77 protein-coding genes and 5 tRNA genes are annotated in these 99,960 nt (G+C 41.8%); 38 read left to right on the forward strand and 44 right to left on the reverse strand.

Annotated features, from left to right (window positions below; all coding sequences use genetic code 11):
- Nucleotides 1–16: 16 nt before the first annotated feature.
- Nucleotides 17–433 (forward strand): hypothetical protein, encoded by a 417-nt coding sequence (locus DW103_RS18425; RefSeq protein WP_370453469.1) that lies wholly within the window; start codon nt 17–19, stop codon nt 431–433.
- A 174-nt stretch (nt 434–607) separates the two neighbouring features.
- On the opposite strand, the gene DW103_RS07615 is transcribed toward DW103_RS18425, so the two are convergent.
- Nucleotides 608–681: transfer RNA gene (locus DW103_RS07615), tRNA-Asp, on the reverse strand.
- A 135-nt stretch (nt 682–816) separates the two neighbouring features.
- On the opposite strand from DW103_RS07615, the gene DW103_RS07620 reads away from it, so the two are divergent.
- On the forward strand, nt 817–2,130 hold the full coding sequence (locus DW103_RS07620) for a pyridoxal phosphate-dependent aminotransferase (protein WP_122275072.1): 1,314 nt from the start codon (nt 817–819) through the stop codon (nt 2,128–2,130).
- A 121-nt stretch (nt 2,131–2,251) separates the two neighbouring features.
- Nucleotides 2,252–2,848, forward strand: a complete 597-nt coding sequence (locus DW103_RS07625) for a YqgE/AlgH family protein (RefSeq protein WP_122275073.1) — start codon at nt 2,252–2,254, stop codon at nt 2,846–2,848.
- 112 nt (nt 2,849–2,960) lie between these two features.
- Here the strand turns inward: DW103_RS07625 and DW103_RS07630 are convergent, their stop codons facing one another.
- From DW103_RS07630 to recR, 3 genes are read right to left on the reverse strand one after another with little or no spacing between them, the layout of a single operon-like run.
- The gene (locus tag DW103_RS07630) at nt 2,961–3,503 is read right to left on the reverse strand and encodes a GNAT family N-acetyltransferase (protein WP_122275141.1); all 543 of its coding nucleotides are present in this window, start codon (nt 3,501–3,503) and stop codon (nt 2,961–2,963) included.
- A gap of 10 nt (nt 3,504–3,513) precedes the next feature.
- Nucleotides 3,514–4,680 carry a glycosyltransferase family 2 protein gene (locus tag DW103_RS07635; RefSeq protein ID WP_122275074.1) on the reverse strand — a complete coding sequence of 389 codons (1,167 nt, stop codon included), beginning with the start codon at nt 4,678–4,680 and terminating at the stop codon, nt 3,514–3,516.
- 17 nt (nt 4,681–4,697) lie between these two features.
- Nucleotides 4,698–5,321, reverse strand: a complete 624-nt coding sequence (gene recR, locus DW103_RS07640; RefSeq protein ID WP_122275075.1) for a recombination mediator RecR — start codon at nt 5,319–5,321, stop codon at nt 4,698–4,700.
- A gap of 209 nt (nt 5,322–5,530) precedes the next feature.
- Between recR and DW103_RS07645 the strand changes: the two genes are divergently transcribed.
- The 4 genes from DW103_RS07645 to yihA all read left to right on the forward strand — a co-directional run bounded on the left by DW103_RS07645 (nt 5,531) and on the right by yihA (nt 11,361).
- Nucleotides 5,531–7,528, forward strand: coding sequence for an OPT family oligopeptide transporter (locus DW103_RS07645; protein ID WP_122275076.1), 1,998 nt, complete (start codon nt 5,531–5,533; stop codon nt 7,526–7,528).
- 16 nt (nt 7,529–7,544) lie between these two features.
- The gene (locus DW103_RS07650) at nt 7,545–8,858 is read left to right on the forward strand and encodes a SpoIID/LytB domain-containing protein (protein WP_122275077.1); all 1,314 of its coding nucleotides are present in this window, start codon (nt 7,545–7,547) and stop codon (nt 8,856–8,858) included.
- A gap of 332 nt (nt 8,859–9,190) precedes the next feature.
- Nucleotides 9,191–10,633, forward strand: a complete 1,443-nt coding sequence (locus tag DW103_RS07660) for a sodium:solute symporter (RefSeq protein WP_122275079.1) — start codon at nt 9,191–9,193, stop codon at nt 10,631–10,633.
- A gap of 131 nt (nt 10,634–10,764) precedes the next feature.
- Nucleotides 10,765–11,361, forward strand: coding sequence for a ribosome biogenesis GTP-binding protein YihA/YsxC (gene yihA, locus DW103_RS07665; protein ID WP_122275080.1), 597 nt, complete (start codon nt 10,765–10,767; stop codon nt 11,359–11,361).
- A gap of 270 nt (nt 11,362–11,631) precedes the next feature.
- Here yihA and DW103_RS07670 read toward each other — a convergent pair whose 3' ends face one another.
- Together DW103_RS07670 and DW103_RS07675 are read right to left on the reverse strand one after the other, a co-directional pair.
- Entirely contained in the window at nt 11,632–13,935 is a 2,304-nt protein-coding gene (locus DW103_RS07670) for a TonB-dependent receptor (RefSeq protein WP_122275081.1), read from the reverse strand.
- A 239-nt stretch (nt 13,936–14,174) separates the two neighbouring features.
- Entirely contained in the window at nt 14,175–14,504 is a 330-nt protein-coding gene (locus DW103_RS07675; protein WP_370453470.1) for a hypothetical protein, read from the reverse strand.
- A gap of 268 nt (nt 14,505–14,772) precedes the next feature.
- Between DW103_RS07675 and DW103_RS07680 the strand changes: the two genes are divergently transcribed.
- Entirely contained in the window at nt 14,773–17,058 is a 2,286-nt protein-coding gene (locus DW103_RS07680; protein WP_122275083.1) for an NADP-dependent malic enzyme, read from the forward strand.
- 69 nt (nt 17,059–17,127) lie between these two features.
- On the opposite strand, the gene DW103_RS07685 is transcribed toward DW103_RS07680, so the two are convergent.
- The 3 genes from DW103_RS07685 to DW103_RS07695 are packed head-to-tail and all read right to left on the reverse strand — an operon-like array spanning nt 17,128 to nt 19,529.
- Entirely contained in the window at nt 17,128–17,703 is a 576-nt protein-coding gene (locus tag DW103_RS07685; RefSeq protein WP_122275142.1) for a flavodoxin family protein, read from the reverse strand.
- 40 nt (nt 17,704–17,743) lie between these two features.
- Nucleotides 17,744–18,223 (reverse strand): DUF456 domain-containing protein, encoded by a 480-nt coding sequence (locus tag DW103_RS07690; protein WP_122275084.1) that lies wholly within the window; start codon nt 18,221–18,223, stop codon nt 17,744–17,746.
- 55 nt (nt 18,224–18,278) lie between these two features.
- Nucleotides 18,279–19,529, reverse strand: a complete 1,251-nt coding sequence (locus DW103_RS07695) for a DUF418 domain-containing protein (protein ID WP_122275085.1) — start codon at nt 19,527–19,529, stop codon at nt 18,279–18,281.
- 146 nt (nt 19,530–19,675) lie between these two features.
- Between DW103_RS07695 and DW103_RS07700 the strand changes: the two genes are divergently transcribed.
- The 4 genes from DW103_RS07700 (at nt 19,676) to DW103_RS07715 (ending at nt 26,982) form a co-directional block, all read left to right on the forward strand.
- A complete protein-coding gene (locus DW103_RS07700) occupies nt 19,676–21,019 on the forward strand; it encodes an MATE family efflux transporter (protein WP_122275086.1) in 1,344 nt (447 codons plus the stop codon).
- A 264-nt stretch (nt 21,020–21,283) separates the two neighbouring features.
- Nucleotides 21,284–22,690 (forward strand): efflux transporter outer membrane subunit, encoded by a 1,407-nt coding sequence (locus DW103_RS07705; RefSeq protein ID WP_122275087.1) that lies wholly within the window; start codon nt 21,284–21,286, stop codon nt 22,688–22,690.
- A gap of 41 nt (nt 22,691–22,731) precedes the next feature.
- Nucleotides 22,732–23,844, forward strand: a complete 1,113-nt coding sequence (locus tag DW103_RS07710; protein WP_122275088.1) for an efflux RND transporter periplasmic adaptor subunit — start codon at nt 22,732–22,734, stop codon at nt 23,842–23,844.
- A gap of 6 nt (nt 23,845–23,850) precedes the next feature.
- Nucleotides 23,851–26,982 carry an efflux RND transporter permease subunit gene (locus DW103_RS07715; RefSeq protein WP_122275089.1) on the forward strand — a complete coding sequence of 1,044 codons (3,132 nt, stop codon included), beginning with the start codon at nt 23,851–23,853 and terminating at the stop codon, nt 26,980–26,982.
- A gap of 189 nt (nt 26,983–27,171) precedes the next feature.
- Here the strand turns inward: DW103_RS07715 and fmt are convergent, their stop codons facing one another.
- From fmt to DW103_RS07735, 4 genes are read right to left on the reverse strand one after another with little or no spacing between them, the layout of a single operon-like run.
- A complete protein-coding gene (gene fmt, locus DW103_RS07720) occupies nt 27,172–28,146 on the reverse strand; it encodes a methionyl-tRNA formyltransferase (RefSeq protein ID WP_122275090.1) in 975 nt (324 codons plus the stop codon).
- Nucleotides 28,147–28,150: 4 nt separating this feature from the next.
- Entirely contained in the window at nt 28,151–29,935 is a 1,785-nt protein-coding gene (locus DW103_RS07725; protein WP_122275091.1) for a chloride channel protein, read from the reverse strand.
- A gap of 1 nt (nt 29,936) precedes the next feature.
- A complete protein-coding gene (locus tag DW103_RS07730; RefSeq protein ID WP_122275092.1) occupies nt 29,937–31,337 on the reverse strand; it encodes a sugar transferase in 1,401 nt (466 codons plus the stop codon).
- Nucleotides 31,338–31,340: 3 nt separating this feature from the next.
- Nucleotides 31,341–31,901, reverse strand: a complete 561-nt coding sequence (locus DW103_RS07735; protein ID WP_122275093.1) for an L-threonylcarbamoyladenylate synthase — start codon at nt 31,899–31,901, stop codon at nt 31,341–31,343.
- A 264-nt stretch (nt 31,902–32,165) separates the two neighbouring features.
- Here DW103_RS07735 and recJ point away from each other — a divergent pair, with 264 nt between their 5' ends.
- Nucleotides 32,166–33,890 (forward strand): single-stranded-DNA-specific exonuclease RecJ, encoded by a 1,725-nt coding sequence (gene recJ / locus DW103_RS07740; RefSeq protein ID WP_122275094.1) that lies wholly within the window; start codon nt 32,166–32,168, stop codon nt 33,888–33,890.
- A gap of 9 nt (nt 33,891–33,899) precedes the next feature.
- On the forward strand, nt 33,900–35,819 hold the full coding sequence (locus DW103_RS07745; protein ID WP_122275095.1) for an ATP-dependent DNA helicase RecQ: 1,920 nt from the start codon (nt 33,900–33,902) through the stop codon (nt 35,817–35,819).
- Between the two features lie 115 nt (nt 35,820–35,934).
- Here DW103_RS07745 and DW103_RS07750 read toward each other — a convergent pair whose 3' ends face one another.
- The 15 genes from DW103_RS07750 to nikR all read right to left on the reverse strand — a co-directional run bounded on the left by DW103_RS07750 (nt 35,935) and on the right by nikR (nt 52,651).
- The gene (locus DW103_RS07750; RefSeq protein ID WP_122275096.1) at nt 35,935–37,560 is read right to left on the reverse strand and encodes an NAD(P)/FAD-dependent oxidoreductase; all 1,626 of its coding nucleotides are present in this window, start codon (nt 37,558–37,560) and stop codon (nt 35,935–35,937) included.
- 2 nt (nt 37,561–37,562) lie between these two features.
- On the reverse strand, nt 37,563–38,270 hold the full coding sequence (locus DW103_RS07755; protein ID WP_122275097.1) for a hypothetical protein: 708 nt from the start codon (nt 38,268–38,270) through the stop codon (nt 37,563–37,565).
- Nucleotides 38,267–40,087 (reverse strand): hypothetical protein, encoded by a 1,821-nt coding sequence (locus DW103_RS07760; RefSeq protein ID WP_122275098.1) that lies wholly within the window; start codon nt 40,085–40,087, stop codon nt 38,267–38,269. The genes DW103_RS07755 and DW103_RS07760 overlap by 4 nt, the downstream gene beginning before the upstream one ends.
- A 21-nt stretch (nt 40,088–40,108) precedes the next feature.
- Nucleotides 40,109–41,479: a DNA repair protein RadA gene (radA, locus tag DW103_RS07765; protein ID WP_122275099.1), complete on the reverse strand. Its 1,371-nt coding sequence runs from the start codon at nt 41,477–41,479 to the stop codon at nt 40,109–40,111.
- Nucleotides 41,480–41,534: 55 nt separating this feature from the next.
- Nucleotides 41,535–42,347 (reverse strand): glycosyltransferase family 2 protein, encoded by an 813-nt coding sequence (locus DW103_RS07770; RefSeq protein WP_122275100.1) that lies wholly within the window; start codon nt 42,345–42,347, stop codon nt 41,535–41,537.
- Between the two features lies 1 nt (nt 42,348).
- Nucleotides 42,349–43,794, reverse strand: a complete 1,446-nt coding sequence (locus DW103_RS07775) for a radical SAM protein (protein ID WP_122275101.1) — start codon at nt 43,792–43,794, stop codon at nt 42,349–42,351.
- A gap of 39 nt (nt 43,795–43,833) precedes the next feature.
- Nucleotides 43,834–44,787 carry a hypothetical protein gene (locus DW103_RS07780; RefSeq protein WP_122275102.1) on the reverse strand — a complete coding sequence of 318 codons (954 nt, stop codon included), beginning with the start codon at nt 44,785–44,787 and terminating at the stop codon, nt 43,834–43,836.
- A gap of 49 nt (nt 44,788–44,836) precedes the next feature.
- On the reverse strand, nt 44,837–45,373 hold the full coding sequence (locus tag DW103_RS07785) for a ferredoxin domain-containing protein (protein WP_122275103.1): 537 nt from the start codon (nt 45,371–45,373) through the stop codon (nt 44,837–44,839).
- 34 nt (nt 45,374–45,407) lie between these two features.
- The gene (locus tag DW103_RS07790) at nt 45,408–47,528 is read right to left on the reverse strand and encodes a KamA family radical SAM protein (RefSeq protein WP_122275104.1); all 2,121 of its coding nucleotides are present in this window, start codon (nt 47,526–47,528) and stop codon (nt 45,408–45,410) included.
- Nucleotides 47,529–47,689: 161 nt separating this feature from the next.
- A complete protein-coding gene (locus DW103_RS18045) occupies nt 47,690–47,869 on the reverse strand; it encodes a hypothetical protein (RefSeq protein WP_147381194.1) in 180 nt (59 codons plus the stop codon).
- 112 nt (nt 47,870–47,981) lie between these two features.
- Nucleotides 47,982–48,069, reverse strand: a tRNA-Ser gene (locus DW103_RS07795).
- A 55-nt stretch (nt 48,070–48,124) separates the two neighbouring features.
- A tRNA-Ser gene (locus DW103_RS07800) sits at nt 48,125–48,209 on the reverse strand.
- 284 nt (nt 48,210–48,493) lie between these two features.
- Entirely contained in the window at nt 48,494–50,059 is a 1,566-nt protein-coding gene (locus DW103_RS07805; RefSeq protein ID WP_122275105.1) for a carboxylase, read from the reverse strand.
- A 186-nt stretch (nt 50,060–50,245) separates the two neighbouring features.
- On the reverse strand, nt 50,246–52,135 hold the full coding sequence (locus DW103_RS07810) for a TonB-dependent siderophore receptor (RefSeq protein WP_122275106.1): 1,890 nt from the start codon (nt 52,133–52,135) through the stop codon (nt 50,246–50,248).
- Between the two features lie 114 nt (nt 52,136–52,249).
- Nucleotides 52,250–52,651, reverse strand: a complete 402-nt coding sequence (nikR, locus tag DW103_RS07815; RefSeq protein WP_122275107.1) for a nickel-responsive transcriptional regulator NikR — start codon at nt 52,649–52,651, stop codon at nt 52,250–52,252.
- Between the two features lie 135 nt (nt 52,652–52,786).
- Between nikR and gpmA the strand changes: the two genes are divergently transcribed.
- The 11 genes from gpmA (at nt 52,787) to DW103_RS07865 (ending at nt 63,969) form a co-directional block, all read left to right on the forward strand.
- Nucleotides 52,787–53,539 (forward strand): 2,3-diphosphoglycerate-dependent phosphoglycerate mutase, encoded by a 753-nt coding sequence (gpmA, locus tag DW103_RS07820; protein WP_122275108.1) that lies wholly within the window; start codon nt 52,787–52,789, stop codon nt 53,537–53,539.
- Nucleotides 53,540–53,829: 290 nt separating this feature from the next.
- Nucleotides 53,830–55,182: a sigma-54 dependent transcriptional regulator gene (locus DW103_RS07825; RefSeq protein ID WP_122275109.1), complete on the forward strand. Its 1,353-nt coding sequence runs from the start codon at nt 53,830–53,832 to the stop codon at nt 55,180–55,182.
- A gap of 11 nt (nt 55,183–55,193) precedes the next feature.
- A complete protein-coding gene (locus tag DW103_RS07830; protein WP_122275110.1) occupies nt 55,194–56,510 on the forward strand; it encodes a PAS domain-containing sensor histidine kinase in 1,317 nt (438 codons plus the stop codon).
- Nucleotides 56,511–56,622: 112 nt separating this feature from the next.
- A complete protein-coding gene (locus tag DW103_RS07835; protein WP_122275111.1) occupies nt 56,623–57,876 on the forward strand; it encodes an Nramp family divalent metal transporter in 1,254 nt (417 codons plus the stop codon).
- Between the two features lie 125 nt (nt 57,877–58,001).
- Nucleotides 58,002–58,229 (forward strand): ferredoxin family protein, encoded by a 228-nt coding sequence (locus tag DW103_RS07840; RefSeq protein WP_122275112.1) that lies wholly within the window; start codon nt 58,002–58,004, stop codon nt 58,227–58,229.
- Nucleotides 58,230–58,236: 7 nt separating this feature from the next.
- On the forward strand, nt 58,237–59,316 hold the full coding sequence (locus DW103_RS07845) for a 3-methyl-2-oxobutanoate dehydrogenase subunit VorB (RefSeq protein WP_122275113.1): 1,080 nt from the start codon (nt 58,237–58,239) through the stop codon (nt 59,314–59,316).
- Between the two features lie 5 nt (nt 59,317–59,321).
- Nucleotides 59,322–59,495, forward strand: a complete 174-nt coding sequence (locus DW103_RS18265) for a hypothetical protein (RefSeq protein ID WP_199652995.1) — start codon at nt 59,322–59,324, stop codon at nt 59,493–59,495.
- Between the two features lie 98 nt (nt 59,496–59,593).
- A complete protein-coding gene (locus DW103_RS07850) occupies nt 59,594–60,358 on the forward strand; it encodes a thiamine pyrophosphate-dependent enzyme (RefSeq protein WP_122275114.1) in 765 nt (254 codons plus the stop codon).
- A gap of 16 nt (nt 60,359–60,374) precedes the next feature.
- Complete coding sequence (locus DW103_RS07855; protein ID WP_122275115.1) at nt 60,375–60,920, forward strand: 2-oxoacid:acceptor oxidoreductase family protein; 546 nt, start codon at nt 60,375–60,377, stop codon at nt 60,918–60,920.
- Nucleotides 60,921–61,042: 122 nt separating this feature from the next.
- A complete protein-coding gene (locus tag DW103_RS07860; protein ID WP_122275116.1) occupies nt 61,043–63,139 on the forward strand; it encodes a putative porin in 2,097 nt (698 codons plus the stop codon).
- 5 nt (nt 63,140–63,144) lie between these two features.
- Entirely contained in the window at nt 63,145–63,969 is an 825-nt protein-coding gene (locus tag DW103_RS07865) for a transporter substrate-binding domain-containing protein (protein ID WP_122275117.1), read from the forward strand.
- 57 nt (nt 63,970–64,026) lie between these two features.
- Here the strand turns inward: DW103_RS07865 and DW103_RS07870 are convergent, their stop codons facing one another.
- Nucleotides 64,027–65,571, reverse strand: coding sequence for a PAS domain-containing sensor histidine kinase (locus DW103_RS07870; protein WP_122275118.1), 1,545 nt, complete (start codon nt 65,569–65,571; stop codon nt 64,027–64,029).
- A 183-nt stretch (nt 65,572–65,754) separates the two neighbouring features.
- Between DW103_RS07870 and DW103_RS07875 the strand changes: the two genes are divergently transcribed.
- Nucleotides 65,755–67,059, forward strand: a complete 1,305-nt coding sequence (locus DW103_RS07875; protein WP_233545641.1) for a DEAD/DEAH box helicase — start codon at nt 65,755–65,757, stop codon at nt 67,057–67,059.
- A 95-nt stretch (nt 67,060–67,154) separates the two neighbouring features.
- Here the strand turns inward: DW103_RS07875 and DW103_RS07880 are convergent, their stop codons facing one another.
- The 8 genes from DW103_RS07880 to rbsK form a co-directional block, all read right to left on the reverse strand.
- The gene (locus DW103_RS07880; protein WP_122275119.1) at nt 67,155–67,784 is read right to left on the reverse strand and encodes an outer membrane beta-barrel protein; all 630 of its coding nucleotides are present in this window, start codon (nt 67,782–67,784) and stop codon (nt 67,155–67,157) included.
- 64 nt (nt 67,785–67,848) lie between these two features.
- Entirely contained in the window at nt 67,849–68,493 is a 645-nt protein-coding gene (locus DW103_RS07885; RefSeq protein ID WP_122275120.1) for a DUF4136 domain-containing protein, read from the reverse strand.
- A 264-nt stretch (nt 68,494–68,757) separates the two neighbouring features.
- Nucleotides 68,758–69,435 (reverse strand): OmpA family protein, encoded by a 678-nt coding sequence (locus DW103_RS07890; RefSeq protein WP_122275121.1) that lies wholly within the window; start codon nt 69,433–69,435, stop codon nt 68,758–68,760.
- Nucleotides 69,436–69,477: 42 nt separating this feature from the next.
- Nucleotides 69,478–69,807 carry a hypothetical protein gene (locus DW103_RS07895; RefSeq protein ID WP_122275122.1) on the reverse strand — a complete coding sequence of 110 codons (330 nt, stop codon included), beginning with the start codon at nt 69,805–69,807 and terminating at the stop codon, nt 69,478–69,480.
- Nucleotides 69,808–69,865: 58 nt separating this feature from the next.
- Nucleotides 69,866–73,030: a TIM-barrel domain-containing protein gene (locus DW103_RS07900; protein ID WP_122275123.1), complete on the reverse strand. Its 3,165-nt coding sequence runs from the start codon at nt 73,028–73,030 to the stop codon at nt 69,866–69,868.
- A gap of 305 nt (nt 73,031–73,335) precedes the next feature.
- The gene (locus DW103_RS07905; protein ID WP_122275124.1) at nt 73,336–74,337 is read right to left on the reverse strand and encodes a GRP family sugar transporter; all 1,002 of its coding nucleotides are present in this window, start codon (nt 74,335–74,337) and stop codon (nt 73,336–73,338) included.
- A 12-nt stretch (nt 74,338–74,349) separates the two neighbouring features.
- Nucleotides 74,350–75,894 carry an ADP-ribosylglycohydrolase family protein gene (locus DW103_RS07910; protein ID WP_122275143.1) on the reverse strand — a complete coding sequence of 515 codons (1,545 nt, stop codon included), beginning with the start codon at nt 75,892–75,894 and terminating at the stop codon, nt 74,350–74,352.
- A gap of 21 nt (nt 75,895–75,915) precedes the next feature.
- Nucleotides 75,916–76,845 carry a ribokinase gene (gene rbsK, locus DW103_RS07915; protein WP_122275125.1) on the reverse strand — a complete coding sequence of 310 codons (930 nt, stop codon included), beginning with the start codon at nt 76,843–76,845 and terminating at the stop codon, nt 75,916–75,918.
- Between the two features lie 155 nt (nt 76,846–77,000).
- Here rbsK and DW103_RS07920 point away from each other — a divergent pair, with 155 nt between their 5' ends.
- Nucleotides 77,001–78,527 carry a hypothetical protein gene (locus DW103_RS07920; RefSeq protein ID WP_122275144.1) on the forward strand — a complete coding sequence of 509 codons (1,527 nt, stop codon included), beginning with the start codon at nt 77,001–77,003 and terminating at the stop codon, nt 78,525–78,527.
- A 2-nt stretch (nt 78,528–78,529) separates the two neighbouring features.
- Here the strand turns inward: DW103_RS07920 and DW103_RS07925 are convergent, their stop codons facing one another.
- Complete coding sequence (locus DW103_RS07925; protein WP_122275126.1) at nt 78,530–80,506, reverse strand: alpha-L-arabinofuranosidase C-terminal domain-containing protein; 1,977 nt, start codon at nt 80,504–80,506, stop codon at nt 78,530–78,532.
- A gap of 188 nt (nt 80,507–80,694) precedes the next feature.
- On the opposite strand from DW103_RS07925, the gene DW103_RS07930 reads away from it, so the two are divergent.
- The 10 genes from DW103_RS07930 (at nt 80,695) to DW103_RS07975 (ending at nt 93,511) form a co-directional block, all read left to right on the forward strand.
- Entirely contained in the window at nt 80,695–81,774 is a 1,080-nt protein-coding gene (locus DW103_RS07930) for an aldose epimerase family protein (protein ID WP_122275127.1), read from the forward strand.
- 49 nt (nt 81,775–81,823) lie between these two features.
- On the forward strand, nt 81,824–83,110 hold the full coding sequence (locus tag DW103_RS07935; RefSeq protein WP_122275128.1) for an MFS transporter: 1,287 nt from the start codon (nt 81,824–81,826) through the stop codon (nt 83,108–83,110).
- Between the two features lie 98 nt (nt 83,111–83,208).
- The gene (gene galK / locus DW103_RS07940) at nt 83,209–84,354 is read left to right on the forward strand and encodes a galactokinase (RefSeq protein WP_370453468.1); all 1,146 of its coding nucleotides are present in this window, start codon (nt 83,209–83,211) and stop codon (nt 84,352–84,354) included.
- A gap of 35 nt (nt 84,355–84,389) precedes the next feature.
- Nucleotides 84,390–85,082 carry an NUDIX domain-containing protein gene (locus tag DW103_RS07945; protein ID WP_122275130.1) on the forward strand — a complete coding sequence of 231 codons (693 nt, stop codon included), beginning with the start codon at nt 84,390–84,392 and terminating at the stop codon, nt 85,080–85,082.
- A gap of 182 nt (nt 85,083–85,264) precedes the next feature.
- Entirely contained in the window at nt 85,265–85,951 is a 687-nt protein-coding gene (gene araD / locus DW103_RS07950; RefSeq protein ID WP_122275131.1) for an L-ribulose-5-phosphate 4-epimerase, read from the forward strand.
- Between the two features lie 34 nt (nt 85,952–85,985).
- Nucleotides 85,986–87,494 (forward strand): L-arabinose isomerase, encoded by a 1,509-nt coding sequence (gene araA, locus DW103_RS07955; RefSeq protein WP_122275145.1) that lies wholly within the window; start codon nt 85,986–85,988, stop codon nt 87,492–87,494.
- Between the two features lie 3 nt (nt 87,495–87,497).
- Nucleotides 87,498–89,174 (forward strand): ribulokinase, encoded by a 1,677-nt coding sequence (locus DW103_RS07960; protein ID WP_122275132.1) that lies wholly within the window; start codon nt 87,498–87,500, stop codon nt 89,172–89,174.
- 62 nt (nt 89,175–89,236) lie between these two features.
- Nucleotides 89,237–91,264 (forward strand): transketolase, encoded by a 2,028-nt coding sequence (locus tag DW103_RS07965; protein ID WP_122275133.1) that lies wholly within the window; start codon nt 89,237–89,239, stop codon nt 91,262–91,264.
- A 101-nt stretch (nt 91,265–91,365) separates the two neighbouring features.
- Complete coding sequence (gene rpiB / locus DW103_RS07970; RefSeq protein ID WP_122275134.1) at nt 91,366–91,797, forward strand: ribose 5-phosphate isomerase B; 432 nt, start codon at nt 91,366–91,368, stop codon at nt 91,795–91,797.
- Nucleotides 91,798–91,831: 34 nt separating this feature from the next.
- The gene (locus tag DW103_RS07975; protein WP_122275135.1) at nt 91,832–93,511 is read left to right on the forward strand and encodes a sodium:solute symporter; all 1,680 of its coding nucleotides are present in this window, start codon (nt 91,832–91,834) and stop codon (nt 93,509–93,511) included.
- Nucleotides 93,512–93,609: 98 nt separating this feature from the next.
- Here DW103_RS07975 and DW103_RS07980 read toward each other — a convergent pair.
- The 5 genes from DW103_RS07980 to DW103_RS08000 all read right to left on the reverse strand — a co-directional run bounded on the left by DW103_RS07980 (nt 93,610) and on the right by DW103_RS08000 (nt 96,425).
- A tRNA-Lys gene (locus DW103_RS07980) sits at nt 93,610–93,682 on the reverse strand.
- Nucleotides 93,683–93,703: 21 nt separating this feature from the next.
- Nucleotides 93,704–93,776 (reverse strand) — tRNA-Lys (locus DW103_RS07985).
- Between the two features lie 92 nt (nt 93,777–93,868).
- Entirely contained in the window at nt 93,869–94,672 is an 804-nt protein-coding gene (locus DW103_RS07990) for an MBL fold metallo-hydrolase (protein ID WP_122275136.1), read from the reverse strand.
- Between the two features lie 51 nt (nt 94,673–94,723).
- Nucleotides 94,724–95,794 (reverse strand): asparaginase, encoded by a 1,071-nt coding sequence (locus tag DW103_RS07995; protein ID WP_122275137.1) that lies wholly within the window; start codon nt 95,792–95,794, stop codon nt 94,724–94,726.
- A 19-nt stretch (nt 95,795–95,813) separates the two neighbouring features.
- Nucleotides 95,814–96,425 carry a trimeric intracellular cation channel family protein gene (locus DW103_RS08000; RefSeq protein WP_122275138.1) on the reverse strand — a complete coding sequence of 204 codons (612 nt, stop codon included), beginning with the start codon at nt 96,423–96,425 and terminating at the stop codon, nt 95,814–95,816.
- A gap of 156 nt (nt 96,426–96,581) precedes the next feature.
- Between DW103_RS08000 and DW103_RS08005 the strand changes: the two genes are divergently transcribed.
- Complete coding sequence (locus DW103_RS08005) at nt 96,582–98,057, forward strand: DUF3943 domain-containing protein (protein ID WP_122275139.1); 1,476 nt, start codon at nt 96,582–96,584, stop codon at nt 98,055–98,057.
- Here DW103_RS08005 and DW103_RS08010 read toward each other — a convergent pair.
- On the reverse strand, nt 98,054–99,691 hold the full coding sequence (locus DW103_RS08010) for an ABC-F family ATP-binding cassette domain-containing protein (protein WP_122275140.1): 1,638 nt from the start codon (nt 99,689–99,691) through the stop codon (nt 98,054–98,056). The genes DW103_RS08005 and DW103_RS08010 overlap by 4 nt on opposite strands.
- Nucleotides 99,692–99,960 lie beyond the last annotated feature (269 nt).

A 99,960-nucleotide genomic window follows, 5' to 3' on the forward strand; every position in this document is an offset into this window, starting at 1 on the left:
ACTGTTAAACACTGAAATGCGCATTGTAAAATGGCGCATTAAATACCCGGAACAATTCAAGCAGCACGCAAACAAGCTGTTTCTTTCCCCTCTCCATTTGGTTGACAAAACGAGCCTTGTCAATATCATGGAAATAGTCAGCGGTTTATTTCTTTCCAAACGCATCGTATATCAGAATGGCAAACCCGTTCACCTGACGGACTTAGGCAAAGCCTTTGAATGGCTCCTTAATATAAAATTGGGGAACTATTATCTCCAGTTCACGGTGATGCGCATACAAACAGGAGCTTCACCGTTTTTCAGAAGTTTTGATTTCTTAATGATGAACAATACGCTCAATGTGTTTCTTTTCACTGTTCCCATAATTCTTTGTTTTTTTAAGTGGTACAAAATTAGTTTGCTACACTCAGAAACCAGCTACGCAAAAAGCTGACAATCAAAGATAAATGCGTCAATTCGTGGGAGCAAAAACAGCATTCAAAAAGTCCCACGAATAAGCCACATGGGAACTGCCTAAAACCGCTATTTTTTGCCGAAGTGGAGAAAAAGAAAAAGCTCTGAAATTCAAGGATTTCAGAGCTTTGCTTTCATTTGCTATTTGCTTTCGCGGTGCGTACGGGACTCGAACCCGTGACCCCATGCGTGACAGGCATGTATTCTAACCAACTGAACTAACGCACCTTTTATATTTGACAACCTTTGCAGATTGCGGTGCAAAGGTAGAGATTATTTTCAATTCCACAATAGTTTATAAAGAAAAGTTTAGGACGGATTGATTATTTTTCTACTTTTGTGGCCATATTAACAAAAATAATCATGAAGAATACTCCTGTAGATTATCTGACAGCCAAAAGAATAATCGATGGCTACGGATTACCCGATTTCGGAAAAGCAACCATACGTGAAGTAGTGGCAATCTCCACTCAACTGGAACAAGAAACAAATACCGAATTTATTCACATGGAAATGGGTGTACCCGGACTAAAGGCAGCCCAGGTAGGCGTCGATGCAGAAATCAAATCATTGCAAAACGGCATTGCATCCATTTATCCGAATATCAACGGGACACCGGAAGTTAAAACCCAAGCCTCCCGCTTCATCAAGGCATTTATTGATATTGATGTCGCCCCGGAAAGCTGTGTACCAGTTACGGGATCCATGCAGGGGACATATGCCTCGTTCCTAACTTGTGGACAATGTACACTGGGAAAAGATACCATTCTCTTCATTGATCCGGGTTTTCCAGTACAGAAACAACAAATAGTTGTAATGGGATATAAATATGAATCATTCGATGTGTATGAATATCGTGGGGAGAAACTGCGTGCTATTCTGGAAGAGCATCTCTCAAAAGGCAATATCGCAGCTATGATTTATTCGAATCCGAATAATCCCGCCTGGTTTTGCCTGACGGAAGAAGAACTGAAAATTATCGGTGAAACAGCCAATAAATACGATACAATTGTAATCGAAGATCTCGCCTATTTCGCTATGGATTTCCGTAAAAATCTGGGAACACCATTCGAAGCTCCTTTTCAATCCAGCATAGCCCGGTACACAGACAACTATATACTACAAATATCCGGTTCCAAAGCATTTAGTTATGCCGGACAACGCATTGGCGTGACTGCTATCTCCAACAAACTCTATCACCGTACATATCCAGGATTGACACAGCGCTATGGTGGCGGAACATTCGGAACCGTATACATCCATCGTGTATTATATGCACTTTCTTCCGGGACCAGCCACTCAGCTCAATTTGCCTTGGCCGCAATGTTTAAAGCAGCAGCAGACGGAACATTTGATTTCGTCACTGAAGTACAAGAATATGGACGCAGGGCTGAAAAACTAAAAAAGATATTTACTGATTACGGTTTTAAAATTGTCTATGACCATGATTTAGATCAGCCGATTGCCGACGGTTTCTATTTTACAATCGGATATCCGGGTATGACGGGAAGTGAATTGATGGAACAATTAATCTACTATGGCATAAGTGCGATTTCATTAAGTACGACAGGTAGTAATCAAGAAGGATTACGCGCTTGTACATCTTTTATTAAACCTCATCAATATGCTCTGCTTGAAGAACGCCTGAAGTTGTTTAAAGAAAATCACATGGCCTAATTAACAATAGCCCGGACATATTTATACTTACTTAACAAGAAAGCCGGGCTATTCATTTGTTTCTTTAAGCCAAATGTTTTATATTGTCGCAGTTTTTGTAAATCCATAAGCATAACTCGCTATGACAATGTACAATAATATTTTTAAAATAACGCACAACAACGTGCTTCCGGCACAAGGAAGTATCCTAATATCAGAACCTTTCCTCCAAGATGCTTACTTTCAACGTTCCGTTGTATTACTTGTTGAACATACCCAAGAAGGGTCTATGGGACTCGTATTAAATAAAAAGACCGAATTAATTGTCAACTCTTTCTTCCCCGACTTGAAAGAGTTTCCCGACATGCCCATTTATTTGGGAGGTCCGGTAAGTCCAAACCGTCTCTTTTTTATCCATTCATTAGGAGATCTTATTATACCGGGTTCCTTGAAGATTAATGAGCATTTATATTTTGACGGTAGCTTTGATGCGCTAAAACGTTATATACTAAACGGACATGATATAGAGGGTAAAGTCAAATTTTTCCTTGGTTATTCCGGTTGGACAAAAGGACAATTACATGGCGAAATAACCAAAAATTCATGGGTTGTGAGCCATGCGACAAACCGTAATTTATTAATAGCCGAAGGAGAAGCCTTTTGGAAACGTTCTCTTGAATCGTTAGGTAGTCAATATGAAACTTGGACTAAATATCCGAAAGACCCTTATCTGAACTAGTTCTTTTATCACAAATCCGATTTCCGGACATACAAACAATAACTCCCTGTTATATTCAGGACAAAAGGTATTTTATATCAGGAAAATCACTTTCCCCGTTTTAATTGCGAAGTTATATTTCTGTGGGAATATTCCTATATATCTTTTGCATCGTCAATACGTCCGAATAGCCATCCTCTGCAACTATCCAGTCGGTCAGTATACCCGTTATCGTATATCCACAACAGGCGAACAAAGCTTTACTAGACTCATTCTTAGTCGGGATATGAACATACAACTGGTGCAATTTCAAGAAAGAAAAAGCATATTTTTCCAAGAGTACCAAAGCTTCGGTAGCCAACCCTTTCTTCTGATAAAGCGGATCTATCAAAATACCAATACCGGCACGATGGTGATGTGGCTCAAAGTCATACAAGTCAATCATACCGATTGTTGCATTCATCGGCAAAAAATCTATCATCAGGCGCAACTGTCGCTGCTCATAAATATCTCGATGTGCTCCGGCAATATATTCTTTCAGCATATAACGTGAATAAGGTGATATTGTACTTCCCAACTCCCACCATTCAGGATTATTTTCCCAATGATACAATAGCTCCAAATCCTCCGGTTCAAGAGCACGCAAGCGGATATTCTCATTTTGCAACAAATCCATACGCATCTAATTATTTTCCGGGGGAAATTAACTGTTTACTTACAATATTATATATATGATAAGTAATCTTCTTATTCACCATCCTGTCCATCAATAGTAACATTTGCTCAAATCGCGCATCTGGCGAGCAAAAAGCATAGTCGGTAAATCCTTTCATCTGATTACGGCGACAGAAAGCATCCATGACCCGCTCCTCATCCAAATCCCAAAGATTGACATATTCCAATTCCGGCATATGCTTCAGGCACACAGCTTTCACCTCCTCAAAATGCTCTTCATTGCAGAGTATTAGCAAACGGCGATGTTTTACCCTACGTTTTTTGTTTTTCCGGTGATAAGGAAAGAGAAAAGAGAAAAAAGCTTTCATCCCGATGGCCAACCGGACCAAAAGACTCATCAACCAACCGGAATGTGAATAATATTTCCGATAGAAAATAAGCATGGCTTCATAAAAGGCCTTTATGTATTTAATATCGCCATGATGCGTACTTTCTCCTTTATAATGCAGAATACGTTCAGGAATGTAATAGTTCTTATAACCTGCCAACGTCAGCCTGTAAGAAAGGTCTATATCTTCGCCATACATAAAAAAGGCCTCATCCAACAATCCCGTCTTATTCAATGCCTCACGGCGAATCAACATAAAAGCACCGGAAAGTACCTCAACCTCATGCTGTTTATTCTCATTCAAATAAGGCAAATTATAACGGGCGAATTTCCGGGAATTAGGACGCAACCTCGAAAGCCCGAATATTTTACAAAACGAAACCCAAGGAGATGGAAAACTTCGTTTACTTTCCGGCAAAAAAATACCGTGTCCATCCAACATCTTCACACCTATCGCTCCAGCCTCCGGATGTTCATCCATAAAAAAGCATAACGTTCGTATTCCCTCTTCTCCTACTACCGTATCAGGATTGAGCAATAAAACGTATTCCCCTTCAGACCGACATATCGCTTGATTGTTGGAATAGGCAAAACCGGGATTATCCTCATTTTCTATAAATACAACTTCCGGAAAACGGGTACGCAGATAATCCACCGAACCATCCATTGAATGATTATCCACGACAATCACCTCTGCATCCAAGCCGGATGTTGCAGCCCGGACAGAATAAAGACATTGTTCGAGAAAATATTTTACATTATAATTGACAATAATAACTGATAATTTCATCTATTTATGCTTTCCTCTTATATTTTTATGGAGTCATTAAAACTGGTACGGTTCACTATCGAGCGACCAAGTGTTATCTCATCGGCATATTCTATTTCATCGCCAATGGAAACGCCCCTGGCAATTACAGAAACCTTTACGTCGTAAGCCGAAAGTTTACGATGGATAAAAAAGTTAGTCGTATCTCCCTCCATCGTCGTACTAAGAGCGAGCACAACCTCTTTCACATCGCCGTCGGCCACCCGCTTCACCAAACTATCTATTTGCAAATCACCGGGGCCAATTCCATCCATAGGTGAAATGATACCGCCCAATACATGATAAACACCCCGAAACTGTCCTGTATTTTCTATTGCCATCACCTCCCGAATATTTTCAACCACACAAACAATCGTATGGTCTCGTCGTGTATCAGCGCAGATGGAACAAATTTCATCATCACAAATATTATGGCATACCTTACAATACTTCACATCTCTTCGTAAAGCGACCAAAGCAGACGCAAAAGTTTCCGTATAATCGATATTACGACGAAGCATGTAGAGAGCCAGCCGAAGCGCCGTCTTCCTTCCTATACCCGGTAGCGACGCCAGTTCATTCACTGCATTTTCCAATAAAACGGATGGGTATCTCTGTGTCATTCTTTTTTCTTTGCCTGCAAACTTACATAAATATCTTTGATTTTTTAAATTTACTCCATATGAAAAAGAAGTATCATTTAAGAAATCTTCAAAACTATTGCACCCCTATACAACCTTGTTTCATTAAAAGAAATAATGTAGCTTTGCAAAGCTTAACTAAATACGATAAGTTTTCAGATTAAATCTAACTAAGTAAATAAATAAACACCGTGAAGAAGGAAGATGAAGAAAAGGTGAGCGAGCTACCGGAAAACGCCTACAGAGAGCTAAAAGAAGGAGAGACATATCATCCTGTCATGTCGCCCGACAAACAATACCGCGAAGTAACTTGGTGGTCGGTCTTATGGGGATTAGTGATGGCAGTTCTGTTCAGTGCCGCTGCTGCTTTCTTAGGATTGAAGGTCGGACAGGTCTTTGAAGCTGCTATTCCTATCGCCATCATAGCCGTAGGATTATCCAGCGGATTCAAACGTAAAAATGCATTAGGTGAAAATGTAATTATCCAATCCATCGGTGCCAATAGTGGAGTAATTGTGGCAGGAGCTATTTTTACACTACCGGCTCTTTACATTCTACAAGATAAATATCCGGAAATTACAGTCGATTTCTTCGAAGTATTCATGAGTTCCTTGTTAGGAGGCATCTTGGGCATTTTATTACTTATCCCCTTCCGCAAATATTTCGTATCTACTATGCACGGCAAGTATCCGTTTCCTGAAGCTACCGCCACTACGCAAGTGCTGGTATCCGGAGAAAAAGGAGGCAACCAAGCAAAACCTTTGATTTATGCAGGTCTGATAGGCGGTCTATACGACTTTATAGTGGCTACATTCGGTTGGTGGAGTGAGAATGTAAGCACACGTATCATAGGCGTAGGTGAAATGCTGGCCGAAAAGGTAAAAATTGTTTTTAAAATAAATACGGGAGCCGCTGTTTTAGGCTTAGGATACATCATCGGACTGAAATATTCGGCTATCATTTGTGCCGGCTCATTTCTGGTTTGGTTCATTATTATTCCGCTAATGTCCGCCATATTCAGTGCTGATGTGTTAACGTTCGGTAACGATGCTATTACTGCCACTGTAGGAAGCATGAGTGCTGAACAGATATTTACTACTTATGCCCGCCATATCGGTATTGGTGGCATTGCAACTGCAGGTGTTATCGGCATTATCAATTCTTGGGGTATTATCAGAGGAGCTGTCGGGTTAGCAGCCAAGGAACTGAAAGGAAAAACCGGAAACGAAGAAACAACAGAATTGCGTACACAAAAGGATTTATCGATGAAGATTATTACCATCGGTATTTTTGCCACCTTGCTCGTCACTTATCTATTTTTCCATTTCGGTGTACTGGATAACTGGTATTACGCCCTGATTGGTTTATTAATTGTAGGTATTATTGCCTTCCTGTTTACAACTGTAGCAGCTAACGCTATTGCTATTGTAGGGACAAATCCGGTTTCAGGTATGACACTAATGACATTGATATTATCATCAATCATTTTGGTCACCGTCGGACTGAAAGGAACAGCAGGGATGGTATCCGCTCTGATTATAGGAGGTGTGGTATGTACAGCCTTGTCAATGGCCGGAGGTTTTATCACAGATTTAAAAATCGGTTACTGGCTAGGGAGTACACCCAAGAAACAGGAATGCTGGAAATTCCTCGGCACATTGGTTTCGGCAGCAACCGTAGGTGGTGTAATCCTCGTATTGAACCAGACATACGGCTTTACAAACGGTCAATTGGCTGCTCCCCAAGCAAATGCGATGGCTGCTGTTATCGAACCGTTAATGAGTGGCTCAGGAGCACCCTGGATACTTTATGTTATCGGTGCCTTGCTGGCTATTATCTTGAATTTATGTAAAATACCAGCTTTAGCTTTCGCCCTCGGTATGTTTATTCCGTTGGAATTGAATACACCGTTGCTGGTTGGAGGAGCTATCAGCTGGTATGTAGGTAGCCGAAGTAAAGACCAGGAATTAAATACTCTCCGTCTGGAAAAAGGGACTTTACTGGCATCCGGATTTATTGCCGGAGGAGCTTTGATGGGAGTTGTCAGTGCAGCTCTTCGTTATGCCGGCGTCAAACCAATCAACGAAGAATGGCTGGCAGGAAATCTCTCGGAATGGTTAGCAATTGTCATGTATATAGCATTAATCGCCTATTTAACTATAAGTTCTTTAAAAGCAAAAAAGAAATAATATAACATTAGAGAAAATGGAAGCACCTGTTATCAATGTTGGCATTATGACGGAAAAAGCTGTTTCGTTTACTTTCCATGGAGAGTATGTCCATACGGAAACAGGAAATTTCCTATCAGGCGAACAGCGTGTGATTTATGTGAACGGAAATATTGTCTTCAACGGGAAACTTTATAAAGAAATCTTTTTCGAACCGACTTCCGTGTCCGCATTCTTTGAATTGAAAGCTGTAACAATAGGTGTAAACTTTCATTGGCAACGACAGGAAGATCAGCGCTTCAAAGGTTCCCTCAACTTGGTAGTTACGGACAAAGGTATCATGTTTATCAACCAAGTGGATGCAGAAGAATACCTTACCAGTGTCATCTCTTCCGAAATGAGCGCCAATGCTTCCAGGGAACTTCTGAAAGCACATGCCGTCATTTCAAGAAGTTGGTTGCTGGCACAGGTAGAAAAAAATTTCAAATCGAATGGCCCCAAAAAGCAACACCCAAATGTTTATCGCGACAACCAACAGCTAATCCGTTGGTATGACCACGAAGACCATGAATATTTTGACGTTTGTGCCGATGACCATTGCCAGCGTTACCAAGGTATTACCCGAGCCTCGTCTCTTACCATAAAGGAAGTGATACAAGAAACCCGCGGAGAAATCTTGACTGACGGAGAATCTATTTGCGATACCCGATTCTCCAAATGTTGCGGAGGCATAACAGAACAATTCGAGTATTGCTGGGAACCTGTTCCCCATCCTTATTTAGCCGCTCTTCGAGACAGCCGGGAAAATACGTTTCCTGACCTGACTGTCGAAGCGGAAGCGGATAAATGGATACGTACCTCACCTGAAGCTTTTTGCAACACAACAGACAAAGCTATTCTCAGCCAGATTTTAAATAATTACGACCAAGAGACAACCGACTTTTATCGTTGGCAAGTCTCTTATACCCAAAAGGAACTGGCCGAACTGATTTACCGGAAGAGTGGCATAAACTTCGGTGAAATATTAGATTTGATTCCACTCAGCAGGGGTACTTCCGGGCGCATCGAGAAGTTGAAAATTGTCGGTACGCACCAAACGTTTATTATCGGAAAAGAATTGGAAATACGACGTACCTTGTCGGAAACCCACCTTTATAGCTCAGCTTTCGTGGTAGACAAAGAGGACATCTATTTCGACATTCCCCAACGTTTCGTTTTGACAGGAGCCGGTTGGGGACATGGAGTAGGTTTGTGTCAGATAGGTGCTGCCGTTATGGGTGAACAAGGCTATAACTACCGGCAAATCCTCTCCCACTATTTTCCGGGAACAGAAATAGAAAAAAGATACTAAAAAAGAAAGGGCTGTCAATCTCACGATTCCAGCCCTTTTTATTGTGTTTACCTATTTGTCTCCGGTTTAATGCAAACCGGTTTGCATTGACTCTCACGAGCTCTTGCTGATACAAAGGAATAACAATCGTTCTATTTACACAAATAAATTGGACAAAAAAGGCAATTTTACCCTTAAAAAAGGCAATTTCATCGTCCAAAGCCTTCCAAGGTCTGAAAAACAACCTCTTTCGGGAATATTCATACAGCTTCAAGAAATTTGTTTGCCGACTATCGGTGAATTTGGTATATTTGTCACAAATTAGGTAAAGATACCAAACTAATCATTAATAAATGAATAACTACATCATCCTGTTTATTATAGCCGTTTATTTCGGTATATTGCTTCTGATAGCCTGGATTACAAGCCGAAAAAGTTCCGGCAATGATGCTTTCTTTTTAGGAAATCGTAAATCACCTTGGTACATTGTTTCTATCGGAATGGTAGGAACATCGCTTTCCGGCGTTACCTTCGTGTCAGTACCGGGTATGGTACGAAGTATAGATATGACTTATATGCAAACAGTTCTGGGCTTCTTTTTCGGATACATCCTGATTGCCAAAGTTCTGTTGCCGCTTTACTACAAATTACAATTAACATCTATCTATTCGTATCTGGACGAACGCATCGGGCGGCACAGTTATAAAACCGGAGCTTCCTTTTTTCTTCTTTCCAAAATTATCGGTGCAGCCGCAAGGCTTTACCTGGTTGTGTTAATATTGCAACATTATGTATTCAGTGTATGGAACATACCCTTCGCTATAACAGTCATCTTCAGTATCTTCTTAGTCTGGCTTTATACGTTTCGCAGCGGTATCAAAACGATTATCTGGACAGACACATTACAGGCTCTTTGCCTGGTAGCTATGCTAATCGTCATCATCTGGCAGGTAAAAGATAAAATGCAACTGGATTTCGGCGGCATGGTACAAACGCTTCGGGAAAGTCCACATTTCCGCATCTTTGAATTTAACGACTGGCACAGTACACAACATTTTGTGAAACAATTCTTTTCAGGTATTTTCATCACCATTGTGATGACCGGACTGGACCAAGATATGATGCAAAAAAATCTTTCCTGCAAAAATCTAAAGGATGCACAAAAAAACATGTACACTTACGGTTTTGCTTTTACCCCTGTAAATTTCCTGTTCCTATCATTAGGTGTATTATTACTGACATTGGCTTCCCGGCAACATATTGAATTACCGGTTTTAAACGACGATATTTTGCCTATGTTTTGTACATCGGGAATATTAGGCAGTTCCATCCTTATATTTTTTACAATCGGTATTATTGCCGCAGCATTCAGTAGTGCCGACTCTGCATTGACGGCCCTGACTACTTCCTTTTGTGTAGACATCTTAGGTATACAAAAAGAAGAGGCGGTAAAAGCAAAACGGACCCGCCTCATGGCGCATCTGCTGATATCTATTTTGTTCGCCGTTATTATTCTTATTTTTCAAGCGGTAAACAGCAGAAGTGTGATTGATGCCATCTACATGATAGCTTCCTATACGTATGGCCCCTTATTAGGATTGTTTGTTTTCGGACTATTCACAAAAAAGTTACCACGTGACAAATTCGTACCCTATATCTGTATCATTTCTCCGCTCATTTGTTTTGCCATTTATTACCTGACAAAACAATATGCCGGGTACACTTTCGGTTACGAAATGCTGATGCTTAATGGTGCCATCACTTTTGCCGGATTATGGATGGCATCTATAAAATAGAATAAACGTTCCGGTTTGTCATTATTTTTTTATCTTTAACCCCTCAAACTAAAAACAGTAAAAGAAAATCACAATAACGGCAACTTTTTACTATTTAGGATGTCAATGTATAAATCAAAAAGTAGATAAAAATGGAAATTAAAAGTGCAGAATTTGTTATCAGTAACACAGACGTAAAGAAATGTCCCCCGGGAAACTTACCGGAATATGCCTTTATCGGGCGAAGCAATGTTGGCAAATCCTCTCTAATCAATATGTTGACAGGCAAGAAAGGTTTAGCTATGACTTCACAAAAGCCAGGCAAAACAATGCTTATCAATCACTTTCTCATTAACGGACAATGGTATCTGGTCGACCTTCCCGGCTACGGTTTCGCACAACGCGGAAAAGAAGGACGAGAAAATATCCAGCGCATCATCGAAGATTATATTCTGGAACGCGAACAGTTGACAAACCTGTTTGTCCTAATCGACAGCCGTCATGAGGCACAAAAAATAGACCTTGAATTTATGGAATGGTTAGGTGAAAACGGTATTCCTTTCTCCATTATTTTTACTAAAACAGATAAAATAAGTAAAGGACGTTTACAGGAAAACCTAAAAGCCTATCAAGCCAAACTATTAGAAACATGGGAAGAATTACCCCCCATTCTGCTATCCTCATCTGAAAAAAAAGAAGGACGAGATGAAATCTTAAACTATATCGAAACTATCAATAAAAGTTTATAACACATCAATAGCAATTTAGGGGTGACATAGTACGGGTGGTATGGAAATCGCCAACAACTTTGCCGAGGCCGTTTCCAATTTTTCGGCTTCGAGGGGGCAGCACTCCGCCGAGTAGAGTTGACCAACCACCGGTACTCCTATCACATTTTCAATCTTCTTTTCGTCACTTACGACATATAAGTCAATCCATCTTCAAACTTCCCATGCCTATATTTTTTTACCTTTCCAATCGGATTAAAAAAATGCCGGTGTAGAAGAACTTATACCTGATTAATAACTAATCTTGCAACCGACAAAATAACTTCTCGGAATTCCCGGGCCATAAATATATTTGGAATCACGGTCTTTTCCTTGGTCAAAATCATTTTGATACGCTTCAAAAATGTTCTGAATACCTGCATTTACCTGTAAGGTCACAGATTTATAGACCGGTATATCGTATGCTATTTTCATATTCAAATCAAAGAAATCGCGAGTTTTTTCTTCTTTGTCCTCTGGGATATAACCGGCCAGATGCTGCACCAACATACTACCAGTATAAGTACCGGTTAAGGAAACAGCCAGCCGTTTCACCGGAGTAAACGTCGAGGTGAAATAACCGTAAACATCCGGCGTACGAAACATTTTCTTTTGAGGTGGAATAGCAGGATTCGTTTCACTCCAGGTCAGTGCTTCTTTATAACGACTTCGCTGGATTGTAGCACCCATCTGAAACTGCAACCATGAATAAACCGCTTTTCCTTCCAAATTCAACCCCATCACACGCGCCCCCTCTTTATTACGACGCTCCAAAATCAAGTTTCCTTGCTCATCATGTCCTTTTTCCTGCAAGAAAAAAACATCGTTCAAATCCGTATAGAAACCTTCCACCAACAGATTCATCTGTACCGGACCGAAACGATGGTAAAAATCGACTGAAGCACTGATACTTTGCGATTTTTCCTCTTTCAAATCCGGAGCAAGCTGGATAATAGCCACATCACCGCCAACGGCAGCCACATGCAAATCCTCATCAAAAGCTTGAGGAGCACGGAAACCGCTCGAATATGACGCGCGCAAATTGATATCTTCCGTCGGATTGAAACGAATATTGGCACGCGGACTAAAAATCAAATGGTCTATCAGGTTGTGTTTATCGAAACGTCCCCCAACCAGAAAACTCCATTTATCATTTTTCCATTCGTTCTGTAAAAACAAACTACCGATGTGGACAGTCTGATTCACAATACGGTTATATCCGAGCATCTCGTCCTTCAATTCATCAAAATTATATTCCAGACCGCCGGTAAACTCTGCAGGCATAAACAAACATTTATCCCAATTGTACGAATATTGCGAACCACCAACAAAAGTCATATCCGTTGTCCGTCCGTAAGCATCCAAATTCTGATTTGTACCGTAATAACTCTTACGGTTTGTATGTTGTGCCGAAGCATAAACATTCAGACGATGTTTATAATCATTCGAGAAAAGGTCGAACTTCAAACCACCACCGTTAATGCTATGGTCGGTTTGTTCAGCCACATCCGCCTCATGCGGAGGAAGATTGATATGATTACCTCCACGACGATACTCGCTAATATTATGATATTCAAAGCCCAATTTGGAATAAGTGCTTGTTTTCAGATAAGAACGAAAACCGACTGTCCGCGCTTCCAATTGTCCGAGTTCGGAAAAACCGTCACCATCATGGTCGTAAGCCGAACGATGACGACTCTGACCGAAAAGATAAACACCCGCTTTATGGTCATCCGTTACCAACGAAGCATTCAGAGTCGTATTATTATCAGCACTATTTCCTCCAATCATTGTCAATGAATGAGCCAATTGGGCCGAATTGCGTAAAGGCTCTTTTGTGATAATATTAATGGTTCCGGCAATGGCTGAAGAACCGAAAAGAGCTGAACCTCCCCCACGCATAATCTCCACCCGTTCAATCATATTGGCAGGAATTTGTTCCAACCCATACACGCCGGTCAAAGCACTGAAAATAGGTCGGCTATCCACCAATATTTGCGTGTAAGGTCCTTCCAGACCATTGATACGAACCTGTTGGAAACCACAGTTCTGGCAATTGTTTTCCACACGTACTCCCGGCTGAAAATTCAATCCGTCAGCCAATGAAGTAGCATGTGTTGTCTCGAATGTTTTCGCATCCAGGACATTCACCAACGACGGGGCCTTCCGACGTGTCGTTTCGTTACGGTTAGCCGAAACCACCACGCCATCCAGCGAAACAGCATCTTCCTCTGCTTCGAAATTCAGCTCCAATGTTTTTCCTTTTTTTACAATAACCGGTTTTTCCACAGTTTTATATCCCAAACTTTTCATCACCACCGTGAAATCACCTTCCGGCAAATTCTTCAGGTAATAATGGCCGGTAGCATCCGTTGTAGTTCCGATAGTTGTTCCTTTTAAAAATACAGTGATAAAAGCAAGATGCTCTTTCGTTTTCTTATCCAAAATATGTCCGACAATGTTTGCATCCGAAGGATTCAGGGCAGGGACATCGTCTGCCCGAACCACCATAGAGGTACAGCACAGGCATAATATGAGTAATGTAATCTTATTCATTTCACGTTTGCTTTAATAAAAATCATACCATTATTTTACTATTTTTCATTCGAGCGTTTTTACTTTCAATATATATTGAAAGTAAAATAGACATATGTATACCTTACTTTCAACAATTGTATTTTTTTCTTTCATCAGTATATGAAAGAAAAATTGCTCGGTATGAAAATAGTAAAGAATACCACCCTTTTCTAAAAAGGAGCGTATCTTTTTGAAAAACAGACAGGGATTCTATTTTATTAAGCAACAGGAGGGGCGCGAAGCAGAAATTTCCCCGGAACAGGGCATAAATGCTCCGGATAAACCGGAGCTTCCATCAAATTGAAAATCGGTAGTGCATAAAAATACAGTTGAAGCGGATGAACACTACCATCCTCTACATGGACAGTAGTCAATAAATGAAACAACTGTATTTCGGAAAGTGAAGCATGATGATGACTACTGCCATCAGGTGCTTTTTTAAACGGGTGAGCATGAACAATGGTCGTTCCATGCTCCACATGGACATGCATAAATACAGAAATACTGCTATAATATGCTATAAAAAGCATAGGCAGCAACCATTTCATATATTTTGCAACTATTTGTCTCACAATCCTTTTCGTTTGTTCGAGAACGCGAATTTAAAACTAATTCCCGACATATGCAAAATCAGGTTTCCCGAATCGATCGGTTTTGCCGTTTTTTTTCAAACACGTAGTCTATCTTTATAAATATAATATAGGAAAACCGATTTTATTTACACAAATCGTAAGCTATCAACATCATATTGATAATAATTTGTTACCTTTGCAGGCGATTTTGAAAAGCAAACACATAGCAATAAACTAAAATTCTATGGCAAAGATAACAAAAGAAGAAGCACTCCGGTATCACGCCGAAGGCAAACCCGGGAAAATTGAAGTAATTCCCACTAAACCCTATAGTACACAAACGGATTTATCACTGGCTTATTCGCCGGGCGTAGCCGAACCCTGTCTGGAAATTGAGAAAAATCCGTTGGATGCTTATAAATACACTTCGAAAGGCAATCTGGTTGCCGTCATCTCCAACGGTACGGCCGTCTTGGGATTAGGAGACATAGGTCCTTTGGCCGGCAAACCGGTAATGGAAGGAAAAGGTCTGTTGTTTAAAATATTTGCAGGCATCGATGTTTTCGATATTGAAGTAAACGAAAAGGACCCTGAAAAATTCATCCAGACGGTTAAGGCCATTGCTCCGACTTTCGGCGGTATTAATTTGGAAGACATCAAAGCCCCCGAATGTTTCGAAATAGAAACACGTCTGAAAGCAGAACTGGATATTCCGGTCATGCACGACGACCAACACGGAACGGCCATCATCTCCGGTGCAGGTCTTATCAATGCACTTGAAATCGCGAACAAGAAAATCGAAGATGTAAAAATTGTCGTAAACGGAGCGGGTGCCGCTTCTATCTCATGCACCAAACTATACGTAATGCTGGGAGCGCGCAAAGAAAATATCATCATGTGCGACAGTAAAGGTGTCATTTCAACACATCGTACAGACCTGAACGCATCTAAAAAAGAATTTGCAACGGAGCTTGATATCCGGACACTACAAGAAGCCGTTGTCGGAGCAGACGTATTCCTCGGACTATCAGTCGCTAACGTGCTGACACAGGATATGGTTCGTTCGATGAACGACAATCCCATTGTTTTTGCATTAGCCAACCCGAACCCGGAAATTTCTTATGCCGATGCCATGGCCTCCCGCCAGGATATCATTTTCGCAACCGGGCGTTCAGACTATCCGAACCAGATTAACAATGTCTTAGGTTTTCCATATATTTTCCGCGGAGCTTTGGATACACATGCCAAAGCTATCAATGAAGAGATGAAACAGGCTGCCGTATATGCGATTGCCGAACTGGCGAAAGAACCAGTTCCCGATGTAGTAAATGCGGCTTATAAGCTGAAACGTACCACTTTCGGACGCGACTATATCTTGCCGAAAGCACTCGACCCCCGTTTGTTGACCCGTGTTTCCTGCGCCGTGGCAAAAGCAGCTATCGCATCCGGAGTCTCACGCAAGACTATTACCGATTGGGATGGTTATGCGAACCACTTACGTGAAATGATGGGGTATGATAATAAATTGCTCCGTTCATTTACCGATATGGCAAAAGCCAATCCAAAACGTGTCGTATTCGCAGAAGCCAATCACGTAAACATGTTGAAAGCTGCTGCAGAAGCAAAAGCCGAAGGTATTTGTATTCCTATCTTATTAGGTAACGAAGAACGTTTGGCTAAAATAGCCGCGGAAGAAAATATCAGCCTGGAAGGTATCGAAATCGTCAACTTGCGTCACGACCGCGAAACAGAAAGACGCCACCGCTATGCACAGGTTCTCTGGGAAAAGAAAGCGCGTGAAGGCGTAACGTATGCCGAAGCTTGTGAAAAAATGGTAGACCGGAACGCATTCGGAATGATGATGGTACAGACGGGTGACGCGGATGCATTTGTTACCGGTGTTTACAGCCGTTATTCGGAAGTAACGAAAATGGCCGAACAGATAATCGGTATCCGTCCGTCATACAATCATTTCGGAGCAATGAATATCATGACCGGCAAAAAAGGGACATTCTTCATAGCCGATACATTGATTAATCGCCATCCGTCTACAGAAGTGCTAATCGACATAGCCCGCTTGACACACGATGCCGTGAAATTCTTCGCTCATGAGCCGGTAATGGCGATGTTGTCATATTCAAACTTCGGTTCCGACAAGCAAGGAAGCCCATTGAAAGTGCACGATGCAATCAACTACCTGCACAAAAATCATCCGGAAATCATGATTGACGGGGAAATGCAGGTAAACTTCGCACTCGACAAAAAGCTCCGGGACGAAATGTATCCGTTCAACAAAATCAAAGGCCAAGATGTGAATGTACTGGTATTCCCGAACCTAAGTTCGGCAAACAGTGCTTACAAGTTGCTGGATGAGCTGGGTATTACCGAAACCATCGGTCCAATCCAAATGGGATTGAACAAGCCTATCCACTTTACCGATGTGGAAAGTACTACACGTGATATTCTAAACCTGACCACAGTTGCCGTTGTAGACGCAATTGTTCAGGAACAAATTGAGAAAGGCGAATAAAAAAGTCCTAAAAACAAAAAGGGCATTACTGAGTTTGTTGCAAACAGGAGTAATGCCCTTTATTTATTTTCATTCCAACTTCCGGATAATCTGCCGGCATCGTGCCTCTTCCCGTGCGGATAGAGTGGGATTCTTCTTTGTTCCGCCCTTTTGTATGATACCTTTTACTTTAAAGCCGCTCCATTTCAAGATTTCTTTCAAGGCTTTTACCACTCCACGAGTTTGATTGAAAAGTATATTCCAAGGATAAGGAGTCGTACAGGTAGTTACAATCACCGCTTTTTTCCCTTTATGCAAAGCAATCGGGATACCATAAGCGCTCTCTCCCATCATTCCATATACGATACGGTCGAACAACATTTTCAAATGTCCGTTTATATTTCCCCAATAGCAAGGCGAACCGACAATCAATGCGTCCGCCGCCCTAATCTTTTCCAAGACATGCACTGAGTCATCCTCCGGCAAACAACAGGCTTCGTGTGTACGGCAATACATACACCCTGTACAGGGACGAAAATCCAAAGTACTTACACGTACCTGTTCTACTTCATGCCCGCAAACTTCCGCTTCCTGCCCCATAATATCCAACATTTCAGACACTAAGCCATGACGGCGGGGACTTGCATTTATAATCAGTATTCTCATTTTCCTATTCGACATTTTTCACGACATTATTATCCCCTGTTCATCCTATCAATCCTTTTATCAGACAACCAATAAAAAAAACACAAAGCAGTACTTTCAGGATTACACTTATCTGAAAACCGATAAAAGCCCCGATACCGGCTTTAAAAGCTACTCTTAAAGCTTTCCCCGATAACAATTCGCCAATAAAAGCTCCCAAAAGCGGCCCGAAAAAAATACCCCAAGGCATAAAAAGAAAAATTCCGATAACCGTACCGATTGCACATCCCCAGTTTCCCCACTTGCTTCCTCCCCCATATTTAGCACCCAAAATAGGAGCCACATAATCCAGAACCTGTACGACTACAACCAGAAAACCAAAAAATAACAATTGGGAAACCGAAAATTGCACTTTATCCGCCCAATGAGCCAACAACAATCCGACATAAGCCAAAGGAGGCCCCGGTAATACCGGCAAAAAACAGCCGACCAGACCTAAAAACAAGCAAATAGCTGCTAAAACAATGAGTAGAATATCCATATTATGCTTTTATCATTTCCTTTATTACTTAATACTAAAAAGCTATACGTAAAAATCAAATATTCCTCTTAAACGGCTGCCTCTTCAGATATGTAGCTGAACGCCAAAGCCATTCGAGAGGCCCATATAAATAATTTTTCAACCAATATTTACTGAAAAAAATCTGTATGGTATAAACTATCAACCCCAATAAAAATGTTTCTGTCGCCCCCCAATTACCGAAAATAGAACCGAAGCCCCACATTGAAAAAAAGATTGGCCCTATCACACTTTGTATTTCGTAATTGGTCAGCCCCATACGTCCCAAAGGAGACATTACATCCAGATATTTGCCCATTCCCCTAAACTGATAAAGAACAATAAATCCCATCACCAGTGCTCCGGAAAACAAAACCATATAAATATCACTCAAAGACATTACGGCCAACATGGCAGGAGAAAGCGACATTCCCCTCAAGCCTATGGAAATTACCGATAACGACAACAAAAAAGCAATCAACCATTTTACAGCAAATGTTGCAAGGATAAAGCCTACAAAAAGGAACAAATTTCTTTTTTTCCGTGTACGAACTTCTTCAAAAAAGCGTAAACGACCTACTATCAATCCCATAACAAAAAGTGCCAACGTCAAATATCCACGCCCAAATACGCCAAACTGCACGTTCAGTTTCGTCCGTAACCCACTGGTCAAATTGCCTTTAACCGATTGGCAAAAAGAAGGTTTTTGGGTTCGCATATTTTTAAAAAATGAATTCATTTCCGCAGTTTGACGAGCTTGTGCCTCCTTGACTAGCTCTGTATGTGTAAAACGCTCATATCCAAGCATGACCCAGCGTGGAGCACCCAATAATAAAAGAGCAATAATAGCTATCAACACCCAGTTCTTAAACCGATATAAGAAAACCATCACAACCCCGAACAAAGCATATATAGACAGTATATCGTCCGTATAAAAACAATTCCCGATGAAGCCTATTGCAAAAAGAATCGCCATCCTCCATAAAAAGCGCATCCGGAAATCAATTCCTTTCTTTGCCGCCCTGTCCATTTGAATAAAAAAGCTCATACCGAACAAAAAGGCGAATATATTAATAAACCTCCCCATGATTACATTATAGGCAAACCAGCGAATGGCGGAATCCAATGCCGGAAACTGAAATAACCTCATCCCCATACCGGAAATCGAGAAAACACTATAATGATGCATCATATGTATAAGCACAATCCCTAACAATGCAAAACCTCTTAATGCATCTATCAATGTAATCCGATGTTGAGGATCTGATAATAATTTTCCTTGTTCCATAATTTACAGGTAGTAACATACCACTTTTTACAAAAATACATCTAATCTTTGAGAATTCAAAAATACACGTTAGAAGACAGGTAAATTTCTGTACAATTTTCAGTTTTTATCTCTACCTTTGCAGCAAATTGTTTAGGGATATTAGTATGGCAACCTCCAAAGAGATGACAGCGGGACCGGCGTTACCGCTAATTTTCAATTTTACGATACCGTTGCTATTGGGGAATTTACTCCAACAAACCTACTCGCTGGTCGATGCAGCTATCGTTGGTAAATTTTTAGGGATTCATTCACTGGCCTCCGTCGGGGCAAGTAGCTCGGTTATTTTTTTGATTTTAGGGTTTTGTAACGGGTGCTGTTGCGGTTTCGGAATTCCGGTAGCACAAAAATTCGGGGCACGGGACTATAAGACGATGCGGCGTTACGTCGTAGTCAGCCTGCAATTGGCTGCAGTCATGTCGGTCGCTATAGCAATTATTACCAGCATCTACTGTGCGGATATTTTACAAATAATGAGAACACCGGAAAATATTTTTGAAGGGGCTTATTATTATTTATTGGTCACATTTATCGGCGTCCCTTGTACCTTTTTCTATAACTTGTTGTCCAGTATTATCCGTGCGTTAGGTGATAGCAAAACGCCCTTTTGGTTCCTACTGTTTTCCACAATCCTGAATATTATACTCGACCTGTTCTGTATTTTGGTACTCAACTGGGGCGTATTGGGAGCAGCAATTGCAACAGTTGTTTCGCAGGGTGTTTCAGCAGTTTTATGTTACCTTTATATGTATCGTCATTTCCCTATCCTGAAAAACATGCCGGACGATAAGAAATTCCGGATGAAACTGGCAAAAAACCTGATGTATATCGGGGTTCCGATGGGACTCCAGTTTTCCATCACGGCTATCGGAAGTATTATGCTGCAAAGTGCAAACAATGCACTCGGGACAGCCTGCATAGCGGCTTTCACATCTGCAATGCGTATCAAGATGTTCTTTATTTGTCCGTTCGAAAGTTTAGGAATTGCAATGGCTACATATACGGGGCAAAATTATGGAGCGCGCAAACCGGAACGTATTTGGTTAGGAATAAAGGCCAGTGCATTGATGATGTCGGTTTATGCAGTCTTCACATGTTTGATTCTGGTATGGGGGTCGGATTGGATGGCTCTGATGTTTGTAGATGCGTCGGAAACGGAAATATTGGATAAAACAGTTCAATTCCTACATGTATCCTGCGCATTCTTCCCTATTTTGGGTCTCCTTTGTATTTTGCGATACACAATCCAAGGAGCAGGCTACACCAATCTGGCTATGCTTTCCGGCGTATCCGAAATGATTGCCCGCGTGTTGGTCAGTATTTACGCGGTTCCGGCATTCGGATTTCTGGCTGTGTGTTTCGGGGATCCAACGGCATGGGTTGCAGCAGATTTATTCCTGATACCGGCATTCATCTATGTATACAAGAGGTTGAAGAGGCAAATTATTTAGTTTTTGCCATATCTCCGACGAATGACAAAATGTTTACAATTTGAGTGCTTTACAACCGGATTGATACGTTAAAAAGAGTTACATGTGCGGGTAATTCATTTTACCCGCCATACTAATCCATTTTAGTCGCTATAGGAGTGACATTTTGATAATCAGGGAACCTCCCTATTGTGAACAAAAACAAACGATACCCATATACCGGGAATTCTGCAACAATTTTTCTTTCCGACTGTTCTTTTATGACTAAATCTAAACAGAACAGTTATGCATATACGTACATGGTGTTATGCTATGCTCTGTCTGCTTATGCCGGTAGTACTATCGGCACAGACCGGGCAAAAGTACCTGGACCGCGCATTGCCGGAGGCGTGGCAGGAAAATGACAGTTATTTTCAACAGACACTGCCGGTAGACGACCACTGGTGGAAGAACTTTAATGATCCGGTACTTGATTCACTTATCGAAGTAGCTATCAAACAGAACTACTCTGTGTTGATGGCAGCAGACCGCATTACGATGGCCAAAGCCAATCTACGCAGTCAGCAGGGTAGTTATTCCCCTACTCTCGGACTTTCCGCCGGATGGCAAAGGCAACAGAGTAGCGGCAATACAAGCAGCCTACCCCAAACCATCACACAATATAGCGATGCCACCCTCTCGATGAATTGGGAAATAGACGTATTCGGAAGCATTCGAAATCGCGTAAAAGCACAAAAAGAAAATTTTGCCGCTTCAAAAGAAGAATACAATGCAGTAATGGTTTCTCTTTGTGCTCAAGTCGCTTCTGCTTATATCAACCTTCGGGAACTACAACAGGAAGTAGAAGTAGTCAAAAAGAACTGCGACTCACAACTGGCCGTTGTCCATATCACGGAAAAAAGATATGAAACCGGCTTGGTCTCCAAACTGGATGTAGCGCAAGCTCTTTCTGTTTATTATGATACAAAAGCCTCACTCCCCATGTTGGAAGCCGGAATTATTCAATACACCAATGCGCTCGGTGTACTCATGGGCTTGTATCCTTGGGATGTGCGCAAAATAATGGAGATGCGGAAACCGTTGCCCGAATACATTGAAACCGTCGGTATCGGTCTTCCGGCTAATTTATTACTCCGTCGTCCGGATATCCGGGCCGCAGAACGACAGGTAAATGCACAAGCCGCTTCACTTGGCGCCTCCAAATCCGACTGGTGGCCAAAAGTATTCGTAAACGGTTCCATCGGTTTCGCTTCACACGATATAGACAAACTTGCCAATCATACAAGTATGACTTACGAAATAGCTCCCACGCTTTCCTGGAGTTTTTTTCAAGGAACGAAGCTAATACAAGCTACCCGGTTGGCCAAAGCACAGTTAGATGAGTCTATCCGGCAATTCAATCAAGATGTGTTGACAGCCGTTCAGGAAGTAGACAACGCAATGAATTCCTATAAAAATTCTATCAAGCAAATCGTAGCCCTCCGTGAAGTCGTCAATCAGGGAAAACAAACGTTGGAACTTTCATTGGACCTTTATAAACAAGGCCTGACACCTTTCCAAAACGTACTTGATGCTCAACGCTCCCTACTCTCTTACGAGAATCAACTCACGCAAGCCAAAGGCACTTCCCTGCTCAATCTCATCCAGCTTTATCAGGCATTAGGAGGAGGATGGGAGGCTGCAGATAATTAATCCGGAACGTAAAATTCATTATTCACCTAAAGGATATCATCATGAATAAAATAATTATTACCCTCATCACCGCATCTGCCCTCTCACTGGCAGCATGCAAAGAAAAAAGCCGTCCGGCGGAAACTCCAATTCCTTCCATCAGTGTGGCTACGCCGGAAATAAAGGACATCACACTGACTAAAAACTATCCGGGTTATCTAAGTTCCGAAAAAACAGTCAACTTGGTAGCACGCGTAAATGGTTACCTCCGTATCTCCCATCTCAATCCGGGAGCCAAAGTAAAACAAGGAGACCTTATTTTCGTCATCGAACCGGATACATACGAAGACAATGTCACACAAGCCGACGCTGCACTCAAAACATCCCAAGCTCAATTGGATTATGCCCGCAGCAATTACGAACGTATGAAAGAAGCTGCCAAAAGTGGGGCCGTAAGCCAAATACAGGTGCTTCAAGCCCAATCTACAGCCGCAGAGATGGAAGCATCTGTACGCAATGCGACAGCCGAATTGAACACTGCCCGTACCAACCTGGGATATTGCTACATCCGTGCACCTTTCGACGGACGTATCACACGCGCCAGTTACGATGTTGGCAACTATATCAACGGTTCCGTACAACCCGTCACATTGGCTACTTTATACAAAGACGACCTGATGTACGTCAATTTCAATATTGAGGATAATCAGTTTATGAAAATGATGATGATTGCCGCCCAAAACGATTCCACTGTCAAAATACCCCAAGAAGTCGTCGTACATCTCGGACAGGACGGACAACAAACATATACCGGCCACCTCGATTACCTCTCCCCGAATGTCGACCTTTCAACCGGGACACTAAATGTCCGTGCGAATCTTGATAATAAGGAAGGGACACTAAAAAGCGGGCTTTATGTAACGATTACATTGCCTTACAGCGAACAAAAAAATGCCATTCTCGTACGTGATGCTTCCATCGGAACCGACCAATTGGGTAAATACCTGTATGTCGTGAACGACTCCAATATCGTCCGCTATCGTCCTATCGAACCCGGTCAATTGGTAGATGACACTTTACGTCAAGTAACCAGCGGCATTCAACCCGGCGAACGCTATGTAACAACCGCTCTGCTGAAAGTAAGAGATGGTATGAGTATTAAGCCTATAAAATAAACAGCTATGGTAAAATTCTTCATAAACAGACCGATATTCGCTACTGTACTGGCTCTCATCATGGTGGTAGCAGGATTGGTCACGCTCCACATACTCCCCATTGCCCAATATCCGGAAATCACGCCCCCGACCGTACAGGTATCAGCATTCTATCCCGGAGCCGATGCGGAAACGGTCGCACAGGCCGTAGGATTACCTATCGAACAGCAAGTTAACGGTGTGGACGGCATGCTTTATATGAGTTCAAATTCTTCCAGTTCAGGCGCTTACTCCCTGACTATCACTTTTGCCGTAGGGACAGATATCGATATGGCTACCGTTATGGTACAAAATCGTGTCAGTATCGCTCAAAGTAGTTTGCCGGAAGCTGTTATCGTACAAGGCATCACCACCCGGAAACAATCATCCAATATCGTCATGATGCTGACACTCAGCTCAAAAGATTCTATTTACAACGGGCTTTACCTGAGTAATTACGCCAGTTTGAATATGACCGACCAACTGACGCGCCTTCCGGGAGTAGGTTCCGTCAGTGTGATGGGAGCCGGCAATTATAGTATGCGTATCTGGCTAGACCCGTCTGCCATGCGTATCCGCAACCTGACCCCTGATATGATTTTCCAAGCCATCAGTACCCAAAACACACAGGTCTCCGCCGGTTATGTAGGACAACCGATTGCCCAGGCAGATAATCCTTATCAATACACCTTAACCGTCAAAGGACGACTGACAACACCTGAAGAATTCGGCAACATTATTCTCCGTACCGAACCGGGAGGTAAAATACTCCGACTGAAAGACGTTGCCCATATCGAATTAGGCAGTTCCTCTTATAATGTTACTTCCAAGTTGAAAGGTAAACCATCGGCTGCTATTGCTATTTACCAACTTCCCGGTTCCAACTCCCTTGAAGTGGCAAAAGGCGTTCGAGCAAAAATGAAAGAGCTCGGAGCAAACCTACCGGAAGGAGTCACTTATGATGTCACATTAGATACGACACAAGTTATAAATGCCTCTATCGATGAAGTACTTATCACGTTCCTCGAAACAACGGCGCTTGTCATCCTTGTTATCTTCCTTTTCCTGCAAAACTTCCGGGCAGTCATTATTCCATGCCTCACCATTCCGGTATCCCTTATCGGAACACTGGCTGTCATGTCTGCCCTCGGTTTCTCCATCAACACATTGACCTTGTTCGGGTTGATACTGGCTATAGCTATTGTGGTAGACGATGCAATCGTAGTAGTCGAGAATTCTTCGCGTCTGATGGATACCGGAAAATATACGGCTCGTGAAGCCGTCACTGAAGCAATGGGAGAAATCGTAGGTCCGATAATCGGGGTCGTCCTTGTCTTGCTGGCTGTATTCATTCCGACTACTTTCATCAGTGGTATATCCGGACAATTATATAAACAATTTGCCCTTACCATTGCAGCAGCTACCATGTTGAGCGGTTTCAACTCACTGACACTTACACCTGCTCTTTGTGCCCTTTTCCTGCAAGTAAATAAAGAGCCTAAATTCTTTGTATTCAAAATCTTCAATAAAGTGTTCGGTAAAACCCAACACATATACAATGATATTGTAGACAAAATGTTGAAGCATCCTCTCACAACCCTGTTGTCATTCACCATCGTAACGGTAACAGCTATCTTAATGTTCGTGCATTGGCCCACAACCTTTATTCCTCAGGAAGATGACGGTTATTTTCTCATCTCATCCCAACTACCTCCGGCCTCCAGCTTGCCACGAACCGAAGCTGTCGGTCGGAAAATCGACCGGATACTGGACGAATATCCGGAAGTTAAGACCTATATCGGAGTAAACGGCTTCTCCATCATGGGAGGGGGTGAACTCTCCAATGCCGGAACCTACTTTGTCATCCTGAAAAACTGGAGTGAACGAAAAGGGAAAGGCCATACGGCAGCTGATGTGGTAAACCGCTTTAACCGGGAAGCAAGCAGTATACAGGAAGCACAGATTTTTGCGATGGTTCCACCGGCTATTCCCGGATTGGGAGCCTCCGGCGGCTTGCAACTTCAACTGGAGGACCGGAAAAATTTAGGTCCTACCGAAATGCAACATGCCATCGATGCATTATTGGAAACATACCGCAGCAAACCTCAATTGCTCAGTCTCTCCAGTATGTATCAGGCTAATGTACCACAGTATAAATTAAATATCGACCGCGACAAAGTGCAATTGCTGGGTTTACAGCTTAATCAGGTTTTTTCCACCCTGAGTTATTACATGGGAGCTGCTTATGTCAACGACTTTGTCGAATTCGGCCGTATCTATCAGGTAAAAATCGAAGCAAGCGATAAAGCCCAAAAGGTTATCGATGATGTACTTCATCTAAGTATCGAAAACAGTTCCGGGAAAATGGTTCCATTTTCGGCTTTTACGGAAGTGCAACCTGAACTCGGTCTGGACCAAATCAACCTATATAATATGTACTCGTCCGCCTCCATCACCTGTATAGCGAACCCTAAATACAGTTCGGGAGAAGCCATACAAGCAATGGAAGAATTGGTAAAAGAACAGTTGGGTGACAATTTCAGTTACGAATGGACTTCCGTTGCCTATCAGGAAACACGTGCAGGTTCCACCACCATGCTAGTTTTCGCAATGGCTCTACTGGTAGCATTCTTGGTACTTTCCGCCCAATATGAAAGTTGGACTAGTCCGATTGCCGCTATCCTCGGGTTACCGATTGCATTGTTAGGGGCTATTCTCGGTTGCTTCGTAATGGACGTTCCGGTCAGCGTCTACACACAGATTGGCATAATCCTATTGATAGCCCTTTCTGCCAAAAATGGAATTCTGATTGTCGAATTTGCCCGTGATTATCATGCGGCCGGAAACAGCATTCGTGAATCCGCTCTTGAAGCCGGGCGTGTCCGTCTACGTCCTATTCTGATGACCTCCTTTGCATTCGTTCTAGGTGTAATGCCTTTATTGTTTGCTACGGGAGCCGGGGCCGGAAGCCGTATTTCATTGGGGGCTGCAGTCGTATTCGGAATGGCAGTCAACACTATTTTCGCAACTATGTTCATCCCCAGCTTCTATGAATGGATGCAAACATTCCAGGAGAAGGTGTTGCAACGCTCCACAACAAAGAACAAAACAAAATCATAACATATAATCCGTATATTTGTAAAAAGCTATCATCTGCAAAAAAGATGATAGCTTTTTTATTCTATTCCATAAATATCAATCCAGTCTATCCCCGATATTGAAATTACCTATTTGACAAAGGTTCGGTCATTCCTTATTTTACACAATCATTTTAAACAATACCATCTATACTTCTACGGGGCTTTTAAATTACTCTACCTTATATTCTCCTATTTGCTTAAACCCATTCAAAAAGTCTGTTATCGGCAATCGTTTCTTTCCTGCCAGCTGAACGGACAACAAGCGGAGAAAACCATCTTCCACAGCCACATCCACATAAGTTTTCTTATCAGTAAGAATAGTTCCTATCGGATAATCATGAGTTTCCGGGCGTTTTTCGGACTGATATATTTTGAAGGCCATACGAGTGTCTTCCGGAGATATAAGTTCCGTCCAAGCTACCGGATACGGAGAAAGCCCACGGATAAAGTCGTAAATCTTTTTCACCGGCCGATGCCAGTCGATACGGCAAGTATCCTTAAATATTTTCGGAGCAGGGCGAAGTTCAGACACCTCTTTATAAAATTCTTCCTGGGAAACAGCATCTGTTTGACCGGCCAGCAACAAATCCACCGTCTCAAGTACCAACCCCGCTCCCATTACCATCAAAGCATCGTGTACCGTACCCACATCATCCGTATCGGCTATCGGAAGATGTTTCTGACGGATAATTTTACCGGTATCTATCTCATGCGTAAGGAAAAAGGTCGTAGCCCCCGTTTCCTTATCACCATTAATGACCGCCCAATTTATCGGAGCAGCCCCGCGATATTGAGGTAATAAAGAGGCATGAAGGTTAAAAGTTCCCATACGAGGCATATTCCACACCACTTCAGGCAACATTCGAAAAGCGACCACTATCTGCAAATCAGCATTCAGGGCACGCAACTCAGCGAGAAATGTTTCATCTTTCAACTTTTCCGGTTGAAGAACAGGAAGCCCCTGCGATACGGCATATTGTTTCACCGGACTCGCTTGTAGGACACTGCCATGACGGCCGACAGGCTTATCTGGCATTGTAATGACACCCACGACATGATAGCCACCTTCCACAAGGGCTCGCAAACTCTCGACAGCAAAGTCGGGTGTCCCCATATAAACGATACGTAAATCTTCTTTCTTCATCTTTCTAATCTCCTGAAAAATTTTCTACCAACACTTCGCGGTAAGAATTGAATATTTTCGATTTGGACATAAAGCCGACATAACGTCCCTCTTCGTCAACTACCGGCAGGTTCCATGCTTTCGTATCATCAAAGATACGCATAATTTGTTCCATAGGCGTACCGATTTGTATTTTATCCGGAGCCGACACCATAAATTTGGACACATGGAACCGATTATACAACTCCGGACGGAACATGATGTTTCGGATATTATCCAATAAGACGATGCCTAACAAATAACCTTTTTCATCAATGACCGGAAAAGCGTTACGCCCGCTTTTCGCAATCACTTTAACCATATCGCCCAACGACATTTCCGGTGAAACGGTAAGAAAGTCACGTTCAATAATGCTATCCGTATTCAACAGCGTCAGTACGGCACGGTCTTTATGATGTGTCAACAACTCGCCCTTCTGTGCCAAACGCATGGAATAAATACTATGCGGTTCGAACATCAGGATGGTAATATAAGAACCGATTGATACAATCATCAGAGGCAAAAACAGGTCGTATCCCCCCGTCAGCTCCGCTATCAGGAAGACGCCTGTTAACGGGGCGTGCATGACACCCGACATTATACCGGCCATTCCCAACAATGCAAAGTTCTTTTCGGACAAATACATCGTAAAAGGGAAATAGTTTGAAGCATGGGCAAACACAAAACCGGCAATACACCCTAAGTACAAACTAGGAGCAAAAATACCACCGCAGCCTCCCCCGGCATTCGTAGCACTGGAAGCGAAAACTTTTGTCAGCAGTATTAGGAAAAGAAATACCTGCAACCCCCAATAAGTATCGTTCAAACTGTAAAACATACTCTTGTCCATGATATGGGCAAACTGTCCGTTCAGCAAAGAACCTATCGTATCATATCCTTCTCCATAGAGCGGAGGAAAAAGGAAAATAAGAATACTCAACATCAAGCCACCTATCACAAATTTCTTCCAATAAGCCCCCAGTTTTCGATACATTCCTTCCACCCTATTCATCACTCTCGTGAAATAAAGTGATACCAGACCGCAAAAAACACCCAATAGTAAGACATACGGAATACGCTGTATTTCGAATACCTCAGTTTGGGAAAACTTAAACATTGCCTCTGTCCCTGTAAAAATATATGAAACAGTAGCAGCCGTTACCGAAGAAATCAACAAAGGCAACACGGAAGTCATTGTCAAATCGAGCAATAATACTTCGATAACGAATACCAGTCCTGCAATCGGCGCCTTAAAGATACCGGCAATAGCACCAGCTGCTCCGCAACCGACCAATAGCATCAAAGTCTTTTGCTCCATACGGAACATGCGTCCCAGATTGGAACCGATAGCCGCTCCTGTCAACACGATAGGAGCCTCTGCTCCGACAGAACCACCGAAACCGATAGTAACGGAACTCGCCACAATGGATGTCCAAGTATTATGAGGTTTAATACGACTTTTACGTTGTGAAATGGCATACAGGATTTTGGTCACCCCATGGCTAATATCATCCCGTACAATGTATTTCACGAACAATCCGGCAAGCAGGATACCGATAACCGGATAAAGAAGATAAAGATAGTTGGCTCCATCCAGACTGAAGTTACCTGTCAATAAATGTTGTATCAAATGTATCAACCATTTCAGAATGATAGCGGTTGCAGCCGTACAAATACCAACCAGAAAACTAATAATCAAAATAAAATGCTTCTCCTTTATATGTTTATCCTTCCAAAGCAGAAACTTATAGAACAAATTATCTTTTGCCATCTTAAATACCTTTCCCTGTTATAACTGTTTTAACTGTATAAATCAGAATTGTCAAATCAAGCGTCAGCGACATATTTTCATAATACAATATGTCGTATTCCAAGCGCTTTATCATCTTATCCACCGAATCGGCATACCCAAACTTCACCATTCCTAATGAAGTGATACCGGGACGGACATTATGTAATAAATAATAGTAAGGAGCTGTCTTTACAATCTCGTCTATAAAATACTTCCGCTCAGGCCGGGGACCAACCATCGACATATCCCCTTTCAGCACATTCCAGAATTGCGGCAATTCGTCTAGTCTGTACTTTCGCATCATACGTCCGAAAGGTGTAATGCGCGCGTCATCCTCCGACGCAAGCACCGGACCGTCGGCTTCCGCATCCGTATACATCGTCCTGAATTTATACATCCGGAATGGTTGGCCTAAATAACCAATCCGCTCCTGGCTGAAAAAAATAGGTCCGGGAGAATCCCGTTTTACCCGCCATGCAATATATAAAAACAAAGGCGATAACAATACCAACGCAAAAGCAGAACAGAGTTTATCGAGGAAAAACTTGATATTCTTTTCCACCGGAGAAAAATTATTGTCAGTCACATCAACCAACGGAATACCCCGGATGGTTCTTATTCGTATTTTCGACAACATATTCAGCCTGTCTGCCATCACCTTCACCGGACACTTATACCGATAAAGCGAATAAAGAATACCGAGCAAAACATTGTTATTGTTGGTTTCAGCAGCCAAAACAATCTCGTCGACCTCCTGCCGTTCCATCAACACCGGAATATCCCCTATATTACCGAGCACCTCCTCCTGTTTAGCCAAAACGGGCGTACGGTCATCTTCACGGACAAAACCATAAATATTATACCCTACCCGGTGAAGATCTGCCGCCATCTTAACAGCCCTCTCCCCGGCTCCGAGAATCAATACGTTCTGCGCCCATTCCCGACTTTTGATTTTCTTCAGTCCGTTTTGTGTAATCAACAAGCGGGGAATATAAGTCAGTACAAACTGCAATCCGAAAAGTCCCCCGAACAACTTATAGTAAACACTTGTCGTACGGGGAATATCATTCAATACCAATACGAAAAATATAATAATCGTACCGAATAAAGCCGTAACAAAAGTGGAAAACAATTCCACCAAACGCGATTTCCCATACGGATTGTTGTAATAGCCGGAAAAGTAATTCAATATCAGCCAAAAGACAGGAATAATGAACTGTCCCACGATTATCCACGGATACATCAGATAATCCCCCAACAAAAGCACTTCTCCGGACGAAGTAAACACCACAAAACGAAGCAGATTAAATAACAGCCACGCAACAGATGCCGAGAGAAAATCGGATAATATGTACTTTACAGCCTGTCTGCTTTTCTTCATTCTTTACCTGATAACCTGGACAAGACCACCGGCACCTAATTTAATGATGTTGGAAGGACTTGCTTTCGCCTCATCGTCCTGGCGATATTTTACAATATAATCCACTCCGTTTTTAATCGTATCGGAAACTTCCGAAAAATTAGCGGGCGAAGGCTCTCCGCTCACATTGGCCGAGGTTGAAACCAACGGTTTACGGAAACGCTCGCAAAGTCTACGGGAAAATTCCTCGCTCGTTACCCTGATACCTACACTGCCATCGGCTCCAATAAGATTGGGGGCCAGATTTTTAGAACCCGGATAAATAATAGTCAACGGTTTATCCGCCACCTCTATCAAATCCCAGGCAATAGCCGGAACATCCGGGACGTAAGCCTCCAACTTAGCGGAACTGTCAATCAGCACCAGCATAGCCTTATTGTCAGTTCTCTGCTTCAATTCATATACTCTCTGTACGGCTTTTTCATTGGTCGCATCACAACCAATCCCCCAGATAGTATCTGTAGGATAGAGAATTATCCCCCCTGCCTGCATTACCTCACAGGCTTTTTGAATATCTTCTGTCATTGTTTTCTAAATAATGTGACAAATGTACAAATCATTCGCGGACTTCAAAAACTTTCCTCCGTATCTTTTTTATTCTTAGAGGTTCTGCCTATAGATTTTCAGGGCGTAGAAACTCATTCCCGATTACACAATAAAAAATACATCGCGATAGAATCTGTATTATCCATTTATAATTTCTAACTTTACGGATTGAAATATATTGCCATGAAAAAGCACATTCTGGCGCAGTATATCCTGAGAGAAAAAAGAAAAAAATAATATATAATGATTAACAAATGGAACTTTCAAACCCCAACAGAAGAAGAGTTACATAAAAGAGACAAGCTGGCAGCAGAACTGGGACTCAGTCCCGTTATCGCTCTTTTGCTTGTTCAAAGAGGGCTGACTTCTGTAGAAGAGGTAAAGAAATTCTTTAAACCCAACCTGAACGACCTGCATGATCCGTTCCTGATGCCGGACATGGAAAAGGCCGTTAAACGGCTGAATAAAGCGCTGGGGAATAAAGAAAAGATTTTGATTTATGGAGATTACGATGTAGATGGCACAACCGCTGTCTCATTGGTTTACAAGTATTTGCGACCTTATTCATCAGCTCTGGATTACTATATTCCAGACCGGTACGATGAAGGATACGGCATTTCATACAAAGGTATCGATTATGCGAAAGAAAACGGTATTACGTTGATTATCTCGCTGGATTGCGGTATTAAGGCTATTGAGAAAATAGAATATGCCAAACAGTCTGGCATTGATTTTATTATCTGTGACCATCATATGCCGGACGATACACTACCGGACGCCGTAGCCGTGCTGGATGCCAAACGGGTGGATTCTGTTTATCCGTATGAGCATTTGTCGGGCTGTGGCGTAGGCTTTAAATTTATGCAGGCATTTGCCAAAAGTAATAATTTCCCATTCTCCGACCTCGAAAAACTGTTGGAACTGACAGCTGTCAGTATCGCTTCGGACATCGTACCGATTACGGGTGAAAACCGTATCTTAGCCTATTACGGGTTGAAACAACTGAACAGCAATCCGAGCCTCGGACTAAAAGGAATTATCGATATTTGCGGATTGAGCGGCAAAGATATAACTATCAGCGACATCGTGTTTAAGATTGGTCCGCGTATCAATGCCTCCGGCCGTATGATGAACGGTAAAGAAGCGGTAGAACTCCTGTTGGCAAAAGATGTGGAAGTGGCCCGTGAAAAAAGCGAAAACATCAACCAGTACAACGACGAACGTCGTGAACTGGACAAAAAGATAACCGATGAAGCAAATGCCATCATTGAAGAATTCCAGAATATGGAAGATCGGAAAGCGATTATCGTCTACAATCCGGGGTGGCACAAAGGTGTTATCGGCATCGTAGCTTCCCGTCTGACGGAGAAATACTATCGCCCCGCTGTCGTATTGACTAAATCATCCGAGCTGATTACCGGTTCCGCCCGTTCCGTGACAGGTTTCGACATCTATAAAGCCATCGAAGGTTGCCGTGATTTGTTGGAAAACTTCGGCGGACATACTTATGCGGCAGGACTTTCGCTGAAGGAAGAAAACCTGGACGCTTTTACCGACCGTTTTCTAAAGTTGGCCGCTGAGGAAATTATTCCGGAACAGATGACACCACAGATTGATATCGATGCCGTGCTCGACCTGAAAGAAATCAATACCAAGTTCATGAACGACCTGAAAAAGATGAATCCTTTCGGCCCCGACAATCAAAAGCCGGTGTTCTGTTCATTCGGCGTAAAAGATTATGGAACAAGCAAGCTGGTAGGCAAGGATTTAGAACATATCAAGTTGGAATTGATTGACGATAAATCCAATACACCCATCCACGGTATCGCTTTCGGAATGCACCAGCATAATACCCATATCAAAAATATGAAACCGTTTAATATTTGTTACACCATCGAGGAGAATACCTACAACGGGAATACTTCGCTTCAATTGATGGTGAAGGATATTAAAGAAGAAGATATGTGAAGAGGTGAAGTGGATATCTATCACGAAATTTTAGAGAAATACTGGGGATATACCTCTTTCCGTCCCTTACAGGAAGATATTATCCATTCGGTATGTGCAGGAAAAGACACACTCGGGCTGATGCCTACAGGTGGAGGAAAATCAATTACCTTCCAGGTTCCGACTTTGGCACAGGAAGGTATTTGCATTGTTGTCACTCCGCTTATCGCCTTAATGCGCGACCAGGTGGACAATCTCCGTAGGATTGGTATTAAAGCGACAGCGGTCTATTCCGGCATGTCCCGGCAAGAAATCATTACGCAACTGGAAAACTGTATTTTCGGTAATTACAAATTCCTGTATGTATCACCGGAGCGGCTGGGTACGGAGATTTTCCAGACCAAGTTGCAAGCCATGCAAGTCTGCCTGCTGGTGATTGACGAAAGCCATTGCATTTCGCAGTGGGGATACGATTTCCGTCCATCCTATCTGAATATTGCCGATATCCGTGAACTTCTTCCGGGTATTCCCGTACTGGCGCTTACGGCTACAGCAACGCCCGAAGTGGTAAACGACATACAGGAACGGCTCCTTTTTACAGAAAAGAATATCTTCCAAAAAAGCTTCGTTCGTAAAAACCTGGCTTATATCGTACGTTGGACGGAGGATAAAATCGATACGTTGATTTATATATTGGGGAAAGTCCCGGGAACAGCTATCGTATACGTCCGCAACCGGAAAAAGACAAAAGAAATAGCAGTCCTGTTGCAACAAGCAGGAATTTCGGCCGATTTCTTCCATGCTGGTCTGAACCGGGATGAAAAGATAATCAAACAGAACAGATGGAAAAATAATGAATGCCGGGTTATCGTATCGACCAATGCATTCGGGATGGGTATCGACAAACCGGATGTAAGGCTGGTAGTCCACATGGACATGCCCGGTTCGCTGGAAGAATATTATCAGGAAGCAGGACGCGCGGGACGTGACGAACTGAAAGCATACGCCGTGGCATTATGTTCGGAAAGCGACAGTGCGAAACTCAAGAAACGGCTCTCGGATGAGTTTCCCGAAAAGGAATATATCAGCCGTGTATATGACGCATTGGGAAATTATTATCAGATTGCCGTAGGTTTCGGATTAGACACGGTACACGACTTTTCGCTGATTGATTTCTGTTCAGCCTACAAATTCTCACTATTACAAGCCCATCATGCGCTCAAAATACTGGAATTATCGGGGTATATCGAATATACGGAAGAGCAGGATAACGCATCGCGGCTTCTGTTTACCGCCACGCGTGACGAACTATACCGCTACCTGAACCAAGATAAAAAGACGGATGAAGTGATACAGATTATCCTCCGCTCCTATACCGGCCTATTCGCCGACTATGTATATATCAACGAAGGACTTATCGCTACTCGCGCAGGAATCAGCCGGCAAGAAGTGTACGACATCCTCATCGGATTATCCAAGTACCGGATTGTGAATTATATTCCACACAAAAAAACTCCACTCATCATTTATACCCGTACACGCGAAGAGTTGAAATATCTCGCTATTCCCCGTTCCGCTTACGAAGAGCGCAAGGAACGATCCGAGAAGCGTATCTCACGCGTATTGGAATACATCAGCAACGACAGAATTTGCCGTAGCCGGATGCTCATCTCCTACTTCGGAGAAAAAAAGACGGAAGATTGCGGTTGTTGCGATGTCTGTCTGGCACAAAACAATTCGGGACTTAATAATCATGATTTCAACGCCATCCGGGAAGCCTTATTGAAAACGTTATCCGAAAAGAAACCACTTCCGGTCAAAGAATTGCTAGAAACACTTCCTTTTCCTTCAGACAAGAGCCTGACTGCCATCCGTTTCTTATCGGACCATGACGAAAAATTCAAATTGACGGATGGAATATTACAAGTAGTGAAAATACAAAAAGAATAGCAGGAAAATTGTTTTCGACGACGTCGAAAATGTTTTTGACGCCGTCACGAATATTTTTCACGGCGTCGTGAATATTTTTGACGGCGTCGAAAACAGAATTATCGGTATGCTTTTTTCAAAAAATACCCGATGTCTGTCCTATCTGTCCGTGTCCTCTTTGAATAACTCCTTCTGCACATCTTTCACCATCGATTGCGGCCGAAACGATACCTCCGGCATAGCCTGCTCCTTCGCCGCAAGGGAACAAGCCTTTCAATGTGACATGCTGAAAACTTTCCTTGTCCCTCAAAATGCGGACAGGAGCAGATGTACGAGTTTCCACTCCTATCATCAGAGCCTCATTCGTCAGAAACCCCTTGGATACTTTACCGAAATGACGGAACCCTTCCCGTAAACGACCGGTTACGAACTCCGGTATCCAGAAATGCAACGGAGAAGCCAAAAGACCTGGAGTATAAGAAGATTCAGGCAAATCAAAGGAGTTCTTCTTTTGGATAAAATCTGCCATACGTTGAGCAGGAGCTGTCTGTTTCATTCCTCCGTTCAGCCAGCACAATTCCTCCAAGCGCTCCTGAAAGGCCATCAGAGCCAAAGGAGAATCTGCTTTTATCTCTTCCCCGTCCAGCTGTAATTTCTCCTCTTTCGTAAGGGCGGCAAAATCTTCAGGACGTATCTCGACCACCATTCCGGAGTTTGCCCAACGGGAACCGCGATTGGAAGGCGACATACCGTTCACCACCACTTGTTTAGGTCCGCTGGCAGCAGGCACAACAAAGCCACCCGGACACATGCAGAAAGAATAAACACCCCTACCGGTGGCCTGAGTGACAAAGCTATATTCGGCAGCCGGAAGATACTCGCCACGCCCCTCTCTACGATGATATTGTATCTGGTCAATTAAAGCCTGCGGATGTTCCAGACGTACACCGACAGCAATACCTTTCGCTTCAACCGGAATTTGTTGGCGATATAAATACCGATAGACATCACGGGCCGAATGACCGGTTGCCAGAATAACCGGGCCGTAAAAACTTTTACCGGTATTCGTTTCAACGCCTACCACCTCGTTATTGCGGATAATCAGTGCATCCATGCGGGTCTCGAAATGAACCTCGCCTCCGCTACGGATAATTTGTTCACGGATATTTTCTATGACGCGGGGGAGTTTATCCGTCCCGATATGCGGATGGGCATCCGCGAGAATAGCAGTACTGGCTCCGAACTGGCAAAATACTTGCAGAATCTTTTCCACCGACCCCCGTTTCTTACTCCGGGTGTAAAGTTTGCCATCCGAATAAGCACCGGCTCCTCCCTCTCCGAAACTATAATTGGACTCACTATTGACCAGATGTTCACGGCTAATCAATGCAATATCCTTTTTACGTTCGCGCACATTCTTACCCCGTTCGATAATTATCGGACGGAGTCCCAGTTCTATCAGACGCAAAGCGGCAAAAAGACCTCCGGGCCCCGCCCCTACAACTACAACCGGCTTTCCTCCGGAAACATCCGGATACGTTATCGACGGATATTCCGGTTCTTCTGGTTGCTCATTGATAAAGATACGAAGTCTTACATTCACATATATCGTACGTTGACGGGCATCAACTGAACGTTTCAATACCCGCACTGCATTGACATCTTTCACAGGAGCACCCGTCTCACGGGCGGCCACACGTTTCAATGATTGCTCATTCACAGCCTCTTCCGGCAACAAACGGAGTTGTAATTCCTGTATCATATTTATTTCTTCAAATGCCAATAAAAGATTAAACCAACTTGTGTACGATACCCGCTCCAATCGGCGTCAAACACAGCCGGAGCACCCGAGTCGGAAGCATGTAACCCTTTGAAAGGGTCCCATTCATATCCAACGCTTACATTCAACGCCGCATAGCGGCAAAGGCCGATTTTGACACCGAAAGCCGGTTCCACGAAAAAGTTGGTTCCGGACAATTTCCGCTCGTTTATAAAAGTTTGATCCGGCAATAAATCAAAAAACATATCTTCACTCAGCTTCACCTTATTCAATACAGCTCCTGCTGACAGCTGCAAATAAGGTTGGAAAGTCAGAAACCCAAGCGGTTCATTCGCTAAACGAAACCGGTAAAAAGCACCCAACTTGTAGCCTTTATCCCGCATCTCGAAATAATAATGCCCGGAATAATCGGTCAGTCCTCTCTTTCCCGCCGTATTCATATAATTAAACAGAACACCGAAATGATGGTTTCCCCACTCCATCCCGACCCGGGTATCCTGTGTCAAGTAACCAGGGAAATTATCAACAATCTCTGCCCCGTCAAAAGGGATTTCCGCATCTTTCAAATAATCTTTCATCTCCGACATCCGGTAATCGCCATAGCCAAAGTTATATTCGAGCGTCAAAGATTGAGCATGGCCCGACAGACCAAAAGTCAGCAATACATATAGAGTTAATAATATTCGTTTCATTTCTGTATATAATTATCAAGATTTAAAGCATAACCGTTTCCAGCACATAAGGTATTCCCATATAACCAAAGATAAGAGGTATCCACATTTCCGGATAATAACTCATCTCCGCTTTGTGGGTTTAGAATGACAAAACGTTCCCTGTTGGCAAGCAATAAATAACCGGTTTTAGGGTCAACATTCCGTACTTCCAATTCCGGATAACTGAATGTCCGTAGTGTAGAGAAACTATTGGAACAGTCATACATCGTCACTTTATTGCCATCGGAAACAAACAGCCGCTCAGAATGCAGCAAATCCAGACACCAAGAGGTGAAAGGCGCAGACAATTTACCGATAGGATGACATTGATAATTGTCAAATCCGGCCACACTCAATTCTCCCTTATATTCATAATACATATACTTGGCATCAGGTGTCACATACGTTTCCGTCACACTTCCAAGTCCTTCCGGCAAAGCGAACCGACGTTCTTCCTTTGCCGTAGGCACATCATACACAATCCCTGTCAATTTTGTATCTTCATTTAAGAATGTAATCAGTTTTCCGTCTTTAGTCAGAGCCATCCGCCCGGTAAAACTAACCGGGTGCTCCACTGACAAAAGAGTAGCCTGCTTCATGCTGCTATTTTCAAATATTTCGATACCCCAAACATGGAGGGCCGCCATTCGTGTATCGTAAACAGAGAAAGCATATGCTTCTACATTGGGTTGTTGAGTACTATTAAATTGCGCAACCTGGCTACAATCGGGCAAACGCCAACTGGTGACTTCATTGTACGAACTTACATACAACCTGTCCTCTTGTAAATTATAGCCATAACGAGGCCAGTTCCCATTAGGAGTAACAGGTACACCCAGCTCCAAACCTCTCTCCACGACATAAGTATAATCCATCCAACGGTCGGCCACATCAAATGCTTTAAACCGCAATTCAATCCATTGAGACACATCACTGAAACCGGCGATGGGGATATCCACAGAACTGCCATTCGGAACGTTATCTGCGATTAATTTATCTTTATAATAAACGCTTGCTACCGAACGATAAGGATTATTCCAAGATAAACGAACCTTATCCAAAGCCAAATGTTCTATTTTCACTTGCGGATCTACCGCTTTCAATTCAGTCTTCCCCAATGAATAGGGACGGATACTTTCGTCTTTGAAATAAATAAAGACTTCGTACGTACAAGCTTCACCCACGTAACCTCTGTCCACAAAAGTATGGCTATCGAAACTGCCAATTTTCCTTTCATAGGAATAATGGGGTTTGGAATAGACAATCCGATAATGGTCAAATTGAGCACGCAGGTCTTCTTCTGTCTCCCACGAAAGTTCTATATACCCTTCTTCATTCACCCGGTAAGCCAGAGGGATATCCCCTGTTTCCCGAACAAAAACTTTCACGGGCCACGTTTTCTCCCCGATAAAAGCTTCTCCATTTGCTTGGTCGAGAAGGCTGCCGCTATTCGTTTTCAGATAAATCCGGCAACTCAGTTCGTGCATTCCGTTGGAAAGATGGTCTGTATTTACATAAAAGTCACCTGATGCCCCTTCCATTTCCCATTTCTGGTCATCTATTTCAAACTCACACTTCAAAAACCGATAACCGGGAACCCGTATACTGTAAGCAATGGAAGTAGAGCCTTCTATATAAATTTGCTCCCCTACCGGTACGCCCCAAAGCTCTATTTCAGCATGTACATCATCTGCCGACGGTACTTCCAGTTCTACTAAATTCTCTCCTGTTTCATATTCGCAGCCCGCTAACAAAATAAACAGACTCAAAAACAGATAAACAACTCTCCTCTTCATCTTCTCTCTTTTATTCTTTAATTATCCGAACAACTGCCGGAAAGCTTCTTCTACTTTTTTTACCTGAACGATTTGTATCTGACACTTAGACGTATCAAATCCTTTCAAATTATTGTGCGGGATAATGATACGGGAAAAGCCTAATTTTTCCGCTTCCAGGATACGTTGTTCGATACGATTAACCGGACGGATTTCTCCCGATAGTCCGACTTCACCGCACATACAGATGCCCGGCTCGATACTGATGTCCAAACTCGATGAAAGTACCGCACTAATAACAGCCAAATCGATAGCCGGGTCGTTCACTTTCAGTCCACCGGCAATATTGAGAAACACATCCTTTTGTATCAATTTAAACCCTGCCCGCTTTTCCAAAACAGCCAGCAGCATATTCATACGCCGAAGGTCAAATCCGGTAGCACTCCGCTGCGGAGTTCCATAAACAGCAGAACTTACCAATGCTTGCGTTTCAATCAGAAAAGGCCGAATTCCTTCGATAGCAGCCGCAATGGCAACTCCACTTAAACCTTCATGATTTTGCGTCAGCAATAACTCCGAAGGATTGCTGACTTCACGCAATCCATCCTGACGCATTTCATAAATACCCAGCTCGGCTGTACTGCCAAAACGATTCTTAATACTGCGCAAAATACGATACATATAATGTTGGTCGCCTTCAAACTGAAGCACCGTATCGACAATATGTTCCAAAACTTTCGGTCCGGCAATACTACCTTCTTTATTAATATGACCTATCAACAGGACAGGGACACCGCTTTCCTTGGCATATTTAAGGATAGCAGCACTACATTCGCGTACTTGCGAAATGCTGCCGGGAGAAGATTCTACCAGTTCCGTATAGATAGTTTGTATGGAATCGATTATCAACAAGTCCGGTTTGACATTTTCCGCTTGTACAAAGATGTGTTCAAGATTGGTTTCACTGAGGATAAAACAGTCTGGATTTTGATACTTCAAACGGTCGGCACGAAGTTTAAGCTGACGGCTACTTTCCTCTCCGGAAACATATAAGGTCTTTAATCCGTTCAGCCCCAGAATGGTTTGTAGTACTAATGTAGACTTCCCGATACCCGGTTCTCCTCCTATCAGGACCAGCGAACCTTTTACCAATCCTCCTCCCAATACACGATTCAATTCATTGTCATGCAAATCGATACGCTCTTCTTCTTCAGAAGTTATATCACGGAGCAGTACAGGACGTACCTTACCGCTTTCCATAATACCGGGAACTACCCGTTTCGAAGCCGGTTCTTTTGTCACGACCTCTTCCACATAAGTATTCCATTCACCACAATTAGGACATTTACCTATCCATTTCGGAGAGTCGGCCCCACAATTGGAACAGACATATACTGTTTTCGTCTTAGCCATACACCTCGATTGTTTGTCGCAAAGATACGGAAAGTTAATAATATAGAAACAGACACTATATTCTTTTATGCTTCCAGAAAAAATAAAACAGAGCTTTCATATGTACCCAACTCATGCGGGAGAATAAACGCTTACTCGTTATCTGCTGATACTCATGTATAAAAGACACAGAAGGAAGATAACAAACTTTCCACCCTAAAATTCCTGCCCGCAAACAAAAATCGGCATCTTCCGGGCCGTAAAAAATATGTTCGTCCAACAGTCCGACTTGTTCAATCGCCTTTTTTCGTATAAACTGGCAGGCACCGATGATATATTCCACTTCAAAAGCATCGGATAGCTTCATCTGCCGATGATAAAACTGAGACTCATTCAGACGCTCTATCCGACTTTTCATCCAATCTGCCCCTTTACATTTCTTTAATAAGGAACTGAGTACATTATACATTTTGAAACGGAAGGAAGGATAACGACGGCAACTATCCTGAACCTGACCTGCCGAATTTACTAATTTACAACCGCAAAGCCCGCAATCATCATGTGTATCCATATATTCCGTCATCGCCTCCCGGGCCTCTCTATTCACCACTGTATCGATATCCAACAACCAGACAAATCGTCCTTTTGCTTGTCGCAATCCGATGTTACGGGCTTTTGCCACACCCAGATTTCTCGTTTGCGGGAAAAAAGAGACATCCGGCCTGTTTATATAAGGCAACAGAAGTTCGCGTGTGGTATCCGTCGAATTGTTATCAATCAGGATAAACTCCCGTTTCATTCCTTCAGTAGCCCTCCATACGGAATCCAGGCAATCTTTCACAAACCGGTCGGAATTCCAAGTGATAAGAATAATGCTAAGTTCCATCATCTTACCCGAATAACTTTATCTTCAATGCAGCCAACGCAATGCGAAAATCATGAAAAGAAGAGAATTTCCGCATATTCCGCCAAACAAAGGACGGGGAAAGGAAAAAACGCAGATTATTGCGAAACAGCAATCTTTCCATTTGTTCAGAAGTTAGATTCGGATAACTCAAAATAGAATTACGTTGTACATCCGTAGGCGTATATTCTCCCCCTTTTATCCAGCCATTCTCCTTAGCCAATTCGTAAAATTCCGTAGCAGGAAAAGGAGACACAATATTAAACATCACCTGGTCCACTTTCAATTGTTTTGCTTTACGCAATGTATCCCGGATGGTTTCTTCCGTCTCTATCGGACTGGTACCAATCAGTATATTCAGTTTGACAGGCACCTTGTACTTCTTCAATAAACGAATGGCGGAATAAATCTGTGCTTCCGTAATTCCTTTCTTTATATAACGCAGGATATCATCATTAAATGATTCAACTCCTAAGTCGACATACCGGCAGTCATACTCACTTAGCATGGCGGCAATCTCTTCGTTAATAGCATCGACACGTGCCTGACATCCCCAGACAAGCTGATGTTTCTTCAATGCCTCACCTATCACTTTCAGGCGTTTGGACGTAACGATAAAGTTATCATCCATAAATCCGATAGCCCGAAATCCCTGTGCCGCCAGTTCTTCTATTTCGGCAACAACATTTTCCGGTGAACGGAAACCGATAGGTGGTTTCTTCCCCTCATGTTCCTTTTTATATTCTATCTCTCTGGCAAAAGTAAGCGAACTGGGCACGCAATAAATACAATGAAACGGACAGTTGCGTGATGTTACCACCGACATGTAGGGAGAGACTTTCAATTTCGGATTGGAGAAAACATAATTCTGAATAAAATGAATAGCTGGAAAAGGTAACTCATCCAAATTTTTAATAAGCGGACGAGCAGGGTTATTAATTACTTTTCCCGATACCGAATCGAGATAAGAAATACCTTTTATATTCCTCCAATCGCTACCTGTAGCCAAGAGAGTAATTAACTCGTCGACAGTCTCCTCCGGCTCTCCACGAACCACAATCGAAGCCGTATTCTCCAACAACAAGGAAGTAAAATAAGTTCCTCCCGGACCTAAAAATACAGAAACAGCTTCTGGCCGTTGCTTATAAATAAACGCTTGAAGCTCTTTGTCGGTCGGGATAGAAAGATTGACAGTCCAAAAGAAATAGCAATCACTATTATCTTCCCGAAGAAAGTCAAAACAATCTTCTTTCGTTCCTCCAGCCAATACAAAGTTCTTATATTGTACATTCCATCCCTTCTTTTCCAGTACAGCCGCTACAGTAAGTTCATAAATATTCGGCATATCGTAAACTACGCGCGTACACCCGGCAGTACGTTCCGCCGGTTTGTAACCATCTAACGAAGGAGGAGTAATAAATGTTATTTTCATATTTGCCACATACCAGATTAGTTGTTTATTCCCCAAAAGTTAGCTGAATAAATCAAGAGTCAATTGCTTCTTCTCTGCCTCCAGCTTACGAAGGTGGCGTTTACCTTGGGGAGTAATGATTTCCAGCTTATCGAAACGGGTACGAATAACGGTACGTACCGTATAACTTATATTAACGGTTTCGCCCAACTCACTCAACTTACGTTCTATTTCCAGCACGCAATCGATACACATACCGCTTACAAATGAAATCTTTTCATCAAACATCTGTTTCTTGAAATCTTCATCACACATATAGAAATCAATGGTTTCACCCCCTTTATTGTAAATACCTTTCCAGCGGTAGCGACTGTCTTTCAAGACAGGTGAAATTATCTCGATAGTTGCTTTATTATCTTTCACCATCGGCAAATCGTCCGAACGGAGAATATAATAATCAAACTGTTCACGTTTTACTTCCAATGAACCGGAACGACTGCGGTTGTTTTCATTCAATTCCCGGAAAGTTATCTTTGTCACTTTCGGATACCCCCGTAAAGCCTCATAAAAGTTTGATTTATATTTACAAAAGCGAGGCATTGAGCTTAATAAATCGACTAATTCATGCGGAATAAGCGCTCCGGGAGTCTTCAACTTCAGATTACGACGAAGAATAGCCAGTTCTTTCTGCATTTTCTCTTCGTCTGCAACGGTACGGTCGGCAATAGGTTGTCCGCCAACCGATAAGGAAGGACGAGTAAATATCTGCATGAATAAATTCAACACAATTGAGATGGAACGGGAACTTTCACCGGCAACCGACCGTATATCCCGGAATCCCTCTTGGGCGCAAGGTTCATCGTAAATCGTCATTTTTACGTCCAACATATCAGCCAATACCCGTAATGCAGTAAGGACTTCCTTCTCACAGCGATGTCGAATCAGAGCATCCATATAGTTGGATTTATCGTTGAAGTAGTATCGTAGTTCAAGTTTGTTATCAAACTTTATCATGATGATTTTTATTAAGAATTAAGTATCAAAGATTTTTACCGGCAAATATTTATTTATCCGTTTTCGGTTTCCGGTCAAAGAACGGATTTTTCGACGAGGCGCTTACCGGTATAGCCATAACCGAACCGCAGCCTTCCAACCATCCCATTTTCTGGGCCGCCAAGCCGGCACTAAACATCACCCGGGTATCCAAACGCCAATCCGCAGCCGTTGCACAAGCCGAACCTATTGCTATTCCCAAATCAACAGAATTAATTGTGCAAGGGACAGCAGCCGGTTTTTCCACACAGGTTTTAAAACCGCAGTGCGCACAATTCAAACCTTGCACCTGTTGACGAGTACCTATAATCAAAATAGCTTCCGCCTGCAATATATTATCCGCGTCACGTAAGAAAAACTTCAGACCTGTCTCTCCGGACATTTCTATCAGCTTATCCGAAAGGCGACGAATATCTCCATCCGTTACCATTGCAATCTCGATAATATCAATTCCCTTACCTTTCGGGGCGGTACGGGCAGCAGTCATCATCTGACAGACTGCTTGTAAAACATGCTCGTGTCGTATTCCTCTTTCGTTCTGTATCATATTCTATTGGTTTAGTAGGAACAAAGATACGCTTTTACTCGTTTTCGAGTTTAAGATTCGTCATCTTTTCTGTAATCTTAAACGGATAATCTGGATATTCGTAAAGGCTGAAACGAGGTTCGGTAATTCCCTCCGAATAATTCCAGATACTGGCATATTCTTTTACATCTTCTCCCATTTCTTGTAATTGTCTGAGATACGCCGCTATAGACTTGTTTTCCACAATGTAAACCTCTCCCATCCGATTAATAATCGGGCTATGACGCCGGCTATTATCATGACTGAACTTCAAAATACGTTTTCCTTCGGGAGTAAGCCCGATAGTCGTAAAAGTCATACTTTTACCAATAGCCGGAAGATTCAATACATTCCGGTCGGTAGCCGCAAACAACAAATGATTCTCCTTCAAGAAACTAATAAGTTTCTTACCCAGCGGTCTTTCATGCCGGACAAGACGATACAAATCTCTCTGTTTGTTTCTAGGAACCAATCCAAAGACTTTCTCTTCCTGCTGTTCCTGCAAAGAACGACTGTTCGGAGCAAAAACTGCATAATTCTCATGAAAACCTTTTACAGAAAAAGTATAATAACAAATCACCCCCATTGCATTCAATGTCTGGCGTAATTTTGCCGTATGTCCGCGGCGGGAAACTGCAACCGTATACACTAACTGATTCGTAATAATCCATCCGGCAGACAAAATCGCTTCTATGGCCCGTTTTGCTTCCGGTGTCACCTCCAACGGCGACTGAAAATGAGTTTGTATAATAAACTGGGAAACACCTATCAAAGAAGCTTTATTCTTGAAATCTCTTAAAATTGCAACCAATTCGTCCGTAATACGCAGTGGCAGGTAAGCCGGCAAACGGCTTCCCAGGCGTACTCGTTGCAGTTCAGCATATTTTTCCCCCTCCGGACGATTCTCATTGGCTTTTCGTTTACGGACAGCCATCTTGTAAACAGCATCCAAAATATTACGCAAGGTTGCATTCTGGCTCATCAACGCGTCACCACCCGTAATCAGGATATCCCGCAACTGGGCATCTTCTTCGAAATAACGCATCAGGCGACGCAACTTCTTATCCCATGTTTCCTTAGGCTTAAGTGCTTCGAAATCAAAATTAAGCCGTTCGCTCTGAAAATCATACATACGTTGACAAGAAGCACACAAACCTCCACAAGCCCGTCCCATCGAATCCGGTATCAGAATAGCTACATCCGGATAACGACGATGTATATTATGCCCGTCCGGTAACAACCAACCGGCCGCATTCGGCTGCCCGCTGACAACAATATCTTCTTTCTCCCAAGCTTTAATTTCCCCGTAAGTATCCACCAATTCATCCGAATAAAGCACATACGAACGAATTGTAGCATCATCATACCCATTCGAACTGGTATTCAACAGCGACAAATAGTAGGGAGTAACGAAAAAAGGCATTCCTTTTTTCCGTGCGCGAGCCAACATTTGCATGGTTTCTTCGGAAAGAGAACCTCCTAAAAAGAAATTTAATTCAGTCGGACTTTTTATAGCCATTGCCAAATGAAAGCGACTCGTATTCCACCATTCTTTCACCAAAGTATATTTCTCGGCATACGACATATTTTCCGCAAACTGATACCTGGATGATAAAGAATGTCTCCGCTCAATTTTTCGTATCAGCCCGGCGATAATACGTTCCTTGTTCGATGCCCGTATAGCTTTCACTTCTTCATCCAGTCCGGTAGGCCACCGGTTCATCTGACGCTTCACCAATGCCCGGTCCGGAACAGTTTCTTCAGAATGCTCCAAAAGCTCAAACTGCCGATATAGGTCTATAAAAAAATCCGGAGAAACCTTTTCCGACAGCTTTCCGGTCAAAAATTGCCAAAAAAGAGTCAATGTCCGTACCGGCAAATCCTCCCCCGTAGATAATTCCGATACAATTGTATTATCGTGTTCAATTAAAAGCAGAATATGTTTCGCTACGCAATTTCTCATACTACTGCCCCCTTCACTACTGATGACATGAGAAGAAACATAAGAGCGCAAAGCCTCCTTAAAAAGCTCTGCGCTCTCACTTTCCTCTGCCATTATCACCAGTTGAGGAAAATCGCGATTGAACACTTTAAACAGTTGAGAATTGTCATACGAAAGTAATCTTCTTTTAATCATAAGCAAATATAATTTTATTGTTGATTGTTATAAAACTAGGACGAATACATTTATCCACAAATATAGCATTTTTCATCAACAATAAAAAGACATTCACGATTAAAACATCTTAAGCTGCCCGTAATACACGACAAAATGATACTTTCACCACCAATCACCCCTTATTTACGCTTCAAACGGACTTCATATAAATCATGATGTCTATCTTTCAGATTACGAACACTTCCGTATGTATGTAATTCATTCCGTAAATCAAGGTCTACATCCGAAACCAGCATCATCTCTGTATTCGGAATACGGCCACCAAACATTATCGCATTCAGATTCAAACTTTCACACAAATCCGCTATTTTGCGGATTTTATCCCTGACAAAAAACAATAAAAAAAGTCCTACAATTAGTTTATATTGTAGAACTTATCCCCTTTTTAACCCTTTTATCTCAGGATTTCAGCGGAGAGAGCGGGATTCGAACCCGCGAAACCCTTTAGGGGTTTACACGCTTTCCAGGCGTGCCTCTTCAACCACTCGAGCATCTCTCCTTATAAGAAAAATATTTTTATAAAAAGAGAAAGCAGCTGCTTTGGCTGCTTTCTGCGGAAAGACAGGGATTCGAACCCCGGGAACCTCTCAGTTCAACGGTTTTCAAGACCGCCGCAATCGACCACTCTGCCATCTTTCCTTGTCTCAAAGACGGGTGCAAAAGTAGATAGTTTGTTCGAATTATGCAAGTAATTGGAATATTTTCTTTTGAGATTCATGTTCATCATTTGTACAACTGCTGATTTTCAGTCCTATACTTTTATATCGAGAGTTGCAACAATATGCCGCAAGCATAACTTCCGTACAACAAACTCCCCGCAAGCATCCGCCCTCCTCTCTGTCCGGAAAAGAGATGAAGGCGGAGCAAGGGAAAAAAAGAGTTGCCGGACCTCCACCTGGTGATATTGTCCGGCAGTGGTAATCTTATTGAGGGTTTTTCTTCTTTTTTATCAAAAACGTTTCTGCCATCATCGGGAATAACTCCAACAACAGTACCTCTTTCTCATTTTCAGCCAGTGGAACACCCCACTCCTCTACTAGCGGATTTTCCTGCATCTCGTATTCAGAAGGGTCATAAGCCACTTCATCACGTGAACCGGTTATTTTCAAACGAAATTCAGGCTCTACCGGTATAGGAGTTTTTCCATACTCGCCTTTTACCAAAGAGATAAATTGATTAGAAGGATGGCTATACATCGGACATTCTTTTGCCTGCTCCAAAGCACAAGAAACAGCCTGAGCCGCGATAATCCGGCTTATTGGTGTGACCAAAGGAGGCAAACCGGCATCCATACGGACCTGTGGAATAAGGGACATTGCCTTTTCTAGCAAATCCAATTGTCCCAATTGTTTCAACTGGGCGACCATATTAATGTACATGCTCTCCGGTATCTGTGACTGTTTTACCAACTCATTCGGTTGGGGGAAATTAAAATATTCTTCAATAGCATGGCAAAACAAAAGTAAATCTTCCTCCTTATCCTTTCTAGCAGCTTCGATAGCATCATTGAAGAACCTGTCGACTTCCGTCGGTATTTTGTCTTTCAATGGATTAAAAGGTTTCGGGAATTCCCGGACAGCATCAAAAGCCGACAGTTCTTTTCTGATGGCAAGCAACCGGGCATTCATTTTAGAAATTACTTCCATATTAACATCCAACTCTATTCCCATCTTTTTACAAAAAACATACACCAACTCTATAGCCGGAGCAGCAGAGCCACCCGCAAAATACCAACCATTCGTATCCACAATGTCCACTCCGTTCACAATCGCAGACAAAACAGAAGCTAAGCCATATCCCGAAGTACAATGAGTATGGAAATCGACCGGAACTTTCAGATTCTTCTTCAACAGACGTATCAATTCGGCAGTCCGTGCCGGAGGAATCAAACCATTCATATCTTTAAGCGTAATCATATCTGCTCCTAAGGCCTCCATCTGAAGAGCCTTATCTATAAAATACTCGTTTGTGAAAACAGGTTTATGCAAAGAATGGCCGTGCAAAGCAGCCACAATACGCTCTACAGCCGAATGATGAGGATCGAGGGTATAACAAACGGCACAATCGGCTATACCTCCAAACCGTTTCACATATTTCACTGTCGATTTAATATTCTCTACATCATTCAAGGCATCAAAAATACGCATGATATCTAAGCCGGACTCGATGGAAACCCGGCAAAAACCTTTTATTATATGGTCTGGATACGGATCATAACCAAGCAGATTGCGACCACGGGAAAGAGCCGCCAATTTTGATGTATCCCCTATAGCCATTTTTATTTTCTCAAGACGTTCCCAAGGATTTTCTCCCAAATAGCGCATGATAGAATCCGGAACAGCTCCTCCCCATACTTCCATAGCGTAAAAACCAGCTTCCTTATAATAAGGAAGTAAATCATCTATCTGTGTCTGTGACATTCTTGTTGCCAATGCAGATTGCTGACCATCACGGAGAGTCAAGTCCCGAATCAAGAGTTTTCGAATCATACCTAATTAACTGTTTAGACCGTTTATAACTTATTCTCTATAATTAATAACAAAACTTAAACAACTTTGATTAGGAGACGAGGTTAAGAATAGCAAATATTTATAAAAACGGGAGAATAACATAAAAAAATGCAGGTAACATATCATTTATGTATACCTGCATTTCGTATATAAAGAAACTTCTTATCAGAATGTCACTTCAACCCCTCCCATTACAATGGCTTTCGGCATCGGGAAACCATAATTGATAGTGTACCGGGCCGCTGTCAGATTTTCGCCCTTCACAAACAGGTTCAAACCCTTATCATAAGTTCCGAAACGGTAGGCTGCACGAGCATTCAGAGTGGTATAATCCTCTTCTACTTTAGGCTCTTTATCTGTTTGAGTATACAAATCGAATATAGACTGGACACTTACATTAAAAGTGAAACGTCCGGGAGTATAAGTAATACCGCCATAAGTCTTATGCTTCGGGGCAGCTAGAAGAGGCTTACTGGTATACAAATAGCTGTAATTCGCATCGACGGACAAATTTTTACAAATATCATAAGATAATTCAAACTCAAATCCTTTATTCGTAAAAGGTCCTGTATTCTGATTCAATTTTCTATTTTCACCCTCAACCGGAAGCGTTTCTATCAGATTCTTTCCTTTAATATAAAAACCTGTCAACTCGGCATGCAGACGATTTTCCAGAAAAAACTGACCGATAGACACCTCATAATTCATCATACTTTCAGGTTTCAAATCCGGATTTTGAGGTGGAAACATATACATTTCCTTTATATTCGGACTTCGAAAACCTTTGGAAACAGAGGCTTTTATTGTATTCCCCTCAAACGGACGAACCACAACACCTCCCTGCGGAATCCATTCGCCTCCAAAAACACTATTATGTTCATAACGTATTCCCGCATTCAAACTGAACAAATCGCATAAGTCCTGTTGAGCAATCAAATAACCGGCTGTTTCATTAACGGACTTATCTGCCAAGTCTCCGGTTTTCTCCCCTGTGTCGATTGATTCATTCCAGGCTTTACCTCCCCAATTTTTATAATCAACTCCGACAGTAAAACTATTGCCCTGAAAAAGACGGAATGATTGATAAAACATGACTCCGGTATTATGGTCGTCCGAAAGAAAGTAAGCGGTCTGAGGATTTTGATTTGCTTTATAGCCATCATTTATTTTATGATGTCCCCAATTATAAAAAACACGAAGAGCACCACTCACTTTTCCATAATTATTTTCAGCAGCTAAAGAAGTTGTTCCACGAAAGATATCCATGACATTATCTGTCAACGGCTCATAAATGGAACCGGGGTTTTCATTTTTGAACTTAGCCAGATTTACATTTCCCAATATTTTATATTTATCATTTATCTGATACCCTAAATTTGCAAACCCATTCGTGATATGAAATTTGGAGTTATCACGATGTCCATCCGTACGGTCATGATTAACGGATACGAAACTGCTGAATTTTCCTACATTATATCCATTATTAACCATATATTTTTGTGTATTGTAAGAACCATACATGACACGGGCCTGTGTACGTCGTCCTTCCTGAGAGTGACGACGGGTAATGATATTCACCACCCCTCCCATTGCATTCGAACCATAAAGTAATGAGCCCGGACCTCGAATCACTTCTACTTTTTCCACATCCGAAGCTACATAGGTATCCGGAAGAGAATGCCCAAAAAGGCCGGCCCACTGCGGTTGTCCGTCAAAAAGCATCAATACTTTATTTCCCTGACCTACTCCACGAATATTCACCGTTCCGGCCGAACCTGTCGAAACGCCAAAACCTGTAATACCCTTCTCTGTAACAAACAATCCGGGTACGCGTTCTGACAAAACCGGAAGTAAAGCCGACTCACTACTGCTTTCTATTTCATTCCGCCCTATCACAGAGATTGTCAGCGGTACACTATTACGATTTACATCAATCTTATTTGCAGTGACTATCACTTCTTTCAAATTAATAAGACTATCAATCGTTACGGGATCTGAAGCAAACACAAATGAACTGAATAACAGTCCATAGACAAGTAGAATTTCTTTCCTCATACTTATTTATTTCTATATTAATATTTCCGTATCTACCCAAAACAAACCTAAAAAACTCAACAAATGTAACACGTTTTTTTAAAAACGTGTTACTCTGGAGAAAAAAAAATAGAATCAGTCTGCTCTACTCATCACCAGCTTTCCATGTTTAATACCTTTGATTGTTGTCAATTTGTCGGATAGTTCCGTCAAACGATGTGCCTCTCCCATTACCGTCGCAATATGCAAACAGAAATTCTGATTTATATAATATTGAGATGATGAAAGTATAACATCCTGATAATTTTGCTGGACTGCGGCAATCCGGGATGTTATCTCCTTTTTTACCTGGTCGTACATAATAATAATAGTTCCCGCAACAGTATGATTGCATTGCCATTTCGTTTCCGCTACATTTTTCTCTATCAGAAAACGAATCGCTTGCGAACGATTGGCAAAGCCGTTATCATCCACATATTGGTCTAATGATTCTAACAAATCGTCTTCCAAAGAGACACCAAAACGTTTTAGTGACATAATTTATATCTGTTTATATAATTGAACGTAAAGATATAATATTTTTCCCATATTTGCTTTTTCGGCAAAAAATTAAAATCTTTTTGGGGATTTCAATTGTTTCTTATATGATAACAGTTATAAATAATAATCCGTATGAAAAAAATAGTATTACTTCGTCATGGCGAAAGTGTCTGGAACAAAGAAAACCGTTTTACAGGCTGGACAGATGTGGATTTGACGGAAAAAGGGGTAGAAGAGGCTACCAAAGCAGGAAATCTGTTGAAAGAAAAAGGATTTAAATTTGACAAAGCCTACACCTCTTATCTAAAACGGGCAGTCAAAACGTTGAATTGTGTGCTGGACCGCATGAATCAAGATTGGATTCCGGTGGAAAAAAGTTGGAGGTTGAATGAAAAGCACTACGGTGCTCTACAGGGACTAAACAAAAGCGAAACAGCCGAAAAATACGGGGATGAACAAGTTCTTATCTGGCGTAGAAGCTATGATATAGCCCCGATGCCCCTTAAAGAGGATGATCCGCGCAACCCACGTTTCGAACTTCGCTATAAAGAGGTTCCGGACAGTGAATTACCTCGTACCGAATCATTAAAAGATACGGTGGAGCGAATTTTGCCGTATTGGAAAGAAGAGATTTTCCCTTCACTTGAAACAGCCGACGAAATACTGGTAGCAGCTCATGGTAATAGTCTGCGTGGTATTATCAAATACCTGAAGGATATTCCGGATGATGAAATCGTGCATCTGAACCTGCCGACTGCTATCCCCTATGTATTCGAATTCGATGACAACCTGAACCTGACGAACGACTATTTCCTTGGCAATCCGGAAGAAATCAAAAAATTGATGGAAGCCGTAGCCAATCAAGGTAAAAAGTCAAAAAAATAACAGAGGCATTTTTATCCATTTCCTGTTAATCCAGAGATAGTACTTTTCATCTATCTCTGCAGATTGACAGAATGTTCTCCATTTGAGTGTTTTACCTTCGAATCGGTACGTTAAAAAGAGTTACATGTGCGGGTAATTTATTTTACCCGCCATACTAATCCAATTTAGTCGCTATACTAGTGACATTTTGATAATCGAAAATGTACCGACGTTTAAATAAAAATTTCCGCCAAAAATTAAATTCAATTGCGGAAGAAGTTATCTTTGTCTAATATTTTCAACATAAACAAATGACAAAACAAGGCACCATATTAGTAGTTGACGATAATAAAGGTATCCTTACCGCAGTACAAATGTTATTGGGGACTTGCTTTGAGAAGGTTATTACCATCTCCACTCCAAATAAAATCAAAAACATATTACATGACGAAGCCATCGATGTGGTTCTTCTTGATATGAACTTCAGTGCCGGTATTAACACAGGTAACGAGGGGTTGTTCTGGCTTTCGGAAATAAAAAAAGAAGATGCTTCGATACAAGTAGTCCTTTTCACAGCTTATGCAGACATCGACCTAGCCGTCCGAGGAATTAAAGAAGGAGCTACCGATTTTGTTGTGAAACCATGGAACAATACAAAACTATTGGATACCATAAAAACAGCTTATGAAATACGCGTAGCCAATCACAAAGGGCTTCCTATCAATAATAAAAAACAGGCAATTTCGAAAGAAAGCGGCATGTTTTGGGGTGAAAGTAATGCCATGCAACAACTGCGTAACTTAATTGAAAAGGTAGCAAAAACTGATGCAAACATTCTCGTGACCGGTGAAAACGGTACGGGAAAAGAGATGCTGGCACGTGAAATCCACATTTTATCCAATCGTAAAAAAGAAGCAATGGTACCCGTGGATATGGGAGCCATCACGGAAACATTGTTCGAAAGCGAATTATTTGGTCACGTTAAAGGAGCTTTTACCGATGCACGTGCCGACCGCCCCGGTAAATTTGAAATAGCAAACAATGGTACTCTTTTCCTCGATGAAATAGGAAATCTTTCCTATCATTTGCAAGCCAAATTGCTAACGGCCTTGCAACGCCGTAGTATTGTCCGTGTAGGAAGTAATACCCCTATCCCCGTTAATATCCGTCTGATATGTGCTACTAACCGAGATTTGCAGGATATGGTACAAAAAGAACAATTCCGGGAAGATTTGCTCTACCGTATTAATACTATCCACGTAGAAATACCTCCTTTACGCGAACGTCCGGAAGACATCGTTCCGCTTACCGAGATTTTCCTCTCCAAATATGCGAATATTTACGGTAAGCAAGCTATACGTCTCAGTCCTGATGCCGAAGATAAACTAAAAACACAACCTTGGTTCGGTAATATCCGTGAATTGGAGCATACCATCGAGAAAGCAGTCATCATTTCCGAGGATGATATTTTGGAAAGTTCCGATTTTGAATTTCCCCGAAAAAAAGAGACACAGACAAAAGAAGTTACGACCCTGGAGGAAATGGAATATAATATGATAAAAAATGCCATGGACAAATTTGGAGGAAATCTGTCGTTGGTAGCCAACCAACTTGGCATTTCCCGTCAAACATTATATAATAAAATTAAACGATATGAATTATAAAATAGCTTAACATGCTGAAGAAACTATATCATAATTTCCACATACGTCTTTCTCTTCTTATCGGATTGACAGTACTTTGTACTTACCTGATATTAGAAGAGGAATGGAGTTGGTTGTTTTTTTCAGCGATTGTTTGGCTACACTTTCTACGTCTAATTGTCATATCAGATAAACGTTATGCACAAAAAGTAGCATTCATGTTTGATGCCATTGATAACAGTGATTATGCCTTCCAGTATGCCACACGCGGACGTTCATCCAATGACAAAATGGTTAGTCAGTCGCTTAATCGTATCACCCAAATATTGTTTCAGGCCAAAGCGGATGCCATCCAAAAAGAAAAATATTACGAGCTTATTTTGAATTCCGTCAACACAGGTATCATCGTACTAGATGATAGCGGTTTTATCTATCAGACCAATAACGAAGCATTGCGTTTGCTGGGATTGACCGTTTTCACGAATGTCCGCCAACTCGAACGTATTGACAAAGAATTACAAAAATTGATTATCAATATACAACCGGGTAATAAACAACAAATTTCGTTTACTAATGAACGGGGAGCTGTCAATCTTTCTATCCGTGTATCCGAGATGACTTTGCAAGACAAGCATGTACGCATACTGGCCATTAATGATATTAACAGTGAATTGGACGAAAAAGAAATCGATTCATGGATTCGTCTCACACGTGTTTTGACGCATGAGATTATGAATTCAGTCACTCCTATTACCTCCCTTAGTGACACCCTTCTGTCCATTCATGAGGATGCAAACAACGAAATACGCAACGGGCTGGAGGTTATCAGTACTACGGGAAAAAGCCTGATTTCTTTTGTAGAATCGTACCGTAAGTTTACTCATATTCCGACTCCGGAACCAACTCTGTTTTACGTGCTGAGGTTTGCCGAACGCATGGTAAAATTGGCACAACATCATATCAATTACCCAAATATCCGCGTAACAGTCAATGTACAACCGTCGGATTTAATTGTTTATGCCGACGAGAACCTTATTTCACAAGTTGTACTCAATTTACTGAAAAATGCTATGCAGGCTATCGGGCCAAAACAAGAAGACGGACACATTGAATTGAAAGCTTATTGCAATGAGGAAGAAGCCGTCTTGATAGAAGTCAGCAACAACGGGCCGGCCATTCCTCCGGAAGAAGTTGAACATATATTCGTACCATTCTTCACCACCAAAGAAGGCGGAAGCGGAATCGGACTTTCTATATCCCGGCAGATTATGCGCCTTTCCGGTGGAAGTATCGCTCTAAAAAGCGTACCTGCTGCTCAAAAAACAACGTTTATATTAACATTCCCGTAATTTATTGAATATTCCAATTATCCGAATTCTTTTTTTCTATAAACATTTTTACCTTTATGCCGTTATACTTATAAGATTTCATTATTTTTAATTATTAGTTTCAAACAACAAAATGAATATATTCAACAAACTCAAAATCAATCACAGCCCTCGTTCAGGTGGGTTAGATTTACTTAAATACATAGGCCCGGGACTACTAGTTACCGTAGGTTTCATAGACCCGGGTAACTGGGCGACCAATCTGGCTGCCGGTTCTGAATTTGGATATGCCCTATTATGGGTGGTCACTTTTTCATCCATCATGCTAATTATTATCCAGCATAACGTCGCTCATTTAGGAATTGTTACCGGGCTTTGTTTGTCTGAAGCGACCAATAAATATATGCCACGAACACTAAGCCGTCCTATTCTGGTATCGGCAATGATGGCAAGTATATCGACTTCGCTGGCAGAGATACTCGGCGGTGCAATTGCACTCCGCATGTTGTTTGGAATGCCCATCAAAGTCGGAGCTGTGATTATTACGATTGTTTGTTTAGGAATGTTATTCAGCAATACATACAGTAAGATAGAACGCTGGATTATTATGTTCGTCTCCATCATCGGTTTGTCGTTCTTATACGAACTGGCATTGGTCGATGTACAATGGGGAGCAGCCATAGAAGGATGGATTAAGCCAACTTTCCCGGAAAACTCAATGCTCATCATCATGAGTGTACTGGGAGCTGTCGTTATGCCTCATAACCTATTCCTGCATTCAGAAGTCATCCAAAGCCGGGAATGGAATTTGGAAGATGAAACAATTATAAAAAAACAACTAAAATACGAATTTTACGATACCTTATTATCAATGGTAATCGGATGGGCTATCAATTCTGCTATGATTATTTTGGCTGCCGCCACTTTCTTCAAACAGAAAATTGCAGTCGATGAATTAGATCAAGCTCAACAACTACTTGTTCCATTAGTCGGAAATAATGCCGGAGTTATATTTGCAGCCGCTTTATTATTGGCCGGCGTATCTTCTACCATTACATCTGGTATTGCCGGAGCTTCTATCTTTGCCGGTTTTTACGGAGAAGCATATAACCATAAAGATCTCCACTCCAAACTAGGTGTTTTGTTGTCGTTTATCCCAGCCTTGCTCATCATCTTCGCAGTTGATGATCCTTTTAAAGGCCTCATCCTCTCCCAAATGTTATTAAGCGTACAGCTACCTATCACCGTATTTACTCAAGTTTACCTGACATCCAGCAAACAGGTAATGGGACAATATGTGAACAGTCGTTCCACGACCATTTTGCTGATTGTTTTAGGAACAATGGTAACAATATTGAATATAGCATTACTAATCAGTTTATTCTAACAAGAATGTAACAAACAAAATAGAGATAACGTTACTAATTAACGTGAAAAAGGAACTCTTTATAAAGTTTTTACTACCTTTGACCGTTCAAATTTAGTGTTACATCAGAAATAAATATAGTAATTATGGCGAAGATAAAAGGAGCTGTTGTTGTAAACACAGAGCGATGCAAAGGATGTAATCTTTGTGTAGTAGCCTGTCCGTCGGATGTATTGGAACTGCATCCACGTGAAGTAAACAACAAGGGATACCATTATGTGTATATGAAAGAACCGGACAACTGCATTGGTTGTGCCAGTTGCGGTTTGGTTTGTCCGGACGGTTGTTTAACCATCTATAAAGTAAAAATCTAAAACAGATATGACAGAAGAAGTAAAATTAATGAAAGGGAACGAAGCTATCGCCCATGCCGCTATTCGTTATGGTGCCGATGGTTATTTCGGATACCCGATTACTCCGCAATCGGAGATACTGGAAACCTTGATGGCTGAAAAGCCTTGGGAAACAACCGGGATGGTCGTACTTCAGGCAGAAAGCGAAGTGGCCGCAATCAATATGGTTTATGGCGGTGCCGGTACAGGCAAACGCGTAATGACCTCTTCGTCTAGTCCTGGTATCAGCTTAAAACAAGAAGGTATTTCATATATAGCAGGAGCCGAACTGCCTTGTCTTATTGTAAATGTCATGCGCGGAGGACCGGGACTAGGGACTATCCAACCAAGTCAGGCAGACTATTTCCAAACAGTCAAAGGGGGCGGACACGGTGATTACCGCTTGATTACATTAGCTCCTTCTTCCGTTCAGGAAATGGCCGATTTCGTAGGATTGGGATTTGATTTGGCATTCAAATACAACAATCCGGCTATTATCCTGGCAGATGGTATCATCGGTCAAATGATGGAAAAAGTAGTAATGCCTCCTTTCCGTCCGCGTAAAACAGAAGAAGAAATCATAGCCGAATGTCCATGGGCCGCACAAGGTAAACCTGCCGGTCGTAAGCTGAATGTGATTACCTCCCTCGAACTCGACCCGGCTATCATGGAAGAAAATAATATCCGTTTCCAAGCCAAATATCGCAAAATAGAAGAAAATGAAGTACGTTACGAAGAATTCCATTGCGATGATGCAGAATATCTGCTAATTGCTTTCGGTTCTTCCGCACGCATCTGTCAGAAAGTAGTAGAGAATGCCCGTGCAGAAGGCTGTAAACTTGGTTTGCTGCGCCCTATCACATTATGGCCGTTCCCTTCTAAAATTATCGCTCAATATGCCGATAAAGTAAAAGGCATGCTCTCTGTAGAACTGAATGCCGGTCAAATGGTTGAAGATATTCGCTTAGCGGTAAACGGTAAAATAAAGGTTGAACATTTCGGTCGTTTGGGCGGTATTGTGTTCACTCCGGATGAAGTCTTAGCAGCATTAAAAGAAAAGTTGTTTTGATTCCAATGAGACGCGGAAGTAAAATAGATACGGTATTGACTTGGATATTTATGGCTTTGGCTGTTGCAGCAGTAATTTGCTACTTTGCTCTTCCGGCCGACCGAACCGCATTCCTGTATTGCGGCGGTGCAGCTATCTGTTTCCGTCTCATACAATACCTTATTCGATTTATTAGTTAAATAATGCGCTAATCTGATTATATGCCGATATATCGAAAGGCATAACATGCTGCTTTCATGGCAAATTAACAAATTAGCAAATTGAAAAATTATTTATTATGGAACTCAACGAGATAATTAAACCGGAGAACCTGGTGTATGAAAAACCCAGGCTAATGAATGAAAATCCTATGCACTACTGTCCCGGTTGTAGCCACGGTGTCATACACAAGCTGATTGCTGAAGTAATAGCCGAAATGGGAATGGAAGATAAGACAATCGGCATTTCTCCTGTAGGATGTGCCGTATTTGCATACAACTATCTTGATATCGACTGGATTGAAGCGGCTCACGGACGCGCACCTGCTATTGCTACAGCAGTAAAACGTCTGAACCCAAGTAAGATGGTATTCACCTATCAGGGAGATGGGGACTTGGCAGCCATCGGCACAGCTGAAACTATCCACGCAGCCAATCGTGGAGAAAATATTGTAATCGTATTCGTCAACAATGCCATCTATGGCATGACTGGAGGACAAATGGCACCTACGACACTGGAAGGTATGCCTACTTCAACCTGCCCGTACGGACGTAACATTGCTCTGAATGGTTATCCCTTGAAGATTGGTGATTTACTGGCTCAGCTGGAAGGGACTTGCTTGGTCACACGACAGAGTGTACAAACAGCTGCAGCTGTTCGCAAAGCAAAAAAGATGCTTCGTAAAGCATTCGAAAATTCTATGGCCGGCAAAGGTACTTCTATTGTAGAATTTGTATCCACTTGTTCGTCCGGATGGAAAATGACTCCTGAAAAAGCAAACAAATGGATGGAAGAAAATATGTTCCCCTTCTATCCACTGGGAGACTTAAAGAATAAAGAATAATTAGTAATATATTATCATGAAACAAGAAATAATCATAGCCGGTTTTGGTGGACAAGGCGTTCTGTCGATGGGTAAGATTTTAGCTTACTCAGGGTTGATGGAAGGAAAAGAAGTAAGCTGGATGCCTTCTTATGGTCCTGAACAGCGCGGAGGGACAGCCAATGTAACTGTTATCCTGAGCGACGCTCCTATCAGCTCACCTATCCTGAATGAATACGATATTGCCATTATCCTGAATCAGCCCTCATTGGATAAATTCGAAAGTAAAGTAAAGAAAGGAGGTATCTTGATTTACGACGGTTATGGCATTCATACTCCCGTAAAGCGGACTGATATCAATGTCTATAGGGTTGATGCAATGGATGCTGCGACAGAAATGAAAAATGAAAAAGCATTCAACATGTTGATACTCGGCGGGTTGTTGAAGATTGTTCCGATGGTGAAATTGGAAAATGTCCTGTTAGGACTGAAAAAATCATTGCCTGAACGTCATCATAAGCTTATTCCCATGAACGAAGCTGCTATCAAAAAAGGTATGGAAATCATACAACAAGTACAATAAAATATATGCCCATCACTCAATATGCCAATTTGCCAATGAAATACGACAATTAGTATTAATTGGCATATTGGCATATTATTCATATTGGTACATTACTTACATTATTACTATCTTTGCCCCCCATGAAGCATTGCTTATACATATTAGTATTACTGATAGTATCCGCTACAACTATGCAGGCGCAACACCGTCCGGGCAGCGGAAAGGGTAGTTTTTCTCTAAGCAACCTATCGTCAGCAAAAAGTGATATACCTGATAGTCTGTTGGTTGCAGATAGTTTAGCACTTAACAATAAACGTATCACAGGCTACCGTCTCACCCCCTTATTGGGTGAACAATATGTAGCTCCTATGGATACCAATACTTTGAATTTCGGTAACAGCACGCTTGTAGAGGCAAATTCTCTTGCTGTGGGTTATCTCGCTAATATTGGCTCGGCGGCACAAACCCGCATCTTCTCTGAACGCCAGGAAGCTCGTGACTTCGTTTTTGCAGATCCTTACGATTATTACATCACCACTCCTGAAAATGCAATGTTCTATAATACAAAAATTCCTTATACGGAAGTATTATACACAACTGCAGGGGGTAGCGGAAATAAGGAAGAACGTTTGAAAGGGATGCTCACCACGAATTTCGGAAAACAAATTAATATCGGCGGCGATATTGATTATATATATGCCCGCGGCTTCTATAAAAATAATGGTAACAAACTGTTGAGTTATCGTCTTTTCGGAAGTTACCAGACCGAACGTTACGAAGCACATGCGTATCTGAGTAATTTCAACTTTGTAAACTATGAAAACGGAGGTCTGGCAAATGACTCCGTAATTACACATCATGATGAGTATTTTGCCGGTGGACGTAATCAGGATGATCCTAAAGCTTACGATATACGATACGCGGTAAAAGCCTGGAACCGTGTACGCGGTAAACAGTATTTTCTTACTCATCGGTATAACTTAGGTTTTTACCGGGAATTGGAAGAAGAAACAGACACACTGGGTAATCCTTTGAAACAATTCATACCGGTCTCCAGTATCATACATACTATCGAATACAAAGATAACCGTCGCCGTTTCGTAGGAGAAAGTACAGCACTGGATAATAGCTATCTTAATCCGGACGGTACGCCACGTGTTTACGGACTGGTAACAGGTGTCGACGATCGAACGTCCTACTGGAATCTGCGTAATACTTTCGGACTATCTATGCGTGAAGGTTTTCAGGATTGGGTTAAATTCGGATTAACAGCATTCATTACATTTGATAAACGTAGATTCGAATTACCGGCTGAAATACCAGGACTGAATTACGGCCCTACCGGCAGTGGTTACGATCCAACTCCAACCTCTTTGAATTTTCCTGTTAGCCAACGTTATGACGAATTTTCAACATATATAGGAGCTGAAATTTCAAAACGCTTAGGCAGTATCCTTACATATGATGCACGCGGCGAACTTTGTGTTGTTGGTGACGATATTGGTGAATTCCGTGCAACCGGTCATTTGCAGACCAAATTTAATCTGTTCAACAAGGATGCTATTATCCGTGCCGAAGGATATTTTAAAAACGTAACTCCGGCTTTCTACACGCGTCATTTTCATTCCCGTTACTTCTGGTGGGATAATAACTTGAATATGACACAACAAATATATGCCGGAGCAAAAATAGACTTAGAATCGACCCGTACGCAATTATCTGCCGGTATAGAAAGTATCCAGAACTACGTATTTTTTAATAAGCAGGGACTACCGGAACAAAAAAGTGGAAACCTGCAAGTTCTTTCTGCACGTGTCAAACAGGATATTATTTACCGTGCTTTCGGATGGGAAAACGAAGCGGCCTATCAACTTAGTAGCGACAAAGATGTATTACCTTTACCGCAAATCAGTGTATATAGTAACATTTATCTGAAATTCAAACTGGCGAAAGTTCTGACTATCCAACTTGGAGCCAATATGTATTATAATACAGCTTATTATGCCCCTTATTACGAACCTGCGACGCAGCAATTTCAGGTACAAGATGAAGTCAAGGTAGGCAATTATCCACTTATCAATGCTTATGCAAATTTCCACCTGAAACAAGCTCGTTTCTTTGTAATGGCATATAACTTAAGCAATAAATTTGTTGAACCGAACTATTTTTCTCTGGCACATTATCCGCTCAACCCAATGGTACTGAAAATGGGTATTTCCGTCACATTTAATAACTAAGTCATATGAAATCCCATAAATTGATTGGAGTTTACATTGGACTACTGATAATAGCTATCGCCACTATGATTATGCTGTGGAGACTGAAAAATAAGCCTGAAATAATCCCGTCCCGTGACTATCCGGAAATAAAAAAAGAAGGTGTTTTACGCATGGTAACCGAATACAACCAATCCGGCTATTACGTAGCAGGTGATACGATAGAGGGGTTTCAGTACGAATTAAGCCAAGCTATTGCTAAATTGTCCGGCCTGGAAGTACAAACCCATCTTGTGATGAGTCTTACTGAAAGTTTCAAGGAATTGTCCGATAATAATTGTGATGTTATTGCCCGCAACATTCCTGTCAACAGCGATATCAAGGAAGAATATCTTTTTACCGAACCTATCGTACTCAACAAACAAGTGTTGGTACAACGTACAGAAAAAGCGAACAACGGCATTAAACCCATACGTAATCAACTTGACCTGGCTGGTAAAACCCTGTACATTCCCCAAAATTCTCCAGCTCTTTTGCGTTTACAAAATCTGGGACACGAAATCGGTGACACAATATATGTAAAAGAAGATGAGCTATATTCCAGTGAACAACTGGCCATTATGGTAGCTAAAGGAGATATTGATTATGCCGTCTGCGATCAACAAATAGCCCGTCTTTCCCAACAACAATTACCGGAACTGGATATTGAAACAGATATAAGTTTCACTCAATTGCAATCATGGGCTGTCCGCAAAGACGCACCAATCCTCCTCGACAGTCTCAATAGTTGGCTTCAACAAATACGTGAAAATGGCATCTATAAAGAAATATACAAGAAATATTATAAATAATAATCGGTAAACCTTATGTGAATACTTGGAAACATCCATTTACACATTTACAACTGATTATTTTTCCTCATGCGAAGGCAGAATAAAAGAAAAAGTTGATCCGACCCCCAATTCAGACTCAACCTGTATCGTACCGCCCATTCGGGCAACAAGCCCTTGGCATATAGCCAATCCCAAACCAATCCCTTCCATATAATCGTTTACCTTGACAAAACGAGTAAAAAGACTGTCCAATTTATCTTTTGCAATCCCAATACCTGTATCTTTCACATAAAACTTTAAACTATTGTCCGGCAAACAGGTATACCCCATCGTTATACTCCCCTTTTTGGTATTTTTAATAGCATTGTTCACCAGATTATTTATCAATTGTAACAGCCGAATACTATCGGTAACAAATGAACAACAGCAAGAACCTTTTTCCAAAATAAGCTCGATACCTTCCGGAACACGCAACCTGACAGAAGCAAAAGTCGTATCCATTAACTCATTGATATCAACCGGTGCATAAGATATCTTCATCACATCCGCTTCTATTTTCGAAAGATCCAAAATATCATTGATAAGCTGCATTAACAACTCATTATTCGTTTTGATAATTTCATAATATTCCATACGTTCTTCATCGGAACCGGCAAAAGCCATCAATTCGGAAAAACCGGTAATTGCACTCAAAGGAGTACGAATTTCATGGCTCATATCCGCCAAATACTTCGACTTCATCATATCGGCAATCTCTGCTTTTTTCTTCGCCTCTTCCAGATATTGTTCCTGATTCTTTCGCTCCTGGATATTTGTGGAACAAGCTAAAAGAATGATAGGACGACCTTTTTCATCACGCTCATAAACATAAGCAGTAATTTCCCGCCAATTATATTCATTTTCATTGAAGACCCGCAATTCGAGCTTGGTTTCAGAAAGCTCTCCCCGACAAAGTTTACGAAATTGGTCGATACAAAAGTTTCTTTCATCCGGATGAAAGTTGGAAACAAAATCTCCCCACAGATGATTAAACAGACTTTCACTTTCACCAACCCAATCATTTAAAGAAACGACAGCATCATCAAAATTCACCTTACTATCCGGATTAATAAATATGGAGCAAGTATGAATATCACTTGAATGTAAAGCCATTTTTGTTAATGTTTGTGCTCGTTTCAAAGCACTCTCCATCGCATGTTTCCCTGTCACATCCCTCCACAAAGCAAGCAAAAGAGGTTTACCGTTGCTCAATGATATCGGACATTTTGTTATTTCTATATCCCTCAAAGTATTATCGGCAGCTTTCACCTTGCCCTGCAATTCCACGACCTTTCCCGTCTGCATGATATTGCGGTCCAACTCCATACGTTGTTCAACAGAGATAAAAGAATCATACTGAATTTCAAAATCATTATGCCCTTCTACTTCACTCGTATCTAATCCTGTCATTTCTTCCATAAAACGATTCCAATATAAATAATCGAATTTATGCTCTCCATCCTTAACGAAAACGCCTAATGGCAAACGATCCAGAATTGTATTTATTAATTCATGTAAAGTAGTCTTTTCTTTTAAATCAAATTTTGACTGAAAGTCATTTCCGTCTCCTTTTCTGCCCATAACAATAAATGCATTAATAGCTAATTGGCTATAAAGGTATCTATTTTCTCTTAAAACAAAGAGAAATGCTAATTAAAATCAAGGATTATAATAAAAATCCACAGATTTACACCAAGTACCGCCGCCTAAACAACAATATTTCCCAAATATTATATACCTTTACCGGGAATTTAATGATGAAAGATGAGATTTGACGAATTGGATTTGGAAGAGGCTGTATTGGACGGTCTCGACGCTATGAATTTTCAGGAGACAACTCCTGTCCAGGAACTAACAATTCCGGTGATTTTAAAAGGAAAAGACATCATCGCATGTGCACAGACAGGAACAGGAAAAACAGCGGCTTATGTATTGCCGGTCATTAACGAACTCAGTAAGGGACTCCATCCTGCCAATGCCATTAATGCTATCATTATGGCTCCTACCCGGGAATTGGCACAACAAATAGACCAGCAAATCGAAGGTTTTACCTACTTTGTTCCCGTTTCGGCAGTAGCTGTTTATGGAGGAACCGACGGAATAGCCTGGGAGCAACAAAAACGAGGAATGGAAATGGGTGCCGATATTATTATCGCTACCCCAGGACGTTTATTATCACATATCAAACTAGGAACAGTCGATCTTTCGCAAGTATCCTTTTTTATTCTTGATGAAGCAGACCGTATGCTCGACATGGGGTTCTACGATGATATCATGCAAGTACATAAGTTACTTCCGGAAAACTGCCAGACTATTATGTTCTCTGCCACTATGCCTCCCAAAATTCGCACGTTGGCAAAGACAATCCTGAAAAATCCGGAAGAAGTCAAGATTGCAATATCCCGCCCACCCGAAACCATCATGCAGACGGCATATATCTGTTATGACATTCAAAAGTTGCACATCCTTGAAGATTTATTCTCGCAGGCCCGTCCGCAACGTGTCATTATATTCTCCTCTTCCAAAATGAAGGTCAAAGAGCTTTCCACAACTCTCAAACGGATGAAATTTAATGTTGCAGCCATGCACTCCGATCTCGAACAATCCCAACGTGAAGAGGTGATGAAAGAGTTTAAAAACGGACGTATAGACATACTGGTTGCAACCGATGTTGTTTCACGCGGTATCGATATCAATGACATCAAGTTAGTAGTCAACTACGATATTCCCCATGACCCGGAAGATTATGTCCACCGTATTGGTCGTACCGCCCGTGGAACAAACGGTGAAGGGCTGGCTATCACTTTTGTTTCTATCGATGAACAAGCACAGTTCAAGCGTATCGAAGAATTTCTTGACAAAGAAGTCTATAAAATTCCCGTAGACCCTAAATTCGGGGAAACGCCCCTTTATGAACCGGAAAAATATGGAAATATGCGCCGGGGAAGAGGACGGCCACGTAAAGAGAATAGTTCATATAAAGACAACACCAACAATTACAAAAGAACCGGAAAACGGCAAGGGAATAAGAATTATAAACAGCATAATACAGAAAACACACAAGCTTAATGTATTCCCTGTTATAAAAAAACGGGAGGCACCCTATAGCATCCTCCCGCTTTCTAATAAACTACATAAAACACTTAAAAGAACAAACTTCGCAATTAGAATGCAACACCTAAGCGAATGCCCCAGTTGTTCAATCCGTCGATTGAATAATTCAGGACGTGCCCTTTATTCGTTGCATAATTATAGTAGGCTGCAATATGTAAACCAATCTGTTTCTCCGGTGTGAAATATATATTCATACCTATTTCCGGAGCAACATAGAAACCCCAGTTACGGTCGTATACTTTCAATACATTCATATAAGTCGACATTTCACTATAACTAGCACCCGTTTGTACACCGGCATACGGTTGGAACTGACTTTCAGGGGCTACATTATAACGGAAAGCAGCACCGAAAGGCAATTGGAAAATAGAATGCTGTTGGTCAGATGTTATTGAAGAAGTTGAACTTATCGGAAGTGTCTGACGGTCTATATACTTATTATTCGTATGATAGGAAATAAATGCACCTACCGAGAAATTAGGAACCAGATAATAACCGGCTTCAGCATGAGCACCCCAACCACTCGTTTTGTCAGAGAACGTCTGACTGAACGGAGAGTTTATCTGCCAATCGATATTAAAATACATGTTCTTTACAACCTGGGCGCCGGCCAGAGATGGTATCGCTAAACAGGCAACAAGTAAAGCGATTAATTTTATTGATTTATTTATCTTTTTCATAAGATTCAAATTTATAATCAGACGAAATGAATCGTCTCTACATTATTAATTAATTCGCGTTTAATTATTTTTTCAAGTACGGTGATTGTACAAAAGCCTGCTCTATTGCACGGGTCGAAAGTTTAATGTTTACTTTATCGGAACCGGAAAGCAAACCTGTCATATAGGCTGTCCAAAGAACCGGTAATTTAGTATCTGCAGAAGTTGACTGCGCAGCCTTCAAATTAACGATTTCAACCAATAGAGAACCTACGCTATAGCTGTAAACAATCGGATATGGATAATACCATCCATTCCAGCCTGTTCCCCAATAACCATACCACCAGTTATACCCGGGATATCCCCACCACCAGTAAGAATTATCAGTATAATTTGTGAAATAATTCACGTTCTTTATGAAAGAAACCTGTATACCCAGATCTGCATTAGCCTTGTCTGTTGTACGGGTATAACCACGGCCTTGCATGCCACTAACCAAAGTAGTCACAATATCGTCAGCCTCTGCAGCAGACCAGAATTCGGCTTTTTCGCTATTTCCTATAACCATTACACTATCCGGGATATAGAATGTAGTAAACGAATCAAATTTAGCGTCCTTACTGTAATCTGTGAACACCACGAAATCATCGCTTAACTTTGACATGTCCGGATCCTTTTGGCAAGATGCCAATAAAAGAACCAATAAGAAAAAAGGAAGAATCTTTTTCATCTCATTCAACGTTTAAAACAGTTTATACTATTATTTGTGCTTATATATAAGTTACTATTTAAACAATATGAATAAAAAAAGGTTTGGCTTTCTTCCTTTCCTGATGTGTTAATTAACATGTATGAAGGTTTGAAAACGCACATAAACAACCGTTAAAATAACACAGACAGGCACAGATTTCGCAGATATAGAAACTATCTGCATAAATCTGTGCCTGTCAGAATTTTCCGTATCTGGTAAAATTGTCCCTTTACCAGAGTACTTTTATTTCAATGTTCCTTGTTGAGCTTCCTGTATCATTTTCTGGTTAGCCAAAATAACAATCTCAACACGCCGGTTCAAAGCACGTCCTTCCGGAGTATCATTGCTGGCAACAGGGTCGTGAACCCCTTTTCCTTCATACACCATACGGTCGCTGCTAATTCCTTGTTGCATGAGGTAATCGAACACACTTTTAGCACGTTTTTCCGATAAAGTCTGATTGTAATCTACTTTACCGGTATTGTCCGTAAAGCCGATAATCCTAATATCCGTATCCGGATTCACCTTCAAACTGTTAGCGAAATTACGCAACGCACTCTTGGAAGCATCACTTAACGTACTTGAATTGGTGGCAAATAAAATACCGGAATCAAACGTCACTTTCAACGCTTCGCCTTGATTAATGGTTTCAACAGTTGTTTCCGGCGGCAATGTTGCCTCCAACTCTTTTTTCTGTTTATCCATTTTCTTTCCGATTAAAGCGCCGGCTGTGCCACCCACCGCAGCACCAATAACTGCGCCAAGCGCCGTATTACCGGCCAAAGCGCCGATACCCGCTCCGGCAGCAGCACCACCACCTACACCGATAGCAGTACCTTTAGCCGTATTATTCCACGTCTTACAACCGGAAAAAATCACCGCCATACAAAGTAGTACAGATAATAATTTAAAATGTCTCATATTCTCATATTTTTCTTCTTATTCTACTTTATATAACAAAAATCAATCAAACATGTTGATAGAATCACAATATTCCAACTCTCCCTGAACGATGAAAGTTATTTCTTCCGAAGTAAATTTGCCTATACCGTCTTTTTGTGCATTCTTTATCACAAAAGCAATCAACTCATCTTCATCAATATTGACTTCCGAATCGTCAGCGGTATTTTCTTCATCCAAAAGACCTTCTGATTCGTAATACTCATAAATCAGGTCTACAATATAATTAATATCATCATTGCTGAATTTGCCTTTCAACTCTTGGGGAAGATAGTTCTGGATAAATTCAACAGAATCATCTTCATCGTAAATTAAATCGTCCTTGTCACTCATACTCGTTTTGTTTATTGGTTATACAATACTGCAAAGATAACAGAAGTATTGATATTTTTCAATTAATAATAATTTTCTGTTCAGCGTTAGTCGACAATTTAGCTGTACGTACTTTCACACGCCCCTGCCGGTCGGCTGCATCATAATACCACCCTTCGTTACCCGTTTCAAATTCGGTTGCCGAAAGGGCAGGCAATGATTTACCATTCACTGTCACATTTGCCGGAGCTTTCAGATAACGTGTATCTAAAAGATAGGAACGTTCCTGATAACGGCCTTTAAAATCCCCTTTTGCTTTCGCGATATTAACAGTCACCGTCCCGGTTTGCCCTTCGGGTGCAGAAACTGAAATCAACGTTTCGGCAAATTCACCTTTTTCATAATCACGTGTCAAACAGTCGTCTTCATACAAATTAAAGGAGGTATTGCCGGAAGGATAAAGGTCGAGTGTCAGAACATCTGTCGGCTTCTCTCCCACATAGTTCATATCCGGATACATCGGGATAATTGCCCCTTGACGGATAAATACAGGACAAATATCCAATGCGGCATTATACTTATCCAGCCACTTACCGCCTTCATATTTCTCACCGGTCCAATAATCGTACCATTCACCTTCCGGAAAATAAATCTTATCACGTACATTGCGATGTGTATATACGGGAGCTACCAGCATCCATTCGCCACTCATAAACTGATATTGTGTCGTCGTATCACGGGTTACAGGGTCGTCCGGAAATTCCAAAACCATTGCACGGGCCATCGGGACGCCTGTGGTATGTGCTTCATGGCAATAGGTATAACCGTAAGGGTTCAGGCGCATTTTCAATTTCAAGTAATTACGGCTGATATCCGTATAAGGATGCCCGTACACCCAAGGTTGACGGTCGGTATCGGCCCAGCCGCTCATTGTCATAAAAATAGGAGTAAATACTTTCCATTGCAAGTCGCGTATATACGTTCTTGGCGAACCGCCGAAAATACCGTCCACATCACTCGTTGCCGCATTCATAGCCGAAAGTCCCGCACCAGTGACAGTCGGGATATGATAACGGATATAATCCCAGTTACTATACTGGTCGCCACTCCACACTGTAGAATAACGCTGTGTTCCGGCCCATCCGCAGACAGACCATACGAAACCACGTTCATTTGTATTATTCTGAATACCTTCAAAAGCTGATTTACAACCGTTCAAGGCAAACTCATACCCTTCGCCTACCCAAGCAACATCCAGTTTACAGAGACGAGTACCGCAAGTTCCCACTTCATAGGCTATTTTGTCAACTCCGTTTTCCGTCCATAGCCCGGTATAGAAACCACGTTTATGCAATTCCATAACCACAGAATCAAGCTTCACATACCCGCAACCATACCCATCGTTAGGTAAAATCCAACCACGCGGCATATCATATTCCACATATTTATCGGCTATCTGGCTGATTACATCCGGGGTCGTTTGCGTCCATCCTGTACGCTGTTCGCCTTTGTTATAGCAATCGGCATCCCCCATCGTCAGCATCCACATGGCCGGCATAAAAGGTTTTCCTGTTATGTCGGTATAATCATTCAAAATGTTTTTCAAAGAAGGACCAAAGAAATAAAAAGCATCGAAACGGTTTTCGTCATGCGTCAACCGACTGGTATAAGCCAACATCTTAAATCCGTCATCATACACTTTGTCGGAAATACCCGAACCGTTGAACGAATATTGTCCCGGTGCAAAAGTATTACGGAACACCCCGTATCCCTTAGTCGACATATAGAAAGGAGCCGGATTGGAAGCTTGGTCTTCATCCCATCCTGTGACTGCAATATCCAGCGTCTTACCTTTATGCGAGAAATTCCCCTGTTGCATACCGCAACCATAAAACTCCTCATCTGCACTACGACGTAGCGTCTGGCTCGTTTTCAGACCAAAAGCAATCGGTTCGGCTTCTTCAAATAAGGCCGATTTATTATTTTTATCGTACATGGCAAAACGAATCGGATTTTTATAGACACGTACCACACATTGCGGGGTCGCAAATTTGTAATAGTCCCCTGCATTACTCATTGATACATGCGGACTCTTTACTCCATAATCCACCACAATCGAGTTTGCCGCCGGATTCGTATATTCTCCGTCCGGAGCCAGCCAAATGCGGAAAATATCATCCCGGTAAAACATTAGTTTCACTTTGGCATAGCCGGATACAAACTCATACTCCGTATTACTTATCTTGTTGAATTTCGTCAAATTACCGAGATTCATCTTAGCCGCATACAGGCTGGTATTCAATGTATTATTGCCTGCTCGCTGATCTTTCGGGTATTGAATGGCAAATTCAATTTTATAAGACCCCATTTGGGTAAGGTCCGTAGCAGGGAAAACCACTTCGTATTCCTCTTGCTTCCCGATAGGCTGTGCAGAAGCTTTCACTTCAGCCGTCAGCTTCTGCCCGTTGTTCAGAGCGGCAGTCACGGAAAAATCCTCCTCCACGGATTTCGCACCTACATTTTTCAGTTTCACCTTCAGCACTTCCTCCTTTGTGAAAGTATTGCCCGCCTCCGGATGAGATGTGATATTCTCTAAAGCCAAGTCGTAATCGTAAGGCTGCGTCAGCTCAATATCGTCTACCATCCAGTACCAAGAGAAAATATCACGCCAGAAGAAGCGCAAATAGACATTTTTCTGGTTTGCAGCCACATTACTGATATTGATTTCTTCATTAACAGGAGCATGCAATAAGGTTGCCGCCGGAATTTTATCCACGACATTATATTCGGTCCAATTTGTCCCGTCGGTACTGACACCAACCCAAAGACCGGCCCGTTTGCCGGTAAACCAATTGTTCCAACGGAAAAGATGTTGGAATTTCAATATCACATCATTTTTACCGGAACAATCAATCGCACTTGTCTGGAAATACCCATTCGGATATTCGCCAAGCTGGTTCCATTTGGTCACCTCCTCGCCGGTTGCGACACCCGGACGGAACTGCATATGAAAGCCACGGCTTGTAGAAGCAATAGGGGGAGCCTGTTGGTCAAACTGGAAAGAACCCGGATAGGGCTGGTCCGTAACCATCCATTTACACTTGCCGGACTTTGAAGAGTCGGCAACAATCCACCCGTCAGGTAATTTTCCCGAAGAAAAATCCTCTTTCCAGAAACTCTGTTGTTGAGCGGATAATGTCATTGCAAAACTTGCAAATAATGCTGAGAGTAATAATGTTTTCATTTATCAGTATTCAGTTTGTTGACGTTAGTAATTATATACAAATGTACGTTTTTTGACGAAAATAGCAAATATAATCCAATTAAAAATCAGAAATCATTACACCAACAATCAAAGAGGCTTCAAATGCGACTCATCCAGGATTCGACGGATTCCCCGGCATGCTGTCCCCAGTGCCACCGTAGTGGCACTGCAATGCCATGCCGATGGCACTAGAGTGCCACTACGGTGGCATTATCGACAAGTCGTAATACTTATTTACCTCGTATACGACATAAATGACAAAAATAACAAACCCTTTATTTTACTTACGCTCCGGCATAAATCAAGAACCCCAATCCTATCACAAACAAAACAAACATCCCCATATTCAAATAATCCGACGATTTGGGTGCTCCTTTAAACTCATGCCAGATAAGGATACCCCATAAAGCAGAAACCAAAGTAGCCCCCTGCCCCAATCCATAAGAAATAGCTGCCCCGGCCTTTTCGGAGGCAATCATACTGAATGACTGGCCGACACACCAGATAACACCACCCAATACCCCTACCAAATGGGTATTCATATTCCCTTTGAAATAACCGGAAACAGAGACAGGTTCCCCTTCCACCGGCCGTTTCATTGCAATGGTATTAAACAAAAAATTGCTGACAAAAACACCTAATGCAAAAATAAACACTGCCGTATACGGCGTCAATTTACCAGATGCCGGCTCTACGAAATTATTCAAATCCATCGATGCCGCCACAAAACGATAGAAAAAGGCCATAATAACACCCGCTGCAACCGAAATGAAAATACCCTTGCCGGAAACCTTTTTCGACCCCACCAATGCCTTTTTATAAGCCAACCCGTTCAGTAATATTGCGACCGTAATCAAAGCTACTCCTATAAAAATATACAACGGTTCTCCTTTTGCCGAACCGAAATAATTAACCAACACTCCTAATACCAGCGCCAGCCCTATCCCTACCGGAAAAGCCACAGACATACCACAGATGGCTATAGCCGCCGACAATAGTATATTAGCCGCATTGAAAATAATTCCTCCTAAAAAGGCGCTCCCCAAATTTATTCCGTCCGCTTGTGCCAGATTAGACAAAAAGCTTTCTCCTTCTTGCCCGAAACTACCCAGCGTAAATGCGGAAACAACAGAAAACAGCAGTACACCAATTACATAATCCCAATAAAAAAATTCGTATCTCCATGTTTTGGACGCCAGCTTTTGCGTGTTTCCCCACGACCCCCAACAAAGCATCGTAATGACGCAAAATACGATTGCCAACGAATAATTCTGTACTATAAACATAATCTTTACTATTTATTGATGAACAGTTTGTAAAGGTGCATCCGAATAAATCAATGCATCATTAAAGTGAACGGAAGCACCCGGAACCGGGTTCAACCATTTGAAAGTGAAAATATGTTTTCCTTTAGGGAGCTGATATTTCCAGAATAAATCATTCCGACGTGTACGGAACGCGGCAGGCAGATTGGCAGTTTCCGCCAACTCACCATCCATATACATCTCGACACGGGCTACGTAGTTCCCATCATCGGCACGCACATATCCTTTAAAGACAATGCCTGTACCCTCCCATGCCACTTCTCCGACCTCCGCAATCTCCCGGTTTACACCAAGACGACCCACGGGATACAGGCCATCAAAGGCTTTTTCATAACGAACAGGAACCGGCTGCTGGCAAGCAATCGTTATCTCCTTTTCGCCCACTTCTCCTCCATTGCGTTCTATCATTTGCAAAGCTTGGTTAAAACTCATCTGATAAGTCCGGTTCAGGGAAATATTCGTATAGGCAAAATTCATATCTTCTACCTCCTTCAGGTTTTTCAACCAATAATCCGGTATCTTGCTATACCCGATTATCGCTCCCAAAATACCGGCGGCAGAAGCGGGATTGCAATCAGAATCTTGTCCGCAACGAGTTGCAATATCCATCGTTTTATAAAAGTCCCCTTCTCCATACAAAAGGCTAATCAGAATATAGGCACTGTTGATAACCGCATCGATATTGAACGGAACAAATACACCATCCGGGCATCCGATATCCTCACTCCATTTCTTTTCACATTCAAACCAAGTACGTTTCCAGTCGTCGGGATACTCTTGATGCCAACGAATAACGTCGCTCATGCACTGGTAATACCGGCTTTGCCGGGGGATTGTTTTCAATGCTTCGGTTACGATAAATTCAATATCGTCCGAAACAAATGCCAGCGAATACATCGCCCCGACATAGACACCTCCGTACCAGCCGTCGCCATAATTCATGATATGCCCGATTTTATCAGATATTTCAGAGGCCGTATTCGGCATTCCCGGCGACATCAAGCCGGAATAATCGGCTTCAATCTGGTAATCGAGATCGTCGGCATGCGGATTATTCAACCAATTGCCGGATTCCGGCGGCATGATACCTTGCAAAATATTATAACGTGCAGACTGGTTTGCATGCCAAAGCATATATCCGGCATTAGCAAAAGCCATCGCGAACGAGTCGACCGGAGCATCCAAACCTAAACGGTCGAAAACATCGACAAAAGTCAAATCCATGTACACGTCATCGTACAAACCGGGTGAATTTTCATACCACCATTTGATATACCCATCCGGCCAAGGGATAGTGACATACTCCTGAATCATCGTTCCGTTATAACGAAATTCCGTAGGCCCGCCGTAAGTACAACCGATAGTCTGGCCGGCCCATCCTCCTTTTATCTTATCCAATAATTTTTCACGGCTGATAGTAAATTTATCAGGAAGCTTATCCATAACAGGTTGTTGCGAACAGGAGAGCATTCCCAATGACAAAGCAATCATTCCGATTTGTAAGATTGTGTTTTTCATAATAACCATATCTATTTATAATTAACCAAATATATCTACTTCACTCCGATAAGGAGCAGACGATTGCGCTCCGGCACGTGTCACGGAAATAGCCGAAGCTTTACAAGCAAAACGCACTGCCTCTGTCAGGCTTCTGCCTTCTGCCAACGCCACGGTCAATGCACCGTTAAAAACATCTCCTGCCGCTGTCGTATCCACAGCCTCCACCTTCAGGGCCGGAACAAAATCTACATTTCCTTCACAATAAGCCAAAGCCCCCTTCGAGCCGAGCGTAATAATAACATTCTGTACCCCCATTTCCGATAAGACACGAGCAGCTTCAACAGCCGAAACTTCGTCTGTTATTTTCACACCGGAAATCATTTCTGCCTCCGTTTCATTCGGAGTAATCAAATACAGCTTTTTCAGCAATCCGGCAGAAAGAGGATGTGCGGGAGCCGGATTGAGAATGACTTTCTTTCCAAGACAAGCCCCTTTCCCGACTACATATTCCACTGTCTCCATTGGAATTTCGAGCTGCATCAATATCAGGTCCGCATGCTTGATGGCCTCTTCTACTTTTGCCAAATCAACCGGCAAAAGATTTGCATTAGCTCCGGAAGCTACGACAATACAATTTTCTGCCTGCTCGTCCACTGTAATCAAAGCCACACCGGAAGGATGTTCGGAATCGGAAAAGATATAAGACGTATTTATTCCTTCTTCCTCAAAAAGTTGTTGGGATTGATGTCCGAAAATATCACTGCCGGTCTTACAGATAAACGTCACCGGTGCACCCAGCCGTGCGGCTGCTACAGCCTGATTGGCCCCTTTTCCGCCCGGGTTCATAAAAAATGTTCCTCCCAAAATCGTCTCTCCGGGACGGGGAAGATGCCGGGCTTTTATCACCATATCGGTATTGGTACTACCGACAACCAGAATTTTCCGTCTGACTAATTGTGTCGTATCCATGTCTATGCCTAATTAAAAGATTACAATGAAGCGGTACAAATATATCCTTATATTTTTGCTCTTTTTATATATAATTCCTTTGTAAAGATAAACCCAAATCTTACTTTTGTTTTATCAAAATATAACATACAACTAAATATCAAGATATTATGTTCATGAAAAACACCACTTTATCCAATCAGCTATATCTTCTCATCCAATCACTTTCGAAAGCCGAAAAACGTTATTTCCGTCTATACAGCAATCTGCAAAGCGGTGAAAAAAACTACCTGATTCTTTTCGATTTTATAAATGATGGTGTACCGGCCGATAAACTCTATACTCTTTATAGCCAGACACAAGAGGCAAAAAGTTTCGAGATGGCGTCCAAACATCTGTATCGTACAATCATGAATTGCCTTATTAATCTACGAGAAAAGCAGGATATTCAAACATCTATCTTCAATTATATCACCAAAGCAGCGATTTTGTTTGAACGGGAATTGTTCGATGCGGCATTCACAGAACTGGAAAAAGCTGAAAAATTGGCTGTCACCTATGAAAACGATGCGCTTTTACTGCTTATCCGGCGTACGGAACTTAAATACTTGAGTTCACTCAACTTCGAAGGAATCAGTGAACGGGAATTAGTCGGCAAACAAATGGAGATAAACGATGTAATGAAATATTCCCGAAATATAAATCTACACCTACAATTGTACGATATACTGAAACACCGGGTTATTTACAAAGGATATGCACGTTCCGACAAACAAAAAGAAGATTTGAACGACCTGATACTCAGTGAGCTTAATTTGATGGCAAATCACTCTTATCAGGGTTTTGAAGCAAAGAAACTACACTTGCTATTTCAGGCAACTTATTATTTAAATACAGGAAATTACAAATCTGCCATTCGTTTTTATCAGGAACTGATAGCCTTGTTCGAAACAAACAGGCATTTGATTTTAAATCCTCCTATTTATTATTTCAGCGCTGTAACAGGTATATTGGATAGTTTGCAAATTGCCGGACTATATCAGGAAATGCCTTTTTTCATCTCCAAATTAAAAGAGATAGTGAATTGTGACTATTCCTCCGAATTTATCCTGGAAGTGCAGGCACAGATTTATCTATACGAGCAGGCTTATTTGCTGAATACCGGACAATTCCCAGCCGCGCTTGCTCTTACCGAGAAATATGAAGAGAGTTTATTCAAAAAGATAACTTTACCCGACCTCGAAACGCAACTGAAATTACATCTCAACCAAGCCATTCTCTATCTTTGCTGTAACGAACCGCAAAAAGCACGTAAGAACATGAAAAAAATTTTCAGTTCTGGTAAACTTTTCTATGCACTTCCCTCCTACAAAACGGCTCGTCTAATTAATCTGCTTATACAAGCGGAATTAGGAAATTATGATTTCTTCGAGAATGAAATAAGTTCCATTAAACGCAACATCCGTTACGAAAAACAGACATACAGAACAGAAAAACTCTTATTCCGATTCGTTATGGCTTATCCGCTCCCGACTTTTCAAAAATCACGAGAAAAGCTATGGCGGACATACCAAAAACAAATTCAGGATATCCGCCATGATAAATATGAAAAGCAATTGCTTAAAACCTTCGATATACTTGCTTGGATTGAAAGTAAACTGACGGGAACCAGTCTCGCCGAAATTCTGGTACAAAACCTATAATTTCATTTCAATTTGCAATCCTTAATACGATAGACAGAAAAACTCTGTGGTTTCAAAGTAATTTCAGTTATCGGAGCTTCTATTTCTATCTCTGATGAAACCGGAACAATTACAGAAGGATTACTGAGCGTATTTTTAGCTTCCAGCTCTGAAGAGTGCAACAAAGTAAGCGTACCTTTGTGCTTCCCTGAAGAGAGACCATTCAAATTCAATTTTATTCTTTTATACTGTATACCAATATTTGCAATCTTTATAATAAGTTCGTTGGTATTTTTATCGAAAGCTGCTGTAGCATACAAATCATTCTGTCCGGCGACAGGCTCGTTTTCCATTGTCAGAGATAGTACATTTGTTCCAACATTATGGGCATATAACTGCTGCACATAATAATTCGGAGTCTTAACCAACGATAAATTATCAAACCAAATCAAATCCGGGCGCCATTGCCAAGCATCCACATGAGCAAAAAGCGGAGCATACGTACAAAGATGTACAACATCAGCATTTCGTTCCAATCCAGTCATAAAAGCAGCTTCACAAAGAGCTGTGAGAAAACTGTTTTCACGATTTGCCGGATGGCAGGCATATTCGCCGGCAAAAACTTTCGGTCCCTGACGGTCATACGAATCATAACGCTTGGCTCCTGCTAAGAACCATTCCGGAGAACGGTAAAAATGTTCGTCTACTAAATCGACTTTCAGGCGTTTCATTTCCGGCCAGAGATAATCAAAGTCTGCTCCTTCCGACTGTGGACCGGAACTACCGATAATACGGATTTCAGGATACTGGGCGCGGATAGCCTTTACAAACAATTCGAGCCGCTCGGTATAAAGGGAACCCCACTGTTCATTCCCGATAGCAATAAGCTTTAAATTGAATGGTTCCGGATGCCCCATTTCAGAACGTATTTTACCCCATTTACTGGAAACAGGCCCATTTGCAAATTCTATCAGGTCGAGTGCGTCATCTATATAAGGTTGCAATTTATCAACCGGACAGTTTTCATTCGGGTCGTGATTTTCATATTGACAGGATAAACCGCAATTCAACACAGGAAGAGGTTCGGCTCCTATATCTTCACTCAACTGAAAGTATTCAAAAAAACCCAGACCATAGGATTGGTAGTAATCCGGAAATTTTTTATAGGCAAAAGTAAAATTCCAACGATTGATATTAGTCGGACGGTTTTCCACCGGACCAACTGTATTTTTCCACTGATAACGAGTAGCTTTATTGTTTCCTTCCACAATACAACCGCCGGGGAAACGAAAAACGCCAGGTTTCAAATCCTTCAAAGCTTGGGCAAGGTCAACACGCATTCCATTCGGACGATTATTAAATGTTTTCTGGGGGAAAAGAGAAATATGTTCCAAATCCACAGTTCCTTTATCTATCATCGTAATACGAAAACGGGAATGAGCTTCAGTCTCTCCCGGAGTCAAGGTGACATTATATTTTTTCCAATTCTTGCCATCAATTGTTATCTCTTTAGTTTCGAACAAATCGTTCGCATGATTTACAAGATTAATACGTAATTTAATTGGTCCGTCAGAAACCGTACGAGCATATAAGGAAAGTTCATACTTTTCCCCCGCCTGAATACCAATCCCCTTAAATCCTTCATTATCCAGCCCGCTTCCGGTCAATTCCTTATTATAAGATACGCGAGCATAGTGAGGGTTACGGTCAAAACACGGATTTTTTGTTTGAATAGTCACATTACCAAAAGGAGTCCATCCAATAAAAGGATTATCAAATTCAAAAGAGCGGTTCTTTATTAATTCCGCATATAATCCCCCATCGGCTCCAAAATTTATATCTTCAAAAAAGATGCCGTACATTGTCGATTGAATAGGCGAACCTACTTTTTGCATATCCACTTTAAACTCACTGACCGGATTTACCGTTTGTGCCACTAACCCGGCAACTCCCATAGTAAAGAGACACAGGGAGATGGCTTTTCTCATACTTCTCATCATACTTCGTGTTTTTCTGTAATTATAATGATTATTTAGTTGCAAATGTACACTAATTATTTTGATTCAAAAAAGACAAATCGCATATTTTGATAGATAAAAAGTCGTTTTATGCTTTAAAACATCTTTAAACAAGTTCACGAATACAAAGAAGAAACTAATTTTACACACAATTTTGAAACTATATTTACATGAAGAACAAAATTACGCTGTCTGGCTTGCAGTTAGCTAATTTCAGCAAGCAAATAGACGGAAAAGAAACGACGCTATGCGTCCTTTCCAATAAAAAAGGAGCAGAACTTACCATTACCAATTACGGTGCAAAAATCGTATCGCTTATGGTACCGGATCGGTCCGGAAAGTTAACCGATGTTGTGACAGGACACAATTCTATAGACGAATATTTAGTTTCCGAAGAGCCTTATTTCGGAGCTGTTTGTGGTCGTTACGGGAATCGTATAGCCGGTGGCAAATTCACATTAGACGGTGTCGTATATGATAAGTTAGCTATCAACAATGGTCCAAACAGTCTGCATGGAGGTCTGAAAGGCTTCAATTCCGTAGTTTGGGATGCCAAACAAACAGACGACCAGACCGTCGAGTTGAAATATACATCTGCCAATGGTGAAGAAGGTTTTCCCGGCAAACTGGATGTCACGGTAACTTATCATCTGGCCGATGATAATGAAGTAGTTATCATGTATCACGCTGTTACGGACAAACCGACCGTATTAAATTTGACAAATCATTCTTATTTCAATTTGTCAGGTCAGGGTGACCCTTCCGTTTACGACCATGAATTAACTATCAATGCCGATTATTACCTGCCAACGGATGAAACGGCTATTCCTTATGGTCCGAAAGAAAAAGTAGAAGGAACTCCTATGGACTTCCGGACTCCCTTCAAAGTAGGAGACCGTATTGATGAGGATTTTGAAGCATTGAATTTTGGCAAAGGATATGATCACACGTACATATTAAATAAAGACATGGATAACGAGATGTCTTTCTGCGCCCGTTGCGAATCCCCCAAAACCGGTATTGTTATGGAAGTGTATACCACACAACCTGGCGTACAATTGTATACCGGAAACTGGATGACCGGCAATTTCATCGGGAAAAACGGACAACGTTACCCGGCCCGTGCCGCTCTCTGTCTGGAAACACAACATTATCCCGACAGTCCGAACAAACCGGAATATCCGTCAACAGTACTACGCCCGGGAGAAATATTCCAAAGTACGACTATTTTTAAATTCTCGGCAGAATAAATATAAAAACAACAGACCTACAATAATTAACAATCTAAATATTTAAAAAATGACACAACAGAACAAACAAAACTATTTGCTACCCATTATTATTATGGTGTTCTTGTTCGGTATGATTTCATTCGTTACCAACTTGGCAGCCCCTATGGGTAAAATCTTAACAACCCAATTTGATGTTTCCCCGGCAATGGGACTTTTGGGTAACTTGGCTAACTTTATCGCTTATGCTGTTATGGGTATCCCCGGCGGTATCATGCTTACAAGATTAGGATACAAGAAAACAGCCTTAATAGCAATTGCTATTGGTATCATCGGAGTTTTCATCCAGTATTTATCCGGTGGTCAAGAAAGTTTTGTGATATACCTCATCGGTGCTTTTGTAGCCGGATTTTCCATGTGCTTACTGAACATGGTTGTTAACCCCATGCTGAATACACTTGGTGGTGGAGGTAACAAAGGTAATCAGTTGATTCAGATTGGCGGTTCATTCAACTCTGTAATGGGTACACTGACTCCGATGTTGGTTGGTGTTTTAGTTGGTGAAATCACAAAATCAACAAGCATCACAGACGTTTACCCCGTACTCTATATAGCGATGGGCGTATTCGCGTTCGCATTTATCGTATTGTCGTTCTCGAAATTACCCGAACCTCATGCGGAAAAGACCAAAGAGCCATTATCTACACTGATGTTGGGGGCTTTGAAATTCCGTCACTTCGTATTGGGGGCTTTCGCTATCTTCGTTTACGTTGGTATTGAAGTAGGTACACCCGGTGTACTTGACCTTTGGTTGGTAAAAGAAATAGGTATCGCTCCTACTATCTCCGGATTTGTTTGCGGTACTTATTGGTTCTTGATGCTTATCGGACGTCTGGTCGGTGCTTCAATCGGTAATAAGGTGTCAAGTAAAATCATGTTGACGGTGACTTCGGCCGTTGGTGCTATCTTGGTAGCCCTTGCCATGATATTGCCTGTTTCGACTATGGTCAACGTACCGGTATTACAAACAGATGCAGTGGGTGCTTTAGGATTTGGTTTGGCCGAAGTTCCTATCAACGCTCTTCTTCTGTTACTTGTAGGTCTCTGTACCTCTATCATGTGGGGCGGTATTTTCAACTTGGCAGTAGAAGGATTGGGTAAATATTTGTCTGCAGCTTCCGGTATCTTCATGGTTCTCGTTTGCGGTGGTGGTATCTTACCTTGGATTCAAGGATTGATTGTATCTGCAGCTGGCTATCAGTTCTCATACATCGTTATCCTAATCAGCTTAATCTACCTGCTGTATTACGCTTTGATTGGTTGCAAGAACGTAAACAAGGATATTCCTGTAGAATAAAAAATAAGTGTAAAATTTATGATTGAAGAGATTATCTAACTATATTTGTAGTCGGATAATTTCTTCAATTGTTTTATTAACCATAAAAACATAATATCATGAGACAAAAAATCAGAAATAAATTTCAAGAGTTGTTTTCAACAGAAGGAAGTGTATATGCATCTCCCGGACGTATCAACCTGATTGGTGAACATACCGATTATAATGGTGGTTTCGTATTTCCAGGTGCAATAGATAAAGGTATGATTGCCGAAATCAAACCGAATGGTACCGGAAAAGTACGCGCTTTTTCCATTGATTTAAATGATTATGCTGAATTTGGCCTGAATGAAGAAGATGCTCCTAAGGCTAGTTGGGCAAGATATATTTTCGGTGTATGCCGTGAAATAATCAAACGTGGCGGGCAAATTTCCGGCTTCGACACTGTGTTTGCCGGTGACGTTCCCCTGGGAGCAGGTATGTCCTCTTCTGCCGCTCTGGAAAGTACATATGCTTTTGCTTTGAACGATTTATTCTCACTAAATATTGATAAGTTCGAACTGGCAAAAATCGGCCAGTCAACAGAGCACAACTATTGTGGTGTAAACTGCGGTATTATGGACCAATTTGCCTCTGTATTCGGAAAAGCAGGCAGTTTGATTCGACTGGATTGCCGTTCATTGGAATATAAATATTTCCCATTCCATCCGGAAGGTTACAAACTGGTATTGTTGGATTCTGTTGTTAAACACGAATTAGCATCATCCGCTTATAACAAACGCCGTATTTCCTGTGAAAACGTAGCGGCCGCTATCCGTCGTAATCATCCGGAAGTGGAATTCTTGCGTGACGCAACTATGGATATGCTGAATGAAGTCAAAGCCGATGTGAGTGCAGAAGATTATATGCGCGCAGAATATGTAATTGAAGAAGTACAGCGCGTATTAGATGTTTGCGAAGCCTTGGAAAAAGACGATTACGAAACTGTCGGCCAGAAAATGTATGAAACTCACCATGGCATGAGCAAGTTATACGAAGTAAGCTGTGAAGAGCTGGATTTTCTGAACGATGTTGCTAAAAAATGCGGTGTAACTGGCTCTCGAGTAATGGGAGGAGGTTTCGGTGGTTGTACTATTAATTTAGTAAAAGAAGATAAATACGATGCCTTCGTGAAAGAAGCATTTGAGTCTTATACAGCTAAATTTGGTCACGAACCTAAATTATATAATGTAGTAATCAGCGACGGTGCTCGTAAACTCGCATAATAAATAATTAATTCAATAAAATTCCATAGAAGATTATGACAGCTGCTTTTTATCAAGATGAAGTCAAATTTTACGTTTCCGTAGACTGTATTATATTAGGATTCAACAAAGGAGAACTTAACGTTTTACTTTACAAACGGAATTTTGAACCTTTAAAAGGGCAATGGTCATTAATGGGCGGTTTTATCAAATCCGGGGAAAGTGTAGACGAAGCGGCTTCACGTGTATTAACAGAATGCTCCGGCATCGATAATCTTTTTATGGAACAAGTAGGTGCATACGGAGATGTTACCCGCGACCTTGGGGAGCGGGTTATCTCCGTAGCATACTATTCATTGGTGAATATGAATGATTTCAGCGAAGAAATATTGAAAGAACACAATGCTGTATGGACTAAGATAAGTGAAGTTCCCCAGCTAATATTTGACCATAATCAAATGATAAAGGATACTTTGGTGCGTTTGCGCAGGAAAGCAGCAACACGTCCGGTCGGATTCAATCTACTTCCTGAAAAATTTACGCTTCCCCAATTGCAGAGTTTGTACGAAGCTATTTATCAAACACCTTTAGATAAACGGAATTTCCGTAAAAAACTAAATTCTATGGATATTTTGGAGAAATTGGATGAGAAAGACAAGAAAAGTTCAAAACGTGGAGCTTTTTATTATATGTTCAACAAAGAAAAATATGATCATTTTTTAGAACAAGGGTTCTACTTTTCTCTCTAACAATTTCTTTTTCTTGAAAATTCAGCAAGCTATGTTGTAGAACATAGCTTTTTTTTTACACCCGCTACGTAAAGGTGTTAATTTTACACCCGAGTAGAATAAGTATAGAAAATGACACTTATTATCACTTACTACACTTATCTCCGACAAACACATACAAGCCACAAATAACAATATATAGTATGGTTGAAAATTTAAAAGAAAAAGTCTTCAATGCCAATCTGGACTTGGTGAAACATGGTTTGGTTATTTTTACCTGGGGAAACGTGAGTGCAATAGACCGTGAAAAAGGTCTGGTTGTAATTAAACCTTCAGGTGTTTCGTACGAAACCATGAAAGCAAACGACATGGTCGTGCTGGACCTACAAGGAAATATTATAGAAGGAAAATTGAAACCTTCATCCGACACTCCGACTCATCTGGTTTTATATAAAGCATTTCCTGAAATCGGTGGAATCGTGCATACTCATTCAACTTATGCAACTTCATGGGCACAAGCAGGATGTGATATTCCGAATATCGGGACAACACATGCTGACTATTTCAGTGATGCCATTCCCTGCACGCGTCAAATGACACAAGAAGAGGTGGAAGGTGATTACGAAAAGGAAACCGGCAATGTGATTGTAAAGCGTTTTGAAAAACTGAATCCGACACATATCCCCGGCGTACTAGTAAAAAATCATGGACCATTTGCCTGGGGAAAAGATGCAGCAGAAGCCGTATATAATGCCGTTGTAATGGAACAAGTTGCAAAAATGGCTTATATCTCTTATAGCATCAATCCACAGTTAACAATGAACAATCATCTGATTACTAAGCATTTCGAACGTAAACATGGTCCTAATGCTTATTACGGACAAAAATAACAAAAATAAATTATACAACAAAAATCATAAGACCATGACAAATTTTAAAGACTTTGAAGTATGGTTCGTAACAGGAGCACAGCTTCTGTACGGAGGAGATGCAGTAGTACAAGTAGATGCCCATTCAAATGAAATCGTAAAGGGATTGAACGAATCCGGGAATCTACCGGTTAAGGTCATTTACAAAGGCACGGTAAATTCAGCCAAAGAAGTTACTGCTGCTTTAAAAGCAGCCAACAATGACACAAAATGTATTGGTGTCATCACTTGGATGCATACTTTTTCACCTGCAAAAATGTGGATTCACGGTTTACAAGAATTGAGAAAGCCATTATTACACTTCCACACACAATTCAATAAGGAAATTCCTTGGGAAACCATGGATATGGATTTTATGAACCTGAACCAGTCTGCTCACGGAGACCGTGAATTTGGTCATATGGTAAGTCGCATGCGCAAAAACAGGAAAGTTGTGGTTGGGCACTGGCAAGATGCAAAAGCACAAGCTAAAATCGCGATTTGGATGCGTGTAGCCGCAGCATGGGCTGACGCTCAAGATATGCTAATCATCCGTTTCGGCGATCAGATGAACAATGTTGCCGTAACAGATGGCGACAAAGTAGAAGCAGAACTGAAACTGGGTTATCACGTAGATTATTCTCCAATTGCCGAACTGGTTGCTGTACAAGATAAAGTGACGGATGCCGAAATTGCAGCTTTGGTTAAAACCTATGAAGCGACATACGATTTTGCCGATAATTGTAAAGAAGGTGGTAAAGACCGTAAACAAGTCATCGAGGCTGCGCGGGTAGAAATAGCACTTCGCCGCTTCTTGGAAGCAAAAGGAGCGAAAGCCTTTACAACCAATTTTGACGATTTAGCCGGTATCGACCAACTTCCAGGCTTGGCTTGTCAACGTTTGATGGCTGAAGGATATGGCTTTGGAGCTGAAGGCGACTGGAAAACAGCTGCTCTTTATCGTACAATGTGGTTCATGGGACAAGGAATGCCTAAAGGCTGCTCTTTCCTCGAAGATTACACATTAAATTTCGATGGTGAAAACAGTGCTATCTTACAAGCTCATATGCTAGAGGTTTGTCCGCTGATTGCAGAAAAAAAGCCACGTCTGGAAGTACATCCACTGGGTATCGGAGGCAAAAACGATCCGGCCCGTTTAGTATTTACATCCAAAGAAGGAACCGGAGTTGCTGCCACTGTTGTAGATATGGGTAACCGTTTTCGTATGATTGTTAACCAAGTGGATTGCATTAAAAGTAAAGCATTACCTAAATTACCTGTAGCCTCCGCTCTATGGATTCCACAGCCAAACTTTGAAATTGGTGCCGCAGCCTGGATTTTAGCGGGAGGAACACACCATACAAGTTTCTCTTACGATTTGACTGTTGAATATTTGGAAGATTATGCCGATATAGCTGGTATAGAACTGGTAATAATCGATAAAGAGACTACAATCCCCAGCTTAAAGAAAGAATTGAAATACAACGATTTGTATTATATGTTAAATCGTGCATTACAGTCTTAAGCCATGAGAAACGATAAATATGTAATTGGTTTGGATTACGGTAGCGATTCCTGTCGCGCTGTAATTGTTAATGCTGCTACTGGTGAAGAGATTGCTTCTGCTGTAAAATATTATCCCCGTTGGATGGAAGGGAAATATTGTAATCCGTTAAAAAATCAATATCGTCAGCATCCGCTCGATTATATGGAAAGTTTGGAAACAACGGTCAAAGAAGCATTAACTAAATGTCCTGTCGGAACAGCAGAAAAAGTTGTTGGCATGGCTTTTGATACAACAGGAAGTACCCCTGTCCTAACAGATAAATATGGAACTCCCCTCGCCCTCTTACCTGAATTCACAGAAAATCCTAATGCCATGTTCGTCCTATGGAAAGACCATACAGCTATTAAAGAAGCTGCAGAAATCAACGAACTAGCTAAACGCTGGGGTATCGATTACACAGCATATGAAGGTGGTATTTACTCTTCCGAATGGGTATGGGCTAAAATGGCACACATACTTCGCGAAGACGAACAAGTTAGTAAAGTAGCTTATTCATGGATTGAACATTGCGACTGGCTTCCGGCTTTAATCACAGGGAAAACAAAACCGGAAGAGGTCTGTCGCAGCCGTTGTTCCGCAGGCCATAAGGCTATGTGGTTGGAGAAATGGGGAGGATTACCGTCCGAAGAGTTTTTAACGACTCTCGAACCGAAGTTGACAGGTTTTCGCAGTCATTTATTCGAAAAAACATACACCAGCGATACTAAAGTTGGTACACTGACAAAAGAGTGGGCCGATAAATTAGGATTACCCCTTAATGTCTCCGTCGCAGTCGGTGCTTTCGATTGCCATATGGGTGCTGTAGGAGCTGAAATCACTCCTCGCACATTCGTACGTGTTATTGGAACATCCACTTGCGATATTATGGTATCCTCCTATGAAGAAATGGGTGACAAACTTGTTCCTGGTATTTGTGGACAGGTAGACGGTTCCGTTATTCCCGGTATGATAGGACTGGAAGCCGGACAATCCGGTTTCGGCGATATCTATGCGTGGTTTAAACGTGTACTGGTATGGCCGCTCGAAAATATTCTCTCCCGAAGCACGCTAATTGACAAAGAAACAAAAACTAAATTAATAGAAGAAACAGCAGATAAAATTATCCCTGTATTATCCGAAGAAGCAGCCAAAGTACCCGTCTGCGAAAGTACCATCTTAGCTGTCGACTGGATGAACGGACGCCGGACACCAGATGCCAACCAATTAGTAAAAGGAACGATTACAGGATTAAACCTGGCAAGTTCTGCTCCTTTGATTTTTCGCGCACTGGTTGAAGCTACAGCTTTTGGTTCGAAAGCGATTATAGATCGTTTTCTAGAAAATGGCATCAAAATTGAAAGTGTAATAGGTATTGGAGGTATCTCACTGAAATCTCCGTTCGTGATGCAGACTCTAGCAGATGTACTTAATATGCCGATAAAAGTAGCAAAAGCTGAACAAGCATGTGCTTTCGGAGCCTCTATGTTTGCAGCCGTTGCTGCCGGAATTTATACTAAAGTTGAAGAAGCACAGCAAGCTATGGGACAAGGTTTTGCCAAAGAATATCAGCCGAACCACGAAAATCACCAGACTTATCTTGCTCTCTATGAGAAATATCGGAAGCTAGGCAACTTTACGGAAAAGGAATTGTTCATTTGATATGGTGGTCTATACAAAGAGATTGCCTATATTTGCAAAAAAAACAAAAATAACTCATTAAAATGAACGATATTAAATTAATGAACAAAGCAGCGGACAATATTCGTATTTTGGCTGCATCTATGGTAGAAAAGGCAAAATCCGGTCATCCGGGAGGTGCAATGGGTGGTGCAGACTTTATAAACGTTTTGTTTTCAGAGTTTCTGGTATACGATCCCAAGAATCCGACTTGGGAAGGCAGGGACCGTTACTTCCAAGATCCGGGACACATGTCTCCGATGCTTTATTCAGTGCTCGCCCTCACTGGCAAGTTTACAATGGACGAACTGAAACAGTTTCGTCAGTGGGGTAGCGTTACTCCGGGGCATCCCGAAGTAAACGTGATGCGTGGCATCGAGAACACTTCTGGTCCATTGGGGCAAGGCCACACTTATGCTGTAGGTGCCGCTATTGCAGCCAAATTCCTGAAAGCACGTTTGGGGGATGTAATGAATCAGACCATTTACGCATATATTTCCGATGGTGGTATTCAGGAAGAAATCTCACAAGGCGCCGGACGAATTGCCGGTACTTTGGGACTGGACAACCTCATAATGTTCTACGACTCGAATAATATCCAGCTTTCTACTACCGTAGAAGAGGTCACAACCGAAAACGTGGCAATGAAATACGAAGCATGGGGTTGGAAAGTTATTAAAATCAACGGTAATGATGTAAAAGAAATTCGTCAGGCTCTAACTGAGGCAAAAGCTGAAAATAGCCGTCCTACCTTGATTATCGGGAATACAACAATGGGCAAAGGTGCAGTTGGACCCGATGAGAGCAGTTATGAAAATAAGGTTTCCACACATGGACAACCACTTTCTGCCGCTGGTGCATCCATCGCTGAGACAATTAAAAATTTAGGAGGAAATCCGGATAATCCATTCTGTTTTTTCCCTGAAGTTGTAGAATTGTATGCGAAACGCGCAAAAGAATTGGAAGTCATCGTTGCCGAACGTTATGCAGCAAAAGCTGCTTGGGCTAAAGCTAATCCGGAACTAGCTGCTAAAATGGAAAAATGGTTCTCAGGTACAGCTCCTATTATAGACTGGAAAGGAATAGAACAAAAGCCGAATCAAGCGACACGTGCTGCCTCAGCAACTGTTTTAGGCGTTTTAGCTACTCAAGTTGAAAATATGATTTGTGCTTCTGCAGACCTATCTAATTCGGACAAAACTGATGGTTTCCTTAAGAAAACACACTCTTTTGTAAAGAATGATTTCAGTGGTGCTTTTTTCCAAGCCGGCGTAGCAGAACTGACAATGGCCTGTATTTGTATCGGTATGTCATTACATGGAGGGGTTATTGTAGCTTGCGGAACATTCTTTGTATTCTCCGACTACATGAAACCAGCTATTCGAATGGCCACTTTAATGGAACAGCCTGTTAAGTTTATCTGGTCACACGATGCTTTCCGCGTAGGTGAAGACGGACCGACTCATGAACCGGTAGAACAAGAAGCTCAAATCCGCTTGATGGAGAAATTGAAGAACCATAAAGGACACAATTCGATGTTGGTTCTTCGACCTGCAGATGTCACAGAAACGACAATTGCATGGAAAATGGCTATGGAAAACACAGCTACTCCTACCGCATTAATTCTCTCCCGTCAAAATATAACCGACCTGCCAGCAAAGCTCAATCGCTACGACGAAGCAATGTTGGCTGAAAAAGGAGCCTACATTGTAGAAAGCGATACAAACCCTGACGTTATTCTGGTGGCTTCCGGTTCGGAAGTATCAACATTGGAAGAAGGAGCCACTATACTTCGTGCCGATGGTATCAAAGTTCGTGTCGTATCTGTTCCGTCTGAAGGGCTCTTCCGCAGCCAAAGTAAGGAATATCAAGAATCGGTTATCCCGACAGGAAGTAAGGTGTTCGGCCTCACGGCCGGTCTGCCTGTCAACTTGGAAGGCTTGGTTGGAGCCAACGGTAAAGTATGGGGACTTGAATCATTCGGTTTTTCTGCTCCTTACAAAGTATTGGACGAAAAATTAGGTTTTACCGGACAGAATGTTTACAAACAGGTTAAAGAATTATTAGCATAAGAAACTCAAGAAAAAGATGCAATTAGCTAACAGCTACAGCCGACAAGCCTCGTCTTAGTTCGTAGACAAAATGCATCTTTTTCTCCTCTAACAGATAAATAATGAAAACACTAGGTTTAAGTTGTGACCATGCAGGATTCGAACTCAAAGAATATGTTAAACAAATACTCGACTCAAAAGGGTTAACCTATAAAGACTTCGGAACCTGCTCAACAGAAAGTTGTGATTATCCAGATTATGCCCATCCATTAGCAAAAGCTATTGAAGCGGGTGAAATATATCCCGGAATAGCTATCTGTGGCTCCGGCAATGGAATAGCCATGACATTAAATAAACACCAAGGAATACGGGCTGCTTTATGCTGGCAAGAAGAAATCGCACGTCTCGCGCGTGCACACAATGATGCCAACGTACTCGTGATGCCCGGACGATTTATCAGTAAAGAGGAAGCCACTCACGCGGTCGAAGCCTTTCTGAACACTCCGTTCGAAGGCGGTCGACATCAACGAAGAATAGACAAAATCCCCTTGTAACTTCAAGGGGAAAATATCATGTAAAAACACTATTATGGCAACATTAGATTATATTGTAATAGGGCTATTCGCTATGGCTCTAATTGGGATTATCATATGGGTATTTAAACAAAAACAAAATAGTTCCGGTGACTATTTTCTTGCCGGCCGCGATGCAACTTGGCTCGCAATTGGAGCATCAATTTTTGCTTCAAATATTGGTTCAGAACATTTAATCGGTCTTGCCGGTGCCGGAGCTTCCAGTGGCATGGCAATGGCACATTGGGAAATCCAAGGCTGGATGATTCTGATACTGGGTTGGGTATTCGTTCCTTTCTATGAACGAAGCATGGTCCTGACTATGCCTGAATTTCTCGAAAAACGCTATAATAAAGAATCACGAACTATCCTTTCCATAATATCACTGGTCAGCTACGTATTGACAAAAGTAGCAGTCACAGTATATGCCGGAGGTCTGGTGTTTAAAGAAGTTTTCGGTATTCAAGAACTCTGGGGTATTGATTTCTTCTGGATTGCAGCTATCGGACTCGTTGTATTAACAGCACTATATACAGTTGTAGGTGGTATGAAATCCGTACTTTACACATCAGTCTTACAAACCCCTATCCTATTACTCGGTTCACTGGTGATTCTCGTTTTAGGGCTAAAAGCTGTCGGAGGATGGGAGCAAGTATTGGCTGCCTGTAGCATCACGCCGGCGAATGAATATGGTGACACAATGGTAAATTTAATACGCGATAACCGTGATCCTGATTTTCCATGGTTGGGAGCATTGATTGGTTCTTCCATCATTGGTTTCTGGTACTGGTGTACGGACCAATTTATCGTGCAGCGCGTATTGTCCGGTAAAAATGAAAAAGAAGCCCGCCGTGGTACAATTTTCGGAGCTTATCTGAAACTTACTCCAGTATTCTTATTTCTTATTCCCGGTATGATTGCTTTTGCCATGCAGAAAAACGGAATTATGATTAACGGTGTACCTTTTACAATGAATACAGCCGATGCGGCTTTCCCGTCGTTGGTAGCACAATTATTACCTGCCGGATTTAAAGGATTGGTTGTTTGCGGTATTTTAGCTGCCCTGATGAGTTCGCTCGCTTCACTGTTCAATTCTTCCGCTATGCTATTCACCATTGATTTTTATAAAAAGTATAAACCGCAGGCCAGTGAAAAAACATTACTTTATGTCGGGCGTATTGCAACAGTAGTTGTAGTTGTACTAGGCATTTTATGGATACCTGTGATGAAAAGTGTAGGTTCTGTTCTATACAACTATCTACAGGATGTACAGTCTGTATTGGCTCCGGGTATTGCTGCGGCTTTCCTATTAGGCATTCTTTCCAAAAGAACAACTCCACAGGGAGGAATGTGGGGATTAATTATCGGTTTCGTCATCGGTATTACTCGATTAGGTGCAAAAGTTTACTATACAACTGCAGGAATTGATGCCGGAAATAGTTGGTTCAAGTCTCTTTTCTTCGATACAAACTGGCTGTTTTTCTGCGGTGGTATGCTAGTTTTTTGTTTGGCAGCAATCGGTATCATCAGTATGTTTACAAAGGCTGCACCGGCTGAACAAATACAAGGTTTAACTTTCGGTTCTTCTACAGCCGAACAACGTGCTGCTACACGCGCAAGCTGGAACAAATGGGATGTTATCCATTCTTGTATTATTTTAGCGATTACAGTTGCTTTCTACATTTATTTCTGGTAACCACCTATTCCAGCTCGAAACTATAGCAAGAATAAAAAGAAGTCTTAGCACAAAAAAAGAAAACCTTTCGTTGTTTTTGCGAAAGGTTTTCTTTTTTGTGACCTCGGAGGGGCTCGAACCCTCGACCCAATGATTAAGAGTCATTTGCTCTACCAACTGAGCTACGAAGTCAATATTGCGATTAATCTCAAGTGACCTGGGAGGGGCTCGAACCCTCGACCCAATGATTAAGAGTCATTTGCTCTACCAACTGAGCTACCAAGTCATTCATGCAACCATTGCTCCTCGATTGCGGGTGCAAAGATAGGCGTTTAATTTTTCTTTGCAAACATTTCCATGCTTTTTTTGAGAACAATATCACTCAAATTCAAACACCTCAGAAGGCGTTGTTCGCTTTAAGGCAAACAATGCGACATCTTTCCCCACTCTCACACCTTCCTGAAACAAACGAATATCAATTGTCTTATAGGCTAGTTCCGGATGATTATTATCACGGCTGAGATGACACAACCAAATATCTTTCAATTTCGGATCATAATGTGTTGCCAAAAACTCAGCTGCTTCCCGGTTACTCAAATGACCGGTCGGACTAGCCACACGTTCTTTCAAAAATGCCGGATATGTACCAAATTCAAGCATTTCCTCATCATAATTGGCTTCAATAATCAAATGATTCGCCAAGCTCATATATTTACTTACCGTTTCCGTAATGTGCCCAACATCGGTTGCAAAAGTAAATTTATGATTACCATATTCTATATAATAGCCCACATTATCCGTACTGTCATGCGGAACCTCAAAAGCCGTTATTCGAAAATCACGGATAGAAAAAGGTATTTCCTTCTCGATTATTTTCCGGGAATTTACCAACTTCTCCTCCACATACCGACTCTTGTCGATACCTTTATGAACAGCAGCCGTTGTATAAACCGGAATACAAAGTTTTTCGCCTAAACAACCGACCGTCTTAATATGATCTGCATGATCGTGTGTTATAAGAACCGCAATAATTTTAGAAAAGTCTATCGCTTTATCTTTCAACACCTTTTTAATAGTACGAATTCCAATGCCTGCATCAATCAACATCCCATATTCGGGAGTTCCCAGATAATAGCAGTTACCACTACTTCCACTTGCTAAACTTAGAAATGATAATTTCATTTTCTTTATCTTTTTATGGAGCCGCAAAAATCGTTTTTCACACGTATAAGATTATGGACGAAATGTTTCGGGAATAGTGACTTCCCCGATAAGCGAACAATTCATATGGTCCTTTACCTCTGCCGGCGTCAATCCGTGCCCGAAAAGGAACATTAACTTTGTAACAGCACTTTCCGTCGTACTGTCGAAGCCGCTTATCACTCCTGCATCCAATAATTTATGTCCGGTTTCATACCGGTGCATCTCTACGCTGCCGGCACTACACTGGGTTACATTCACGATTACAATACCGCGGTCTACCGCATCTTTCAACATCTTCAAAAACCATTCGTCAGACGGAGCGTTACCACTTCCGAATGTTTCCATCACAACACCCTTCAAATCCGGAATATTTAAAATACTTTCTACCACTTGCGGCGAAATACCCGGAAAAAGTTTCAATATAGCAATATTCCGATCCAGCAAATAATGAGGTTTCAATGGTTTTCGCGAAACAGGATGATAAACCTGTTGTGTATCATATTTAATATAGATACCGGCATGTGCTAGCGCCGGATAATTATATGAACGAAAAGCATTAAAATTGTCTGCATTTATCTTACTGGTCCGGTTCCCCCTTAACAGGTCATTCTCAAAAAAGATACAAACTTCAGGGACAATCGGGATGCCGTTTTCCTTAGCCGCAGCAATCTCGATGGCCGTAATCAGGTTTTCTTTTCCATCCGTACGCAACATGCCGATAGGCAACTGCGAACCTGTAAAAATGACCGGTTTACTCAAGTTCTCAAGCATAAAGCTCAGCGCGGATGCAGTAAACGACATCGTATCAGTACCGTGCAATACGACAAAACCATCGTATGCCTGATAGTTGTCAGCTATGATTTTCACGATTTTCATCCATGACTCCGGCCCCATTGCCGATGAATCCATTACCGGATCAAATTGGATGGTTGAAACGGCATATCCCAGTTTCTTCAATTCCGGCATATTATCCTTCAAATGTTGAAAATTAAATGATTCCAAAACACCTGTCTCCGGATTTTCAATCATCCCAATCGTTCCCCCCGTATAGATTAATAAGATAGAGGCTTTCTCGCGCTGAGTGTTCATATTTGCTGTCATACCATGCAAAGGTAATAAATTATTCTTCTCCTTTTAATACCGGAACGCTTATATGATATTTAACGGCTATAATACGCGCTACAAAAACGCTCAATGCCGAGATAAACTGTGTCAGTGCCGTACTGACTCCCACCTGTAGGCAGGCGCAATACACAAGTCCGCCCAATACACAAGCTAACGCATAAATATCTTTCCGGAAAATCAGCGGTTCCTCATTTATCAGGATATCCCTGATCATACCGCCAAACGAACCGGTAATAGTGCCCATCACGATTGCCACCCACATCGGGAAGCCGAAATCAAGTGCTTTTGCCAAACCGACCACGCAAAACAATCCAAGCCCGATAGCATCGAATATAAAAAAGGTATTATTCAACCGAATTACATATTTACGGAAAATAATTACAAATAGAAGCGCCAATGCCGATATAATCAAATATGAAGCCTGTTCCATCCAAAACGGAGTGGCATTCAGCAAAATATCGCGGATAGTCCCTCCTCCTACAGCAGTTACCACACCAACTACATAAGCGCCGAACCAATCAAATTGTTTCGCAGAAGCCAGTCGAATACCACTAATTGCAAAAGCAAAAGTCCCGGTATAGTCACAAAGGGTGATAAAGTCTATCATTTTGATTTTTTTCTGCAAAAATAAGCAATTCCATCCAATGTTGTTATTTTATATTGACACGACCTAACAATAATTTAAACCAAACGAACATCCTGCTGTTTATTATACATATGTTTGCATATGAATAAGTGCTGATGATTACCTAATTACAAAAGAATGAAGAAATTTATATTAATCGGATTTATCTGTTTTTTCTCAGGTCAATGGATATGGGCACAAGATTACATTCCTCAAATATCACATCGTTATTACATTAGCGACACCGCTTGTATCAAGCCGCGTACTCCTTGGAGAGCAGCAGTCGAAGTGTTCGGACTGAATATGATGGTATGGGGATTCGACCGTTATATCGTAAATGAAGATTGGGCGCATATCAACGGTAAAACTATCCGGAGTAATTTCAAGAAAGGACCTGTTTGGGACACCGACCAATTTTCCACGAATCTGTTTTCACATCCTTATCACGGCTCTTTATATTTCAACGCAGCCCGTAGCAACGGGATGAATTTCTGGCAATCTATTCCTTTCGCTGCCGGAGGAAGTCTGATGTGGGAATTTTTCATGGAAAATGAGCCGCCTTCCATCAACGATATGCTGGCTACGACATTTGGCGGCATTGAACTGGGGGAAATTACTTATCGCCTTTCCGACCTTTTTATCGATAACCGTTCCAGTGGAGCAGAACGTGTCGGAAGGGAAATTCTGGCCGGCCTCCTCTCCCCTGTCCGCGGTTTTAACCGCCTGCTCTCCGGCGAAGCCTGGAAATATAGTTCTTCAAAAGGACGTTCCTACACTTCTGTTCCCGTGAATTTCATTGTCACGACCGGCCCGCGTTTTCTGGCGGAACAGGATGATTCACGACATGGAACAACCAGCATGAATATAAACTTTCATTTGGACTACGGGAATCCGTTTAACGATGAATTTTACTCTCCTTATGAGTGGTTCCGCTTTAATTTCGGAGTAGACTTGTTTTCAGCCCAACCCGTCATCAGCCAAGTAAATGCTATCGGGGCATTATGGGGGAAAAACATATGGAAAACAGAGCGCAGGACATTGACTGCCGGAATTTTCCAACATTTCGACTACTACAATTCGGAATTACGTTCAAACAGCGAAATGAAAGTTGCCCCATACCGAATATCCGAAGCGGCGGCTATTGGCGGAGGACTTATCTATCATAAGAGTTCGCCCGATGAAAAAACCGATATATATGCCGAAGCCTATTTAAACGGAGTAGCTTTGGGAGCCAGCCTGTCCGACTATATGCTGTTGGGCGAACGGGATTATAACTTAGGAAGCGGTTATAGCTCCAAAGCTTCAGCGGGCATCGTCTACAATAAACGACTTGCATTTCTGTTGAATCTGGAAAATTACCATATTTTCACATGGAAAGGTTACAATCCTGACACAGATTGGGAAACAATAGACACATCCACTCTAAACGTGCAAGGGGATAAAGGCAACGCCCGCTTGACCGTTTTCTCCATCAAACTCGGATATTTGTTAAAGGATAGATGGAATATCGTTCTTTCCAACCGTTACTTCTCGCGCCGTACCAATTACAAATATTATGACGCGGTAGACAGTTCCACTTACGATGTGATGCTGAGTCTGGGAATACGGATTTAATTTTTCCGTTCCAGCTCAGTCAGATTTTCCATTTTCTTACGCTGCAGAAACTCGTAAATACCTTCCAGATGCTCTGTAACCTTCTTGTTGCCAAACTCATACACTTTTGTCACCAGTCCATCCAGGAAATCACGGTCATGAGATACGACAATCAGCGTACCGTCAAAATCCAACAACGCCTGTTTCAGAATATCTTTTGTCTTCATATCCAAATGATTGGTCGGTTCATCCAGAATAAGCAAGTTGACCGGCTCCAACAACAATTTAATCATAGCCAGACGAGTCCGTTCCCCACCGGAAAGAACCTTCACCTTTTTGGCAGAATTTTCACCACCAAACATAAAAGCGCCCAATAAATCCTTGATTTTATTCCGTATATCTCCCTTCGCCACATCATCGATGGTTTGGAATACAGTCAGATTCTCATCTAACAGTGATGCTTGGTTTTGCGCAAAATAACCAATCAACACATTATGCCCGATAGTCAACGTTCCGTCATGCTCAATCTCCTTCATTATACATTTAACCAACGTCGACTTACCTTCTCCGTTTTTCCCGACAAAAGCAATCTTATCCCCGCGCTCAATCGTCAGATTGGCATTTTTAAAGACTACATGCTCCCCATACAATTTTGAGACACCTTCAATAATAACCGGATAAGAGCCGGAACGGGGAGAAGGTGGAAATTTCAAGCGCAATGCGGAAGTATCCTCTTCGTCCACTTCCAATATTTCAAGTTTTTCAAGCATCTTCACACGACTCTGCACCTGCAAAGTCTTGGAATAAGTACCTTTGAAACGCTCTATAAAATCTTTTGTCTCGGCAATAAATTTCTGCTGTTCGTCAAAAGCTTTCTGCTGCTGTTCGCGACGTTCTTTCCTCAGTTGCAAATAGCTACTATAGTTTACCTTATAATCATAGATACGTCCCATCGTCACCTCAATCGTACGGGTCGTAATATGGTCGACAAAAGCCCGGTCGTGACTGATTACCACAACAGCCTGCCCATTATCAATCAGGAAATCCTCCAACCATTGTATCGACTCGATGTCCAGATGATTAGTCGGTTCATCCAGCAACAGGACATCCGGCTTCTTCAACAAAAGCTTGGCCAACTCGATACGCATGCGCCATCCACCGCTGAACTCACTTGTTTGCCGTGCAAAGTCATCCCGTGTAAATCCCAATCCCAATAATGTCTTCTCTATATCAGCATCATAATTGATTTCTTCTATGGAATAGAATTTCTCACTCAAAGTAGACACACGCTCAATCAATTCCATATAACTGTCCGATTCATAATCGGTACGCGTCTCCAATTCCTTATTAAGTGTTTCGATTTCCGCCTCCATCTCATGCAAATGAGCAAAAGCCTGAGCCGTTTCCTCAAAAACAGTTCGTCCGTCTTCTGTCATCAAATGCTGCGGGAGATAAGCGATAACCGTATCTTTCGGAGCAGACACCTTCCCGCGGGTCGGCTCACGCACGCCAGCCAGAATTTTCAACAAGGTGGATTTCCCTGCCCCATTTTTCCCCATTAAGGCAATCCTATCTTTTTCATTAATCACAAAAGAAATATCCGAAAAAAGTGCGCTACCGCCAAACTCAACTGTCAATCCGTCTACTGAAATCATCCTGTTTCTATACCTATTAATAAATGAAGGCGCAAAGGTACGGGAAAATGTCGGTTTACACAACCGGCCTCCTACTCTCTTTGCCCGAAACAGTTTCACGAACCGACCTGCTTCGCAAATATTTCATCCAACAATATCAGATAATTGTCATACTTCCAAAATAAAAAAGCATACAGAGGAATATGTATTTAGTACCGACGAATCTTCAATTTCAATAGCAGCAAATTCAATGTTGATAATTATCAGCCAACTGGCCGACGGTTATCAAC

The sequence above is a fragment of the Parabacteroides sp. AM08-6 genome (assembly GCF_003473295.1).
Lineage (GTDB): Bacteria > Bacteroidota > Bacteroidia > Bacteroidales > Tannerellaceae > Parabacteroides.

What these genes read in the sequence shown, in the direction of transcription:
- DW103_RS07855 (WP_122275115.1), top strand. Translation starts at nt 60,375, where the DNA reads ATGAAACAAGAAATAATCATAGCCGGTTTTGGTGGACAAGGCGTTCTG.
- DW103_RS07945 (WP_122275130.1), top strand. Translation starts at nt 84,390, where the DNA reads ATGACAGCTGCTTTTTATCAAGATGAAGTCAAATTTTACGTTTCCGTA.
- DW103_RS07960 (WP_122275132.1), top strand. Translation starts at nt 87,498, where the DNA reads ATGAGAAACGATAAATATGTAATTGGTTTGGATTACGGTAGCGATTCC.
- DW103_RS07925 (WP_122275126.1), bottom strand. Translation starts at nt 80,506, where the DNA reads ATGATGAGAAGTATGAGAAAAGCCATCTCCCTGTGTCTCTTTACTATG.
- DW103_RS07735 (WP_122275093.1), bottom strand. Translation starts at nt 31,901, where the DNA reads ATGACAGAAGATATTCAAAAAGCCTGTGAGGTAATGCAGGCAGGGGGG.
- DW103_RS07860 (WP_122275116.1), top strand. Translation starts at nt 61,043, where the DNA reads ATGAAGCATTGCTTATACATATTAGTATTACTGATAGTATCCGCTACA.
- DW103_RS07975 (WP_122275135.1), top strand. Translation starts at nt 91,832, where the DNA reads ATGGCAACATTAGATTATATTGTAATAGGGCTATTCGCTATGGCTCTA.
- rpiB (WP_122275134.1), top strand. Translation starts at nt 91,366, where the DNA reads ATGAAAACACTAGGTTTAAGTTGTGACCATGCAGGATTCGAACTCAAA.
- gpmA (WP_122275108.1), top strand. Translation starts at nt 52,787, where the DNA reads ATGAAAAAAATAGTATTACTTCGTCATGGCGAAAGTGTCTGGAACAAA.
- DW103_RS07725 (WP_122275091.1), bottom strand. Translation starts at nt 29,935, where the DNA reads ATGGCAAAAGATAATTTGTTCTATAAGTTTCTGCTTTGGAAGGATAAA.
- DW103_RS08000 (WP_122275138.1), bottom strand. Translation starts at nt 96,425, where the DNA reads ATGATAGACTTTATCACCCTTTGTGACTATACCGGGACTTTTGCTTTT.
- DW103_RS07675 (WP_370453470.1), bottom strand. Translation starts at nt 14,504, where the DNA reads ATGAAATGGTTGCTGCCTATGCTTTTTATAGCATATTATAGCAGTATT.
- DW103_RS07845 (WP_122275113.1), top strand. Translation starts at nt 58,237, where the DNA reads ATGACAGAAGAAGTAAAATTAATGAAAGGGAACGAAGCTATCGCCCAT.
- DW103_RS07775 (WP_122275101.1), bottom strand. Translation starts at nt 43,794, where the DNA reads ATGAAAATAACATTTATTACTCCTCCTTCGTTAGATGGTTACAAACCG.
- DW103_RS07620 (WP_122275072.1), top strand. Translation starts at nt 817, where the DNA reads ATGAAGAATACTCCTGTAGATTATCTGACAGCCAAAAGAATAATCGAT.
- DW103_RS07885 (WP_122275120.1), bottom strand. Translation starts at nt 68,493, where the DNA reads ATGAAAAAGATTCTTCCTTTTTTCTTATTGGTTCTTTTATTGGCATCT.
- araA (WP_122275145.1), top strand. Translation starts at nt 85,986, where the DNA reads ATGACAAATTTTAAAGACTTTGAAGTATGGTTCGTAACAGGAGCACAG.
- fmt (WP_122275090.1), bottom strand. Translation starts at nt 28,146, where the DNA reads ATGAAGAAAGAAGATTTACGTATCGTTTATATGGGGACACCCGACTTT.
- DW103_RS07805 (WP_122275105.1), bottom strand. Translation starts at nt 50,059, where the DNA reads ATGATTCGAAAACTCTTGATTCGGGACTTGACTCTCCGTGATGGTCAG.
- DW103_RS07685 (WP_122275142.1), bottom strand. Translation starts at nt 17,703, where the DNA reads ATGAGAATACTGATTATAAATGCAAGTCCCCGCCGTCATGGCTTAGTG.
- DW103_RS07680 (WP_122275083.1), top strand. Translation starts at nt 14,773, where the DNA reads ATGGCAAAGATAACAAAAGAAGAAGCACTCCGGTATCACGCCGAAGGC.
- araD (WP_122275131.1), top strand. Translation starts at nt 85,265, where the DNA reads ATGGTTGAAAATTTAAAAGAAAAAGTCTTCAATGCCAATCTGGACTTG.
- DW103_RS07690 (WP_122275084.1), bottom strand. Translation starts at nt 18,223, where the DNA reads ATGGATATTCTACTCATTGTTTTAGCAGCTATTTGCTTGTTTTTAGGT.
- DW103_RS07760 (WP_122275098.1), bottom strand. Translation starts at nt 40,087, where the DNA reads ATGAAGAGGAGAGTTGTTTATCTGTTTTTGAGTCTGTTTATTTTGTTA.
- DW103_RS07840 (WP_122275112.1), top strand. Translation starts at nt 58,002, where the DNA reads ATGGCGAAGATAAAAGGAGCTGTTGTTGTAAACACAGAGCGATGCAAA.
- recR (WP_122275075.1), bottom strand. Translation starts at nt 5,321, where the DNA reads ATGACACAGAGATACCCATCCGTTTTATTGGAAAATGCAGTGAATGAA.
- DW103_RS07910 (WP_122275143.1), bottom strand. Translation starts at nt 75,894, where the DNA reads ATGAAAAACACAATCTTACAAATCGGAATGATTGCTTTGTCATTGGGA.
- galK (WP_370453468.1), top strand. Translation starts at nt 83,209, where the DNA reads ATGAGACAAAAAATCAGAAATAAATTTCAAGAGTTGTTTTCAACAGAA.
- DW103_RS07890 (WP_122275121.1), bottom strand. Translation starts at nt 69,435, where the DNA reads ATGAGACATTTTAAATTATTATCTGTACTACTTTGTATGGCGGTGATT.
- DW103_RS07710 (WP_122275088.1), top strand. Translation starts at nt 22,732, where the DNA reads ATGAATAAAATAATTATTACCCTCATCACCGCATCTGCCCTCTCACTG.
- DW103_RS18265 (WP_199652995.1), top strand. Translation starts at nt 59,322, where the DNA reads ATGAGACGCGGAAGTAAAATAGATACGGTATTGACTTGGATATTTATG.
- DW103_RS07785 (WP_122275103.1), bottom strand. Translation starts at nt 45,373, where the DNA reads ATGATACAGAACGAAAGAGGAATACGACACGAGCATGTTTTACAAGCA.
- DW103_RS07995 (WP_122275137.1), bottom strand. Translation starts at nt 95,794, where the DNA reads ATGACAGCAAATATGAACACTCAGCGCGAGAAAGCCTCTATCTTATTA.
- DW103_RS07880 (WP_122275119.1), bottom strand. Translation starts at nt 67,784, where the DNA reads ATGAAAAAGATAAATAAATCAATAAAATTAATCGCTTTACTTGTTGCC.
- DW103_RS07700 (WP_122275086.1), top strand. Translation starts at nt 19,676, where the DNA reads ATGGCAACCTCCAAAGAGATGACAGCGGGACCGGCGTTACCGCTAATT.
- DW103_RS07770 (WP_122275100.1), bottom strand. Translation starts at nt 42,347, where the DNA reads ATGATGGAACTTAGCATTATTCTTATCACTTGGAATTCCGACCGGTTT.
- DW103_RS07930 (WP_122275127.1), top strand. Translation starts at nt 80,695, where the DNA reads ATGAAGAACAAAATTACGCTGTCTGGCTTGCAGTTAGCTAATTTCAGC.
- DW103_RS07990 (WP_122275136.1), bottom strand. Translation starts at nt 94,672, where the DNA reads ATGAAATTATCATTTCTAAGTTTAGCAAGTGGAAGTAGTGGTAACTGC.
- DW103_RS07965 (WP_122275133.1), top strand. Translation starts at nt 89,237, where the DNA reads ATGAACGATATTAAATTAATGAACAAAGCAGCGGACAATATTCGTATT.
- DW103_RS07870 (WP_122275118.1), bottom strand. Translation starts at nt 65,571, where the DNA reads ATGGGCAGAAAAGGAGACGGAAATGACTTTCAGTCAAAATTTGATTTA.
- DW103_RS07780 (WP_122275102.1), bottom strand. Translation starts at nt 44,787, where the DNA reads ATGATAAAGTTTGATAACAAACTTGAACTACGATACTACTTCAACGAT.
- DW103_RS07865 (WP_122275117.1), top strand. Translation starts at nt 63,145, where the DNA reads ATGAAATCCCATAAATTGATTGGAGTTTACATTGGACTACTGATAATA.
- DW103_RS07630 (WP_122275141.1), bottom strand. Translation starts at nt 3,503, where the DNA reads ATGGATTTGTTGCAAAATGAGAATATCCGCTTGCGTGCTCTTGAACCG.
- DW103_RS07660 (WP_122275079.1), top strand. Translation starts at nt 9,191, where the DNA reads ATGAATAACTACATCATCCTGTTTATTATAGCCGTTTATTTCGGTATA.
- recJ (WP_122275094.1), top strand. Translation starts at nt 32,166, where the DNA reads ATGATTAACAAATGGAACTTTCAAACCCCAACAGAAGAAGAGTTACAT.
- DW103_RS18425 (WP_370453469.1), top strand. Translation starts at nt 17, where the DNA reads ATGCGCATTGTAAAATGGCGCATTAAATACCCGGAACAATTCAAGCAG.
- DW103_RS07705 (WP_122275087.1), top strand. Translation starts at nt 21,284, where the DNA reads ATGCATATACGTACATGGTGTTATGCTATGCTCTGTCTGCTTATGCCG.
- DW103_RS07830 (WP_122275110.1), top strand. Translation starts at nt 55,194, where the DNA reads ATGCTGAAGAAACTATATCATAATTTCCACATACGTCTTTCTCTTCTT.
- DW103_RS07895 (WP_122275122.1), bottom strand. Translation starts at nt 69,807, where the DNA reads ATGAGTGACAAGGACGATTTAATTTACGATGAAGATGATTCTGTTGAA.
- radA (WP_122275099.1), bottom strand. Translation starts at nt 41,479, where the DNA reads ATGGCTAAGACGAAAACAGTATATGTCTGTTCCAATTGTGGGGCCGAC.
- DW103_RS08005 (WP_122275139.1), top strand. Translation starts at nt 96,582, where the DNA reads ATGAAGAAATTTATATTAATCGGATTTATCTGTTTTTTCTCAGGTCAA.
- DW103_RS07790 (WP_122275104.1), bottom strand. Translation starts at nt 47,528, where the DNA reads ATGATTAAAAGAAGATTACTTTCGTATGACAATTCTCAACTGTTTAAA.
- DW103_RS07810 (WP_122275106.1), bottom strand. Translation starts at nt 52,135, where the DNA reads ATGAGGAAAGAAATTCTACTTGTCTATGGACTGTTATTCAGTTCATTT.
- DW103_RS07730 (WP_122275092.1), bottom strand. Translation starts at nt 31,337, where the DNA reads ATGAAGAAAAGCAGACAGGCTGTAAAGTACATATTATCCGATTTTCTC.
- DW103_RS07650 (WP_122275077.1), top strand. Translation starts at nt 7,545, where the DNA reads ATGGAAGCACCTGTTATCAATGTTGGCATTATGACGGAAAAAGCTGTT.
- DW103_RS07900 (WP_122275123.1), bottom strand. Translation starts at nt 73,030, where the DNA reads ATGAAAACATTATTACTCTCAGCATTATTTGCAAGTTTTGCAATGACA.
- DW103_RS07905 (WP_122275124.1), bottom strand. Translation starts at nt 74,337, where the DNA reads ATGTTTATAGTACAGAATTATTCGTTGGCAATCGTATTTTGCGTCATT.
- DW103_RS07625 (WP_122275073.1), top strand. Translation starts at nt 2,252, where the DNA reads ATGACAATGTACAATAATATTTTTAAAATAACGCACAACAACGTGCTT.
- DW103_RS07695 (WP_122275085.1), bottom strand. Translation starts at nt 19,529, where the DNA reads ATGGAACAAGGAAAATTATTATCAGATCCTCAACATCGGATTACATTG.
- DW103_RS07715 (WP_122275089.1), top strand. Translation starts at nt 23,851, where the DNA reads ATGGTAAAATTCTTCATAAACAGACCGATATTCGCTACTGTACTGGCT.
- nikR (WP_122275107.1), bottom strand. Translation starts at nt 52,651, where the DNA reads ATGTCACTAAAACGTTTTGGTGTCTCTTTGGAAGACGATTTGTTAGAA.
- DW103_RS07935 (WP_122275128.1), top strand. Translation starts at nt 81,824, where the DNA reads ATGACACAACAGAACAAACAAAACTATTTGCTACCCATTATTATTATG.
- DW103_RS07825 (WP_122275109.1), top strand. Translation starts at nt 53,830, where the DNA reads ATGACAAAACAAGGCACCATATTAGTAGTTGACGATAATAAAGGTATC.
- DW103_RS07920 (WP_122275144.1), top strand. Translation starts at nt 77,001, where the DNA reads ATGAAAAACACCACTTTATCCAATCAGCTATATCTTCTCATCCAATCA.
- DW103_RS07875 (WP_233545641.1), top strand. Translation starts at nt 65,755, where the DNA reads ATGAGATTTGACGAATTGGATTTGGAAGAGGCTGTATTGGACGGTCTC.
- rbsK (WP_122275125.1), bottom strand. Translation starts at nt 76,845, where the DNA reads ATGGATACGACACAATTAGTCAGACGGAAAATTCTGGTTGTCGGTAGT.
- DW103_RS08010 (WP_122275140.1), bottom strand. Translation starts at nt 99,691, where the DNA reads ATGATTTCAGTAGACGGATTGACAGTTGAGTTTGGCGGTAGCGCACTT.
- DW103_RS07850 (WP_122275114.1), top strand. Translation starts at nt 59,594, where the DNA reads ATGGAACTCAACGAGATAATTAAACCGGAGAACCTGGTGTATGAAAAA.
- DW103_RS07670 (WP_122275081.1), bottom strand. Translation starts at nt 13,935, where the DNA reads ATGAATAAGATTACATTACTCATATTATGCCTGTGCTGTACCTCTATG.
- DW103_RS07635 (WP_122275074.1), bottom strand. Translation starts at nt 4,680, where the DNA reads ATGAAATTATCAGTTATTATTGTCAATTATAATGTAAAATATTTTCTC.
- DW103_RS07835 (WP_122275111.1), top strand. Translation starts at nt 56,623, where the DNA reads ATGAATATATTCAACAAACTCAAAATCAATCACAGCCCTCGTTCAGGT.
- DW103_RS07750 (WP_122275096.1), bottom strand. Translation starts at nt 37,560, where the DNA reads ATGATACAGGAATTACAACTCCGTTTGTTGCCGGAAGAGGCTGTGAAT.
- yihA (WP_122275080.1), top strand. Translation starts at nt 10,765, where the DNA reads ATGGAAATTAAAAGTGCAGAATTTGTTATCAGTAACACAGACGTAAAG.
- DW103_RS07755 (WP_122275097.1), bottom strand. Translation starts at nt 38,270, where the DNA reads ATGAAACGAATATTATTAACTCTATATGTATTGCTGACTTTTGGTCTG.